The 115,343-nt window shown below is 71.2% G+C and carries 87 protein-coding genes and 1 pseudogene (1 of these 88 running past the window's edge); 31 read left to right on the top strand and 57 right to left on the bottom strand.

What is annotated here, in order from left to right; all coding sequences use genetic code 11:
- The 3 genes from AB0I18_RS02375 to AB0I18_RS02365 form a co-directional block, all read left to right on the top strand.
- Nucleotides 1–262, top strand: the 3' portion of a protein-coding gene (locus AB0I18_RS02375; protein WP_363103473.1) for a winged helix-turn-helix domain-containing protein. It extends 113 nt beyond the left edge of the window; 262 of the gene's 375 nt are visible here — the last part of the coding sequence; the start codon falls outside the window, past its left edge; it ends in the stop codon at nucleotides 260–262.
- The gene (locus tag AB0I18_RS02370; RefSeq protein WP_363103472.1) at nucleotides 259–570 is read left to right on the top strand and encodes a hypothetical protein; all 312 of its coding nucleotides are present in this window, start codon (nucleotides 259–261) and stop codon (nucleotides 568–570) included. The genes AB0I18_RS02375 and AB0I18_RS02370 overlap by 4 nt, the downstream gene beginning before the upstream one ends.
- A gap of 189 nt (nucleotides 571–759) precedes the next feature.
- Nucleotides 760–2,868, top strand: a complete 2,109-nt coding sequence (locus AB0I18_RS02365; protein ID WP_363103471.1) for an MMPL family transporter — start codon at nucleotides 760–762, stop codon at nucleotides 2,866–2,868.
- A 109-nt stretch (nucleotides 2,869–2,977) separates the two neighbouring features.
- Here the strand turns inward: AB0I18_RS02365 and AB0I18_RS02360 are convergent, their stop codons facing one another.
- Both AB0I18_RS02360 and AB0I18_RS02355 read right to left on the bottom strand, forming a co-directional pair.
- Nucleotides 2,978–3,895 carry a pseudouridine-5'-phosphate glycosidase gene (locus tag AB0I18_RS02360; protein WP_363103470.1) on the bottom strand — a complete coding sequence of 306 codons (918 nt, stop codon included), beginning with the start codon at nucleotides 3,893–3,895 and terminating at the stop codon, nucleotides 2,978–2,980.
- A 1-nt stretch (nucleotide 3,896) separates the two neighbouring features.
- Complete coding sequence (locus AB0I18_RS02355) at nucleotides 3,897–5,012, bottom strand: PfkB family carbohydrate kinase (RefSeq protein WP_363103469.1); 1,116 nt, start codon at nucleotides 5,010–5,012, stop codon at nucleotides 3,897–3,899.
- Nucleotides 5,013–5,136: 124 nt separating this feature from the next.
- Between AB0I18_RS02355 and AB0I18_RS02350 the strand changes: the two genes are divergently transcribed.
- On the top strand, nucleotides 5,137–6,531 hold the full coding sequence (locus AB0I18_RS02350; RefSeq protein WP_363103468.1) for an alpha/beta hydrolase: 1,395 nt from the start codon (nucleotides 5,137–5,139) through the stop codon (nucleotides 6,529–6,531).
- A 33-nt stretch (nucleotides 6,532–6,564) separates the two neighbouring features.
- Here the strand turns inward: AB0I18_RS02350 and AB0I18_RS02345 are convergent, their stop codons facing one another.
- Together AB0I18_RS02345 and AB0I18_RS02340 are read right to left on the bottom strand one after the other, a co-directional pair.
- The gene (locus AB0I18_RS02345) at nucleotides 6,565–7,014 is read right to left on the bottom strand and encodes an SRPBCC domain-containing protein (RefSeq protein WP_363103467.1); all 450 of its coding nucleotides are present in this window, start codon (nucleotides 7,012–7,014) and stop codon (nucleotides 6,565–6,567) included.
- 71 nt (nucleotides 7,015–7,085) lie between these two features.
- Nucleotides 7,086–7,418 (bottom strand): metalloregulator ArsR/SmtB family transcription factor, encoded by a 333-nt coding sequence (locus tag AB0I18_RS02340; protein WP_363103466.1) that lies wholly within the window; start codon nucleotides 7,416–7,418, stop codon nucleotides 7,086–7,088.
- Between the two features lie 104 nt (nucleotides 7,419–7,522).
- On the opposite strand from AB0I18_RS02340, the gene AB0I18_RS02335 reads away from it, so the two are divergent.
- From AB0I18_RS02335 to AB0I18_RS02320, 4 genes are all read left to right on the top strand, one after another.
- Nucleotides 7,523–7,828 carry a hypothetical protein gene (locus AB0I18_RS02335; protein ID WP_363103465.1) on the top strand — a complete coding sequence of 102 codons (306 nt, stop codon included), beginning with the start codon at nucleotides 7,523–7,525 and terminating at the stop codon, nucleotides 7,826–7,828.
- Nucleotides 7,829–7,880: 52 nt separating this feature from the next.
- Nucleotides 7,881–8,453 carry a TIGR03086 family metal-binding protein gene (locus AB0I18_RS02330; RefSeq protein WP_363103464.1) on the top strand — a complete coding sequence of 191 codons (573 nt, stop codon included), beginning with the start codon at nucleotides 7,881–7,883 and terminating at the stop codon, nucleotides 8,451–8,453.
- A gap of 64 nt (nucleotides 8,454–8,517) precedes the next feature.
- Nucleotides 8,518–8,994 carry an SRPBCC family protein gene (locus AB0I18_RS02325; protein ID WP_363103463.1) on the top strand — a complete coding sequence of 159 codons (477 nt, stop codon included), beginning with the start codon at nucleotides 8,518–8,520 and terminating at the stop codon, nucleotides 8,992–8,994.
- A gap of 9 nt (nucleotides 8,995–9,003) precedes the next feature.
- Nucleotides 9,004–9,333 carry a TfoX/Sxy family protein gene (locus tag AB0I18_RS02320; protein ID WP_363103462.1) on the top strand — a complete coding sequence of 110 codons (330 nt, stop codon included), beginning with the start codon at nucleotides 9,004–9,006 and terminating at the stop codon, nucleotides 9,331–9,333.
- 25 nt (nucleotides 9,334–9,358) lie between these two features.
- Here AB0I18_RS02320 and AB0I18_RS02315 read toward each other — a convergent pair.
- A pseudogene (locus tag AB0I18_RS02315) lies at nucleotides 9,359–9,490 on the bottom strand (aldo/keto reductase); the annotation flags it as partial.
- A gap of 350 nt (nucleotides 9,491–9,840) precedes the next feature.
- On the opposite strand from AB0I18_RS02315, the gene AB0I18_RS02310 reads away from it, so the two are divergent.
- Nucleotides 9,841–11,250 (top strand): hypothetical protein, encoded by a 1,410-nt coding sequence (locus AB0I18_RS02310; RefSeq protein WP_363103461.1) that lies wholly within the window; start codon nucleotides 9,841–9,843, stop codon nucleotides 11,248–11,250.
- Between the two features lie 5 nt (nucleotides 11,251–11,255).
- On the top strand, nucleotides 11,256–13,496 hold the full coding sequence (locus AB0I18_RS02305) for an MMPL family transporter (RefSeq protein ID WP_363103460.1): 2,241 nt from the start codon (nucleotides 11,256–11,258) through the stop codon (nucleotides 13,494–13,496).
- 75 nt (nucleotides 13,497–13,571) lie between these two features.
- Here the strand turns inward: AB0I18_RS02305 and AB0I18_RS02300 are convergent, their stop codons facing one another.
- The 24 genes from AB0I18_RS02300 to AB0I18_RS02185 form a co-directional block, all read right to left on the bottom strand.
- Nucleotides 13,572–14,138: a PPOX class F420-dependent oxidoreductase gene (locus AB0I18_RS02300; RefSeq protein WP_363103459.1), complete on the bottom strand. Its 567-nt coding sequence runs from the start codon at nucleotides 14,136–14,138 to the stop codon at nucleotides 13,572–13,574.
- A gap of 17 nt (nucleotides 14,139–14,155) precedes the next feature.
- On the bottom strand, nucleotides 14,156–15,157 hold the full coding sequence (locus AB0I18_RS02295) for an NADPH:quinone reductase (protein WP_363103458.1): 1,002 nt from the start codon (nucleotides 15,155–15,157) through the stop codon (nucleotides 14,156–14,158).
- Nucleotides 15,158–15,205: 48 nt separating this feature from the next.
- On the bottom strand, nucleotides 15,206–16,159 hold the full coding sequence (locus tag AB0I18_RS02290; RefSeq protein ID WP_363103457.1) for a UbiA family prenyltransferase: 954 nt from the start codon (nucleotides 16,157–16,159) through the stop codon (nucleotides 15,206–15,208).
- Between the two features lie 12 nt (nucleotides 16,160–16,171).
- The gene (locus AB0I18_RS02285) at nucleotides 16,172–17,716 is read right to left on the bottom strand and encodes a class I adenylate-forming enzyme family protein (protein ID WP_363103456.1); all 1,545 of its coding nucleotides are present in this window, start codon (nucleotides 17,714–17,716) and stop codon (nucleotides 16,172–16,174) included.
- A 57-nt stretch (nucleotides 17,717–17,773) separates the two neighbouring features.
- Nucleotides 17,774–18,451: a methyltransferase domain-containing protein gene (locus tag AB0I18_RS02280; protein ID WP_363103455.1), complete on the bottom strand. Its 678-nt coding sequence runs from the start codon at nucleotides 18,449–18,451 to the stop codon at nucleotides 17,774–17,776.
- The gene (locus AB0I18_RS02275) at nucleotides 18,452–19,954 is read right to left on the bottom strand and encodes an NAD(P)/FAD-dependent oxidoreductase (protein WP_363103454.1); all 1,503 of its coding nucleotides are present in this window, start codon (nucleotides 19,952–19,954) and stop codon (nucleotides 18,452–18,454) included.
- Between the two features lie 44 nt (nucleotides 19,955–19,998).
- Nucleotides 19,999–20,469 (bottom strand): SRPBCC family protein, encoded by a 471-nt coding sequence (locus AB0I18_RS02270; protein WP_363103453.1) that lies wholly within the window; start codon nucleotides 20,467–20,469, stop codon nucleotides 19,999–20,001.
- Between the two features lie 20 nt (nucleotides 20,470–20,489).
- Nucleotides 20,490–21,242, bottom strand: a complete 753-nt coding sequence (locus AB0I18_RS02265; protein WP_363103452.1) for a maleylpyruvate isomerase family mycothiol-dependent enzyme — start codon at nucleotides 21,240–21,242, stop codon at nucleotides 20,490–20,492.
- The gene (locus tag AB0I18_RS02260) at nucleotides 21,239–22,294 is read right to left on the bottom strand and encodes a PEP/pyruvate-binding domain-containing protein (protein WP_363103451.1); all 1,056 of its coding nucleotides are present in this window, start codon (nucleotides 22,292–22,294) and stop codon (nucleotides 21,239–21,241) included. Before AB0I18_RS02260 ends, AB0I18_RS02265 begins: the two co-directional genes overlap by 4 nt.
- Nucleotides 22,291–22,917: a hypothetical protein gene (locus tag AB0I18_RS02255; protein WP_363103450.1), complete on the bottom strand. Its 627-nt coding sequence runs from the start codon at nucleotides 22,915–22,917 to the stop codon at nucleotides 22,291–22,293. The genes AB0I18_RS02260 and AB0I18_RS02255 overlap by 4 nt, the downstream gene beginning before the upstream one ends.
- 44 nt (nucleotides 22,918–22,961) lie before the next feature.
- The gene (locus tag AB0I18_RS02250; RefSeq protein WP_363103449.1) at nucleotides 22,962–23,243 is read right to left on the bottom strand and encodes a phosphopantetheine-binding protein; all 282 of its coding nucleotides are present in this window, start codon (nucleotides 23,241–23,243) and stop codon (nucleotides 22,962–22,964) included.
- Nucleotides 23,230–24,762: a PEP-utilizing enzyme gene (locus tag AB0I18_RS02245; protein ID WP_363103448.1), complete on the bottom strand. Its 1,533-nt coding sequence runs from the start codon at nucleotides 24,760–24,762 to the stop codon at nucleotides 23,230–23,232. The genes AB0I18_RS02250 and AB0I18_RS02245 overlap by 14 nt, the downstream gene beginning before the upstream one ends.
- The gene (locus AB0I18_RS02240; protein ID WP_363103447.1) at nucleotides 24,759–25,742 is read right to left on the bottom strand and encodes an SDR family oxidoreductase; all 984 of its coding nucleotides are present in this window, start codon (nucleotides 25,740–25,742) and stop codon (nucleotides 24,759–24,761) included. Before AB0I18_RS02240 ends, AB0I18_RS02245 begins: the two co-directional genes overlap by 4 nt.
- A complete protein-coding gene (locus tag AB0I18_RS02235) occupies nucleotides 25,739–26,857 on the bottom strand; it encodes an SDR family oxidoreductase (protein WP_363103446.1) in 1,119 nt (372 codons plus the stop codon). The genes AB0I18_RS02240 and AB0I18_RS02235 overlap by 4 nt, the downstream gene beginning before the upstream one ends.
- Complete coding sequence (locus AB0I18_RS02230; RefSeq protein ID WP_363103445.1) at nucleotides 26,854–28,080, bottom strand: acyl-CoA dehydrogenase family protein; 1,227 nt, start codon at nucleotides 28,078–28,080, stop codon at nucleotides 26,854–26,856. The genes AB0I18_RS02235 and AB0I18_RS02230 overlap by 4 nt, the downstream gene beginning before the upstream one ends.
- Nucleotides 28,077–29,756 carry an AMP-binding protein gene (locus AB0I18_RS02225; protein WP_363103444.1) on the bottom strand — a complete coding sequence of 560 codons (1,680 nt, stop codon included), beginning with the start codon at nucleotides 29,754–29,756 and terminating at the stop codon, nucleotides 28,077–28,079. Before AB0I18_RS02225 ends, AB0I18_RS02230 begins: the two co-directional genes overlap by 4 nt.
- Before the next feature lie 14 nt (nucleotides 29,757–29,770).
- Nucleotides 29,771–31,354, bottom strand: coding sequence for a class I adenylate-forming enzyme family protein (locus AB0I18_RS02220; protein WP_363103443.1), 1,584 nt, complete (start codon nucleotides 31,352–31,354; stop codon nucleotides 29,771–29,773).
- Between the two features lie 72 nt (nucleotides 31,355–31,426).
- The gene (locus AB0I18_RS02215) at nucleotides 31,427–31,957 is read right to left on the bottom strand and encodes an SRPBCC family protein (RefSeq protein WP_363103442.1); all 531 of its coding nucleotides are present in this window, start codon (nucleotides 31,955–31,957) and stop codon (nucleotides 31,427–31,429) included.
- 7 nt (nucleotides 31,958–31,964) lie between these two features.
- Entirely contained in the window at nucleotides 31,965–32,615 is a 651-nt protein-coding gene (locus AB0I18_RS02210) for an isochorismatase family protein (RefSeq protein WP_363103441.1), read from the bottom strand.
- A 9-nt stretch (nucleotides 32,616–32,624) separates the two neighbouring features.
- Entirely contained in the window at nucleotides 32,625–33,413 is a 789-nt protein-coding gene (locus AB0I18_RS02205; RefSeq protein WP_363103440.1) for a 2,3-dihydro-2,3-dihydroxybenzoate dehydrogenase, read from the bottom strand.
- Nucleotides 33,414–33,496: 83 nt separating this feature from the next.
- Nucleotides 33,497–34,723 carry a 3-deoxy-7-phosphoheptulonate synthase gene (locus tag AB0I18_RS02200; protein ID WP_363103439.1) on the bottom strand — a complete coding sequence of 409 codons (1,227 nt, stop codon included), beginning with the start codon at nucleotides 34,721–34,723 and terminating at the stop codon, nucleotides 33,497–33,499.
- Nucleotides 34,705–36,729 carry an anthranilate synthase family protein gene (locus AB0I18_RS02195; RefSeq protein WP_363103438.1) on the bottom strand — a complete coding sequence of 675 codons (2,025 nt, stop codon included), beginning with the start codon at nucleotides 36,727–36,729 and terminating at the stop codon, nucleotides 34,705–34,707. Before AB0I18_RS02195 ends, AB0I18_RS02200 begins: the two co-directional genes overlap by 19 nt.
- A gap of 110 nt (nucleotides 36,730–36,839) precedes the next feature.
- Nucleotides 36,840–37,838 (bottom strand): ParB/RepB/Spo0J family partition protein, encoded by a 999-nt coding sequence (locus tag AB0I18_RS02190; RefSeq protein ID WP_363103437.1) that lies wholly within the window; start codon nucleotides 37,836–37,838, stop codon nucleotides 36,840–36,842.
- A gap of 535 nt (nucleotides 37,839–38,373) precedes the next feature.
- Nucleotides 38,374–39,141, bottom strand: coding sequence for a DUF2071 domain-containing protein (locus AB0I18_RS02185; protein ID WP_363103436.1), 768 nt, complete (start codon nucleotides 39,139–39,141; stop codon nucleotides 38,374–38,376).
- A 120-nt stretch (nucleotides 39,142–39,261) separates the two neighbouring features.
- On the opposite strand from AB0I18_RS02185, the gene AB0I18_RS02180 reads away from it, so the two are divergent.
- Complete coding sequence (locus AB0I18_RS02180) at nucleotides 39,262–39,591, top strand: antibiotic biosynthesis monooxygenase (protein WP_363103435.1); 330 nt, start codon at nucleotides 39,262–39,264, stop codon at nucleotides 39,589–39,591.
- Between the two features lie 97 nt (nucleotides 39,592–39,688).
- Nucleotides 39,689–41,869: a PQQ-binding-like beta-propeller repeat protein gene (locus AB0I18_RS02175; RefSeq protein ID WP_363103434.1), complete on the top strand. Its 2,181-nt coding sequence runs from the start codon at nucleotides 39,689–39,691 to the stop codon at nucleotides 41,867–41,869.
- Nucleotides 41,870–41,881: 12 nt separating this feature from the next.
- Here the strand turns inward: AB0I18_RS02175 and AB0I18_RS02170 are convergent, their stop codons facing one another.
- The 6 genes from AB0I18_RS02170 to AB0I18_RS02145 form a co-directional block, all read right to left on the bottom strand.
- On the bottom strand, nucleotides 41,882–43,450 hold the full coding sequence (locus AB0I18_RS02170) for a hypothetical protein (protein WP_363103433.1): 1,569 nt from the start codon (nucleotides 43,448–43,450) through the stop codon (nucleotides 41,882–41,884).
- Nucleotides 43,451–43,681: 231 nt separating this feature from the next.
- Nucleotides 43,682–44,884 (bottom strand): cytochrome P450, encoded by a 1,203-nt coding sequence (locus tag AB0I18_RS02165; protein WP_363103432.1) that lies wholly within the window; start codon nucleotides 44,882–44,884, stop codon nucleotides 43,682–43,684.
- Between the two features lie 179 nt (nucleotides 44,885–45,063).
- Nucleotides 45,064–46,350, bottom strand: coding sequence for a tachylectin-related carbohydrate-binding protein (locus AB0I18_RS02160; RefSeq protein WP_363103431.1), 1,287 nt, complete (start codon nucleotides 46,348–46,350; stop codon nucleotides 45,064–45,066).
- 115 nt (nucleotides 46,351–46,465) lie between these two features.
- Nucleotides 46,466–47,653 (bottom strand): tachylectin-related carbohydrate-binding protein, encoded by a 1,188-nt coding sequence (locus AB0I18_RS02155; RefSeq protein WP_363103430.1) that lies wholly within the window; start codon nucleotides 47,651–47,653, stop codon nucleotides 46,466–46,468.
- A gap of 101 nt (nucleotides 47,654–47,754) precedes the next feature.
- Nucleotides 47,755–47,907 (bottom strand): hypothetical protein, encoded by a 153-nt coding sequence (locus tag AB0I18_RS02150; protein WP_363103429.1) that lies wholly within the window; start codon nucleotides 47,905–47,907, stop codon nucleotides 47,755–47,757.
- A gap of 145 nt (nucleotides 47,908–48,052) precedes the next feature.
- Nucleotides 48,053–48,406, bottom strand: coding sequence for a hypothetical protein (locus AB0I18_RS02145; protein WP_363103428.1), 354 nt, complete (start codon nucleotides 48,404–48,406; stop codon nucleotides 48,053–48,055).
- A gap of 184 nt (nucleotides 48,407–48,590) precedes the next feature.
- On the opposite strand from AB0I18_RS02145, the gene AB0I18_RS02140 reads away from it, so the two are divergent.
- A complete protein-coding gene (locus AB0I18_RS02140; RefSeq protein ID WP_363103427.1) occupies nucleotides 48,591–49,586 on the top strand; it encodes a helix-turn-helix transcriptional regulator in 996 nt (331 codons plus the stop codon).
- Nucleotides 49,587–49,732: 146 nt separating this feature from the next.
- Here the strand turns inward: AB0I18_RS02140 and efeB are convergent, their stop codons facing one another.
- The 7 genes from efeB to AB0I18_RS02105 form a co-directional block, all read right to left on the bottom strand.
- Nucleotides 49,733–51,013 carry an iron uptake transporter deferrochelatase/peroxidase subunit gene (gene efeB / locus AB0I18_RS02135; RefSeq protein WP_363103426.1) on the bottom strand — a complete coding sequence of 427 codons (1,281 nt, stop codon included), beginning with the start codon at nucleotides 51,011–51,013 and terminating at the stop codon, nucleotides 49,733–49,735.
- Nucleotides 51,014–51,092: 79 nt separating this feature from the next.
- On the bottom strand, nucleotides 51,093–53,207 hold the full coding sequence (gene efeU, locus AB0I18_RS02130) for an iron uptake transporter permease EfeU (protein WP_363103425.1): 2,115 nt from the start codon (nucleotides 53,205–53,207) through the stop codon (nucleotides 51,093–51,095).
- Nucleotides 53,208–53,528: 321 nt separating this feature from the next.
- Nucleotides 53,529–55,202, bottom strand: coding sequence for a hypothetical protein (locus AB0I18_RS02125; RefSeq protein WP_363103424.1), 1,674 nt, complete (start codon nucleotides 55,200–55,202; stop codon nucleotides 53,529–53,531).
- Between the two features lie 115 nt (nucleotides 55,203–55,317).
- Entirely contained in the window at nucleotides 55,318–56,646 is a 1,329-nt protein-coding gene (locus AB0I18_RS02120) for a TIGR02679 family protein (protein WP_363103423.1), read from the bottom strand.
- Entirely contained in the window at nucleotides 56,643–60,878 is a 4,236-nt protein-coding gene (locus AB0I18_RS02115) for a TIGR02680 family protein (protein WP_363103422.1), read from the bottom strand. The genes AB0I18_RS02120 and AB0I18_RS02115 overlap by 4 nt, the downstream gene beginning before the upstream one ends.
- Complete coding sequence (locus AB0I18_RS02110; RefSeq protein WP_363103421.1) at nucleotides 60,875–62,245, bottom strand: TIGR02678 family protein; 1,371 nt, start codon at nucleotides 62,243–62,245, stop codon at nucleotides 60,875–60,877. Before AB0I18_RS02110 ends, AB0I18_RS02115 begins: the two co-directional genes overlap by 4 nt.
- Entirely contained in the window at nucleotides 62,245–63,882 is a 1,638-nt protein-coding gene (locus AB0I18_RS02105; RefSeq protein WP_363103420.1) for a TIGR02677 family protein, read from the bottom strand. Before AB0I18_RS02105 ends, AB0I18_RS02110 begins: the two co-directional genes overlap by 1 nt.
- Before the next feature lie 166 nt (nucleotides 63,883–64,048).
- On the opposite strand from AB0I18_RS02105, the gene AB0I18_RS02100 reads away from it, so the two are divergent.
- The 4 genes from AB0I18_RS02100 (at nucleotide 64,049) to AB0I18_RS02085 (ending at nucleotide 66,227) form a co-directional block, all read left to right on the top strand.
- Nucleotides 64,049–64,546 (top strand): DUF2975 domain-containing protein, encoded by a 498-nt coding sequence (locus tag AB0I18_RS02100; protein WP_363103419.1) that lies wholly within the window; start codon nucleotides 64,049–64,051, stop codon nucleotides 64,544–64,546.
- Nucleotides 64,546–64,767 carry a helix-turn-helix transcriptional regulator gene (locus AB0I18_RS02095; RefSeq protein ID WP_363103418.1) on the top strand — a complete coding sequence of 74 codons (222 nt, stop codon included), beginning with the start codon at nucleotides 64,546–64,548 and terminating at the stop codon, nucleotides 64,765–64,767. The genes AB0I18_RS02100 and AB0I18_RS02095 overlap by 1 nt, the downstream gene beginning before the upstream one ends.
- A gap of 184 nt (nucleotides 64,768–64,951) precedes the next feature.
- Entirely contained in the window at nucleotides 64,952–65,665 is a 714-nt protein-coding gene (locus AB0I18_RS02090) for a hypothetical protein (RefSeq protein WP_363103417.1), read from the top strand.
- Between the two features lie 157 nt (nucleotides 65,666–65,822).
- Nucleotides 65,823–66,227 (top strand): hypothetical protein, encoded by a 405-nt coding sequence (locus AB0I18_RS02085; protein ID WP_363103416.1) that lies wholly within the window; start codon nucleotides 65,823–65,825, stop codon nucleotides 66,225–66,227.
- 70 nt (nucleotides 66,228–66,297) lie between these two features.
- Here AB0I18_RS02085 and AB0I18_RS02080 read toward each other — a convergent pair whose 3' ends face one another.
- The gene (locus tag AB0I18_RS02080) at nucleotides 66,298–67,152 is read right to left on the bottom strand and encodes a LysR family transcriptional regulator (RefSeq protein ID WP_363103415.1); all 855 of its coding nucleotides are present in this window, start codon (nucleotides 67,150–67,152) and stop codon (nucleotides 66,298–66,300) included.
- A gap of 68 nt (nucleotides 67,153–67,220) precedes the next feature.
- Here AB0I18_RS02080 and AB0I18_RS02075 point away from each other — a divergent pair, with 68 nt between their 5' ends.
- The 3 genes from AB0I18_RS02075 (at nucleotide 67,221) to AB0I18_RS02065 (ending at nucleotide 69,730) form a co-directional block, all read left to right on the top strand.
- Complete coding sequence (locus AB0I18_RS02075; protein ID WP_363103414.1) at nucleotides 67,221–68,177, top strand: EamA family transporter; 957 nt, start codon at nucleotides 67,221–67,223, stop codon at nucleotides 68,175–68,177.
- Between the two features lie 152 nt (nucleotides 68,178–68,329).
- On the top strand, nucleotides 68,330–68,698 hold the full coding sequence (locus tag AB0I18_RS02070; protein ID WP_363103413.1) for a cupin domain-containing protein: 369 nt from the start codon (nucleotides 68,330–68,332) through the stop codon (nucleotides 68,696–68,698).
- A gap of 132 nt (nucleotides 68,699–68,830) precedes the next feature.
- Nucleotides 68,831–69,730, top strand: a complete 900-nt coding sequence (locus tag AB0I18_RS02065) for a virginiamycin B lyase (protein WP_363103412.1) — start codon at nucleotides 68,831–68,833, stop codon at nucleotides 69,728–69,730.
- A gap of 52 nt (nucleotides 69,731–69,782) precedes the next feature.
- Here the strand turns inward: AB0I18_RS02065 and AB0I18_RS02060 are convergent, their stop codons facing one another.
- Nucleotides 69,783–70,661 (bottom strand): fructosamine kinase family protein, encoded by an 879-nt coding sequence (locus tag AB0I18_RS02060; protein ID WP_363103411.1) that lies wholly within the window; start codon nucleotides 70,659–70,661, stop codon nucleotides 69,783–69,785.
- 213 nt (nucleotides 70,662–70,874) lie between these two features.
- On the opposite strand from AB0I18_RS02060, the gene AB0I18_RS02055 reads away from it, so the two are divergent.
- Nucleotides 70,875–71,612, top strand: coding sequence for an SDR family oxidoreductase (locus tag AB0I18_RS02055; RefSeq protein ID WP_363103410.1), 738 nt, complete (start codon nucleotides 70,875–70,877; stop codon nucleotides 71,610–71,612).
- Nucleotides 71,613–71,868: 256 nt separating this feature from the next.
- On the opposite strand, the gene AB0I18_RS02050 is transcribed toward AB0I18_RS02055, so the two are convergent.
- Entirely contained in the window at nucleotides 71,869–72,447 is a 579-nt protein-coding gene (locus AB0I18_RS02050) for a TetR family transcriptional regulator (RefSeq protein ID WP_363103409.1), read from the bottom strand.
- A 160-nt stretch (nucleotides 72,448–72,607) separates the two neighbouring features.
- On the opposite strand from AB0I18_RS02050, the gene AB0I18_RS02045 reads away from it, so the two are divergent.
- On the top strand, nucleotides 72,608–74,935 hold the full coding sequence (locus AB0I18_RS02045) for an MFS transporter (RefSeq protein ID WP_363103408.1): 2,328 nt from the start codon (nucleotides 72,608–72,610) through the stop codon (nucleotides 74,933–74,935).
- Between the two features lie 284 nt (nucleotides 74,936–75,219).
- On the opposite strand, the gene AB0I18_RS02040 is transcribed toward AB0I18_RS02045, so the two are convergent.
- The 7 genes from AB0I18_RS02040 to AB0I18_RS02010 form a co-directional block, all read right to left on the bottom strand.
- Nucleotides 75,220–78,294, bottom strand: coding sequence for a BTAD domain-containing putative transcriptional regulator (locus AB0I18_RS02040; protein WP_363103407.1), 3,075 nt, complete (start codon nucleotides 78,292–78,294; stop codon nucleotides 75,220–75,222).
- Nucleotides 78,295–78,373: 79 nt separating this feature from the next.
- Nucleotides 78,374–79,099 (bottom strand): siderophore-interacting protein, encoded by a 726-nt coding sequence (locus AB0I18_RS02035; RefSeq protein ID WP_363103406.1) that lies wholly within the window; start codon nucleotides 79,097–79,099, stop codon nucleotides 78,374–78,376.
- A 4-nt stretch (nucleotides 79,100–79,103) separates the two neighbouring features.
- Nucleotides 79,104–79,529: a helix-turn-helix domain-containing protein gene (locus tag AB0I18_RS02030; protein WP_363103405.1), complete on the bottom strand. Its 426-nt coding sequence runs from the start codon at nucleotides 79,527–79,529 to the stop codon at nucleotides 79,104–79,106.
- Nucleotides 79,530–79,679: 150 nt separating this feature from the next.
- Entirely contained in the window at nucleotides 79,680–81,215 is a 1,536-nt protein-coding gene (locus tag AB0I18_RS02025; RefSeq protein ID WP_363103404.1) for an MFS transporter, read from the bottom strand.
- Between the two features lie 325 nt (nucleotides 81,216–81,540).
- Nucleotides 81,541–83,046, bottom strand: coding sequence for an FAD-dependent monooxygenase (locus tag AB0I18_RS02020; RefSeq protein ID WP_363103403.1), 1,506 nt, complete (start codon nucleotides 83,044–83,046; stop codon nucleotides 81,541–81,543).
- Between the two features lie 237 nt (nucleotides 83,047–83,283).
- Nucleotides 83,284–84,957 (bottom strand): hypothetical protein, encoded by a 1,674-nt coding sequence (locus AB0I18_RS02015; protein ID WP_363103402.1) that lies wholly within the window; start codon nucleotides 84,955–84,957, stop codon nucleotides 83,284–83,286.
- A gap of 392 nt (nucleotides 84,958–85,349) precedes the next feature.
- Complete coding sequence (locus AB0I18_RS02010; RefSeq protein WP_363103401.1) at nucleotides 85,350–86,909, bottom strand: hypothetical protein; 1,560 nt, start codon at nucleotides 86,907–86,909, stop codon at nucleotides 85,350–85,352.
- A 394-nt stretch (nucleotides 86,910–87,303) separates the two neighbouring features.
- Between AB0I18_RS02010 and AB0I18_RS02005 the strand changes: the two genes are divergently transcribed.
- Nucleotides 87,304–88,803, top strand: a complete 1,500-nt coding sequence (locus tag AB0I18_RS02005; protein WP_363103400.1) for a metallophosphoesterase — start codon at nucleotides 87,304–87,306, stop codon at nucleotides 88,801–88,803.
- A gap of 149 nt (nucleotides 88,804–88,952) precedes the next feature.
- Entirely contained in the window at nucleotides 88,953–90,026 is a 1,074-nt protein-coding gene (locus AB0I18_RS02000) for an LLM class flavin-dependent oxidoreductase (RefSeq protein ID WP_363103399.1), read from the top strand.
- A gap of 45 nt (nucleotides 90,027–90,071) precedes the next feature.
- Here the strand turns inward: AB0I18_RS02000 and AB0I18_RS01995 are convergent, their stop codons facing one another.
- Nucleotides 90,072–91,400, bottom strand: a complete 1,329-nt coding sequence (locus AB0I18_RS01995) for an alpha-amylase family glycosyl hydrolase (RefSeq protein WP_363103398.1) — start codon at nucleotides 91,398–91,400, stop codon at nucleotides 90,072–90,074.
- 522 nt (nucleotides 91,401–91,922) lie between these two features.
- Between AB0I18_RS01995 and AB0I18_RS01990 the strand changes: the two genes are divergently transcribed.
- Both AB0I18_RS01990 and AB0I18_RS01985 read left to right on the top strand, forming a co-directional pair.
- Nucleotides 91,923–93,158: an alanine--tRNA ligase-related protein gene (locus AB0I18_RS01990; protein ID WP_363103397.1), complete on the top strand. Its 1,236-nt coding sequence runs from the start codon at nucleotides 91,923–91,925 to the stop codon at nucleotides 93,156–93,158.
- Nucleotides 93,159–93,205: 47 nt separating this feature from the next.
- On the top strand, nucleotides 93,206–105,508 hold the full coding sequence (locus AB0I18_RS01985; protein WP_363103396.1) for an amino acid adenylation domain-containing protein: 12,303 nt from the start codon (nucleotides 93,206–93,208) through the stop codon (nucleotides 105,506–105,508).
- Between the two features lie 45 nt (nucleotides 105,509–105,553).
- Here AB0I18_RS01985 and AB0I18_RS01980 read toward each other — a convergent pair whose 3' ends face one another.
- Together AB0I18_RS01980 and AB0I18_RS01975 are read right to left on the bottom strand one after the other, a co-directional pair.
- Nucleotides 105,554–106,789: a DegT/DnrJ/EryC1/StrS family aminotransferase gene (locus AB0I18_RS01980; protein ID WP_363103395.1), complete on the bottom strand. Its 1,236-nt coding sequence runs from the start codon at nucleotides 106,787–106,789 to the stop codon at nucleotides 105,554–105,556.
- Nucleotides 106,790–106,971: 182 nt separating this feature from the next.
- Entirely contained in the window at nucleotides 106,972–108,108 is a 1,137-nt protein-coding gene (locus AB0I18_RS01975; RefSeq protein ID WP_363103394.1) for a GNAT family N-acetyltransferase, read from the bottom strand.
- 432 nt (nucleotides 108,109–108,540) lie between these two features.
- Between AB0I18_RS01975 and AB0I18_RS01970 the strand changes: the two genes are divergently transcribed.
- The 4 genes from AB0I18_RS01970 to AB0I18_RS01955 all read left to right on the top strand — a co-directional run bounded on the left by AB0I18_RS01970 (nucleotide 108,541) and on the right by AB0I18_RS01955 (nucleotide 112,542).
- Nucleotides 108,541–109,158 (top strand): dihydrofolate reductase family protein, encoded by a 618-nt coding sequence (locus AB0I18_RS01970; RefSeq protein ID WP_363103393.1) that lies wholly within the window; start codon nucleotides 108,541–108,543, stop codon nucleotides 109,156–109,158.
- A gap of 135 nt (nucleotides 109,159–109,293) precedes the next feature.
- Nucleotides 109,294–109,911, top strand: a complete 618-nt coding sequence (locus tag AB0I18_RS01965) for a hypothetical protein (protein WP_363103392.1) — start codon at nucleotides 109,294–109,296, stop codon at nucleotides 109,909–109,911.
- A 75-nt stretch (nucleotides 109,912–109,986) separates the two neighbouring features.
- Complete coding sequence (locus AB0I18_RS01960; RefSeq protein ID WP_363103391.1) at nucleotides 109,987–111,012, top strand: aminoglycoside phosphotransferase family protein; 1,026 nt, start codon at nucleotides 109,987–109,989, stop codon at nucleotides 111,010–111,012.
- A 165-nt stretch (nucleotides 111,013–111,177) separates the two neighbouring features.
- A complete protein-coding gene (locus AB0I18_RS01955) occupies nucleotides 111,178–112,542 on the top strand; it encodes an FAD-dependent oxidoreductase (RefSeq protein WP_363103390.1) in 1,365 nt (454 codons plus the stop codon).
- 87 nt (nucleotides 112,543–112,629) lie between these two features.
- On the opposite strand, the gene AB0I18_RS01950 is transcribed toward AB0I18_RS01955, so the two are convergent.
- Nucleotides 112,630–114,105, bottom strand: coding sequence for an FAD-binding protein (locus tag AB0I18_RS01950; RefSeq protein WP_363103389.1), 1,476 nt, complete (start codon nucleotides 114,103–114,105; stop codon nucleotides 112,630–112,632).
- Between the two features lie 195 nt (nucleotides 114,106–114,300).
- On the opposite strand from AB0I18_RS01950, the gene AB0I18_RS01945 reads away from it, so the two are divergent.
- Entirely contained in the window at nucleotides 114,301–114,771 is a 471-nt protein-coding gene (locus tag AB0I18_RS01945; protein WP_363103388.1) for a MarR family transcriptional regulator, read from the top strand.
- Nucleotides 114,772–114,793: 22 nt separating this feature from the next.
- Here the strand turns inward: AB0I18_RS01945 and AB0I18_RS01940 are convergent.
- On the bottom strand, nucleotides 114,794–115,343 hold a 550-nt coding region (locus tag AB0I18_RS01940), incomplete at its 5' end, for an OB-fold nucleic acid binding domain-containing protein (protein ID WP_363103387.1).

Raw genomic sequence — 115,343 nt, 5'->3', positions numbered from 1 at the left:
CTACGTCAGCGCGCTGGCTCGCGAGATCGGTATGGGCCGCCCGCTGCTGCACATGCACCTGCAGCGTCTGGAGGCCGCCGGGCTGGTCATCGGGTCGCTCGAGGTGGCGGCGGACGGCAAGGCGATGAAGTACTTCGAAGTCGCCCCGTTTTTCTACGAGTTGACGCCGACCGTCATCGCGCGAGCGGCCGCGACGCTCACCGAGACCGCGGAACGGGCCACGCCCCCGACAGCGGACACCGCGAAAGAGGAAGCGAAGTGAATGACCAACTGGTGACGGCCGCCGCCGAAGACGACCTGGGCATCCTGGTCGGCGCCGTCGGCGCGGCCGGCTTCTTCACCCTGCTGATCGTGATCGTCTGGCAGGTGGCCGCCACCTGGCGGGCCCGCATGCTGGCCGCGCGCGAGGAGCAGTACCGGGAACTGGCCGCGAGGTACGCACAACTCCTGGAGGACACCGTCGAGTTGCAGCGCCGTACGGTCGAGGAACAGCGCCAGACGCTCGACGAACTGACACAGACCCGGCTCGCGGTGGGCTCGATGGAGAAGATGATGCGCGAGATCGAATAGCCCGCACGGCATCGGCCGAGCGTACGGCCGGGAGCGGCAACTCCCGGCCGTACCGGTGGAGAACAACATCCCGGACACACATCCCGTACGCCACGGCAGGTCGTGACACCTGCTGCGCCGTGGCGCGGGTCCCGTGCGCCCTGTGCCGGTCACCGACCGGCGGCGCGCCCCACACGAAGGAGACTACTCATGCGTGCGCTGCTCCAGCGCGTCGCCCGTGCGCCCGGCGGACGGCGCGGCAAGTGGCTGGTCCTGGCGGTCTGGCTGATCCTGGCCGTCGCGCTCGGCCCGCTGGCCGGAAAGCTCGGCGACGTCGAGGAATCGGGGGCCAACGCCTTCCTGCCGCGTGGCGCCGAGTCCGCGCAGGTCAACACAGAACTGGAGAAGTTCCGTACGGACACGGTGATACCGGCCGTCGTCGTCTACACCGGCGAGGGCGCGGACGCCAAAGCGGCCGCCGACCGGACCGCCTTCCAGAAGCTCACCGCGAAGGGCGAGCAGGTCTCGCGGCCCGTCCCGTCCGAGGACGGCGCGGCCTTGATGACCGTCGTCCCGCTGGACAGCGAGGACGAAGTCACCGACAAGGTCGACGAGTTGCGCGAGATCGCCGGCGCCAACGCCCCGCCCGGCGTCGACGCCGAGGTGGGCGGCCCGGCCGGCTCCCTCACCGACTCGGTCGCGGTGTTCGACAGCCTCGACTCGACGCTGATGATCGCCACCGGCCTGATCGTGGCGGCCCTGCTCCTGATCACGTACCGCAGCCCGGTCCTGTGGCTCTTCCCGCTCATCGCGGTCGGCTTCGCCGCCGTCCTCACCCAGGTCTGCACCTACCTGCTCGCCAAGTACGCCGACCTGCCGGTGAATCCGCAGAGCGCGGGCATCCTCATGGTGCTCGTCTTCGGTGTCGGCACCGACTACGCCCTCCTGCTGATCGCCCGCTACCGCGAGGAGCTGCACCGCCACGAGGACCGGCACGAGGCGATGCGGATCGCGCTGCGCCGGTCGGGCCCGGCGATCCTCGCCTCGGCCGGCACCATCGCGGTGGGCCTGGCCTGTCTGGCCTTCGCCGACGTCAACTCCTCGCGGTCGCTGGGACTCGTGGGTGCGGTCGGGGTGATCTGCGGCTTCCTCGCGATGATCACGGTTCTTCCGGCGCTGCTGGTCGTCGCCGGCCGCTGGGTGTTCTGGCCGTTCGTGCCGAGGCACGGCACGCCTGCCCGCAAGGCGGACACCGTCTGGTCCCGCATCGGCAGCGCCGTGGCCCGGCGCCCCCGCTGGTCGTGGATGATGTCCGTCGCCCTGACCGGCGTGCTGGCGCTCAGCGCCTTCGGCATGACCATGGGCCTGACCCAGGCCGAGATGTTCCAGGACAGGCCCGAATCGGTCGTCGCCCAGGAGCGGATCTCCGCCCACTACCCGTCGGGCGCCTCCGATCCCGCCCAGATCATCACCGCCGACGACCGGGCCTCCGAGGTCCGGGCCGTCGCGTCCGGAGTCGACGGCGTCGCCCGCGTCGAAACCGGCGACCGCACCCCGGACGGCCGACTCACCGCACTGGACGTGGTGTTGAAGGACACTCCGGACAGCCCGGCCGCCAAGGACACCATCGACGGCCTGCGTGAGGCCGTGCACGAGGTCGACGGCGCGGACGCCCTCGTCGGCGGTACCACCGCGGAGACCCTCGACACCCAGCGCGCCGCCGACCGCGACCTCACCACGGTCATCCCGATCGTGCTGCTGATCGTCCTCGCCGTACTGGTCTGGCTGCTGCGCGCCCTCGTCGCACCGCTCCTGCTCCTGGCCACCGTGGTGCTGTCCTACCTCGCGGCCCTGGGCGCCTCGAACCTGCTCTTCGAGCACGTCCTGGCCCACGCGGGCGTCGACTGGTCGATACCGCTGCTGGGCTTCGTCTTCCTGGTCGCCCTCGGTATCGACTACAACATCTTCCTGATGCACCGGGTCAGGGAGGAGGTCGCCCGGCTCGGCCACGCGCGCGGTGTGCTGGAGGGCCTGACCAGCACCGGCGGCGTGATCACCTCCGCGGGCGTCGTGCTCGCCGCCACGTTCGCGGTGTTCGCCGGGCTGCCCATGGTGACCATGGCCCAGATGGGTGTGATCGTCGGCATCGGCGTCCTGTTGGACACCTTCCTCGTCCGTACGGTCCTGGTTCCCGCGCTCGCCCTCGACCTGGGCCGCAGGTTCTGGTGGCCGGGCCGCCTGTTCCGCGAGCCCGACCGCCGGGACGCCGGCGGGATCACGTCGCGCTCGACGCCGGGCCCGGCCCACGAGCCCGTCTGAGGATCACGAACTCGCTCATGCGACGCGGGCGGGGAGGCCGGACGGCACCCCGCCCGCCCCTCAGCCCATCGACTTCCGGGCGTACGCCGCTACTTCCGGGCGCACAGCGCTACTTCTGGGCGTACGCCACGGCGATGCGGGCGCCGAGGCGGGCGTTGTTGTTGACCAGGGCGATGTTGGTGCGGAGGCTTTCGCCCCCGGTGAGCTCGACGATCCTGCCGAGCAGGTAGGGGGTGGCGTCCTTGCCGCCGATGCCGGCCCGCTCCATCTCGGCGAGGGCCTGCTGAATGATCCCCTCGATGCGCTCGGCCGGGATCTCGTCGGCTTCGGGGACGGGGTTGGCGATGTCGATGCCCCCTCCGCCCAGCTCCCAGTGGGCGCGCATCACGGCGGCGATCTCCTCGGCGGAGTCGGAGCGCAGCGGGGAGGTGTGGCCGCTGATCCGGGAGTAGAAGGCGGGGAACCGGTCGGTGCCGTAGGTGATGACCGGGACACCGAGGGTTTCCAGGGTTTCCAGGGTCAGTCCGATGTCCAGGATGCTCTTCACTCCGGCGCTGATCACCGCGACGGGGGTGGTGGAGAGTTCGGTGAGGTCGGCGCTGGTGTCGAAGGTGTGCGGGGCGCCCCGGTGCACCCCGCCGATGCCGCCGGTGACGAAGACCGGGATCTTGGCGAGTGCCGCGAGTCGCATGGTGGCGGCCACCGTTGTCGCTCCGTGGCCACCCCGGGCGATGACGTGCCCGAGGTCGCGGACGCTGACCTTGGTGACGTCGGGACTGGTGGCCAGGAGTTCCAGGTCGGAGGCGTCCAGGCCGATGCGGGGGCGGCCGTGCAGGACCGCCACGGTGGCCGGGACGGCGCCGTTCTCGCGGATGATCCGTTCGACCTCGGTGGCCATCGCGACGTTCTGGGGGTAGGGCATGCCATGGCTGATGATGGTGCTCTCCAGGGCGACGACGGGACGGCCGTCGTGGAGGGCGTCACGGATCTCGTCGGTGATCGTCAGCATGGGGTGATGGGTGGTCATGTCACTCTCCGCGGGGGTGGTTCAGCGCGTCCTCGACGAGGCGCGCGGTCAGGTCGGGCCGCACGGTGGCGGTGGTGGCGACGGTCAGCGCGGCGGCGGCGTGGCCGAACCGGGCGGCTTCGACGGGCTCGGCGCCGCCCAGGACGGCATGGACGAAGGCGGCGAGCATGGCGTCACCTGCGCCGGTGACGTCCAGCACCTCGGCCGGCGGTGCCGGAAGGAAGGTGTGGCCCTCCCCCGCGCTGCTCAGCAGGCTTCCCCGGGGGCCGAGCCGCACCCAGACATGGCGGACGCCCCGGTCGTGCAGGACGGTGGCGGCGGACAGCAGCTCTTCGTCGGTGCCGACGGGGAGGCCGACCAGCGCCTGGAGTTCGTTCCGGTTGGGCGTGACGGCGAAGTACGGGCGCTCCGGGACGATTCCGGGGGCCAGCAGCGCGGCCTTGGGGACGCTCACCGGGTCGATCGCCACCGGCACGTCGGCGGCTCTGGCCAGGTCGCAGACGTAGTTCAGGGTGACCGTGGAGAGGTTGCCGTCGAGCACCAGCATGCCGGCTCCGGCCACCAGTTCGCGGGCGTGGTGGAGATCGGCGGGGGCCAGTTCGTCGGTGGCGGTCATGTCGGCGACGGCCACCAGCAGGTCGCCGTCGGCGTCCAGGACGGCGGTGTAGGTGCCGGTGGGATGGACGCTCAGATGGACATGGCCGGTCCGTACCCCGGCGGCCTGGGTGTCGCGCAGCAGCCCCTCCCCCGCCGTGTCGTTGCCGACGGCGGCGATCAGGTGCGTGGGGGTGCCCAGCCGGGCGAGGTTCTCGGCGATGTTGCGCCCGACGCCGCCCCAACCGGTGTGCGCGCGACCCGGGTTGCTGGTGTGCCGGGTCACCGGCGCCAGGCTGCGCACCTTGTGGTCCGCGTTGGCCCCGCCGACCACGACCACCGCGTTCTCCGGGCGCAGGATGTAGCCGCGCCCCAGGATTGCGCCCTTCTTCCCGAGGTTGGACAGATGCACGTTCACGGCGGTGCGGGTGGTCCCCAGCGCATCGGCCAGCGTCTGCGGCCCGGCCAGAGGGTCTCGACGCAGGAGCGCCAGGATCTCGCGTTCCCGCTGCGTCAACATCATGTTTATCAGAGTAAGGACCCCTTACCAGAATAAGCAACCCCTCGATGCCGTGGGACCCCGCGCGACCGGAGCCGGGAACGAAGGTGCAGGCTGGCGCCAACAAACCCCTCTGGAGGTAAGTGAGATGACGAGTCGTCTGCCGCGCCGTTCGGTGCTGGGCGGGATGATCGGCGGCCTGGCACTTTCCGCCGTCGCGGCCGGAGCAGCCGCCGGTCAGGCGCAGGCAGCAGGACAGCGGCGGGGCGCCGAGCGTCCCGAGGCGCGGTGGGAGCCGTATGTGCCGGTGACGGTGGGCAGCGGCGGCGGGCCCGCGGGCACCGACCGGGTGCATGTGCTGAAGGTCGGGCCGGACACGGCGGACACGGTGCTGATTCTGATACCCGGCATGTTCGGGGCCGCGAATGACTTCCGGCTCCTCGCCCGGGACCTGGTGAAGGCGGTGCCCGCACTCCAGGTGTGGGCCTTCGACCGACGCGAGGAGAACCTCGCCGACCGCTCCGGCTTCGTCGGCTCCGACCCCGCCGCGTACTACCTGGACGGCCACTACCGCACACAGGATCCGGCCGCGTCCGCCTTCGCCGGAGACTGGGGCCTGGCGCTCACCCTGGAGGACATCCGCGCGGTCGTCCGGGCCGCCGGCCGCGGGGGCAGGCGACGGGTGGTGCTCGGCGGGCACTCCTGGGGAGCAACGACAGCGATGGCGTACGCGGCCTGGGACTTCCACGGCCACCCCGGGTACCGCGACCTCTCGGGGCTGGTACTGGTCGACGGCGGCGTGCCGGGCGCGTTCGAGGGAACGGGCGCGCCGGTGCACAACTCGCCGGAAGAGGTACGGGAGCGCCTGGCGGCCATCGAGTCCGGGGCCGTCTTCGACATGACTCTCAGCGCCGTGGGACTGGGCGACCGCGCGGAGAGCACCCAGATCTGGTACCAGCTCGCCGGCTGGTACGCGCACCACGATCCGGACGGCCGCTCCGTGCTCCAGCCCCGGCTGCCCGAGGCCCTGCGACCGCCGTACGCCGTCACCAACGCCGGTCTGCTGGGCGTGCTGGTGGACGCGGGCTTCGGCTGGCCGAACGACATCAGCGTGCACTCGGGACACCTTGCCGACAGCGGAGAGGTGCGCGGCTGGGTGGACACCGGGATCACCCCGATCAGCCGGGTCGCCGCCGCGTACGCCGGCCCCGTACCGGCCGTGTGGGAGTGGTACTGGCCGTCCCGGCTCTCCGTGGACCTGGATGTCACGGACTTCTACGCCGACTCCGACCTGGCCGGTTCGCTCGGACTGCGGCTGCGCCACTCCGCGGAGCTCGACGTGCCGCTCTACGCCTTCGAGACGAGCTACGCCAAGGGCACGATCACGGAGGCGGCCCGCCGGGTCGTGGACGATTCGCGTATCCCCCGTGCGGTGTACGAGACCGACAACGGCATGAACCACCTCGACCCGCTGTTCGCCGCCACGTCCCGCAACACACTGACGCCCACGCTCGCGGGGTTCCTCGGCAGCCTGCGGCGCTGAAACTCCTGGTTGCTGATTGCTGGTTGCCCGGCGTCAGGCCCCGGACTCCCGCATCCATGCGTCGGGGCCGGGGTCTCCGCCTTCGGCGCGTACGGCGAGCCGGTCCAGGTAGTGGTTCCAGCCCTCCCCGTGCGGGGCGCGCGCCTGCGGCGGGAGATCGTGGTGGACCAGGCGCAGCAGGGTCCCGTCGCCGTCCGGTTCAAGGCTGATCTCGACCGTGGAGGAACCGGGCGGGACGGGCATGTCGCCGCTCTCCCAGCCCCAGGTGAAGACCAGCCGCTTGGGCGGATCGATCTCGACGAAGCGGCCGACCGCGTGATTGCCTCCGTTCACGTGCGTTCGGTAGGCACCGCCCGCCTCGAAGGTGAACTCGCCGTCCACACCCATCCAGGACAGCCAGCGGTCCCGATCCGTGAAGAAGGAGAAAACCGTCTCGGGGCGCGCTGCTATGCGCCGCTCGACGGTCACCGTCTCTGCGGTCATGAATCCGCTCCTGTCCTCTGGTCAGCTCATCAGACCTGGTCGGCTCGTCGGGCCTGTTCCGCCTCGGGGGCCTACTCGGCCCCGTCGGCCCCGTCGGCACTCTCGGCAGCCTCAGCGGCCTCGGCCAGATCGGCGAGGACATCGAGTCTGCTGGCCCACATCGCCTGGAGGTAGCTCGCAAGAGGCTGCCCCATGGCATCCCTGTCCGCCCGGTAGAACCGCTTCCTGCCGTCCTGCCGCAGCGTAACCAGCCCGGCATCCCTGAGCACCTTCAGATGCTGGGAGACCGCACCGAAGGTGACGTCGAACCGCTCCGCGATCTCACCGGCGGACAGCTCGGCGTCCCAGACCAGTCGAAGGATCTCGCGTCGCCTGGGCTCGGCGACCACTTGTACCGCTTCCATGCCGTCATTTTAGTCACCGCTTGAGCTTGCACTCCCCCGATCAATATTTTAGTCTCTACTAAATTAATGGCTCGGGCAGACATAGCAGGACGAGGAGCACCCCCATGGCTGACATCACGATGCAGCTGCATATCGAGGCCGACGCGGACACCGTGTACGCGGCGATTTCCACAACCGAGGGAATCCACGGCTGGTTCACCACGACCGCCACCGCGGACCAAGACGTGGACGGCCTGCACGAGCTGCGGTTCCCCGGCGTGCCGGAGCCCTGGCGGCTGCGCATCACCCACAGCGGCTTCGCGGCCGTCGACGACGCCTACCGGGACTTCAGCTACGGATGGGCCACCAAGTTCACGCAGCTCAAGGCCTACGCCGAGACGGGCAAGCCCGCGCCGTTCTTCACGGGCTGACACCGACACGGGCTGACACCGACCCACCGATCACCGGTCAGGAAGAGAACTCATGAACACCACGCAGTCCACGCTGCCCGCCGCCATCCGGGAATGCGCCGAGGCAGCCGCCGAGACGGTCACCGGCATCCGTGCCGATCAGCTCGACGCCCGTACCCCGTGCGAGAAGTTCACCGTCGCCGAACTCCTCGACCACCTGGGTGGGATCCTTGCCTCCTCGGCGCGCGCCGCACGCAAGGAGCCGCAGGCCACCGCACCGGCCGCCCCGGCCATGTCCCCGCAGTCCGTCACCGAGTCCGCGACCGAAACCGCCGCGGCGTGGGCCGACCCCACCGCGTACGAAGGCACCACCGAATTCGGGCCGGGTGAAATGCCCGCCGGTTTCGCGGCCGCGATCACCCTGGAGGAACTCGCCCTGCACGGCTGGGACCTGGCCCGCGCCACCGGCCGGAAGTTCGAGCTCGGCGACGAGACCGCCCGGGCCGTACTGGAGGCGGTCGAACAGCTCGCGGAGCAGGCACGGGCGAACGGCTCGTTCGGCCCGCCGGTGCCCGTGTCCGCCGACGCGCCCGCCTTCCACCGTGCGCTCGGTGCCAGCGGGAGGAATCCTGATTGGACCGGCTGAACGCCCGGCGGCAGGCGGCAGGCGGCAGGCGGCAGGCGGCAGGCAAGGAAGCCGAGGCGACGGCATGACGATCGACGAAACAGCCGAGCGGGTGATTCCGCTTCCGCCCGACCAGGTGGCGGGCTACGCCACGGACTGGCGCAACGATCCCGAGTGGACCCAGGGCATCCGCACGGCCGAACTGACGCGGGAGGCGGCGGAGGGCGGGTTCGGCGTGGGCGCCGAGGTCACCCGCACCGCGTTCTTCCTCGGCAAGCGCATCAACTACGTGCTCCGCGTCGCCGCGTACGAACCACCACGGCTGCTGGACATGGTGTCCGTGGCGGGCCCGGTGCCCATGCACGTCACCTACACGTTCGCCCCGCATCCACGGGGCACACTCGCACGCATCCGCGTCCGGGGTGACGCCGGCCGTTACTACCGACTGGCCGCGCCCCTCATGGCGCGGAAGGTCCGCTCCTCCATCGGCAATGACCTGCGCGACCTCGAACGCAAACTGAGCGAGCGCGACCGTGGCCGCGATGGCGCCGACGGGGAATGAGGATGTCGCATGCCGTTCGATGAGGGACTGGCCCAGCGGATCCGTGAACACCTGGGTACGGATCCCACGATCGCCGAGAAGCACATGTTCGGGGGTCTCGCCTTTCTCTGCCGGGGCAACATGGCCGTCGGGGTGAGCGGCGGTGATCTCATCGTCCGCGTGGGGCCCGATGCCGCCGACGCGGCGCTGGCCCGGCCCGGCGCACGCGTCTTCGACCTCACCGGCCGTCCCATGCGCGGCTGGATCATGGTCGCTTCGTCCGCCCTTTCCGAGGACTCCGTCCTGAGCGGCTGGATCGACGAGGGCCACACCTTCGCCGCGAGCCTGCCGCCCAAGTAGGGCTCGCCCGCCTGATCGATGCCGGCTACCCGCGGTGGTGGACCTGCTCCCGGATACCCCGCTCGTACAGGTCGCGCACGGCCTCCGGTGTCGCGTCCGGCAGCGGTGGCACGGCCGCGGCCGCCGCATTCGCGCGGGCCTGCTCCGGGGAGCGGGCGAATCCGAGGAACTCCGGAAGGCCCGGGCAGCCCGAAGAAACCTACCTCCCAACGCCCGGGCGAGAAAAGGCCACCGCGGACGTCGTGCAGGGGAAAGAGCCTGCACCGTGCTGTTTCCGCCAGGAAGGAACGCCGTGCTCCCCGCGTAACCGGGGGCGTTCTTGCACCACTTGATAGCGCGGTGGAGCATGGGATGCCGGGCTGCCGCGGGGCGTCGGAATCGATCGGGACAGGTGCACGGCACTCTCTTCGTCTCGTCCTCTTCTCGTCCTCTCGTCCTCTTCGTCGGGCGGACTCGCGCGCCTTCCCAGCAGTGGCTGGATGAAAAGCAACCGGTCTGGAGGTTCCCGTGTTCGAGTCCGCTGCCCGTGTGTTCTCCCGGCTCAGTACCGACGAGCCCATCACGAGAACCGAGGTGTTGATGGGCAGGGCCGTGGTGCTGGGCGGGAGTCTCGCCGGGCTGCTGGCCGCACGGGTGCTCTCGGACCATGCCGAGAGCGTGATGATCATTGAGCGGGATGCCTTACCCCCCGCCGCGGCGCCGCGGCCGGGCACCCCGCACGACGGGCAGTTGCACACACTGATGCACGGCGGCCGGATGCAACTCCAGCGGCTGTTCCCGGGGTTCGAGGACGAGGCGCAGGCGGGTGGCGCCATGGTGTCGTCGCCGTACACCATCCGGGCCTATGCCGACGGCGTCCCGAAGGTCAGCGACGGGACGATGGGGCTGATATCGAGCAGCAGGCCGTTCCTGGAGTCGCTGGTGCGCCGCCGCACCCTGGCGCTGCCCAATGTGAAGGTGCTCACTTGCCGTGCGAAGGGCCTGGAGTTCCGCGGCGGAGCCGTCAGCGGGGTGCGGTGCGGCCCGGTCGTGGGCTCGGTCGGGGACGAATGGGTCGAGGACGCGGACTTCGTCGTCGACGCGATGGGGCGGGCGAGCAAGCTGGCCGACTGGCTGGAAAAGGACGGCTGGGAGCGGCCCGCGATGCGCCGGATGGCTATCGACATCGACTATGCCACCGGCTATTTCCGGCGCACCACGAGCGACCCCGAGCTGGCCGCGGCCATCGCCTACCGGACGCCCACCGCGATCCCGCCGCGGGTGGCCAGTGGCGCGATCACCGCCATCGAGGACGACCGCTGGCTGATCACCCTGGCCAATTACGGCAAGCAGGCGCCGATCCGGGATGTGGAGGAGTTCCGGAAACTGTGCGGCGAACTGCCGTCGGTCTATCGCGAGGCGGTCGAGGGCGAGCCGCTCGGCGACATCCTCACCTATCACCAGGCCGACAGCCGCCGCCGCGACTACCACCTGCTGAAGCGGTTTCCGGCGCGGCTGATCAGCGTCGGTGACGCGGTCGCGTCGTTCAACCCGATCTACGGCCAGGGCATGTCGTCGGCGGCACTGCACGCGTCGTGCCTGTCGGACTATCTGCGGTCCGCACCGGATCTGCGAAGGCCCACCCGCGGCTTCTTCGCCACCCAACGCGTCGTGGTGGACGCGGCCTGGCAGATATCCACCTCCGCCGATCTGGCCCGCCCGGACGTCCATGGCCCGTATCCACGCGGCTACCGGCTCACGAAATGGTTCGCCGAGCAGATAGCCGACGCCTCGGTCACGGACCGGAAGGTCGCTGTGCGGTTCAACTCGGTGACCTATATGCGCAGTCATCCCAGTTCCCTGGCCGCTCCGTCCACGCTGCTGCGCGCTCTCCGTGTGAACCACTCGTCCAGGCAGCCGCGCCGCGAGAGGGGTTAGCCGAATTGTTCGCCTCACTGGCCCGGTTCACCTGCCGCCGCAGCAAACTCGTGCTGTATCTCTCCGGAGCCCTGCTGGTCATCGCGGGCGCACTCGGCGGACGTGTGATCCAGGAACTGTCCGCCGGCGGGTTCATCGACGACTCGACGGAATCGGCGAGGACCGCGGAGGTGATGGACGACAGATTCCGGGCGGGAGCCCCGGATCTGGTTCTTCTGGTTTCCGACGAACGGGGTGTGGACTCCCCCGCCGTCGCCGCCGCGGGCACGCGGCTCACCGAGCAGGTGGCCCGTGAACCCGGGGTCGAGCAGGCCGTCTCCTACTGGTCGCCGGCCAAGGCCGCGCCGCTGCGCGCGCAGGACGGGCTGCAGGCGCTGCTGATGGCCCGGATCTCCGGCGACGAGGATCAGGTGCAGGACACCTTCGAGCGGCTGGAGAACCGCTATGAGCACAGGCCCCAGGGCCTGGACGTCCGGGTGGGCGGCAACGCCCTCGCCGACAAGGAGATGTCCGAGACCACGGAGCAGGACCTCATCAAGATCGAGGCGGTGACCTTCCCGGTGCTGCTGATCGTGATGCTGTTCGTGTTCCGCAGTGTGGTCGCCGCCCTGGTGCCGTTGATGGTCAGCGGACTGACGATCCTGTCCGTCCTGCTGGTCATCCGGATCCTGACGCTGGTCACCGAGGTGTCCGCGCTGGCGAGCAATGTCACCACCGGCCTGGGGCTCGGCCTCTCCATCGACTACAGCCTGATCCTCATCAAGCGCTACCGGGAAGAGCGGAGCCGGGGAGCCGGCACCGACCAGGCGATCGCCATGACGCTGCGCACCGCGGGCCGTACCGTGCTGTTCTCCGCGGTGACGGTCGCCCTGGCGCTCGGCGCGCTGCTGGTGTTCCCGTTCTACTTCCTGCGCTCGTTCGCGTATGCAGGGATTCCGACCGCCCTGCTCGCCGCCATCGTCTCGCTCACCTTCCTGCCCGCGCTGCTGAAGGTGCTGGACCACCGCATCGAGAAGGGGCGGATCCTCGGCCGCCGGTCGGCGAAGTCCGCGGCGCAGAGGACCGGGGAGGGCTTCTGGCACCGGCTGGCCATGGGTGTCATGCGGTTCCCGCTGCCGGTCGCGGGCGCTGTCACCGCGCTTCTGCTGCTGCTCGGCGCGCCTTTCCTCGATCTGCGGCTGAGCCTGCCGGACGAGCGCGTACTGCCGGCCGACAGCCAGGCCCGGCAGGTCGGTGACGTCATCCGGGACAACTTCCGGGCGCAGGAGACCCAGGCACTCAATGTGGTGCTCAGCGACACGCCCGCGCGCGGCGCCCGTCAGGTGGCCCCGTACGCCGAGCGGTTGTCGCGGCTCGACGAGGTGTCGCGGGTGGACAGTGAGGCCGGGACCTTCGCCGAGGGCCGGCTCGTCCGGCGGCCGTCGGCCGACTCGACCCGGTTCGGCACCGGGGACAGTACGTATCTGTCCGTGGTGCCGCGTGACCAGTCACTGTCGGAGCGGGGCCAGGAGCTGGTGGGGCAGCTGAGAAGCCTCCCGGCGCCCTACGACGTCCGGGTGGGCGGGCCCGCGGCCGAGTTGGCCGACTCCATCGACTCCATGAACGCGCGGCTGCCGGTGGCCCTCGCGGTGATCGCCGCCAGTTCGTTCGTGGTGCTGTTCCTGTTCACCGGCAGTCTGCTGCTCCCGGTCAAGGCGCTGGTTCTCAACTGTCTGAGCCTGAGCGCCACGCTGGGCGTGCTGGTCTGGGGGTTCCAGGACGGCCATCTGCAAGGCGTCGTCGGGGACTTCGTGGTGACGGACTCGATCACCTGGACCGTGCCGCTGCTGCTGTTCTGCATCGCGTTCGGGCTGTCGATGGACTACGAGGTGTTCCTGCTGTCCCGGATCAAGGAGGAGTACGACAGAACCGGCGACAACATGGCATCGGTCGCCCGCGGGCTCGAACGCACCGGCTCGATGATCACGGCGGCGGCGGTGCTGATCGCCATCGTGTTCCTGGGCTTCCTCATCTCGGGCATCGTCTATCTCAAGGCGATCGGGATCGGGCTGGCGCTTGCGGTCCTGATGGACGCCACCCTGGTGCGGGGTGCCCTGGTGCCGGCGTTCATGCGGCTGGTCGGCAAGGGCAACTGGTGGGCGCCGAAGCCGCTGCGGGCGCTGCACGCCAAGGTCGGGCTGCGCGAGGGCCCGACGGAGGACGAGGACCGGCCTCGGCACCGGACCGAGGTCGGCGCGGAACGCTGAGCACAGCGCGCCGCGAGGCCGCCGGGCGCCTCCCGGGAACTCCCGGAGGCGCCTGGCGGACGTCGGCAGGGCGACTCAGTCCCGCGCCCGCTCTGCCCGCGCCTCCGCTGTCCGCCCCGTCGGCTCGGCGTTCTCGGTCTTGGTCTCGGTCTTGGTCTCGGCCAGGGCATCGGGCGTGATCTCGATGTAGGCCGCTGCCTCGTAGACGGTGGCGACCGTACGGTCGTAGAGCTTGCGGCCCGCGCCGTAGGCGTCCGCGATGATCCCCGCGGCGCGCGGCTTCTCCTCGTCCGGCAGGATGCGCGCCGTGCACGGGATGACCGCGCCCTTCGGCCTGCCCCGGATGTTGGACGGCGCGAACAGCACCTGCGGGTTGTTGCGCATGCGGCGCACCTTCCACGAGTCGCAGCCGGTGCGCAGGTAGGCCCGGCCATCCTTGAGCCCGAACCACATCGCCGACGGTACGGCGTCACCGTTGCGCTTGTAGGTGACGAGCAGGGCGAAGCGGCGCCGCCTGAACTGCCGCAGGTCGTCCGGGCCGTTCGGGGTCGCCGTGACATGCCAGGTCACCGGGTCCCGCCACGAGTCGTACATACGCAGAACTCGCTGTTCCCACCATTCCTTGCTCAGCAGACGCGGCACGTGCGCGTTCCTTCCTGTCAGCCTTGGTCATCGGAGTCTTCGGGGTCTTCGGGGACAAGCACGATGCGGCCCGGAGCGCCCGCGCCCTCGCGGCCCTCCAGCAGGCGATGGGAGCGGGCGGCCTCGGTCAGCGGAAGCCGGGCCCGGATCCTGCCCGTGAGGCGGCCGCGCGCCAGCTCCCGGTTGATGTCCTCGGCGGCTTCGGCGAGGTCGGCCGTGGACGCGTTGCTGATGACGAAGCCGCGCAGGCTGATGTCGCGGGTGTAGACGGCGCCGACGGGCAGGACGGCGCGGGTCCGGAGGCCGGCCATCAGAATGACGCGGCCGCCCCGGGCGAGCAGCGGCACCGTCGTCTCGAAGTCATGGTGCCCGGAGCAGTCCCACACCACGTCCACCCCACCGGGCGCCAGGTCGCGGACGGCCGCGGGCAGCCCCGGGTCGGCGCGGTCGAGCACGTCGGCCGCCCCGCAGGTACGGCACCACACGGCGTTCTCGGCACGGTCCACGGCGATGACCCGGGTGCCGGCCGCTGCCGCGAGCTGGACGACGGCACTGCCGACCCCTCCCCCGGCGCCCAGGACGAGGATCGTCTCGCCCTGCTGGATACGGGCCGTGCGGAACAGTCCGAGATGCGCGGTGCCCGCCGTGTGCAGCACGGCCACCGCGCGCACCGGGTCGACCCCGGCGGGGAGCCGGTACAGCCGGTCCACCGGCACTGCGGCGTACTGGGCGAACGACCCCTGTCTGCCGTTGTGGCCAAGGCTGTTGCACCACACGCGGTCACCGGGCGCGAACGGCCCTGCGGGCGCGGTGACGGTGCCGGCCAGATCCCGTCCGATGACGAAGGGGAAGGGGACGTCGGTCGCGTAGGCACCGGAGCGGACGAACGTGTCGACGTGGTTGGCGGCCACCGCGTCGACCCGGACGAGCGCTTCGTCCGGGCCGGGCACGGGCAGAGGCAGCCGACCGATCCGGATGTCGTCCGCTCCGCCGAAGCCGGTGATGTAGGCCGCTGTCATGCCGCCGCCGTTCACCGCGGTGCTCTCCCGGTCCTGTCCCTCATGTCGTCATGCTGCGAGAACGAAGGCGAGCGCCAGTCCCAGGCAGCCCAGATCGACCGAACTCAGTCCGATGAAGCGCGCCTTGCGCCACTCTTCCTTTCCGGCTCCGTAATACAGCTGCGCGGCGTGGAGCACGACGACCGGCACGACGGTCAGCCCCAGGAGCGGGTCGAACCGCGTCGTGGTGAACAGCAGGATCAGCAGGGTGACGCCGGCGGCGTAGAGCAGGGACAGGAACACCTTGAACGCCTTGGGCGGCAGGATGACCGCCATGGTGTGCCGGGACACCTCGGAGTCGCCCTGCTTGTCGGAGGCGTTCCCATAGGAAACGATCTGCAGGAACCACAGGGCCACCAGCGCGGCGGTGATCAGGGCTTCGGTCGTGACCTGCCCGGCGATCAGCCAGTACGGCACCAGGCCGATACAGCCGATGACGTAGAAGATGGTGACTTCCAGACCGCACGGCAGATAGCTGAGCTTCAACCCGATCGAGTACTGCACCGAGGCGATCTGTCCCACGAGCATCACCAGCACGGCCGCCAGCGGTGCCCCGCCGTCCAGGCTGACCACGGCCGCGAGCCCCGCCGCGATCGCGATCACCCACATCACGATGCCGAACCGGACCGCCTCGGACTCCGTCAACACCCCTGTGAGCAGCGGCTTCTTGGCGACCGTGGCGGGTGGCCTGCCCGCGTAGTTGCGGGCGTCGCTGCCGTCCCGGAAGCCGCCGAGATCATCGGCGGCGCCCCCGCTCCACTGGGTGGCGAGCACCATCAGCAGCGTCAGGGCGAGCGCGGCCGCCGTGTCGCTGCCGACCCGGCCGTCCAGGCGCAGCAGGAGCAGGGCGAGGATCCAGCCGTAGGCGTGGTGGTAGATCCGGACCTTGCCGAGCTGGACGTATCCGACGGCTTTCGTGGCGACCGGGATCTTGGCAGCGCCGGGTGCGCTGGTGGCGGTCATGCGAACGCTCCCTCAAAGGCGTACGGAAAGGCTCTGGTCGGCCAGCGTCTTCTTCAGCTGCTCCCGCTGGATCTTCCCGGTGACGGTCCGGGGGAAGTCGCGGTCGGGGATGATGACGGGCTCGGTCATCTTCGCCAGTCGGCCGGACGCGGACTCCCAGGCCCGCTGCCGGAATTCGGTGCCGGGACGCAGGGAGAGGACCGGCTGGAGGGTGCCGTCCATTTCGAGGACGACGAGTTCCAGGAACTCGGGGAACTTCTCCAGCAGGATGTCTTCGATGCCGATGCCGCTGATGGCGCCGGAGACCTTGTCGACCTGGCGGTCGATCAGGGTGATGCGGCCGGTGCGCGATTTGGTTCCCCAGTCGCCGGTGTCCCACCAGCGGTTGTCTGGGTAGTTCTTGGAGGTCAGGTCCGGCCGGTTGATGTATCCGGAGAAGACGCCGGGGGTGTTCACCACCATGCGTCCGGGGGTGCCGGCCGGTACCGTCCGCCCTGAGTCGTCGACGATGCGGACCCGGCAGAACGGGAAGCGCGGCCCGGCGGGATGGCCGCGGAGCAGCTTGGAGCGCCGGAGCCGGCGCAGCGCGCGTACCGGCTTCTGTGTGCCTTTCAGGTGGCTGCGGATGGCGATGGGACCGGTCTCGTTCTGCCCGTACACCTCGACGCAGACGGCGAATCGGTGATCCGACCCTTTGAGCAGTGCGCTGACCGTGTCGGGGTGGATGACGTCGAATCCCGCGCCGAAGAAGCGGATCGAACGGAACGCGCCACCGGGTGACAGGTGCTGCCAGGCGCGGAAGGTGTTGGGGTGGGTCTCCAGGTAGACGGGGCGGTGCCGCTTGAGCATCCGGTCCACGTTCTGCGGGGAGTCGTCCTGCAGCAGCATGAGGGGCGCCTTGCGCATGAGGGCGGCGAGGATGCCGACCACGGTCCGGCCGTGCACCGGGGAGATGGCGAGGGCGAGATGCCCGTCCAGCCGGGACAGCCAGTGGATGACCGCCTGCACCCGTGCGTTGAACCGGATGCTGGCGCTGGAGCATTCGGCCAGCTTGGGAGTGCCGGTGGTGCCGGACGTGTGGACGATGACGTAGGCGGCGTCGGAAGCCACCTCGCGGCGCCGGGAAATCCTTTTGTGGCCGGGCAGTTCGGCGGCGATGTCACGCCAGTCGATGAAGCGGCCGATGCCCGGGAAGGTCTTCTCACTCGTCGCGAGCCGCTCGTCGGTGGCGATGACGGCGGTGATGCCGGAGACGTTCTCCACCATCGAGGCGGCTACCGGGCCCGGGAGGGTCGGGCTGAGGAGAACGGGCACGGCGTCGAGCGCGGTGATGGCGGCGTAGGCGACGATGATGTCGGTCGGGGACTCCAGCCAGACGATGCACCGCTGCCCGGGGACGAGGCCGTGGGAACGGAGGGCGGTGGCGGTGCGGGTGGCGGCGTCCGCGATCTCGCTCGGTGGGATCTTGTCGTCCTCGGCGGCGACGATGACCGGCTGGTGATCGACGATCAAGGGTTCGGCGTCGCTGGGCAGACTCAGCAGCTTGTCGAAGATCAAGGGTGGCCTCTTCTCGGACGGTTCCGGTGAACTACACGCGGCCTCGCGGCAGGGGCCTCACAGGGCAACGACCTCCAGCAGTTCGTAGACCACCGGGCCTTCGGGCTCCTGCACAGTGGTGGAGGCGACGGTGGTCAGGCGCTGGTCCTCGGCCGCCGCCAGCTCTTCCAGTTCGGCGCGGCCGGCCCGGCTGCTCAGCGCGATCAACACCCGTCCACCGGGCGCCACATGGCGCTTCGCGTCACGGAAGTACCTTTGGTGTGACTCGTATCCGGGGTCGACATAGGCGAGCTCGTGCACATTGATCTCGAGCTCCGGCGGCGCCCACACATTGTTGGAGTGCCAGTAGATTACGTCGAACGCGGGTGCGTTGTGGAGCGCGTCGAAAAGGTCGCTCTGTACGCAGGTCACCTTGTCCGCGACTCCGAAGTGCTCCGCGTTGAGCGCGGTGTTCTTGACCGCCGCCGGATTGAGGTCGGTGGCGTAGACGGCGCGGCAGCCGGCGAGTCCGGCGCTGACGGCGATCAGTCCGGTGCCGGAGCCGATTTCCAGGAAGGTGCCGCCGACCGGGAATTCCAGCAGCTCCAGATGGGCCAGGCTGGACTTGGAATCGGCCGGGGAGAACACGTCCGGCAGCAGGGTCCATTCCTGGCCGCGCAGATCGATGACCGTCCGCTGCCGCACCTTCGCCCGGCTGGCTTCGCTGCGAATTAGGGGCTGGGTGTAGTCGTACATTCAGCGCTCCGCGAGGGTCGTCGCATAGTTTTCGATGTCGAAGCGGGCCAGGTCGTTGCGCAGCCTTTTGGTGGACCATGGCCAGGTGACGAAGTTCTTGCCCTTCTCGTCGAGATAGACGCTGGTGCAGCCGCCGTTGTTGTAGACGGTCGAGGCGAGACCGCGCTGCACCTCGTCGTTGAACGAACGGAACGGCTCGGGCCGGATCTCCAGGGCGTCGATCCCGCGGTCTCGTGCGGTCCGTATCGCGTCGACGATGTAATCGAGCTGAGTCTCGGCGAGCGCGAGCAGCGAGTTGTACATGACGATATTGGGGCCGAGCAGCAGATAGCCGTTGGGAATGGCGGGCAGGGTGGTCGCCCGGTACGCCTCGGGGCTGCTGGTGGTCCAGGCCTCGGACAGCAGGCGGCCGTCGCGTCCCCGGATCCGTTCGGCGATCGGCGGATGGCGCAGTTCGAAGCCGGAGCCGAAGATGATGACGTCCGCCTCGACGCGCTCGCCGTTCGCGGCGATCAGCTCACGGCCGTCGGCTCCGGCGAGGGCGTGCGGAACGAGCTGGACGTTGGGCCGGGTCAGAGCGGGCAGATAGGTGTTCGACAGCAGCAGCCGTTTGCAGCCGATGGTGAAGTCCGGGGTGAGCCGGGCCCGCAACTCCGGGTCGGGGACCTGGCGTTTGAGGATCCGTTTGCCGACCGGGGTGAGCAGCCGGGCGACGCTCGCGCGGCGCACGACGAGCGCGAGCGCTTTGAGGAAGCCGTCGCAGATACCGCGGAACAGCCGCTGGGTGACCGGTACGGACCGGAACAGCCGCTGCACGGCCCGCGGGACCCGGAAGTCGAGCCGGGGCATGACCCAGGCGGCGGTGCGCTGGAAGACGTACAGCCTGTGCACCAGCGGCTGGATCTCCGGCACGAGCTGGATGGCCGAGCAGCCGGTGCCGATGACGGCCACCCGCTTTCCGGTCAGGTCCACGTCGTGGTTCCAGCGGGCCGAGTGGAACATCTCGCCGGGAAAGCCGTCCAGGCCGGGGAGAGAGGGGATGACCGGCTCGTGGAGCAGACCGGAGGCGAAGATGACGTGCTGGGCGGCGAAGCGCCCCCTGCTGGTCTCCAGCAGCCAGCGCCGGCGCTCCTCGGACCAGACGGCTTCGAGGAGTTCGGTGCCGAAGCGCAGCGCGGGCGCCAGGTGGAACTTGTCGACCGTGTCCTCGATGTAGGACAGCAGCTCGGGCTGGCCGACGAAATTCCGGCTCCAGCCGGGATTGGGGTTGAAGGAGAAGGAGTAGATCGGCGAGGGGATGTCGACGGCGCAGCCCGGATAGGTGTTCTCCCGCCAGGTCCCGCCGACGCGGTCGGCCTTCTCCAGGAGCAGGAAATCCGTGATACCGCCGCGACTCAGTTTGACCGCGGCGGCGATACCCGATAAGCCCGCGCCGATCACGATCACATGCGCATACCGTTCCCCGGTCGCGTCCGGAGTGTGGTTGTCCGCCGATATCGCCATGGGTTTCCCCTGTCGTCGAACTGCGCGCGGTCACGCATCAGAGGCTAGCCGCTTTCGCCTCGTTCCAGAATCTGCTTGCTCAGCCGCAGTTCCCGCTCGACCGAACCGGGCAGCGTGCGTTTGAGCACCGGATCAAGCATCCAGCGCGTAAAGGGATTGAACCGGAAGGAGATCATGCGGGTGGCCCGGATGCCGCCGTCCACCGGCTCGCAGGAGAACCGCGCGCTGAACTGGGCCATGCGGTGGTTGAACTTGTTGAGCGGCAAGGGAGCCAGCCGGATATCGATGCACTGCCCCGGCGTGAGCCGCATCTGGGCCACGGCTTTCGGCTCCGGAAGGGGCAGACCGGGCAGCCTGGGCTGGAACTTGAATTCGGTGAGGTTTCCCTCCCTGCGCACCCAGGAGATCGCACCGATCTTGTCATCGACCTCGATATACCGTTCGATGTCGAGCACGAAGTCGAGAAAGGCTTCCGGTGTACAGGAGATTGTCTGTTCTTTTTCCACCTTGACCATGCCGTCACACTACCGCTCCGTCACAGATAGGCGCGTGCGTGCAGCAGGGCCAGCTCGGCCAGCTCGCCGTCGGCTCTCAGCGCGGCCGGGGTGCCGCGCGAGCGCCGGGTCGCGACGCGGCACCACGCAAGCAGCGGGCCGGACAGCACGTCGGTGGCGTCGGCCGGGCCGACGGCATGGCCGGTGCCGTCCCGCGCCACCAACTCCAGCCGCAGCGTGCGGCCCTGGGGCCAGGGCACCCGGGCCCGGGCCAGGGCGTAGCGCAGGGTGGAGTGACCGAGGTCGGCGATCCGGCGCAGTCGCGCCGCCTCGTCCACCGGGAGCCCCAGGGCGTCGCGGATGTCCAGGCCGTGCGCCCAGTGCTCCATGAGCCGGGCGGTCGCGAACGTCTCCGCGGTCATACCGAAGCCCCAGGCCACGCGGTCCGTGGGGGCGTGCTCGGCCATCAGCAGGCGGCTCCTCGTACCGGCGCGGTCCCACCAGGCGGTCAGGTCCTCGGGCGACAGTCCGTCGCCCCGGCGGCAGCCGGCGGCGGTGAAGTCCTCGGCCGTCGGATAGCGGGGCACGGTCTCCGCGAACGCGCGCGGCCCGTCGGCCAGCGTGTCCACGGCGACCTCCTCGGTGTCGGCCAGGTGCGCCACCTGGTCGGCCACGGTCCAGCCGTCCGCCGCGGAGGCACGGTGCCAGTCCGTGTCCCCGAGGGTCTCCAACAGCGCGGCGAACTCCCGCTGCTCGTCGGCCAGATCGGCCAGCTCCGCGCGTACCGGGTTCACAGGACCGCCACCGTTCCCGTCGAGCCGTCGACCGCGAGCGGGCGGCCGGACGCCAGCCGTTCCAGCGCCGCCGCGCCCACGCCGGTCACACAGGGCACTCCCAACTCGCGGGCGACGATGGCCGCGTGGCAGAGCATGCCGCCCTCGGCGGTGACCAGTGCGGCGGCCTCCGCCATCAGTGCGACCCAGTCCGGATCGGTCTGATCCGTCAGCAGCACCGCGCCGGCCTCCCAGCGCGGATCGTCGACGTCCCGCAACCGCAGCCCCCGGGCGGTGGCCAGCCCGCCGGAGGCCGCGATGCCGTGCACGACCTTCCCGTCGTCCCCGGCGCACCGCGCGTCGGCTTCGCCCAACGTGGCGGTCATCGGACGGAACTGAAGCCACATCAGCTCCTCGTCGAGCAGCGCGAACTCCAGATCGGCGGGTACGCCGAGCGCCTCCTGCACCGCGACGCACGCCGCACCGACCGGCTGTCCGGCGCTCTCCAGCACCTCTCGTTCCGACCCGGCGGTACACCCCTGGGGCGTCCACTCCTCCCACCCGGGGGTGACGGCTCCGGAGACCAGGGCCTCCCCGTTGCCTGCGGTCCATTCCAGCCGTCCCCGGCCGGGCCCGCGGCCGAGCCACAGGCCGCTGCGCACCGGGGCGCGGAAAGGCTGGAGCAGCACCGCCATGCCCACGTCCCACGGCTCCACGGCCGTCCGTTCCCGGTACGCGGCGACCCGGCCGCTGCGTGCGGAGGCCCGGACGGCGGCGATCGCCTCTGCCAACCCGTCGGCGGGGACGTCGAGTTCGGTGCGGAACATGCCCGCGTAACTCAGGCCCGCCCCGTCCTCGACGGTGGCCGAACTGCGCACCGCCCAGCGCGGTGCCACGGCCGCGAGCCGCGCGAGGCCGGCGGGCTCCGCGCCGACCGGCACCACCCAGGTGTCGGGGATCGTCACCCCGGCGCGCAGCAGTGCGGCGAGCCCCACGGCCTTGCCGCCCACCGCGCTCCGGTCGCCGTCCCCGAGTTCGCCGGTGAGCCGGACGACCGCGTCGGCGCCGCTCACCGGGGCGCCCCCGCCCGCTCCTCGCCCTCTCGCCCGATCTTCAGCGAGGCCAGCAGATCACGGTGGAGTTCCATCCAGATGTCGTGGTACGAGTCGCACATGACGCCGGTGAACGCCTGCTGGTCACCCACGCGCAGGCAGGTCAGCGCCCGGGTGAGCCGGTCGGCGTAGTGCCCGAAGCGGGGGCGTACGGCGGCGAGGTGGTCCACGACCGGCACGGCCTCCTCGTGCAGCGCGCCGAGTTCGGCGACCCGCGCCCGGTCGTACGAGGCGTCGGTGTGGTCGTTGGTCGTCCCGTCGCGCAGCTGCCAGCGGGTGCACAGCTCCTTGAACCGGTCGTTCACCGGCAGGAAGAGCTCGTATCCCGGTCGCAGCCGGTCCCGGGCGCCGTCCGCGAGGTCGTCGTCGAGCAGCGCGGCGTGCCGCTCCCTCCCCTCGGGCGTGATCCGCCACAGGCCGCGCCGCTCCATATGGGTGGCGAGCCCGTCCGCCCGCAGTTTCTCCAGTTCGGCGAGGACGTCTTCGCGCTCGTGCCCGGTGCCCGCCACCAGGGGGTCGGCCGGCGCCATCCCCTTGACGGCCAGCAGGTGCAGCACATCGAACGCGGCGGTGTCGGCAAGCAAGGGATCTCCCGTCGTCATGAGGGGCCGTCATCGAGTGCGGCGCGTCAGGAGGCGCGGCCGGCGCGCAGTTCATCGAGCAGTGCGACGAGGTCACCGACCGTCGTGATCCTGGCGGCCTGGAGGTTGTCCACCAGCGCCACGCCGAAGCGTTCCTCCAGCGCGAGCAGGATCTCCAGCGTGGCCAGGGAGTCGATTTCCAGGTCCTGGACGATCCGGTCCGACGGACGCAGGTCGCGCCGGACCCGTTTGACCCTGGCGTAGACCTCTTCCAGCGCTGCCAGCGTCTCGGTCGAGGTCGAGATCGAGGTGTTGTCAGGAACGGTCAAGGATGTTCACCTCTCCGGTACTGCCGTTGATGGACACGGCCGTGCCCGCAGGCAGCGAGGCCGCGCCGGGATAGCCCACGACGCACGGAATCCCGTACTCGCGGGAGAGGATGGCGATGTGCGACAGATCGCTGCCGCGCTCGCTGAGCACGCCGTCGGCGAACGGCAGCAGCGGGGCGATGTCGGCGTCCGCCGACGAGCAGACGATGATCACCGGCTCGTCGGGCAGCTCGCCGTCCGGTGTCATCACCGTGCCCGCGCCGATCCCCGGCGCCACACCGCGCAGACCCTGGGACGCCTGGCTGAGCCACGGGCGCATCACGCCGTCGTCGCCACTGAGGTCCAGGTGTTCGGGCATCGGCGTGGCGAGCGCCGCCCGGCACGCCTCGATCCGCGGCCGGGCCCGCTCGACCAGTCCGGGCCGGGTCGCCAGGTCCGTGAACTCCCGGAGCGTCAGGTACGGCCACAGCTGCTCAGCGTCCTCGCCCAGCGAGGCCGCCAGCGCCGGCAGCAGTCGCCGGTAGAGGTGCAGGGTGCGCATCGCCAGCGACTTGGAGTGCTCGCGTCCGGCCATCATCTCGCCGACCGCGACCGCCAGCGCGCGTACGGTGCGGCCGCGCCACGGGGACACCATCCCGGCCAGCGCCTCGGCCGGATCGATGGGCACCACCGCCGCCTCGCCGCTGCCGCCCGCCACCTGCTTGTGCCGTACGGCGTAGTCCTGCCAGGGCAGCTGCTCGTCCGCCACCTCGTAGAACGACGAGGCGAGGAAGTCGCCGGGCCCGAAGGGATCCAGGGTGGACGCCGCGGTGTGCAGCCGGTCCCACACCAGTTCCCGGGGCCGGGTGAGCCAGTGCGCGAGCTCCTCGCCGTGCCGCAGCAGCCTGCCGTATACGCGGCGTTGGAGTGCCCGGACCGGCACCAGCCCGGAGGTGGTCAGGATGTGCACCGCCCACGCCTCTTCCAGGACGGGCAGCGCGTCCCGCAACACCCCGGACAGGGCGATCGGGCTGTCCGCGGTGGTCGCGGCACGCAGCCCCCACTCCAACTCGGCGACCCGCTCCTCCAGGGCCCGCAGCCGCGGCCCGACGTCCCGCATCTCACGCAGCAGTCTGGCGGCGCCGGCCCACTGCCGGGTCCGGCCGGAGCGCAGCGCGGTGAGTTCCGCCGGGGAGTCGACGCCCTCGAAGTAGGCGTCGGTCACGTCGCTCGGCCGCAGGCCGGGGATGGAGGCGGACAGATGACAGTACGCGGCCAGGTTGTGGTACGGGCGGCAGCCGAAGTAGCCGACGAAGACGTAGTGGCCGCCCTCCGCCCAGGCGGGGCGGCCCCACAGCCGCTGTGCCAGGGCGCGGGTGCCGCGTTCCATCGGATCGCCCACCAGCGACCAGGACATGGGCGAGAGCCGCTGGGGAGCCACCTCGCCGAAGTTGCCCGCCGAGTAGACGCGGAAGTACGGATGCGGGTCGGTGTCCACCGACACGGGTCGTCCCGTCGCACGGGAGCCCTGCCCGGTCATACGAGGGCCCTCCCTGCCGTGTCGCCCCGCAGCGCCTCGCCGGTCGCGCCCAGGTAGTCGGGGGCGGGTGCCGGCCAGGGCTCGGGGATCTCCTTCAGTACACCCACGTCCAGGTCGAACCAGGGTTCGGCGTACTCGGCCAACTCCCGTGGGGTGCCGAGGCGTTCGCCGATCAGGCGGGTGAACCGGCCGAGCGGCCGGGCCTCCACGAGTTTCGGGACCACGCCCCAGGGCCGGCACACCTCGGTGAAGACCTCGCCGAGGGTGGGCATCGCCGGATCGAACCAGGTCCAGGTCGCCCGCCCGATGGGGGTGTTCAGGGCCTTGAGCACGATCTCCGCCGCCGAGGACACATCGGTGATCCAGCAGGGGAAGTCGCCGCGGCGGGCCAGATGCACCGGATAGCCCGCGAGCAGATGCGGGAACGCCATCGGCAGCCCGTGCCCGGTGTCGGGCCGCCCGCCGCGCGGGTCGGGCCCGAGCACCGGGCCGAAACGGACGACACCGACGGGCAGGTCGGGCGCGTCCCGCACCAGCCGTTCGGCGCAGTACTTGCCGTACTCGTACCAGTTGCGGAACCGCTGGCCGGTGTACAGCTCGCGGTTGGTGATCCGCCCCTCGGCCCGGCCGAGCGCGAGCAGCGAGGAGACGTGCACGGCCTGCCGCAGTTCCGGCAGTTCACGCAGGAAGGCCAGCGCGGAGCGGGTCCCGGCGCTGTGGGTCTCCAGCACCTCGCCGGGCCCGGAGGTCCAGGAGACGGATCCGAAGCAGCACACGGCATGGGTGGTCTCCGCCCGGATCCGGGCCAGATCGGCGGCGGGCACGCCCAGCCGCGGCATCCGTACGTCGCCGCGCACACCCTCGCCGACGGTGGTGCGGCCGCCGCGCGACAGCACCCGGACCGAGGCACCGGACCGTACACACGCCTGCGCCACTGCCGTGCCGAGGAATCCGGAGCCGCCCAGGATCAACACGTTCATGCCAGGAACCTCGACAATCCGCTGTCGGCGGGGGCCAGTGGCCGCTGGGGCGCCGGGAGATCGAACAGCAGCCGGGCGAGCAGTTCGGTGGAGGGTTCGGGCAGCGGCCCGTCCACCAGCTCGGCCAGCCGCCCGCGCTCCATGACCCGGTCGAGCCCGATGTAGCGCAGCCCGACGACGCTGTTGCGCCATGCCTGGGACAGCGGCAGGAAGCGCTCGGCGTTGGCCGAGAGCCACAGCACCTGCTCGGCGGAGGCCGGGACGAGCCGCAGCCAGGTGCCGAAGGACAGCGGCGACAGGGCGCGCGCCACCTCCAGCAGGCCGCGGATGGTCGGGGCCCGCTCCCCGGCCGCGAGGTGGGTGATGACGGGCTCGGGATGCGGTCCCGAGCGATGCAGTCCCGCCACCGCGTCCAGTAGTGTCCCGGCCGCCACATCGCGCGGCAGGACGTCGACCTTGGCGCCACGCATCGCGGGCAGCACCCGGCCCGGCAGCTCGTCCCACCGTTCGGCCAGCAGATACAGCGAGTTGCGCTTGCGGGTCGCGCCGGTCCGTGAGTCGCCGAGCAGCGCGGCGACCCGGCTGATGAGGATGTCGGGGTCGCCGGGGCCGTGCTCCCGCTCCAGCTCCCGTTCGGCCAGCCATTTGCTGTGCTCGTACGCGGTGCGGTGGCGGTCGGGGGCGAGCGGGTTCTCGGCGATCCGCCCGAGGGTGCCGCCCGCGACGAAGATCGAGGACGCGTAGGTGTAGACGACCCTGCGGCCGGAGCGGCGTTGCAGTTCACGGGCCACGTCGTAGCCGTTGCGGGCGCCCAGGACGTTCACCGCGTACAGGTCTCGGCCGCTGCCCGCCCAGTTGGTGTCCCCGGCGAGGTTGACGACGGCGTCGACGCTGTCCGACAACTCGTCCAGATCGGCTTCGCCGAGACCCCAGAACGGTTCACGGACATCGCCGGTGACCTTGGCGGAGGCAAGCGAGGGGAAGGCCCGCTCGAACGGGACCTGGCCGGGGCGTGCGCGGCGCACCAGCGGCACGACCCGGGCACCGCGCCGGGGGGCGATCTCGGCGACCGCCGTTCCGAGTTGTCCGGTGATTCCGGTCAGCAGCACGTTCATCCGAGGTCGACACTCTCGTCGTAGGCGGCGTGGTCGGGGACCAGTCCGCCGGCGACCAGCTCCCACATCATCTCGTCGGTCCCGCCGCCGAGCCGGGCCAGCCGGGAGTCGCGCCACATGCGGGCCATGGGCGTCTCGTCCTCCAGATAGCCGGGGCCGCCGAACAGGTGCAGGCACTCGCTCATCACCTCTTCGACGAACCGGGCCGCGGTGGTCTTCAGTGCCGCGATCTCCCGGGTACCGCACGCGCCCGGCACCGGTACGCCCTGCGCGGCGGCATAGACCGCGTAGCGCAGCGCCACCAGCCGGGAGGACAGTTCGGCCAGCCGCAGCCGCAGCGCCTGCTGCTCGATGAGGGGTTTGCCGAACTGCTCGCGGCGCTGGAGGTGGGCGGTGGCCAGTGCGATGGCGCGGGCGGCGCCGCCGACGGCCTGGGCGGCGATGGACAGCCGTTCGTGGTTCAGCCCCCAGGTCGCGACCAGCAGCCCGCCGCCTGGCCGGCCGACCAGTGCCTCGTCGGCGACCTCGGTGTCGACCACCATCCAGGTGGTGTCGAGCGCGGCGGTGCCGGCCTTGCTGAGCCGTTTGCGGGGGGTGAGCCCGGACGCGGGCACGGCGAGCAGACCGAGCCGTCCGGCGACCGGTCCCGAGCCCTCGTCCAGGCGGCACAGGAGCAGGGCGACATCGCAGACCAGGCCGAGGGACAGGTACTTCTTCTCGCCGGTCACCCGCCAGCCGCCGGGGGTCCTGCGGGCGACGGTACGCACGCCGTTGAGGTCCGAGCCGCCGGCCGGCTCCGAGGCGCCGAGGCAGCCCACGAGCCGTCCTTCGAGTGCCTCGGCCCGGTACGCGGCCAGCAACGGCGTGTCGCCGAACCGGGTGAGGATCGACAGGACCGTCTCGCAGTGCAGGCTGAGCCCGACCGACAGGCTCGCGTGTCCGAGCCGCCCGCTCTCCTCGGCGATGATCACGCCGAGGCCGGGATCGCCGTACGGGTCAACGCCGTCGGCCCCGTCCCAACGTTCCTGGAACAGCCCGGCGGCGCCGAGCCTGGTCAGGGCGTCCCGGGGGAACAGGCCCTCGGTCTCGGCCCGTTCCGCGACCGGTTCGAAGGTCTGCCGCAACAGTCCGGCGACCCTGTTCCGGGCCTTCTCCACCCGCTCGCCGAACGGCCCCGCCGCGAAGAGGCGGGAGGTCTTCGCCGGTGCGGCCACAACACTCACGACTCGCTACGCTCCTTCAGTTCACCCGCCAGGTACGCCAGCCACAGTGAGCGGCGGCGGGGCTTTCGGCTGGAGGTCAGGGGGATGGTCCCCCGCTTCACGGTCAGCACCTCGGCGCGCCCCGCGTCACCGGTGAACGACGTCACGACGGACAGCGCGTCGTCCAGCCGGTCGCCCAGCGGTCGTTCGGTGACCACCAGCACCCTCGGCTCGCCCCGCACGGTCCCGGCGACGACGGTCGCGTAGCGCCGGGAGACGGCACCGGAGGCGACGAGTTCCAGTTCGATGTCCTCGACGAAGACGTTCTGGCCGTTGATCTTCACGCTGTCGCCGAGCCGGCCGATCACGTACAGCTCGCCGTCCAGCAGGAATCCGGCGTCACCGGTGTACAGCCTGCCGCCGCCCAGCTTGGCCAGGTCCTCAAGGGTCGCGTCCACATAGCCGTCGGCGACCGAGGGGCCCTGGACGAAGACCTCGCCGAGCACGCCCTCCGGTTGCGGAACCCCCTCGTCGTCCAGGATCTCCACGCTCGCGGTCTCCAGCGGCGGGCCGCAACTGACCTGCCAGCTCCAGGGTTCGGCGACCGGCTCGGTGCCGAGCTCGGCCACCTCCCGCACGTCCACCTTCTCGCCGAGGCGCCGCTCCAGGCCGCCGGCCCGCACCAGCCGGGGCAGCTCCCCTTTGCCGACGCCGGTGACGGCGAGGGTGCCCTCGGCCAGGCCGTACGCGGGCATCAGCGACCGTACGTCGAAGCCGTACGGGCCGAGCAGGGCGGCGAATCGCGCGAGCACTGCGGGGTCGATCCGCTCGGCGCCGCTGACCACGGCGGTCAGCGCGGAGAAGTCGAGCCCTTCGAGGTGTTCGGGGCGGACCGTCGCCAGCACCCGCTCGAAGCCGAAGTTGGGCATGCACATGCAGGTGAACGGGGTGCGGCCGTACTCGGCGAGCCAGCCGGGGGTGTCACGGACGAACTGCTCCGGGCGCATCAGCGCGTGCTCCACCTGGAGGGTCAGTGCGCCCAGCAGCCCGCCGACCAGCCCCATGTCGTGGTAGAGCGGCAGCCAGGTCACCGCGCCGTGGCCGACCGGGTTCATCCAGCTCTGGATCATCCGCAGGTTGGTGGCCATGTTGGCGACGGAGATGCGCAGTCCGCGCGGGGAACCCCGGGAGCCGGAGGTGAACTGGAGGACCGCGAGGTCGCCCCGGGCACGCGGTGCTTCCTCGGGGCGGTCGGTGTGGCGCGGTGCCAGCACCTCGGTACCACCGCCGATCCGGGCGACGTTCTCCGCGACGATGTCGTGGAAGCGCGGGTCCGCGATGACGTGGCGCGGATGGATACGGGCGGTGATGGCCTTCAACTGGCTCTGATAGCCCTCCCCTGCACGCAGGGCGAGCGGCAGGGGCAGCACGGACGGGGTGGCGCCGATCGCGAGCAGCCCGAAGAACTGTGTGACGAAGTCCTCCCCGCCCGGCACCACCAGCGGCACCGCATCGCCGGGGCGCACCCCCGCGTCGGCGAGCGCCGCACCGGCGCCCAGGGTCCGCACGGCCAGTTCGCGGTAGGTGAGCCGCTGCCAGGAGCCGTCGTCCAGGCGGAACCGCATCCCGCGGTCGTCGGACGGATCGTCCAGCCAGCCTAAGAGACGCTCGTGGTCGGCTGTTTTACGTTGCGACAAGGTGAACTTCCCCTTCACGTGGTCGGCTGGGTGCCGGGACCCGGGGCCCACAGCCGACGGGCCAGTTCCAGCCGCCGCACCTTGGCGGTGGCGGTGCGCGGCAGTTCGGCCAGGCTCAGCTGAACGGGCAGGCGCATCGCGGGGAGTCCGGCGGTGGCCTTCGCCCAGCGGGCGGGGTCCAGCGGAGCGCCGTCCCGAGTGACGACGACCGGGGTCGGCGCGCCCTCCTGACCGGGGACGACCACGACCTCCAGGAGAGCGTCGAGCCGTGACATCAGCACGTCCTCGGCCTCCAGCGCGCTGCCGAAACCGGGGATGACGTCGACCTCGCGGTCGGAAATGTGCAGGCAGCCCCACCGGGTGCGGTGGCCGACGTCGCCCATCCGCCACCAGCCGTCGTTGAGCTGACGCTGGAAGCGCGCCTCCTCACCGAAGTAGGTGAGCGCCCGGCCGTCCGAGCGCACCTCGATGAAGCCGGGGTCGCCCGGGCCGGGGGTACGGCCGTCGCGGTCGACGACCCGGATCGCCGTCATCCCCGGGAACGGGAAGCCGACGCACCGCCCGTCGGCGGACATCGCGCGCCGCCGGGAGGTGGCCCGGCCGACGGTCGGGCCGATCTCGCTCTGGCCGTACAGTTGGAGGTGGAAGGGGCGCCGGCGGCGGGAGGCGCCCAGGATCCTGTGCACCGTCCGCGGGTGGATGGCGTCGAACGTGGAGCTGAGGGCCAGCACGTTGGACAGCGGACCGCGCGGGTCGTCGGCCAACGGCTCCCATTCCACGAAGGTGTTGGGGTGGGCCTCCAGAACGCCGGGCCTGGCCTCGGCGAAGATGTCGGCGATCCGCTCCGGCGCGGCGTCCTTGGTGATGACGATCGGGAAGCCGCGCTTCAGCGCGATGGCCAGCGCGGTGACCAGCCGCGAGTGGACGAACGAGACCCGCACGGCGAGGGTTTCGCGGCCGCGTATCAGCAGCCGGGCGCCGAGCGCCTGCGGACGGTACCGGGCGCGCAGCGAACGGGCGGTGTGAACTACGAGTTTGGGGACGTCCGTGGTGCCTGAGGTGTGGGTGAGCAGTGCGGGGCTTGTGGTCCGGGTCCTGGTGAAGGGCCGCAGGTGCGCCTCGGGGTCCCGCCGGAGCGGGATGGTGCCTTCGGCCTCGCCGGACACCAGGAAGACACGTGCGCAGCGCTTGGCCGCCGACGGCGGCAGTTCGTCCGCCAGTTTCTTCTCGTCGGTGATCAGAAGGGGTCGGTCGCAGCGGTCCAGCAGTTGTGCCACGGTCTCGCCCTGGAGGCTCGGCGAAAGGGCGACGGGGACCGCGCCGATGCGGGCGACCGCACACGTGAGCAGGAAGATGTCGAAGCAGTCCTGCTTGTAGACGGCGACCTTGTCGCCCGGGCGGACGTTCAGATCGCGAAGCGCGGAGGCCATTTCGGCGACGAGGTTCGCGCAGGCGTAGACGGTGAGGTCGCTGCCCAGCTCCGGTGCGATGTCGAGTTCGTGGTCGAGGGTGATTCTCTGGTACGGGCTCTTCTTGGCGGCGCCGTCGAAGAAAGACCCCAGGAACAGCCCCCTGTTCCCGATGCGTTGCAGAATCACGATGGTGTCACCTTCCACGTGCGTCCGCGTTCAGCCCTGCCGATTGCCGTTCTGCCGTTGGTTGTTCTGCTGTCAGGAGGCGGATTCCACCTGGTCCTTGATACGGGCGAGCGACTGCCGCATATCGCCGTGGATTTTGTCCGCCCAGGCGTCGAGGAACTTCGGTATCTCGTCGTCGCTCATCCTGGCGAGAATTCCCCGCATACCTTCGGTCAGTTCACCCATCCAGAAGGCGTGGGTCAGCGAACTGCCCTCCGCCGTCGGCGCGACCGTGAACGACCATACGCTCTCCTGGGCCCGACCGCCGCTGTCCCGCATGGCCCACCTGAACACCCTCGGCGGGGTGGACTCCAGAACCTCGCATTCGGTGGTCCATTCCCCGCGCACGACCGGTGCCCAGCCGACCACTTCCGGCTCGCGGTGGTTGCGTGCGGTGAAGACGGAACCGACGGTGGCGGGATCTCCGGAACTCCACCGACCGCCCCGGCACTCGGGGCTCCAGTCCCCGCTTCTGGTGAGGTCGCTGACATAGGCGAACACGGTCGCGGGGTCGGCGGCGATATCGGTCGTGGTGTCGACACGGAAGGTTTCCGTGGCACTCATGGGCGCATCACCCCTCGTACGGAACGGCCAGGAAATCGAGTAACTGCTCGGTCGTGTGGACCGCCGCACAGCATTGAGCGGCATAGTCGAGTGCGGAGCGGTGGTGGCCGGCGGTGAAATCGGCGACGGCGTCCGCGACCAGGAACGGCTGGATATCGGAGCTGAAGGCGTCGACCGCGGTCATCAGGCAGCCGACATGGGCGTAGACGCCGCATACGATCAGTTGGTCCCGCCCGGAATTCTTGATCACGTCCCGGAGTTCCGAGCGGACGAAGGCGCTGTAGCGCCATTTGGTCAGGACCAGATCCCTGTCGGCCGGCCGCAGAGGCTCGACGATCGCGGTGTCGTGCTCGCGCGCGGACATGCCCGGGCCCCAGAAGTCGTGGAGCAGGCCGCGCTGTTCGCGGTCCATGTCGCCGGGCTGGGCCGAGTAGACCACCGGCATACCGAGAGCGGCCGCGCGCTCGCGCAGGGCGCGGATATTGGCCAGCAGTTCGCCGTACAGGGTGCTGCCGGGGTCGTAGGGAGCGAGGAAGTACGCCTGCATGTCGTGGAGGAAGAGGACGGCCCGGTCCGGGTCCGCCCGCCAGTCGACGCGGTTCTTCGGCAGATCGGCGGCGGTGGGCATCGGATAGGGCGCGATGGCGGGAATGCTCATGTCCTTTCCTCACACTCCCAGAATGGCGCCGCCGTCGACGCACAGATCCTGCATGGTGATGTGCCGGGCCCGGTCGGAGGCGAGGAAGAGGACGGCGTCCGCGATGTCACCGGGTTCCGCGATGCGGCGCAGCGGAATTCCGGTCCTGTAGGCGGCCGTCGAACCGTCGATCGTCAGCTTCCGGTCCGATTCCGCCGACCACAGCGAACGCAGCATGTCGGTGTCGGTGGAGCCGGGCGACACCACATTGCAACGGATTCCGTGTTCCGCCAGTTCCAGCCCGAGTGACTTGGTGAAGAGGGATGCGGCCGCCTTGGAGGCGCCGTAGGCGGCCATCTGTATCCGGGGTATCCGGCCGGCATTCGAGGCGACGGTCACGATGACGCCTCCGCCGCGTTCTTTCATACGCGCGGCGACGGCCCGGGAACAGTGGAAGACACCATCGAGATTGACCGAGAAGATCGCCCGCCATTCCCTGTCGGACATGGCTGTTGCGGCACCGGTGTGCATTACTCCGGCCGCGTTCACCAACAGGTCGATGGTGCCGAGTTCGGTCTCGATCCGCTCGACGATCTCGTCCATCAGGCCGCTGTCGGTTACGTCGGCGGGGAATACGACGGTTTTGAGCCCGTCGGTCGCCAGTTTATCCACAAGCTCGGTCAGTCGATCGGGATTCTTGTCCACGGCCGCCACCACGGTTCCCCGGGCCGCGAGAGCACGTGCCACGGCGGTTCCGATTCCGCCGGCCGCTCCGGTGACCAGGGCGACCCGGCAGGCGCGTTCGTTTTGCTCGGTCACATTCTCACCTTCCGGAGGAGAAGGGCAGTCGCCGGCGCGGGAGCGAATGACGGTGGCGGAGGTATCGCCGAGTCTACGGATTTCTATGCCTGAATCCAGGCGCGCATCAATTCGGCGGCCTGATCGGGATTCAGCCGTGGATCACACAGTGTCGTATAGCGTTCGGCCAGCCGGTCCACCCCGTCGACCTTTCCGCCCAGACATTCGGTGACATCCGAGGCGGCCACTTCCAGATGCAGCCCGCCGGGGTGCTCCTTCGCCTGTTCCAGCACGCGTTTGCAGCGGGTCGCCTCGTCCACGATGTCGTCGAGGTGACGGGTCTTCACCCCGGCCGCCCGCACCGTGTTGCCGTGCATCGGATCGCTCAGCCAGACCACCCGGTGGCCCGCGTCCTGTACGGCGGCCACCAGTGGCGGCAACAGCCCGGCGACCCGTTCCGCGCCCATCCGCACGATCAGGGTGAGCCGGCCGGGGTCGCGTTCCGGGTCCAGCAGCGCGCACACCTCGCGCAGTTCCGCGGGTTCCGTGGACGGACCGAGCTTGAGGGCGACCGGGTTGGCGACCGTGGACAGCAGCCGCACATGGGCCGAGCCGGGTGCTCTGGTGCGGTCGCCGAGCCAGGGCAGATGGGTCGAGCCGAGAAACCGCTGCCCGGCCTCGGAACGGACCAGCCGGGCCTCGTAGTCGACCACCAGCGCGTCGTGGCTGGCCCACGGCCCCACGTCGAATCCCTGGGCGCGCTGGGTCCGTTGAGCCCGTTGGCCCCGTTCGCGGGCCAGGACGCGCAGCACCTGGGCGCTCGCCTCGTACGCCCGGACCATCCGCCGCGGATCGTGCGCCCGCGCCTCGGAGGTCGCGGCCTCGCCGTTCACCATGTGGCCCCGGAAGACCGGCAGGAGCGTTCCGTCGATCTCTTCGAGCGGCCGGGAGCGGGGTTTGGCGAACTGACCACCGATCCGGCCGACCCGTAACACGGGCCGACCGATACCGTTCGCGACCTCGTCGGCGAGGGCATGCAGCACCGCCGTCTTGGCCCGGACCTGGTCGGCGTCACTCTCCTCGAAGCTCTCCGCGCAGTCGCCGAGCTGCAGCATCGCCGCACCGCCCCCGGCCACCACCGCGAGGGTCCGCCGCAGTCGCGTCAGCTCCCCCGGGGTCACCAGCGCGGGCGAGGACACCAACGCGGCGCAGCTGGACTCGTAGGCGGGGTGCGTCGCCCACTCCGGCTGCTGGGCCGCCGGACCGCTCGCCGGCCACGGCGGCCCGGGCGTCGCCCGCGTGCCGTCGCCGATCACCGGTCGGCGTCGCATTCGATCGGTTCCGCCAACCGGCGCAGCACCCCGCTCAGCAGGCCGGCCAGGAGGTCGGCGCCGTGTTCGGTCAGCACCGACTCCAGATGGAACTGGGTGGCGGCGAACCGCGCACCACGCACCGCGTGCACCTCCCCGGTCGCGGGATCTCGGCACAACTCCACGGCGCCGCCCACGAGCGGGGAACGCAGCAGGTCCTCGGTGTGGTGGGCCGCGTAGGAGTTGTAGAAGCCGACCGTCTCGGGCCGCCCGAACAGGTCGATACGGCGTTGGGTGCCCTGATTGGGCCGCTCGCGCCGGAAGAGCCCGAGCCCGAGCATCGAGCACAGCACCTGGTGGCTCAGGCATTCGGCGACGAAGGGAACGCCCCCGGCGAAGAGGCGGGCGATCAGTTCGGTGATCCGGCGGACCTTGGGGTCGGTGGCGGCCCGGGGATCGCCCGGTCCGGGGCCGAGCAGGACGCAGTCGTACGCGTCGAGGTCCTGGGGGTCCACCGACTGCCAGGAACGGATGGTGGCGTCCAGTCCCAGGGCCCGGCTCTGGTGGCCGAGCATGCCGGTGAACATGTCCTCGGCGTCCACGATCAGCAGCCGTCCCGCGTCCTGTCCGGGCATGCGGGCGGACCCACCGTCCTCCTCCTTGTCCCCTTTGACTCCCTCGTCCTCCTTGTCCTCCTTGCCGAGCCAGAACGCCGACAGTCCCGCGTTACGGCGCTCCAGGGCGCCCTTCACCTCGGGGTCGCGCGACAGCGGGGTGCCGCCGCCCGGGGGTCCGGCGGGCGTGGCGGCCGGCGGGCACCGCTCCAGACCGGTGGCGGCCAGCAGCGCGTCCACCTTGGCCCAGGTCTCGGCGACCTCGGCGGCGGGCCGCGATCCCCGTACGAGTGTGGCGCCGACGTCGATCCGTACGTCGCCCTCGCGGCGGATCTCGGCGGTGCGGATCAGGATCGCCGAGTCCAGGGTGGGCCGGCCGGCCGTGTCCCGGCCGAGCAGGGCCAGGGCACCGCCGTAGTAGCCGCGCCCGCTCTCCTCGTGCCGGCCGATCACCCGGCAGGCGTTCTCCAGTGGGCTGCCGGTGATGGTCGGCGCGAACATCGTCTCGCGCAGCACCTCGCGGACGTCCAGCGAGCAGGGGCCTTCCAGCAGGTACTCGGTGTGCGCCAGCTTGGCCATCTCCCGCAGGTAGGGGCCGTGGGCCCGGGCGCCGCGGTCGCAGACCCGGGCGAGCATCTTCAGCTCCTCGTCCACGACCATGAAGAGTTCGTCGGTCTCCTTCTGGTCGTCCAGGAACTCCAGCACCCCGTCCAGATCCGCGCCCGAGGGCGGATACCGGTAGGTGCCGCTGATGGGATTCATCCGCGCCACGCCCTCGGCCACCTGGACGTGCAGCTCCGGGGAGGCGCCGACGAAGGTGCGGTCGCCGGTGTGCACCACGAACGTCCAGTGGGCGCCCGACTCCATGGCCAGCAGCCGACGGAAGACGGTCAGGGCGACCTCGGGCCGGTAGTTGCGGAGCGTCGCCCGGAAGGACCGCTTGATGACGAAGTTCGAACCCTCACCGGCCCGGATCTCCTGATCCAGGATCTTCTCCACGACCTTCTCGTACTCGTCGTCCCCGATGTCGAACCCGCCGTCGCACAGGGCGACTTCGGTGTCCGGCAGCAGCTCCAGCGCCTCCTCGGCGGCCAGGGTGGCCCGCCGTTCCGCAGTCAGCGCCAGGATCGGCTCGCCGTCGTCGTTGCACGTGTAGCCGCGCTCGGTGACCTGCCGGAAAGGGATCACCGCCAGCACCTCGGCCGGTCCCCCACCTCCGGCCCCGCACGCGAGGTCGGGGGACGGCAGGTCGGCGAGCGCCGTCACCTCGGCCGTCTCTCCGGTCAGCACCTCCACGTCGGCCGCGCCCGCTCTGCGCAGGAGGGCGAACGGGGGCGGGTCGGGCGCCAGCAGAGAGTCGAGAAGGTCCTGGGCGCCCGTTTCGCGGGAGCCCCTGACAGTGCTGATCGTCATGCCTGCCTTTCCTGGGCGCCGAGCAGCCGGGAAGTCGACCGCGCGCGGCGAAGGCCGTCGGTCCGACAGGGCGGGGCCGAGGCCCGAGGGGACGGGACGAAGGGTGAAGGTCAGCCGGATGCCTGCCGGCTGGAGCGCTGCTCCAGCTCCGTCGCGAAGTCATGCCAGGCCCGGCTGCACTCGCGTGCGGCCGTGGCGATGATCTCCACACGGTGCGGCGGCACGTTGTCGCTGATCCGGGCCCACTCTTGCGGGCCCACCGTGCAGGCGTCCAGGAGCCTCAGCAGGGTGCGTCCCGACTCGGAGAGTCGCAGCGAGGGGTCCTTGCGCAGGTTGTGGATCAGCAGGGAGAGGTCAGGGCCGCGGTCGATACGGGCCAGTTCCTTCGACCGCGGCAGGGTTCCGGCCGCGACGGCCGGTCCCGGAGCGGCCGCACCGAGGGTGCGACCAGCGGGTGCCTCGCCGCGCCGCAGCCGGTCCCGGACGTCCCGCACGGTGGCGGGGCTCACCCCGGCCTCCCTGGCGGCTTCCCGCAGCGATACGCCGGGACGCTCGGCAAGGATCCGGCCCGCCTGGATGCGGCCGTCGGCGGCGTCGACCGGGCGTTCCCGGCCGTCGCGCCCGAGCCGGGTGTGCGACTGGGGAATTTCCCCACTCGCACGGCGGCGGATCGCGCCGACGGTCTTGTGGGAGAGGCCCGTGACCGAGGCGATCGACCGATCCGACCATTCCGGATGGGCATTGATGATACGCTTGGCGGCTGCATTTCTGTCGGAGCGCGGCAACGGAAGACCGTGCGAGATATTCGCCTTCACCGCGAGTACGAAAGCTTCTTCATCGCCACACTCGCAGAAGACCGCCTCGATTTTTTCCTGGCCGCGCAGACTCGCGGCATGCACTCGATGCATCCCGTCGATGACGTGCATCGACCTGCGGTTGACGAGAATAGGTGGCAGCTCGTCTTCCGAATCGGCGAGGAGGCGCACATGTTCGCTGTCCGCACCCGACAACCGGGGCGAATCGAAGTGCGTCAACTCGCTCAGGGACACTAGTTCGGTGGAATTCTGCGCCGTGAGTTCAGTGGTGTCAGCTACCAGCTGACCGTTCATGAACCTATCCCCCTGTGGCAATCCGGAGCTTCATGGGAAGACAGCGATGAAGATGAAAAGGAGACGTCAGGGACGTACAGTCACCGCTCGGGGCGCTGGCGCCGTCCAACGCCGCGCAATTGCCCGAAGGTCATCTCGCAGATGACATGGAGATCATTCCGGGACCGACCGGGACCAGTCAGTAGAGCCACATTCCGCAGTTTTAGTTAACACAAGCTTCAAGACGCAGGAACGGTATCAGCCATCGCACGGGATACGCAACCAAAACGTAACAGGATGGTTTATCGGTGACTCGCATTATGCGAGGTATGCGAGGTCTCGGGCACCCGGTGGTTCATCCACACGAAACGGAATGCCAGCTACCGTATCCGATCCGCGCAATCCCGGCGACGTCAAGCCCTCGTGGAGATTCTGAGGAATTTCATCGACCCCGATTAAGCGGCGATTCATCGGGAACTACAGAAAGATTATTCACTGGATGACTGAATGAGGTAAGGCGTTCCACAGGTTCCGGAATGGCCCCCTCCGCCAGCGCTCAGGGAGTAGGGATGCCGGCCGGTCGGCTCGGACGCCCGAGCCGGACCGGGACGCCGGGCGAGTACAGCACGCTCACGGGTTGTCCCAGCGGCCCGGCCACGCCGGCGGCCGCGAGGAGGTTCTCCTCACAGGCGACCAGTTGTGCGCGGTGCAGCGGCCAGCGCGGATGCGCGTTCGGGAGATACCCGACGTCGCCGAAGAAGGCGTTGTGCATGCCCCAGCGCGCGGTCAGGAAGTGCTCCAACTCGGTGGGTTCTCCTACCCGTTCGCCTCTTCGCAGGACGATCCGGCTGTATGCGCCGCGGGGCCCGGGCCACCGCCGGGAGCTGGTGTAGGTGATGAGATCGTCCTGGGCACGGACGGCCATCCGGGACCACACGTACGGAAGCCGGAAGCCGGCCCGTCCCATCACCACGGGCACGAGCCGGGCGGCATCCATCGACCGGAAGACCACGCCGCGACGACCGTGCGCGTCCACCGAGTACAGGCGCACGTTCGTCTCCGGGAACGTCCCCAGGTAGGGCACTCCCGGCGACCGGAGCCAGCCGACCCGGTGCATCCGGAAGGCGACCAGGCCCACATAGGTGGCCCCGTCGAGCACGTCCGGGACGGTACCGGCCGGCAACAGCCCGGCGATGTCGTCCGGATCGACCGCCCAGTGGACGAATGCGAGATCGAGCCACTGCTGGGTGAGCAACGGCCGCTTCAGAGCCGTGGGCGCGTCCGGGGTGACGGGGTCGGGTATCCGCGGCGTCGTCGGCACCATGCCAGCATCCCAGACGGACGCGCGCCGGCCACGGCCCCGGTCGTGGACCTCATGGGCACCGAGAACTGCCTGGTAGGAGCCGGTCCTCGGCTGCCGTCCGCCGTACGGCAGGATGGGGCCATGAGCGTCGTGAAGATCAACGTACTGACCGTCCCCGCCGAGCAGCGGGAGACCCTGGAAAAGCGCTTCGCCTCTCGTGCCGGCGCCATCGAGAACTCCGACGGGTTCGAGTGGTTCGAGCTGCTGCGCCCCGTCGAAGGCACCGACAGCTACCTCGTCTACACGCGGTGGCGTGACGAGGAATCCTTCAAGGCCTGGATGGAGAGCACCACGAAGGCGTCCCACCAGGGCGGGAGCACCGAAGGCGGAGAGCGCCCCAAGCCGGTGTCGAGCGGGTCCGCCGTGTGGTCCTTCGAGGTCGTGCAGCACGCGGCGCCGACCAGCCGGTAAGCAGGTCGTCGCGCGCGGCCGGCCGCTAGAGTGAGCGGTTCATGCCAGAGGGGTCCGGGCCGGAGCCGTCCAGGCCGGAACCGGTGAAGGAGAAACGGTGACCCTGCGCGAGGACGATCCGCGGTCCGTCGGCGGCTACCGGATCGAATCGCGGATCGGGAGCGGCGGCATGGGCGTCGTCTACCTCGGCAGATCGGTGTCGGGGCGGGCCGTCGCCGTCAAGGTCGTGCACGCGAGGTACGCGGACAACGCCGAGTTCCGGGCCAGGTTCCGGCAGGAGATCGCGGCCGCGCGCCGGGTCAGCGGTGCGTTCACGGCGCCGGTCGTGGACGCCGACCCGGATGCGGAGCGGCCGTGGATGGCCACCACGTACGTCCCGGGTCGCACGCTCGCCGAGCGGGTCGCCGAGTCCGGTCCGCTGGACTGGCCCGCGCTGCGCCGCCTCGGCACCGAACTCGCCGAGGCGCTGCGGGAGATCCACCGCGCGGAGGTCGTGCACCGGGATCTCAAACCGAGCAACGTGCTGCTGGAGGGCGAGGGCGAAGGCGACCGCCCAGGGGTGGTCCGCGTCATCGACTTCGGCATCTCGCGTGCGGCCAGCAGCGATGTCCGTACCCAGACCGGCATGGTGATGGGCTCGCCGCCCTTCATGGCCCCCGAGCAGTTCAGCCGCCCGCGCGAGGTCGGCCCCGCCGTGGATGTCTTCTCGCTGGGCGCGGTGCTCGTGTACGCGGCCACCGGGCGCAGCCCCTTCGAGGCGGAGAACGCCTATCTCGCCGCGTACAACACCGTGCACAGCGAGCCCGAGCTGGGTGAACTGCCCGAGCCGCTGCGCCCGTTGGTGTCGGCCTGTCTGGCGAAGGAGCCCGCGGACCGGCCGGCTTCGGGCGCGGTGCTGGACACCCTGGCCGGGCTGCCGCAGGAGCTTCCCGGCGGGGGTGAAAGGCCCGGTGAGGAGCCTGCCTCGACCTTGGTGACCGTGCTGTCGGGAGCCCCGGCACAGCCGTCCGGGAAGGCAGGGCAGGCCGACCGAGCAGGGCAGAAGCTGCGCGGGAAGCGGCTGTGGACCACCCTCGTCGTCACGGCGCTCCTCGGCGTCACGGGCACGGCCGGGGCGGCCCTGCTGAGCGACGACTCGACGAGCACGGTCGACCAGGCCGCCCAGGCCGACCCGCGGGCGGCGTCCCGTGCTTCGGTGCCGCCGGGCTGGGAGCCGTGGCACAACGCGCTGAAGCCGGACGAGGACGACCCGATGCCCATCGGCCCGACGTGCACGCCGAACGCCCTCGGCGTCTTCTGCGCCTCCCCCCAGGTCGCACTGATGCGGCTGAGCCCGGCGACGGGCCGGGTGGACTGGTCGAAGCCCATGGCCAAGAAGGAGTTCAACAGCTACTCGGGGCGGACGCCCGTCGTCCACGGCGGTGTGGTGTACGTCAACAGCGCCGACCGCTCCGAGGGCGTGGACGCCTTCGACGGCAGAACCGGTAAGCGGCTGTGGCGGCTGGACGGTCCGGTGGGCGATTTCGCATACCTGAACGGCGTGCTGCTCGTACGGCTGGACGAGCTCGGGCCTTCCGACACCGCACGCTATGCCGCGTACGAGCCGGGCACGGGCGAGCAGCTGTGGCAGCGCAAGCTGACCGCCACCTCGCCGAGCCCCTTCCACGAGGGGCCCCAGGGAATGCTCTACGCCGATCTGCGCGGGGGCTCCGGCGGGATCGCGCGCCTCGACGCACGCACGGGCGAGACGCTGGGCACCGTCAAGGCACCCGGGGGCGATCTCTGGCTGGCCACAGTTCATGACAGCACGGCGTACTACGCGCGCTGGGAGGACGACACCGGGGTCTCCGCGGCCTTCTTCATCCAGGACCTCGGCAGTGGGAAGAGCCGTCGCATCGACTTCCCCTGGAGCGTCGAGCCGGAGGCGCCGCCGCTGGTCCACGGCGGCGTCATGTACATCTTCGACTACGGCAACGAGACCCTGCTCGCTCTCGATCTCAAACGCGGGAAGCCGCTGTGGACCAGTTCGCGCGAGCTGCGCGTGTTCAGCGAACCGGCCATCCACGACGGCCTGTTGTACGTCAACATGCCGGACACCAGCATCCTCGCCCTCGACCCGCGCACCGGCAGGGAGCTCGGGCGCACCGCCCCGTCCTTCGACACCCAGGGCCACTCCTTCGAGGAGCTGTCACCGAGTTCGATGCCACCGCTGCTGGTGGGCGGCGTGCTGTACGGGTCCAGCGGGCTGGGCATCTTCTCGGTGGCCGACGTCCGCTGAGCGAGCGGGACGTCATTCCTGGCGCGCCTCACTCGCCGTCGGGGACAGGTACGCGCGATAGGCGGTGCGGCCGTTCAGATCCGGGAGAGGGTGGATGTGCCAGAAGCGGGCGTATGCCGGCGGTCGTTGATCGCCGGAGCGCAGGACCGCGAGCGGTTGGCGCAGGGCCACCGTGGCGAGAGCGGCGGGCGTGATGCTGATGTCGTGGCCGCCGGACTGGCGTGAGGCGCAGCCGGTGCGGAACGCGACTCGGATCGCGTCGTCGCCGGTGATCACGCAGGGCGGGCGCACGCCCTGAGCGCGCAGTCCGGCGGCGATGCGGGTGTAGTCCGCGGTGTTGGCGCGTACGCGGTCCGTCACTCCGTCGAGCAGCCGGTACTGGACCCCCAGATGTGCGACGGCGGTCACGGCGAGGAGGACGACAGCGGCCGGGCGCCACTGTGGCCGCACGCGCGCGATCCGGATCAGGCACTGCGCCACCGGCAGGCTCAGCAGGGCGTACGCCGGCAGCAGGAACCGTGGTGCCGCGTAGCCGACGGTGAACAGATACGGCAGGGCCAGCGTCAGCCCGACCCCGGTCGCGAGGATGACCGGGGTGCGGTGCCGAGTGCGGGCCGCCGCCCCGACGCCGCCCGCCACGAACAAGGGCAGAGCCAGGAACCACACAGAGGTGGCCGGGTGCCGCCAGGACACGTCGCAGGGGCGGCACAGGGTGCGCCCGGCCAGCGCGCGTACGTGGTCGTCGATGGCGAAGTACGCCCCGAGGTGGCCCTGGATCTCGCTGGCCCGCCGCAGCCGCGTGAAGAGGCCGTCGTAGCGGACGTACGCCTCGATGACCCATTCGGCCGAGCCGAGCGCCGCCCCCGCCGCGAGCAGGACGAGCAGCAGCTGCCGGCGCTGTGCCCGCATGAGGAAGGCCGCCGCGGCGAGCGGCAGGACCAGCCACACCGCGTCGGTGGGTCGCATCAGCGCGACGAGCGCCACCCCGGCGGCCAGGCCGATCAGCGCCCGGCGGTCACCGGGGTCGCGCACGGCGCGCAGGAAACAACCGACCGCGGCCAGCGCCCCGTAGGCGACCCAGAGATTGGGCATGGCCTGCGGGCCGTAGAACATCGTGACCCACAGGCTCGCGAACAGCGCACCGGCGACCGCGAGGAGGCGAGGGGACAGCAGCCGCCGCCATACCCACAGGGCGGCGAACAGCCCGCAGCCGGACAGCAGGGCCAGGTAGACGCGGAGGGCCTCGGTGGAGGTGGTGAGCGCCGCGACGGGGGCCACGAGGTAGGTGATGCCCCGGGCGCGGGGCGCGCTGAAGAACGCCGCCGGGGCCTGCGGGCTGACCTGACTGACGTACACCGTCTCGTCCCAGCCGAGCCCCAGACCTGGTACCACCAGGGCCAGTTGGACGAGCGTGAAGGCGGCGGCGACGGCCGCGAGCCACAGCAGCGGGTGTGCGGCCGCTACCCGCCGGGGGCCGCCACGCTGCGTGCCGGAATCGCGGCGCGCTGGGCGCTCGTGAGTCCGTTCCCGTGCCTGAGCCTGCGCCTCGTCCGGCACTCCGAGTCGCGCGTCGGCGATCAAGCGTGATTCCTGCACCATCCGGCCTCGCTCAACGGTTCGGCGGGTGACGGTCTCCCTGCCTGGGTCCCCCTCACGCTGCCGGTGACACCGGAGACCGACCAGTCGGGGCGTGGCACTCGGTCGAGCGGCTCTCCCGAAGGAGTGAGAGGACGCAGGGCGGCGCGTGATGAAGGCCGGATGGCGTTCCCGGAGCCTCGGCGTTCCGGCTCGGGGGTCAGGTTCCTTCCGTGGTCACGACGGGTCGGTGGCGACGGTCAGGTCGCGGATTTCGTAGCCGCCGATCTCGTCCTTGAAGGTGACGCGGGGCGGTGTTGTCATCCGGATCCCCTTCAGTGCGAAGAGGCGGCTGAGGAAGATGTCGCTCTCCAGGATCGCGATGGCGGCTCCGGGGCATCGGTGGGGTCCGTCGCCGAAGGACAGCAGGGACAGTGCGGTCGTGCCCGGATCTTCGTCAAGGGTGCGCCCGGGGCAGACGGACAGCGGCCGGGAACCGACGGCCTGCGGATCGGTGTTGGCGTCGTCGAGGAAGATGTCGATCAGTTCGCCGGCGGATATGGTGACCGGTCCGTCGGCGCCGGCGAGTTCGAGGGCGGTGGTGGTGCGGCGGCTGAGGCGTGCCACCACGGGTTCCAGCCGCAGGATCTCGTGGAGGATGGCGAGGCGCTGCTGCTCGTTCCCGGCACGGTAGTGGTCGAGCAGCGGCCCGTCGGTGAACAAGTGCCAGGCCGCGACGCAGATGAATTCGCGTGTGGTGACCATTCCGGCCGCGGCGAAGGTCAGGCACTCGCCCAGGATCTCGGCGTCCGAGCAGCCCTCCGCGATCAGGTGCGAGATCAGGTCGTCGCGCGGCTCGCGGCGATGGGCACGGATCGCGGGCCTGACGTCGGCGAGGTAGATGCGCAGCCAGTTGGCGTTCTGGCGCAGCAGCCAGTAGACACCGTGCGGGCTGGTCAGTCCGGGGGTGCCGAACCTCTCCGGGAAGAAGGCCTCCAGCCTGCGGCGGATGCCGGGTCTGCTGTCGGTCAGGCCGATGACCGCGCTCGCCACCTCGATCGCCATGCCGAAGCTCAGCTCGGACAGCTGTGCCGTGCCCGCGGCGCGCAGCGGGGCGAGCTGCTCCCCGGTGATCCGGATCATCAGGTCGCGGTAGTGCTCGTCCACGCGGCGGGGTGTGAAGTACCGCGCGGTCTGGCGTCGGTGCTCACGGTGTTCGGGCCCGTCGCGATAGAGGACGGGGCGTCTCACCCGGGCAGGCAGTTTCTCCACGGTCTCGATGCCCAGTCCTGCCTGCAGGGTGCCGGTGCTGCGCAGCACGGCCCGGGCCTGCGCGTAACCGCGCACCTGCCATGTGCCGTCACCGGCCCGGCTGACGGGGCAGGTGGCATGGGCGGGTTGGCGGTCGATCTTACGGGCGTTGCCGGCGGCCTCGTTCACTCTGCAAGATCCTCCGTGATCGGGATCGGCGCCCTCTTCGTGCCGGCGTCGGTCGTGAAGGGCTGCCCTCCAGGTTCCGGGTCAGGGACTGCCGACGCCAGTGCCTCCGTCAGCCACTTGTGCCCAACCGCCCCGTATGCGTGGGGCAGTTGGGCACCGGAGTCCGGCGGGCGGGCCGGTCAGGCGATCTTGTCGTACCGGAGGGCCACGTAGGACGAGGCGGGATGTCCGGCGATGGAGCCGCTGTTGATGTTCGCGGAGCCGAACTCCATGTCCGCGTCCGGGTTGGAGTGCGAGTAGTAGTAGAAGGTCCCCGCGTCCTGGTCCTTCCAGCCCTTGAACAGGACCACGTGCTCGGCCGAGTAGTTCAGGGCGTCACCGGGGCGCAGGGCGCTCTTGGAGATCGTCGAGCTGACGTCGTCCAGGGTGGAGGTGGTCTTGGACGTGGTCAGGTGCCAGGCCATGGAGACGAAGCCGGAGCAGTCCGTGCGGTAGGAGTCGTCCTTGTTGATGTCGAGGGCGGACCCTCCCTGGTTGTACGGCACGTCGCGGTCGTACCAGTCCTCGGCCCGGACCAGGACCTCGCTGCGGGTGATGGTGCCGCCCTGGGTGGAGGTGGGCGGAACCGGAGGCACGTAGGCGCAGTTGCCGGCCGAGGCGGAGAGCATCGTCTGGGTCCAGCCGGAAGCGTCGACCGGGTCGCTCGGGTGGTAGGCGATGTCCTCGCCGTCGCTGTCGAGCGGGTCGGAGTCGTGGTACCAGTACAGCCCGCCGTTGGTCCGGCCGTAGTAGAGGCCGCCGCCCGGCGACGTGAGGGAGTCGACCGCGGACCAGCCGCTCGGCTTGAGGACCGCGCGGTCCCAGTCGTTCACGCCGTTGATCCGGTAGCTGAGCAGCCGGCCGTCGGCGGTGGAAGCGATGATCCGGTCGTCACCGGCGGCGGCCAGGGTCTTGAGGACGAAGCCGGTGTCGATGACCACGTGCTGGCCGATGTGCGCGGAGCCCTGCGGCTTGTCCTGCGAGACCACGTACTGGTGCAGTTGGCCCTCGACGGTTCCGTACAGGTGGCCGTGACCGTCGTAGGTGAGCTTGTCGAACGTCCAGCCGCTCTCCCAGATCTTCTCCACCCCGGCCAGGACGAGGGCGTTGTTGTTGGTCTGGACGTCGATCCGGTAGAGGGCACCCGCGGTGGAGGTGACCAGAACAGTGTTGAAGTTCAGGGTGGCCATCGCCTTCGGCGTGAAGCCCAGGTCCGGTCCGATCAGGGTCCGGAGTCTGTCGCCGGTGTTGGGCGCTATGGCCGAGTAGGTGAGTCTGCCGTCGGCCAGCACTCCGTACACCGATACGTCACCGGTGCACGAGGCGATGGCGTGGGCGGCGCCGGTGGAGACCGAGACGAAGCCCAGGGACATGGTCCCGGCGAGCACGGCGCCGACTGCGGACCTGCGGATGCGCTCGAAGTTCATGAGATCTCCTGATTCTGGGCAGCCGGAAGCTGGGTCCGGCGGCTGAAGTCCTGGGTGCGAGCGGGTTGTTCACGCTCGGGAAAGGTGGAGGCGAGTGCGGCGAAGTCAGGTGCGCTCAGTACCAGTTGTTGGTCTGCCAGAAGTTCCAGGCGCCGCACGGGGTGTTGTAGCGGTCGTTGATGTAGCTGAGGCCCCACTTGATCTGTGTCTCGGGGTTCGATGCCCAGTCCGCGCCGGCGGAGCCCATCTTGGAGCCGGGCAGGGCCTGCGGGATTCCGTACGCGGTGGAACTCGGGTTGTCGGCGTTCCAGCGCCAGCCGCTCTCCTTGGTCCAGAGCTGGTCGAGGCAGGACCACTGGGTGGTGTTGGCCCAGCTCGATCTGTAGGCGTTCATCATCTGGCGGCCGGCGGCCTTGACCTCGGTGATGTTGTCCCGGTCGAGGGAGGTGGTGCAGGTGTAGCTGTTGGGCTGGGCCGACAGCAGCGACTGGGTCCAGCCGGACGCGTCCACCGGGTCGTTGTTGTGGTAGGCGATGTCGCTGCCGTCACCGTCGAGCGGGTCGGCGTCCTTGTACCAGTACATGCCTCCGGCGGAGGTCCGGCCGTAGTAGAGGCCGCCGCCCGGCGAGACGAGCTGGTTGAAGCCGGACCAGCCGTCGGGCCGCAGTTCCCTGGCCGTCCACTTCTGGGTGGCACCGCTGTTGATCGCGTAGTCGATGAGGCGGCCGTCCGAGCTGGTGGCCAGCAGCCGGTCCTCTCCGGTGGCGGTGAGTGTCTTGAGGACGAATCCGTCGCCGATCTCGACACGTTGGCCGATGTGCTGGGAACCGGCGGGCTTCTCCTGGGAGACGAGGTACTGGATGAGGGTGCCGTTCGCCGTTCCGAAGAGGTGGCCGCGGCCGTCGTAGGCGAGTTTGTCGTGCGTCCAGCCACTGTCGGCGATCTTGGTGATCGGGTTGGTGTCGGCCAGGACGAGGGCGTTGTTGTTGGTCTGGACGTCGATCCGGTAGAGCGCACCCGCGGTGGAGGTGACCAGAACGGTGTTGAAGTTCAGGGTGGCCATCGCCTTCGGCGTGAAGCCCAGGTCGGGCCCGATGAGCGTCTTCAGCCGGTCGCCGTTGGAGGGGTTGATGGAGGAGAAGGTCAGGCGTCCGTCGTCCAGGAGGCCGTAGACGGAGACGCTTCCGCCGCATTCGGTGCCGGCCTGGGCGGTGGTGGTACTTGCTGTGAGCAGGCCGAACGAGAGGGAACCGGCGAGCAGCGCACCGGTGGCGGCGCGGCGGGCCTTGGACGACTTCGGCATGGACAACTCCGTGAATCGGCAGCAGATGCCCGGTCCGGGAGCAGCCCGGAGGGCGGAACGGTGACGTGCGAAGTGCGAGTCGGGCGGGCCGGTGCGGCGCTCTACTGCCAGCCCAGGCTGTTCGTCGTGGCCGCGGCCGGCGCGGACACCTCGTCGGCCGGCGCCGCGACCGCGGTGGCGGCCGGGGCGAGGAACGCTGCGCTCAGGGAGAAGGTGACGACCGCGGCGGCCTGGGCGAGACGGGTGCGAAGCATGGTGAGGTTCCTTCCGAGCAGTCGGCGATGAGGAGTACGAACCGGTCCGCGCCCCGCGGTGGCGCTTTCGGCCGGTGTCTGCCGGGTGGTGTTCCCTGCTGACGAGTCATAGCTTCGCCGCAGGTCAGGGCGGGTGGAAGAGGGATCACATGGACGGATCCGGCCGTGGACCGATCCGTCCACCGAGGCCGGATCCGGCCGACGTGACCTCGATGTGCGGTGCGAACAGCGGGACCTGAGCACTCACCAGTTCCCAGCCCGCGAGCTGGGGGCAGCGCAGCAGCGCGCGTCGGCACACCTCGGCGGCCCGCCGCTCGGCGACCTCCAGCCGGTCCGCGATCAGATACAGGCCGAGGACGGGGTGCGGCACGGCACGCGGGTGGACCGCCACGTGCTCGACGCGCTCTTCGGGCAGGGCTTGGGACAGGACACTGATGCCGGCATCGGCAGGAAGGTCCCGTCCGCCCCGGGTACGCAGACGGGCGTGGACGAGATACATGGCCCGAACACTTCCAGCGGTCGCGGAGCGCCAACAGCCTTGGCTCCGGGACGGTTTGGGCCATGGCCGGATCAGTCCAGCCCGGCGGCCCACGACAATGCGTTCGGCAATCAGTACGCGTGTTTGCGTCCCCTCTGCCATGATCTACACCGTCACGCGGGGAAAGTGTTCTGTGGGGGGACGCATGCTGGGGACGCTGGGACTGAATGCCGCGTCGGAACGGGTGTACCGGGCGCTGCTCGCACGCCCGGACGACGGCGTCGCCGACCTGGTCGGACACCTCGGAGTGTCCGAGGCAGAGGTACGGCACGCACTGGACATGCTGAGCGAGTTGGCCCTGGTGCGGCCGTCGGCGGACCAGGCCGGGCGGCTGCGGGCCGTGTCGCCCGACATCGGCATGGAGATCCTGATGGCCCGCCAGCAGGCGGACCTGGCCGCTCAGCAGCAGCGCCTGGAGGCGTCCCGCGCCGCCGCGGCCCAACTCATCGCCGAGTACGCCGAGTTGCGCCCGGCGACCGCGCATCCCGGAGTGGAACAGCTCGTCGGCCTGGACGCCATCCGCGACCGGCTGGCCGTCCTGGGCCGGGACGCGACGAGCGAGGTGCTGGCCTTCGCACCGGACGGGGCACAGACCACGGAGAACATCGCGGCGGCCCGGCCGCTGGACGAGCAGTTGCTCGGGCGCGGGGTGCGGATGCGGACCGTCTACCTGGACAGCCTGCGGAACAACCAGCCCACCGTGGACTACGCCACCTGGCTCGCCGAACTGGGCGGCCAGGTCCGGACCGTGCCGTCTCTGCCGACGCGGATGATCATTGTCGACCGGTGCACAGCGGTGATCCCGGTCAGCAACGACGACACGGCGGCCGCCGCCGTCGTGCTCACCGGGCAGGGCACTCTCACCGCCCTGTGCGCCTTGTTCGAGAGCGTGTGGGAGACCGCCCAGCCCCTGGGCCGGGCGGCGACCGTCGACGGCAAGGGCCTGAGCGGTCAGGAAGCGACCGCCATCCGTCTGCTGTCCGAGGGGTTCACCGACGAGGCCATCGCCAAGCGCCTCGGCGTCTCCCCTCGCACGGCCCGCCGCGTCGCCACCGACCTGATGGAACGCCTCGGGGCACGCAGCCGCTTCGAAGCCGGCGTCCGGGCGGTCCGTCGCGGATGGCTGCCGGTACAGGACTGACAACCGTGAGCCCGTCCAGGTCGAGTACCTGACCTTGCGTCGGCAGGTCTGGCAGGTCTGTCGGGTTTCTGGTGGGTCACTTCGGGTCCTGGACGAGGGCCGGTGGCCCCCGGCAGGCGGTTCGGCCTCAGCCCCCGGAGCAGGCCTCAGCCCCGGAGCAGGGCGCGGCCCAGCCAGTCGTCGTGGCCCTTCACGCCAGGCAGGGTGAAGAAGTAGCCACCCCCGGTGGGGGTGATGTAGTCGACGAGCGGCTCGTCGATCAGCCGCGTCTGGGTCGCCTCGAATTGGCGTACCACGTCCTGCTGGTAGCAGCAGAAGACCAGGCCCATGTCGAGGTTGCCCACCTTGTCGACGCCGCGGTCGTAGTTGTAGCCGCGGCGCAGGATCCGGGCGGTGTCCGTTTTGGTGGTGCGGGGGTTGGCGAGTCTGATGTGGGCGTCCAGCGGGATCGCCTCGCCCCGGGGGTCCTTGGCGTAGCGGGGAGTGTCGGTCTCCTGGGCGCCGTCCAGTGGGGCGCCGGTGTCACGGCGGCGGCCGATCATCTTCTCCTGCTCGGTGAGCGAGACCCGGTCCCAGAACTCCACCAGCATGCGGATGACGCGGATGACCTGGTAGCTGCCGCCCACCGCCCAGGAGGGCTCCCCCGCCCCCTCGGTGATCCAGACCAGTCTGTCCATCTCGCGGGCGGAGGCGGTGTCGGGGTTGGCGATGCCGTCCTTGAAACCGAGGAAGTTGCGCTGCGTGCCGGTCGGCCGGGAGGGATTCTGGAAGCCGTCGACGCGCCACTTGATCTGCATCGCGCCGCGCGTATGGCGGGTGATGTCGCGCAGTGCGTGCAGCACGGTGTCGGGGTGGGCGGCGCACAGCTGCAGTGACAGGTCGCCATGGCATTCGGCGGCGTCGAGGTCGTCGTTGGGGAAGGTGCGCATCGGCTTGAGACGGCGTGGCCTGGCGTCGGCGAGCCCGTAGCGGTCGTCGAAGAGCGAGGCGCCCACGCCGACGGTGACGGTGAGGGCGTCGGCGGGCGGTTCGGGGCCGAGGACGCCGCTGTCGGAGGGCGGTGCGCCGACGCCCAGGTCGGCGGGCGCGCCGCCGGTGGTGAGGAAGCGGGCGCGTTCGGTGATCGTGCGCAGCAGGGCGGCGAGTTCGTCCCGTCCGTCGGCGATGACGTCGAAGGAGACGAAGGCGGCGGCCCGGGGTGCGGGTGTGGTGACGCCGGCCTGGTGTGCGCCGTGGAAGGGCACCTCGCCGGTGCCGGTGTCCGCTGCCGCCGGGGTGCTGCCCCCTGCTGCTGTGCCCGCGCCGACGAGTCCGGCACCCGCCAGGGCGGCCCCGGCCGCGCCCACGCCGAGCGCGGTCCTGGTGAAGGTGCGGCGGCCGAAGGGACAGCTGCTCTGCGGGGCTTGGTCCTGGTTCGGGGTCGTCATCGGGATGGTCCTCTCCGGCGGGCGGCGCATGGCCGGTCCCGGTGTTCGCGGGGGTCGTGGTTCGGCGTCGGCGGGGCGCTCACGCGGCCTTGCGGATCTCCAGGAGGCTGGGGATCGGGGCGAGTTGTTCCAGGAGCCGACCGAGCGAGCCGTCGATGCCCTGCCGGTCGGTGGCGGACAGCCGGTCCAGCGGCGTCCAGGTGCCGTCCTTGGCACGCTGAGCGAGTACCAGGCGCTCGGTGCGCCGCATCCAGGCGTCGACGGCAGGCGTGACCTCGGGGTCACGCCTGCCGATCAACGGGCGGAGCAGGCCGAGCAGTTCGCGGGTGCCGTTGAGGTTGGCCTCGGTGGTGGCGAGTTCGGTGCCGCTGCCGTAGTCGGCTCCACCGGTCAACTCGTGCTGCAGGGTGTTCTCAAGGATCTCGTGCGTGCGCAGGGGCAGGTCGGCGGAGTCGAAGTCCTGGTGCGGGAAGTCCTTGCGGAGCGCGGTGACATCGGAGACGAGCTGGTCGGCGTACGGCGCGAGGGTGACGGCGGACTCGCCGTGCCACAGGCCGTACTCGACGCGGTGGAAGCCGGTGAAGGCCGGGTCCCTGACCCCTTGGGCGAGACCGGCCGTACGCCCGTTGATCTTCGCGTCCCAGTCACCGAACGTGCCGTAGGCGGCACCGAGCGAGGCGTAGCGCACATGTGCGGGCAGCCAGTCCCGGCGGGCCTTGTCGAGGTTCCCCGCGTCGATGTCGCGTCGCAGGGTGCGCGTCTTCGTCCGCAGATCGGCCAGGCCCTGGTCGACGTAGTTCCGGTAGGCGGCCAGTGGGGCGGCCAGGTCCTTCTCGGAAACCGGCAGGACGGCCCGGGCGGGGCCGCCGCCGCTGACCCGGACGGCGGCCGAGGTGACGGCCTTCCCGCCGTTGGGGACACAGCGCCAGGCGTACGAGCCGGTGCCGACGGTGGCGATCAGGGCCCGGGTGGTGCCGGGGGCGATGCCCTCGACCTCGCCGTAGACGGCGTTGCCGACCGGGTCGATGAGGTAGACCTCGGCGGTGCGGCTGCCGGTGTTGCGCACCTGGAAGGTCTGGCGGCCCGGCCTGGGCGCGGTGAAACCCTTGCCGCAGTCGGCCGCCGCGACCTCCACAACAGGTATGTCGGCGGAGGGCTTTCCGCCGCCGGCCGCGATCGCGAAGCCCGCGATCAGGGCGGGCGCGCAGACGACAGCGGCGGGCACGGTCCAGCGCGGGAAGCCGCGGCGGCGCGGGGGCTGCGCCCCGGCCGCCACCGCGGGCACGGAGGTCTCGGGGTTCTTGGACGTCTCGGGGTTCTTGGACGTCTTGGCGGCCGCCTTGGCGCTCTCCGAGGGTTCGACGGTCGGCTCGGTGGCCACCGGCGCCCGTACGCCGCGCACGAAGAGCGTCATCACGACGGCCAGGTAGGCGACGTGGGACCCGATCTGGAGCCAGGTCATCTGCGGGGCGAGGTTGAGCGTGCCCTGGACGACGGTGACGTACCAGGATCCGGGGTCGAGATGCGCCGACAGATCGAAGGCGTACGCCGTCCCGCCCGGCAGCACACCGCCCTCCTGCAGATCGCGCATCCCGTACCCCAGGACCCCGGCCGCGATGACGATCAGCACGGCACCGGTGAGAGTGAAGAACCGCGTCAGATTGATGTGCAGCACCCGCCGGTACAGACCCCAGCACAGGCCGGCGGCGATCAGCAGGCCCGCCGCCGCACCGATCAGCGGTCCCGTCGAACTGCCCGCGGCCTGCGCCGTGGTCCACAGGAACAGCGCGGTCTCCAGACCCTCGCGGCCCACGGCGAGGAACGCGGTGCCGATCAGCACGCCGGCCCCCATGCCCAGCGCGGCGGTGATCTTCTGCTTGATCTCTCCCGAGAACGTACGGGCCGAACGCCGCATCCAGAACACCATGGCGGTCACGAACACCACCGCGACCAGGCTCAGCGCGCCGCCGAACGCCTCCTGGGCCTTCCCCGACAGGCTCGCCGCGGTGAAGGTCAGGACCGCCCCGAAACTCATCGAAAGCCCGACGGCGGCCGCGACCCCGGTCCACACGTGCGGCAGCCGCGACCGCTGACCGGACCGCACGAGCGTGGCGACCAGGACCGAGACGATCAGCCCCGCTTCCAGTCCCTCACGCAGACCGATCAAGAAGCTGGGAAACACGTTGTCCCACACGGCGGACCTCTCTCCGGAGCAGCATCGTGCCCGGTCGGACGCTGCGGGCGGGGGCAGTGTAGGCATGCCTAAGTTGCGGTCCAGGAAGAGATCAGCGACCTGCGAAGCGGCCGCGGCCTGATGCCCTTTCCCGTCTTGCGGGCCCATGCGCCCTGGTCACAGCCGTGCATCCGAGATTTCCCGCCGTGCCACGGCAGATCCGGGCGACCGAACGGCGCAGTCCGCCGGCGCCGGGATTCTTACCGCCCTCTCACCGGGCGCTCTGGGCACGGCCTGGAACGGCATGACCGCATGTACCCCGGGGCCTCTCCCCCGTACGACTCACAGACCGTGTTCGTCCATGAGACGCATCAGGTTCCGCTTGCGCCTCTGCGCGGCGCGCAGCTCGGTGATGTACGCGGTGAAATCGTCCGGTGTGCCACGGCGCCGATGGCAGTCGCGGATACTCAGCAGCAGGCTGACGAGCTGCTCGTACACCGCGTTGCCCGTCTGCCGGGTGAGCGGCTCGGCCAGGCGCAGGTAAACGCCGAGCGCGTCGGCGGGACGGTCGGCACGGCCCTGGTCGGCGAGGGCGAGCCACTGCCGGTCGTCGGCGCCGCATTCGGCGGCGGCCGCCCAGGCGGCCTCGCCGTCCTCGTCGTCGAGGAGGGCGTCGACCAGGACGGGGCCGCCGTACCAGCCCGGCTGCCGCCGTCCCGCGTCGGCACGCAACAGGGCCAGCGCCGCCGCGCGTTCGCCCTGCCAGCAGTCCGCGGCCCGCGCGGCGGCGCGCAACTGCTGGTACGTCAGCAGGGACCGGCGGGCCCCGAAGTGATCGCGACGCAGGGCGACGGCGTCGACGAGCCGGCCGGCCTGCGCGTAACGCTCGCAGAGGTAGTCGACGAGGGCGGTGTCGACGTCGACGAGGTCCCGGCTTTCCCGGACGCCGCGTTCCGCCCAGCGCAGGGCCTCGTCGGGCCGGCGGGCGGTGTCCAGCTCGCGGGCGATGACCAGGTGGGTGTGGCCGTCGTCCGCGAGGTCGGCCGCGTGTACGGCGATCACCGTGTCGACGTCGCCTCCCGCCTTGGCCAGGCATTCCATCAGGTACTTCTCGGCCCAGCCGGTGCGGTTGCCGCGCCACGCCTCGACCGCCAGTTCCCGCAGGGCGGTCATCCCCCGTTCGCCGAGGATGTCCTCGTAGTCGAGCGGATCGATGTCGGTGAGGCCGACCTCGTCGCCGAGCACCTGTCCGACCAGCCAGCGCGCGAGTTCCGCCGGGTCCGGGCGCGCCGCACGGCACGCGTCGAGGTGGGCGTCGGCGAGATCGGTGCCGATCTGCTTGAGCCATCCGTCGGAGTCGTCGACGCTCTCCACCGCCTCGGCCGACAGCCGCATCGCCTCCCGCGCCAGGGTGATCGCGTCGGCGGCCCGGCCCGAGGCGGTGAGCGCGCCGATGGCGGACACCGCCTGCCCGGCCTGGTCGGCGTAGGCGCGGGCATCGGCGTACTCCACGTACCCGTACTGCGCGAACGGGCCGATGTCGAGGAGCTCGCGGATACGGGACCGGACTCCGGCGAGGTCCCCGCGGGCGCTCGCGGCCCACAGCTCCAGACGGCGCCGCAACTGCCGGTCCTCGCCGATCTGTTCCCGTACCAGAGCGAGCAACTCGTCCTTCGAGAGGGCGGACAGCCAGCCGTCCAGGTCCTGCGCACGGCTTCGGGCCTCCTGCCGCTGCCGTGGCAGGCTCGCCCGCCGGGTGAGCGCGGTGAGGCCGAGGGCGACCAGGTGCTTGCAGAAGTTGCCCTCCAGGCCGTACGGGCAGTCGCACTCGCCGCTCAGCCCTTCGGACCCGTCCAGGGTCAACTCGACCTCGTACCGTTCCGTGCCGTGGACGGTCGCGGTGATCCAGCCGTCGCCGACCTCGATCCCGGACACCGCGTCGAGGTATCCGCGCCCACGCTCGAAGGAGCGGGGGTCTGCCAGAGCTTGGAGGTTCGCCTCGGTGAGGCCGGTCATGGTCTTTCCGCCCTGTTCTGCCCGTTCTGATACTGCGCTTGACGTGTCGTCAGCCCAAGGATGCCGCAGGCACAGGTCCCCGTGTGAGCCGTCCGGACACCCGTCCCTGTGACGGTTACCCGAGGTCCTCCAAGAGCAGGTCCAGCGCCGCCTCCTCGTGCAGGGCGATTCCCAGCGCGTCCATGGCCGGGGCCAGTTCCGGGTCCCAGCCGGCCTCGGTCCGGGTGCCGGTGAGGAGGAGGTGCGGTGTGCCGTGCACCTGCGTGCGCGTCGCGAGGTACTCGTAGTCCCCCGCTCTCATGCGCCAGGGTTCAGCCCCGTACCGCTCCACGACACGGTTGGCCAGCGCGATGCCCGGCCAGTCGAAGTCACCGTGGTACGCGAAGGCGGATCCGGCGGCGGCCAGCGCGTCCAGCAGCGTGCGGACGACCGTCGTCGCGCTGCCCGAGGTGCAGATCAGGGCCGCGGTGCAGCCGGCGTCGGCCGCCGCTTCCACCACGCGTGGGTTCTCGCAGACGTGGACCCGGGTGCGGGCCGGCATCTCCAGGTGCAGCACGCGCAGTTCTCGCAGGGTGAGATGGGTCTCCAGGCTGTGGTCCGCCCGCTCGCGCAGGACTCTCTCGCCCCAGGTCCCGCCCCTCGGCCGCAGGCCGTACGTGAGCACTGTGCTGGACACCTCGTCCGGGGTGACCGAGGCCAGCCGCCACAGGGCCCGGCGGCCCGGTGCGTCGACGGGGAACTCGGTGCCGGACGCCAGGGCGATGCCGCGCAGGACCAGGCGGGAGAGGAGGGTGCCGTCGTCCAGGCCGTGGGCCGAGCCGGTGGTGCGGGTGGCCAGTTCGCCACGGCCCCAGAAGGCGGGAGTGGGTTCCGCGTCCGTGCCGGGGAAGAGTGTTGCCAGGGTCCGGATCGCCTGGGTGAGGATCGTGGCCGCGGTGTGCCGGTCCTGGCGGGCGACCGTACCGGCGCGCCGTGTCTCCTCCAGCCACCGGCCGGCCCAGGGCTTGGACGACAGTGCGGTGACGGCGAGGGCCGCCTCCGCCGTGGACCACAGCTCCTCGCGTTGCGCCGCCGCCGCGTCCCGGACCGCGCGGCGGTCGGTCAGGGGTGGGCCCAGTTCGGCCAGCGTCGCGGCCAGGCCTCGGCCGACCGCGCTGGCGCGCAGGCGACCGTCCAGGTCCGTCAGGCGGATCGTGGCGGTGGCGGCGGTGAGCGGTTTCGCGAGGAGGAGGGACAGTGCCTCGCGCTCCTGTGCGTCCAGGTTCTGGAGCCTGACCGTGCCGGCCGGCTGCAGGCCGTTGCGTTCCAGGCGTGCCCGTACCGCCGTCCAGAGGCGGGTGAGACCCGGCCGGGTGAGGAACGCCAGGGCGTCGGCGACGGGTCCCTGCTCCGTCGTACCGGGGCCTCCCGTCCCACCGGGGTCCGTCGTGTCCGGTCGCGTCATACCGACACCAGCCGCCGCTGCCGTCCGTTCCACGTGTAGTGGAGGGTCGCCACGCCTCGTACGTGCGGGTCGCGCAGGCACTCGTAGATGTGCAGCGACGGCACGTCGGGCCAGTTGCCGATCAGGCGTTCGCTGGTGAGGACGAAGTCCAGGTCCAGGTCGACCAGGATGCGGCCGAGGCGGGCGTGGGTCGGCTCGTCGACCTTGGCGAACGCGTCGTCCAGCAGGATCAGCCGCGGTGCGTGCGGGGCCGTTTCGGCGAGGCCCGTGAAGTGGGCGGCAGCGGCGGCGAAGAGGACCAGGTAGGAGAGGACGCGTTGCTCACCCTGGCTGAGGCCTGTGCGGCCGGAGAGTTTGCGGCGGCTGCTCGGAGCGGCGTCGTTCACGACCCACGGGGTGAAGGTGAACCAGTCGCGGTAGTCGAGGGCGGTACGCAGATGGGCCGCGTAACCCGCGCCCGGGTCGGCGCGGCGGGCGTCCTCGATACGGCGCTGGAGGACATCGCGGAGCTGCTGGGACTGTTCGCGGGTGCGCAGACCCGAGGGGCTGCGCAGGAGGTCGACGGCCGCCTTGACGTCGGCTTCGACACCGTCGGCGAGCTTCCAGTCGAGTGTGACGCCCAGACCGTGTGAGGTGCGGACCGTGGCCAGGGTGCCGTTCAGGGCGGCGACCAGGGCGCCCGCGGCCAGGACCTGGGAGGACAGGTGGTCGCCCAGCTCGCCCGTCAGGAAGCGCTGGAACACCTCGCGTTCGCGTTCCGTCAGCCGGTCCCGGGCCTCGGCCGCCTGCGCGGCGATGCGTTCGCCCACCGCGGCGATGTCGTGCGGGCCGTGGTCATCGACGAGGCGGCAGACCTTGATGCCGTCATGTTCCTCGAGCGTGGCGTCGTAGCCTCCGGAGAGCTGGTCGCGCAGCTCCGTGTGACGGTTGAGGAGGGTGGTGTCCGAGATGTCACCCCGCTCCGGTTCCAGGCGGCTCCGTACGGCCTCCACCAGTCGGCGCAGTGCCTTTGTGCGGTCGTGCGCGTCCTCCTCGGTGCGCTCGCGTGCGTCGTCCCGCGCGGACTCCACGTCGTCCGCCTCGCCTTCCGCCACAGCGTCGAGGCCCGCGCCCCTGCGCACGCCCGGAACCGACAGCGCCGTACGCAGCCGCCTGCCGCTCGTGATCGCCTCGCCCTCCTGCGTGGCGAGCGCCCCGCGCCGTACTCTCTCGTCCTCCTCCGCGCGCACGCGTTCGTCGTGTGCGGCGCTCAGGTCCCGCTCGACTCCGGGGAGTTGGCGCCCCACCGCGTCGAGGCGGCGCTTCGCCGCGTCCTCGCGGGCGAGGATCTCCTGCTCCGACGCCCCGATGGCCTCCTCCAGGCCCCGGACCGTGCGGCGGGCGGCATCCAGGCGGGCGAGCGGACCGGCGTAGTCGGACTCCGCTTCCCGGCAGGACGTCAGAGCGCGCTCGTAGCTTTCGCGGCCCTGGCGATGGCCGTCGACGGAGGAGGCGACCGCGCGCAGCCGTCGGCGCAGCCGTTCCGTGCCCGTGCCGAGGCGGTCCAGCGCGAGACGTACGGAATCGAGTGCGGCCGGTTCGACCGGGAGGTCGTTCGCGCTTGCCGTCGCCTCGGTCTCCCGCCGGGCGGCGACCGCGCGGGTGCGCGCCTGCTCCGCCTCACGGGCGGCCGCCGACGCCTTGCCGACCAGTACCTGTGCGGCGCGCTCGGCCTCGGCCGCACGGGCCCACGCGTCGGTCAGCCGGCGTGCCGCGGGCGGGTGGCTCAGGGTGTCGGCCACCTTCGTGCGGTGCTCGGTCAGGATCCGCAGATTGCTCTGCTGCTCGGTCAACTGCTCCTGCACGTCGGCCAGTTGCCGGTCGAGTTCGGCCAGGGCCCGGCGGCGGGTCTCGGCGCGCACCTCCGCGCCGACGTACTCGGCCGTCTGCTTGGTGTGGCGTCCGCGGGCGACACCCAGCTGCCAGGAACCGTCGGTGCCGATCACGGAGTCCGCCGTCGCTCCCGTGGCCCCCACCGCGCCGATGCCTCCCGGCGTCACCAGGGCCACTGTCCGCAGCACACTCTCTACCTGCTCGGCGCTCACCCCGCTGTCCGGCGCCGCGACCGGGCGCAGCACCTCGGCGAGCGTCGGCCCGGCGGGCGGTGTGCCGGGGACGAGGAGGGTGTCCCGCGCGGCCGGGTCCAGAACGGTGCCGTCGGCGCACACCCAGGCGTCGAGCAGGCCGCTCGCCTCGAGCGCGGCTTCCAGGCCCGCCCGGGCCGCCGGCTCCAGAGCCTCGGCGTTCTCGGTGAAGTCCACGAGCCGGTACAGGGGTGCGCCGGTGCCGGGCGTTCGGGGCGCCGACCGGTGGGGCGGGGGCGCCGGCGCGGGGTCGGTACGGCGTTCCCAGTCGTCGCGCTCACGCCGCAGGCGGTCCTGTTCGGCGGCCAGTTCGCGGATCGCCACGGCGCGCGCGTCGCGCTGTTCGCCCAGTTCCGCCAGCCACGGGTCGACGGCCGCCCGGGCGGTGTCGGCCACCTCGTCGGGAGCGTGGGCGGGCAGCGGGCCCTCCGCCGGATCGTGAACGGTCAGGGCGCGTACGGCATCCAGGGACACGCCGGTGAGACTCCGCAGTCGCTCGGTCCAGGCCTGGACGGCATCGGAGAACGCCTCCCCCTCGCGTGCCGTCTCCTCCCGGCGGCGTCCGGCCCGCGCACGCGCCTCCTCCGTCTGCTCCTCCAGGCGCTCCCGGGCGGCATCGGCCTCGTGGGCCTCTCGCTGGGCGCGGCGGGACTTCTCCATGAGCGCGGCCAGCTCGGTCACGGCTCGGGCGCGGTTCCTGATCACCGGCCCTGCGGCGTCCAGTTGGGTGTCCCAGGCGCCCAGGGCGCCCGCGCCGACCTCCGTGTCGACGGCCAGCACCTCGCTGTGGCGCACGAGGTGGAAGTCGCCGTCCGGGGCCGTCAGTTCGGCCGTCACCGCGGCGGCGACCGGGGTGACGGGGACCACCACCGGCTCGCCCAGGTGGACCGGGTCGAGCCCGGACCGCTCCGCCTCCCGGAGCAACTCGCCGTGCGCCGTGCCGAGTTCGACCAGCTCCTCACCGAGCCTGCCGGCTTCGTCGGTGAGCCGCCGGCCTGCCTCTTCCTGGCTGCTGTGCGCCTGGCGCAGGGCTTTGACAGCGGTCGCCGCCGCGCTGTGCAGGGCGGTCACGGTGGCGCGCTTCTCCGCCAGTTCCTTCAGGCTGCGGTAGGCGGCACTGTCGTGCAGGGCGGCGAGGTCCGTCCCGGCCGCCTCCGACTCCGCCCTGAGGACATCGGCGTGAGCGGCGAGTTCGTCCTCGCTCGTACGGAGCTCGGCCGCCTTCCTCGCCGCCTCGCCCGCCGCGCGTCGGTGCTCGGCCAGCCGTTCCAGTTCGCCGTGCACCTGGTCGGCCCGGCGGCGCAGCGCCCCGTGCAGGTAGCCGCGGTAGCCGGTGAGGAACGTCCGCAGCGCCTCGTCGGTCCGCTCCAGGCGCCCGAGGTCGGTCCGTACCGCGTCCAGATCGTCGAGGTTGCGGGCCACCTTGTCCACGACCTCGTCGTCGAGCGCGGGCAGCGTCTCCGCGAGGACGGAGACCAGGCCCCCGGAGTCGATGCGGTCGCCGATGGTGGGGCGGCGCAGTCGGTGCAGCAGGTGGAGCAGATTGCGGTAGCGCGCCGGGTCGGTGAGGCCGAACAGGTGGCGGGCGACCCGGGCCCGGTGCTCCACGGCGCGGTCGGTGACGTGCTCCGCGCCGACGAGCGACTTGAGCTGGTCGACGGGGAGCGGCCGGCCGCCGGGGGCCAGCTGCAGGTCCTCGCCCACCCGCAGCGAGGTGACGAAGAAGAACGGCTTGGCCGTCCTGGTCGACTGGGAGGCGCGGATGGCCGCGCCGAGGGTGAGGTGGTGGTCGTGCCCCTCGTCGTCGGTCCGCACGAACTCCACCCACAGGTAGCCCAGCCGGTTGGTCTGCTCGAAGCCGTCGAGCATCAGCCACAGGAGCGTGGTCCGGCCCGTTCCGGTGGCGTCCAGGGCGCGGGCGTCCCCGTCGAGGAGGTACGGCAGCAGCATCTCCAGGGCCTTGGACTTGCCCGCGCCGTTCTTGCCGCGCAGCAGCAGCCGGCCGCCGCCGAAGGAGAACTCCTGCTCGTCGTACTGCCAGACGTTCCGGATACCGGCGCGGTGCAGGCGGTAGCGGTGCGGGGACGGGACGGTGGGCGTGCGGTTCACCGGGGCGGCTCCTCAGTGACGTGGTCGGCGATGTCCGCTGGGGGCGCCGCGGACGCTCGGGACTGTTCAGGACGGGACGTGACAGCCACCGTGGTGGCGAACCGGGCGGCCGCGCCGAGGAGCACCCAACCGCCGGTGCGGTCGGTACGGTCCTGTCCGCGGGCGCCCGAGACGTCCGTGACCGACCGGCCGTCCGGCGCGGCGTCCGCGTATCCCTCGGGCAGGCCGTGGCCGTCCGCGCGCACCGGGCCGGCGGGAGCGACCAGGCGCATGCGGACCAGCAGGTCGAGGACGGCGGCGAGCAGCGCGTCCCGGTCCTCCAGCAGGCCGCGCTGCCAGTTGCTGCGCCGGCCGTACTCCTCGACCAGTCCGTCGAGCAGTTCCGTCAGCAGCCCGTCCGGGACCGGTACGCCGATGACCAGCCGCCCGCCGACCGCGGGGTGCCCGGGGTCCTCTGGGCGCAGTCGGTCGACCAGCCGCTCCACAAGGAGCAGCGCGGCCTGGGCGACCGTGCCGGTGCCGGGCAGGTGCAGGTCGGTGAGTTCGTCGTCGGGGTCGGTGAGGGCGATGCCCTCGGCGCGGATCTCGGCCTCCAGACCCAGCAGTTCGGAGAATGCCTGGGACTCGCGCCGCTGTCGGGTCCGCAGCCATTCGCGCTCGGCGCCGGTGAGGTCGTCGAGGTGCACGACGGGAGTCTCCACGAGTCGCCTGCGGACGTACGTACGCGAGCCGCCGAAGCCGGGGTCGGCGGCCCGGCGTACGAGATCCGCCCCGTCGCGGCTCTGGGCCAGCGGGCCGGCGACGACCGCGCGGGCGATCTCCCGGTCCACGGTCAGCAGTGCCTCGCCGCCCCGCTCCTCGGCGACGGCGGAGACATGGCCCTCGGTCTCCGCCAGGACACCCCAGTCGACGAGTTGCCGCAGCGCGGCGGCGAGCGTGCGCCGCTCCGCCTGCCGCCCGGTGTCGCTGACCTCGATCCCGGCGTCCACGGCCGCGGCCCTCAGGTCGGCGACGAGCTGGGAGAGCAGGAGCTGCTCCGGAGCGGTGACGAGGACCGAGAGAGCGAGAGCCAGGTAGGCGTACGTCCGTGGCGTGAACGGTGTGCCGGTGGACGGTCGTTCGAGGCGGTGGCCCGAGCCGGGGCCGAGGCCCGCCTTGAACAGGCGGGCGTACGACGCCTCGACGAGGAGCCGGTAGCCGAACACCTGCTGGAAACGCTGGGCGAGCCAGTCGGCGTGCCGCCGGATCAGCGGGAAGGTGTCGCTGTACGGGCCGTGGCTGGTGACCAGGGGGTGGGCCAGCAGCAGGCGGGCGGCGGTGCGGCGTTCGGCGGCGAGTGCCACGTCGTGCGCGGAGGGCAGGGCCATCAGGCGCTCGCCTCCTCGGCGGCGGACGCCGAGGCGCTCTCGACGGCCAGGGTGAGGTCGTCCGCCGTCAGGTCGCCGTCCACGGACCGCAGGAGTGTGTGCCTGCCCGGCGTGCGCCACGCCGTCAGCCGGATGCCCAGGTCGGCGTCGCTCGCCTGCGCACCGTCGAGCAGGAAGTCACCGGCGTCCGTGTCGCTCCTCTCGCCCTTGCCGTCCTCGTCGCCCTTGTGCAGTTGGGCGTTGCCGAGGGCGGTGGTGAGGAGTTCCAGCAGGAGGCGCATGGCTGCGGAACCCAGCCTGACCTGGTCGAACCGGCCGGAGGCGCTGCGCAGTTCGGCAGCCGCGGCCTGACGGGCGGCGGCCTGCTCGCGTGCCTGCTCCATGAGGCGGCGCTTCTGCTCGCCGTGGTCCTCCACCGCCGCGGCCCGCCCGCGCGGGGCCCGGCTGCCGCGCTCGCGCAACGCCACCGGGACGGCCACGACGGGCCCGGTCCACCAGCTCACGTACGCCGGTACGGACTGGTCGGGATCCGGTGCCACGCCCAGATGCCGTGCTCCGTAGAGCCCGAAGGCGGCGACCGCGATGTCGTGGGCCTCCTCGGGCTCCGCACTGTCGAACCAGGCCGCGAGCCTGAGCAGGTCCTTGCGGCGGGACATCTCCCCGGACGCCGAGCGCAGCATTCGCTTGGCGTTGGCGAGCAGTGACTGCAGGGCGCGCAGGGTCGCGTCCCGGAGCTGGTCCACCTGGCTGCCGTGCCCGCCGGTGTCGGCGAACCAGTCGCGCAGCCCTTCCCAGTCCGCCAGGTCCCGTCCCCGGCTGCGCTGCACCCGGGTCTCCGGCAGCGCGCCGGAGAGTGCTCCGAGGTCTGCCCCCAGTCCTGCCGCGTGCGCGTCGATGCGGCCCAGGAGTGTGGGCAGGTGGGGCCAGATCGTCCGCAGGTGTGCGGCGATGCGCGGGGCGCGGAAGGACACGTCCTCGGTGATCGCCTCCACGTAGTCGAGCAGCAGTTCCTTGAACCCCTGGTACTCGGCTCCGTCGAGGTCGTAGCGGGCGAGCACCTGGCCCAGGTACGCGTAGAAGTCCCGTACCGACTCGGCGAATTCGGCGAACTGCACGAAGAGCGTGCTGATTCTCTCCAGTGCCTGCTGCGGGTCCGCGCCGCCGGGCGCGGCGACCGTGGCGGCGATCTCGCGCAGGCCCCGGTCGACGAGCGTGAGCAGCTCGCTGCTGACCTCGCGTGCGGCGTCGGCTCCGGCCAGCACCTCGTCCGCGTCGCGCTGCACGCGCTCGCCCAGCTTGGACAGCTGGTAGCGGGACCGGGAGCGCTGGTACTCGGCGATGGTGCTCGCCGTGACGGTGTGCGTGCTGCGCAGCAGATTGCCCCAGCGCACGAGCTGTTCGAGCCGGGCGGTGAGGGTGTCCGCGTCAAGCGCGGCCCCCACGCTTCCCGCCTGTGTCAGCTTGGCGAGCACGTCGGGTACGGCCAGGTCCGCGAGCAGGGTGCCGCAGAACACCCGCATCACCGCGACGTACTCCAGGCGCTCGGGTGCACTGAGATAGGCATAGGCGCTCAGCCGATGCCAGGCCTCGGTTCCGCTCTGATCGGTCAGTTCTTCGGGCAGGTCGTCCCCCTCCATGACGCCGAGCGTACGGACCGCCACTGACACTCCGGAGGAAGTCCGGGAAAACCGCCCGCTCACGCGGCCCGCCGCGCGCCCGTTGATGGCACAGCCCCCTTGCCATACCTATCGAGAATCGATAGATTCCCATCGTGGATCGATCGAAGGAATCGAAGGAGGGGCGATGGGACAGCTGACAGTGCTTGCGCTGCGTGCCGTGCTGGCGGTGCTGCTGGCCGGCTCGGTGTTCGTGCAGACCGTGATGGTGGCGCTACTGGCCACCGACCTGGAGGAGAGCGGCGCGGCCCTCGCGGACCGGCGTACCCCGATCCTCGTGATCACGGTCCTCGGGATCGTGACGGTCCAGGTCGTCCTGGTCTGCGTGTGGCGGCTGGTGACGATGGTGCGACGCGGAACCGTGTTCTCCCACGCCGCGTTCCGGTATGTGCATGTCGTGATCGGCGCGATCGTGTCGGCCGCCCTCCTGCTGTTCACGCTCGGGGTCGTCCTGGCACCGGGTGAGGCCGTCGCGCCGGGCGTGGTCCTTCTGTTGGGCGGGGTTGTCGTGGCGGCCCTGGGGGTCGCGCTCATCGTGCTCGTGCTGCGGATGCTGCTCGCCCAGGCCGTCGCGCGCGACGTCGAGGCGGCGCGGATGCGGGCCGAGCTGGCAGAGGTGATCTGATGCCGATCGCCGTCGACATCGACGTGATGCTGGCCAGGCGGAAGATGTCCGTGGGCGAACTCGCGGACCGCGTCGGGATCACGCCCGCCAACCTGGCCGTACTCAAGAACGGCCGCGCCAAGGCGGTGCGCTTCGCGACGCTCGCCGCCCTCTGCGAGGTCCTGGAGTGCCAGCCGGGAGACCTGCTGCGCTGGGAGGCCAAGGACACCGCGGACGTGTGACGTCGGCCGGAGCCGGCTGAGGCGCCGGTACCGCGGGGTCGGTTTGTTCTCCGCAGAGGCCGGAATCGGGTGCGATGAGCAGAAGCGAGCAGTGATTGACCAGGGGCGTGACTGTTGTTGAAGGGCCGGACCACGCATGATTCTCTGACGTACCCCATCGACGTCCCCCACCGGGCCTTTCGCCATGTCACCGACCGAACTCTTATGTCCATCCGTCGACTTCACCGCGCGCGAAGAGGAACCCGTCTATCCGGTCGACGTCGTCCTCTCGCTGCACCGTGAAGGGACCGCAGGCCTGCTGCGCACCATGCGCAGCCACCACGTCATGCCCGCGCTCTGCCATCCTTGGGGCTCCGGTCAGGCATACCTGACGCTCCTGCACGAACCCCGGCCCCTGTCTGTGCTGGACGTCCCGGACGGTGCGGTGACGGACGATCTCGCGCAGCGCGTGCACGTTCTCAGCGGCTTCTCCTCGGTCATCGTGCTGACGCCCGGCCACACGGACTCGGTGGCCTTGTTGCGAGCGGGCGCCGCCAACGTGCTGCCCCGCGACACACCGCCCAAGGAACTGGCCAGCCGACTCGTCGCGGAGCGCCGGTGGCTCCAAGCCTCCACGCCGCGCCGGACGCACCGGGCGCAGGCCGCGCTGTACCAGGCGATGCAACCCCGGCAGATGTCCCAGCAGGTGCTCTTCCATGTCCTGCTCTCCACCCCACGGCCGTGGTGCTGCCACGACCTGTGCCTGCTGCTGGGCACGGCACGGACTCCCATGACCAGGCGCGCCCTGCAGGCACGCATGCTGCGGCTGAGCGAACGCCTGACGCGATTCGAGAGGTCGGTGGGCAGCACGGCGCAATGGGGCCGGACCACGTATTCGGGGATTCACGAGGGCCCGTAACGGGCGGGTGTAGCGGGCTACACCATCGATTCGGGGGGCCGGTCCCTCGTGGCGGCGAGTGTGCGACGGGATCGTGGTGGCAGCGGTCGCAACCGATCCACGGACCGCAGGACACCCTCGCGTTCCTCCTCGAGCCAATCGAAAAAAGGACCTTGCCATGACCGCGATCCGCCGACGTGGACGCCGTACCGCCGCCATCGTCACCGCCGTGGCCGCCGTCACGCTGGCCGCCGGACTCCTCACCGGCTGCGAGGACATCGACGACTCACTGAACTGCTTCCAGAACGCCGACACGATCACCGACAGCCTCAAGGCAATCCATGAGGCGGGCCTGAACGCGGCGGAAGACCCCACGCGGACCGACGACTCCATCGACACGATCGAGAAGAACCTCGACAAGATCGACGACAAGTCGGACAACAGTGAGGTCAACGACGCGGTCGACGACCTGAACAAGGCGATCGCGGACTACAACAAGGCCATTTTGAACGGCGACACCAACCCGGACTCCAGCAAGATCGACGACGCGGCCGACGAACTGACCGGCGCCTGCACCTCGTGACGGGGCCCGCCTGGTGAGGGAGCGTCCGAGCGTTCCTGGCCGCGCCGGACCGGGCGGCCCGGGGTGAGGTTCAGCCTGCGCGATAGAGCGTCGTGAGCAGTTCGATGGTGGCCTGGGTGGCGGGATGCGGGTCGTCCCGCCACCAGGCGAGCCGCACCGGGATGGACTCCGCGTCGCGCACCGGCCGGTAGACGAGGCCGGGGCGCGGGTACTGATGCGCGGTCGACTCGGCGGTCATGCCGACGCAACGGCCCGTGGAGATCGCGGTGAGCCAGTCGTCGACGTCGTGCGACTCCTTGGTCGGCGGGCGCGAGTCCGGCGGCCACAGTTCCGTCGTCGTGGTGCCGGTCCTCCGGTCCACCAGCAGCGTGCGCCCGCCGATGTCGGCGAGTCTCACGAAGCGGCGCCGGGCCAGGGGATCGTCCGAGGCCATGGCACACACTCGACGTTCCAGCCCCACGATGGCGGAGTCGAAGCGGCGCTCGTCCAGCGGCCTGCGTACGACGGCCAGATCGCAGGCCCCCTCGGCCAGTCCGGCGGTGGCAGAGTTGACGCGGACGAGTCGCAGGTCCGTTTCGGGGTGCGTGTCCGCCCAGCGGCGCTGGAAGGCCAGCGTGTGGCGGCCGAGGGCCGACCAGGCGTAACCGATCCGCAGGGAGGTATGCCCCGAGGTGGCCTCCTGGACCAGACCGTCCACCTCGCCGAGTACGCGCCGGGCGTGCGCCACCACGCGCAGTCCGGCCCCCGTCGGGGTCACCTCGCGGGAGGTCCGCCGCAACAGCCGTACGCCAAGGGCGCGTTCGAGCGAGGCGAGCGTGCGTGACACGGCCGCCTGGGAGACACCGAGCACGATGGCGGCGTCGGTGAACGTGCCCTCGTCGACGATCGCGACGAGACAGCGCAACTGCCGCAGCTCCACATCCATGACTTCAGCGTATAGATGGATCGGCTCATGCATTTTGCGCAAGCAGCCGAGCGGCGCAGCATCGGGCCATGCCAGCACCCGCACGCCCCACAGCGTCCGCGCACCGCACTCCCCCGGCGGCCTCGACCGCCAGGCCTCGCGGAGCACGCCTCGCCGGGGTGGCCACCATGTTCGGCAGTGGTCTGTCCAACCAGACCGGGGCAGCGATCGGTTCCCTGGCCTTCCCCGTCCTCGGGCCCGTCGGGGTTGTCGCCGTGCGCCAGTACGTCGCCGCACTGGTCCTGACGAGCGTCGCCAGGCCCCGCCTGCGCACCTTCACCAGGCGCCAGTGGTGGCCGGTCCTGCTGCTGGCCCTGGTCTTCGGGACCATGAACCTGTCCCTGTACACCGCCATCGACCGCATCGGCCTGGGGCTCGCGGTGACCCTGGAGTTCCTCGGGCCGCTCGGCATCGCGCTGGCCGCCTCCCGCCGCCGCGTGGACGCGTGCTGTGCGGTGGTCGCCGCGGCGGGCGTCGTCACTCTGATGCGCCCGCGGCCTTCCGCCGACCTGCTCGGGATGGGCCTGGGGCTGCTGGCCGCCGTCTGCTGGGCCTCGTACATCCTGCTCAACCGCACCGTCGGCCGGCGCATCCCCGGCGCGCGGGGTTCGGCGGCCGCCGCCTGTCTCTCCGCCCTGATGTTCCTGCCGGTCGGACTCGTCATCGTCGTCGAGCGTCCGCCGTCGGCAGGGGCCGTCGCCTACGCCGTCGTGGCCGGCGTCCTCTCCTCCGCCGTGCCGTACCTGGCAGACCTGTTCACTCTGCGTCGCGTGCCTGCCCCGGCCTTCGGTCTCTTCATGAGCGTCAACCCGGTCCTCGCCGGTCTGGTCGGCTGGATCGTCCTCGACCAGGGCCTGGGCTGGCCGGAGTGGGGCAGCATCGCGGCCATCGTCGCCGCCAACGCCCTCAGCATCCTCACCTCGCGCCCTGACTCGGGACGAGTACGGGGGCGGCGACCGAGGCAGGACGGTCCTCCGTCTTCTTGAGATGCGGGCGCGGCCCGATCCCCCGGATGGCGGCGCCCGCTGGACAGGCACACGATGGTGTGGAGGGGTCCGGCCGGCGCCGGCCGTGGACTTCTCGGGAGCCAGGCCTGCCCTGGAAAGGGCTGGGCATCGCCTACGTGAAGGGAGCCGTCATGCTTGAGGTCAAGACGGTCGACAAGCCGGACGAGCGGCGCGATTTCCCCCGAGGTCACCTCGAAGCGGTCCACCTCACGGGGCTCGACTTCGCCGTCGGGACCTTCGAACCCGGCTGGCGCTGGTCCGAGTCCGTGGCGCCGCTCGCGGGGACCGAGAGCTGTCAGATCCACCACAACGGCTATGTCGTGCAGGGACGGATGCGTATCCGCATGGACGACGGAGCCGAGGGCGAGGTCGGCCCCGGCGACGTCTTCGTGTGCCCGCCCGGGCACGACGCCTGGGTCGTGGGCGACGAGCAGGTCGTGGTGTACGACTTCGCGGGAGGCATGGCGCAGGAGTACGCGAAAGCGCCCCAGCCTGGCTGAGCGCTGCCGCGAGCCGGATCTGGGCCCGTCACCGGGTCCGGGGGAAATGCGGGGGCGTGGGCATCGCGGCCCGGATAGCATCCGCAGTCGCACGCCCACCGTCCACCGCCCCCTGGCCGAGGAACCTTGCCCATGCCGCATCGTCCGACCGTTTCCATCACGGAGTTCCCCGTCTCCGACCGTGCGGCCGGACCCTACGGAATCACCGCCGGACCGGACGGCGCACTGTGGTTCACCATGGTCCACCACGGCCGGATCGGGCGGCTCACACCCGACGGCGACACCACCTCCTACCAGCTTGAACCGGCCTCCGGCGGACCGTCGATCATCACGGCGGGGCCTGACGACGCCCTGTGGTTCACCGAGTTCCGCGGCCACCGGATCGGCCGCGTCACCACGACGGGACATGTCGACTCGTTCCCGTTGCCGACGCCGGATGCCGGGCCCTTCGGGATCACCCCGGGGCCTGATGACGCGCTGTGGTTCACCGAGGCCAACGCCGACCGGATCGGCCGTATCACGCCCGACGGCCATGTCACCGAGTTCCCTCTGCCCCTCTCGGGAGCTTTCCCGTCGGCCATCGCCGCCGGCCCGGACGACCGGTTGTGGTTCACGATGAACCAGGCGAACGCGATCGGCGCCATCGACCCCACGGGCGATGTCACCGTCCATCTGCTGCCCACACCGGCCGCCGCCCCGGTCGGCATCACCGCCGGCATCGACGGCGCCATGTGGTTCGTCGAGATCGGGGCCGGCCGGATCGGACGGATCACGCCGGACGGAGTGATCGACGAATTCGCCCTGCCCGACCGCGCGTCACGCCCCCACGCCATCGCCGCCGACACGGACGGAACCTGCTGGTTCACCGAGTGGGGCGCCAACCGCGTCGGCCGGATCGCCCCCGACGGCCGTATCGACGAACACGATCTGCCCAGCCCGTCCTCGGAACCCCACGGCATCGCCCAGGGGCCGGACGGCGCGATGTGGACCGCGCTCGAGACCGGAACGATCGCCCGCCTCTCCGCGCACTGAGACGGAATCCCGGAGCTTCGGCTCACGTGCGGGTGCGGGTGCAGGTACAAGCTCAGGTGTAGGTGTCCAGGACTTCGGTGATCCCGCGGAGGATGTCGTCGTTGTCGCCGAAGTGCGCCAGCACGCTGAGGAGTTCACGCAGGTGGAGGATGGGCAGCCGATCGCGCCAGCCGTCGTCCAGGGGGCGGATCTCCTGATAGGCGGCCGAGAACTCCTCCGGAACCGGGCCGCATCCGTACAGCATGCTCAGCTCCGCCTCGGGCCAGCCGTAGTACACGGCGGGATCACACAGGGCGGGTGGCTCGTGGTGGCCCGGCAGGACGTTGGCGTGCCACAGGTCGCCGTGGAGCAGCGCGGCGGGCTGCGGTGGGATCAGGTCCGGGAGCCTGTCCGCCAGGCGTTCGAGGCGTGCCCGGTTCTTCCGGCCGAGTGCCCGGGCGCAGGCGGGTTTCTCCAGCCAGGACAGCAGCCGGTGTTCGGCGAAGAAGGCGTGTCCGTCGTCGTTCCAGGTGTTGCGCTGCACGATCCGGCCGATGTAGTTGTCGGTGTCGTGTCCGAAACGGCCGCTCGTGACCTGGTGCTGCCGGGCCAGTCCGCGGCCGAGGACCGCCCAGGTGTCCTGGGTGAAGGCATGGCTCCCGCGATCCTCCATCAGGAGGTACCGCTCTGCGCACAGCTGCGTCTTCGGTACGGGCAGGGCTCCGGCCGCCGCGAGCAGCCGCAGGCCCTCGGCCTCCAGGTGGTAGAGGTCGGTGGGTGCGTCGGCGGACTGCTTGAGGATCCAGCTCGTTCCGGAGGAGCCGGTGACGCGGGTGGTGGAACTGATGGCCCCGCCGTGCAGTTGCTCGACGCCGGTGACCTCGCCGTGCCCTGCGAGCCGCAGCCATTCGGCGACGGCGGGAGGCACGGGCAGTGTGGTGCGGTGCGGCACTTTCGGGTTCCTCCACGGCCTGACGGAACGACTGCCGACTCGGTGCCGGCCTGATCGCACCCCATCCACGGGCTGGTCGGACGGTGGGGGCCTGCGGCCATTTTGCCATCTCCGCAAAGAGCTTTGCCCTCCGGCGAAGGGGCGGGTGAAGTCGTGCACACGCTGCGTCCTCGCAGCGGCAGCGGCAGCGACGCACAAGCAAGGAGAACCTCAGTGAAGACCGACCTGACCGGCTCGACCGCCCTCGTGACCGGGGCCACCGCCGGCATCGGCCGTGCCACCGCGCTCGCCCTCGCCGAACACGGCGCCGCGATCGTCGTGCACGGCCGTGACCCGGAGCGAGGAGCTGATGCCGTCGCCCGCATCGACGCCCTCGGCGGCACAGCCCGCTTCGAGTCCGCCGACCTGTCCGACCCAGCCGATGTACGCCGTCTGGCGGCCGCTGTCGGCGAGATCGACATCCTGGTCAACAATGCCGGAATCTTCCGGTTCGGCAGCACTGTCGACACCGACGACGCCGCCTTCGACGCGCATGTCGACATCAACCTGCGCGCCCCGTTCCTGCTGGTGCAGGCCCTCGTCCCGGCCATGGCGGCCCGCGGCCGCGGCGCGGTGGTCAACGTCAGCAGTGGCGCCGCGGCCGTCCCCGGCCGGGGCAGCGGCATCTACGGAGCCTCCAAGGCCGCACTCGAATCGCTGACCCGGGTGTGGGCCGCCGAGTTCGGCCCCGCCGGCGTCCGGGTCAACACCGTCGCCGCCGGGCCGACCCGCACCGAAGGCACCGCCGTGTTCGGTGACCAGTTCGAGGCGGTCGGGCAGCTCACCGCGCTGCGGCGCCTCGTGGACGCCGACGAGATCGCGAACACGATCGTCTTCCTCGCCTCCCCCGCGGCCGGCTACGTCAACGGCACGGTCCTGACCGCCCTGGGTGGCACTCCCGCCGTCGGCTGATCCCCAACATCCGTCAGCCACCTGGACGAGGCGCTGGAGCCCCTGAGACTGCCCGGCAACGTCGTACCGTCGTCGGCCCGAGCCGGAGCCCGCCCCGGCCGCCGCCCCACGAGCCGTCGGCCGGCGTCACTGCGCCTGGGCGAATCACCCTGAGTGACATGACAGCCGGAGGCGCGACCCACGGCTGACCGGCTGACAGTTCGTCACGGCTCTTACGCTCACGGGTCGCGGCGGAGCCGTGGGCGCACGGCAGACCTCAGCGAAATCCTTCACGGGTCATGGTGATGGCCCGGTGGATGAGCGGCACGAAGTCCGTGTCGCGGTGGTCGAGGGCCTCCTGGCCGGCGACGCGGAGAGCGGCGAGGAAGACCGCCGCGAGGACCCGGGCGCGCAGCGGGTCGGCCGGCTCGGTGGGGAGGCGGTGCGCGAGCGCCCCGGCCAGGCCCTGCTCGGCGGCGGCGTGGACGGCGGCCATCTCCGTGAGCAGCGCGGGGTGGCGGCGCAGTTCCCGGTACCGCTCCACCTCGGGTTCGGCATCGCGTTCGGCGACGAGTTCCTCGACGGCGCGGGTGAACGCGGTCACCGGGGTTTCCCGCTCGGGGCGGGCACGGACGAGTTCGAGCAGGCGTGTCATGCGCGCCCTGTCGCGGTACAGCAGCGCTTGTTCCTTGCTGGCGAAGTAGTTGGAGAAGGTACGCCGGGAGACGGTGGCGGCGTCGGCGATGGCCTCGACCGTCAGGTGCTCGATGCCGTGCTCGACGGCGAGGCGCACGGCGGCGGCGTGCAGCGCCCGCCGGGTCGCCGCCTTCTTGCGTTCGCGCAGGCCGGTAGTCATCGCCGGTGAGCATAACGCGGAGAGACCGTAATTTCCCCATGGGAAAACTTGCCCACTGGGAATGTTTTCTGTGAGGCTGGGCGACACCGGTGGGCACCCCGGGCCCCGCGACGGCCGGGCGGCCTCCGGCAGTCCCGAACTCCCTACGGAGGCCCCGGCCATGTCCCATGCCCTTTCCCGATCCGCCACCGACGGGGAGCCCGCGGCGCCGCGGGCGAACACCGTCGTGGCGGTGCTGGCCTTCGGCGGGATCGTGGTCGCGCTGATGCAGACCCTGGTCATCCCGATCGTCCCGGAGCTGCCCCAGCTGCTGAACGCCCCGGCGTCGGACACCGCCTGGGCCGTCACCGCCACGCTGCTCGCCGCCGCCGTCGCCACCCCGGTGATGGGCCGGCTGGGAGACATGTACGGCAAACGCCGCATGCTCCTGATCAGCCTGGTCATGCTGGTCGCCGGATCGGTGACGGCCGCCCTGAGCGACACCCTGGTCCCGATGATCGTCGGGCGGGCGCTGCAGGGCCTGGCCTCCGGTGTCATCCCGCTCGGCATCAGCATCATGCGCGACGAACTGCCCGCCGAACGCCTCGGCTCCGCCACCGCCCTGATGAGCGCCTCGCTCGGCGTCGGCGGCGCGCTCGGCCTGCCCGCCGCCGCGCTCATCGCCGACAACTTCGACTGGCACATGCTGTTCTGGAGCTCGGCCGCCCTGGGCACCGTCGCCCTGGTGTTCGTGCTGATCCTCGTCCCGGAATCCAAGGTGCGCACCGGCGGCCGCTTCGACCTGATCGGCGCCATCGGCATGGCGACCGGCCTGATCTGCCTGCTGCTGGCCATCTCCAAGGGCGGCGACTGGGGCTGGACCAGCACCAGCATCCTCGGCCTGTTCGCGGCGGCCGTCGTCGTCCTGCTCGCCTGGGGCTTCTTCGAACTGCGCACCGCGCAGCCGCTGGTGGACCTGCGCACCACTGCCCGCCGGCAGGTGCTGTTCACCAACCTCGCCTCCATCTCGGTCGGCTTCTCGATGTTCGCGATGTCCCTGGTCATCCCGCAGCTCCTGCAGATGCCCGAGGCGACCGGCTACGGCCTGGGCCAGTCACTGCTCGCCGCCGGGCTGGTCATGGCCCCGTCCGGTCTGGTGATGATGGCCACCGCCCCCATCTCCGCCGCCGTCTCCAAGGCCAAGGGGCCGAAGATCACCCTGATGATCGGCGCCCTGGTCGTGTCCGGCGGCTACGGCCTGAACATCGCACTGATGGACGAGGTCTGGCAGTTCGTGCTGGTCTCCTGTGTCATCGGCGTCGGCATCGGCTTCACCTACGGTTCGATGCCCTCGCTCATCATGGGCGCCGTGCCCCCGTCCGAGACGGGCGCCGCCAACAGCCTCAACACCCTGATGCGCTCGCTCGGCACCTCGGTCGCCAGCGCCGTGGCCGGCGTCATTCTGGCCCAGATGACCACTCCCTTCGGCTCCATCGCACTCCCCTCCAAGGACGGCTTCCGCACCGTCCTGGCCATCGGCGCCGGCGCCGGCCTGCTCGCCTTCGCCCTCGCCGCGTTCATCCCGCGCCAACGCCCGGCCACCCCCGCGATGCAGGCGCGCGAGCCCGCCTCCCCGGCCCTCGACGCCGGGCCGATCACGACCCCCGCCTTGGAGAAGGCACCGGTCACCGCCGCGCCGCGCCGTCCTGCAGAGCTGGCGCCAGTGGCGTCAGCGGCCGCCAGGACGAGCGGCATACCGGTCGGCGGTCGCGTCCGCGGCGCGGAGAGTACGCCCGTGGATGGCGCCGCGGTGACGCTCGTCACGCTGGAGGGACGGCAGTTGGGCCGTGCCGTCGCGCAGGTCGACGGCACCTACGCGGTGGACGTACCGGGCGCGGGTTCGTACGTCCTGATCGCCTCCGCGGACGGCTTCCAGCCGCAGGCCTCGACGGTCGTCGTCGGTGACACACCGGTGTCGTACGACATCCTGCTGAGCGGCACGAGCGGCCTGGCCGGTGCGGTGCGGTCCGCGGACAGCGGGGCGCCGGTCGCCGCGGCCGTCGTCATCGTGACCGACGTCCGCGGCGACGTCCTGGCCGCCGGACAGACCGACGCGCTGGGCGAGTTCGCGGTCGCCGACCTGGTGCCGGGGACGGTCACCCTCGCGGTCAACTCCCCCAAGCACCGGCCGCGCGCCCTGCCCGTGGAGATCGGCGGCACGGGCATCACCCGGATCGAGGTCGAGCTACGGCCCGGGGCACAGGTACGGGGCACGGTCCTCGGAGCGGGAACTCCGTTGAGCGACGCGCGCGTCACGCTGGTCGACGCCGCGGGCAACGTGGTCGCCACGACGACGACCGGTTCCGACGGGGCGTACGCCTTCTCCGACCTGGACAGCGGGGCGTACACGGTCATCGCGGCCGGCTACCCGCCGCGCGCGACGGGAGTGAGCGTCTCGGGCGGCGGCATCGACGACCACGACATCGAACTCGCCCACGCGGGCGAGTAGTTCAGCGGAGGACCGGGCAGACACGCGTCTGCAAGCCTCGTTCAGGACCGGTCGAGCAGGTGCGCGGGATCGCGTACGAGTACCTGCTCGGCGTCCTCCTGCCGGGGCGGCCGGGTCCGGGGTTCGGCCCTCGGATGGGCGCGTCGACTGCCACCGTTGCGCGGAACCAGCGCGCCGGGAACGGGTGGTGGCCGGCGGACAGCTGTGAGCGAGCGCCCCAGAGCTTCCCCTCCCCGGCGGACAGCGCGGTCGGCGCGACGGGAAGCGCTTCGTCCGTACCTCCGTCACCGCTGCAGTTGCTGCAGCAACTTGCGCGTACTGGGAGAGGGCGCGGCGTCGATCCGGGCCAGCGCCGCCTCGCAGCCCAGAAACGCCGCGAGGACGCCGTCGTCGTCACCCAGCGCGTTCGCCGCGCGCATCCGTACCCGCCAGGCCACCTCGCGGAGCGGGTCGACCGCGGTCACCCGGTCGCACAGGCGGACGGCGTCGCCGTACTGGTGCAGTCGCAGGGCGAGTTCGGCCGCCGAGGAGAGTGCGTCGGCGGCTTGTTGGGACAGGGCCGATCGCCGTTCCTCCACCCATTGCGAGGTGCGGTCCGGCAGATAGTCGCCCTCGTTACGGGCGAGCACCTCCTCGATCGCCGCCAGCCTTGCCCGGCCGGCCAGCCGGTGTGCCTGCGCCAGGTCGGCTGCCATCAGCAGCGACTGGCAGCCCTGCGCCAGCGATTCGGCGAGAGCCAGCCTGTTCTGCTCGACGACGAGGCGCAGTTGCGGCGGCAGTGCCAGATTCAGCTGATGGACAGCCTGTCGCAGGTAGGCGCGGGTGGAACGGTCGTCGCGTGCGAACAAGGCCTCCAGCACGTCCCGGCGATCGGCGGCGCGCCCGGGCCGGCTGCTCAGGTAGGAGAGCAGTTCCAGGCTCTTGCTGATGCGCAGGCGGACCTCGGCACCGTCGACGACCAGAGCGTGTCGTCCGAACTCCTCGACCGTCACCGCCGGCATGCGCTCCGTGACCTGGATGTTCACTCCCTGCGCGGCGAGCGCCCGGCCGACCGCGTGCCACGGGGTGTCCGCATCGGCCTCCGCGTCGATGCGCCGTGAGGCGACCGCGGGGAACTCGGTGAGGATCTGGAGCAGGATGTGGTGGGAGCCCTGGCGGCCCGCCACCCAGAGGGCCAGGTCGGCCGCCCGGTCGGCCTCGTCCTCGTGGCCGGCCCGCCACTCCGCCTCCGCCAGGAGCACGGCGGCGACGGGCAGTTCCAGGAAGAGGCCGCCGGCGTTCAGGAGCGGCACGGCGTCGCGCAGGCAGTCGAGTGCGGCGGCATCGGCGCCGTCGCGCAGCAGAAGCCAGCCCCGCCAGGCACGGGCCTTCGCCCTGGGCTGCAGCGCCTGTTCGATGAGCGGTTCGTTCTCCAACTCGTCGAGGAGTGCCATGGACGCCGCGGGGTCGCGGCGGTCCAGGATTCTGAGCCTGACGAGCCCTTCCGTGAAGCCGAGATACCAGGCCTGCGCCCCGGTGGTGAGGGCGAGCTTGCGGCCCTCCTCGATGGCCGCGATCGCCTCGGCGGGGCGCCCGGCGTCCAGCAGGAGTTCCGGCACGACCGCGTGCAGGCTCAGGGAGTTGGAGAGCGAGCCGCGGGTCCGTTCGTACAGCTCCAGGGCCCGGCGGGTCTGGCCCTGCGCGCGCAGCGCCGCGATCTGCCACGGGGTGGCCAACGACGTGCCCCAGTGCGACGGCAGGGAGACGTCAAGGTCGCTCAGATGGCCGAACCAGTACTTCGCGAACAGCACGCACGCGTCGAACGGCCCGCCGGTCAACTCCGGTGGCGCGTCGGTGCGATAGGCGGGATACATGGTCCCCAGTGAGTAGCGCACAGCGGCCACCTCCCTGCCGGGGTCGGCCAGCCGCAGGATCTCCTCCACATCCCAGGGGCGGCCGCACTGGGCGTAGCAGTAGACCATCAGCGCCGCCGCCCGTTCGGATTCCTCGGCGACCTCGTCGCGGACACCGGACTCCAGGAGCCCGTCGGCGATGGCCACTCCGCCCCGGTAGTCGTCCCGGGCCCAGGCCAGCATGAGCCGTGCCGTGGTCAGTTCCGTGGGCTCGGGGCCAAGGGACTCGGGGCCGAAGGACTCGGGGCCGGGAGCCTCGTGACCGGCAGGACCGAATGCCTCCAGCCAGCGCTCGGCCACGGGAAGGTCGAGCCGCTCGATCACCTGACGGATCACGCGCGCCGCGCAGACGCGTGCCTCGGCGACCTCGCCGGCCTGCAGCAGGACCTCGGTGGCCTCCTCGTCATGCCCCTCGCCGGCCAGCAGCCTGCCGTGTGCCCGGCGGATCCGGCGCAGCCCCGCGTCGTCGCGCCGTTCGAGCTGCGCCAGCAGGAACTCCCGCAGCCGTGGGTGGCAGCGCATCGTGCGCCCGTCCGGCGACCAGACGACCGGCAGCCGGACCGAGCGCAGTGACCGCATGCGCTTCGCGGGCATGACCGGCCCGAGCGCCCGGGCGCGTTCGGCCGTCACCGCGTCGAGGACCGAGGTCGTCACGAGGAAGTCCCGGTCCGCGCGGGGCAGTTCGCCGAGGATCCGGGAGGCGATGTAACCGTGCAGCGGGTCGGCCTCGCCGCCGACGACCGTGGTGTGCTCCTCGGAGCGCCAGGCCTCGAACAGCACACCGGTGACCCAGCCGCCCGTCGCCGACACCGCCTCGGCCGCGTCGATCGTGACCTTGTCGTTGAGCCGCAGTGCGTCGGCCGCCTCCTCGACGGTGAAAGCGAGGTCTTCTTCGCGCAGACACGCCACCGATGTCGGGTCGATCTCCCGGTGAACCGTCGGCGGGATGTCACGCCGACTGGCGAGGACCACCCGCGCCGTGCGCGGAAGATAGCGCAGGAACGAGCCGAGCACCTCCCATCCGCCGCCCGACACCCCGAGGCGTTCGAGGTTGTCCAGCACGAGCACCAGCGGGTGACCCCTGAGGGACTCGGCGAGCAGCCCGGCGGACTCCGCGTGCTGGATGCCCGCGCGCAGCGCACGGGTCGCCACCCGGTGAGCGGTCGGTACGTGCTGCGCCAAGGCGTCTTCGAGATAGGCGAGCAGGCGTCCCGGCCGGGTGTCGGTCGCGTCGACCGACAGCCACGCCACCGGGTGGGGCAGGTGCGTCGTCGCCTGGCGGACGGCGATGGTCTTGCCGGCGCCCGCCGTCGCCAGTACGAGCACCACCTGCCGCCGCTCGATGAGCGCGCCGAGGGCTCGGTCGAGCCTCGGCCGCGGGACCAGACGTTCGGGCACGTCCGGAACCGAGATCTTGTGCCGGATCAGACCCACGGCGTCCGGCACGGTCTGTCGGAGCTCGTCCATGTCACCTAACCACTCGGGGTCTCACCAGGACGAACCGCGACGAGCTGGATTCTCGTCGGGGGCGGGGGCGCGCAGCCGGTCACAGACCCACCTTGCCCGTCGCCCAGTACGGCTGGGTGTAGATGGCGGACCGGTGCAGACCGTACCGGTCACGGACCAGGTTGCGGGCGAGCTGGATCGTCTGCCCGTGACCGGACAGGTAGGCGTACGTGACCTCCCCGGGCGGGGCACCCTCCAGCCAGGACAGCACCGTCTCCCCCGGCTGTTCGGTCTGCGGGAGGACCTCCACTCCGGGCAACAGGTCCCGCACCAGGGGTACGTCCCACGGGGGCACCTCCACCACGCCGCGCACCCTGGCCCGGTGGCCCAGCCAGCGGATCATCGAGTACCAGAGGCCCACCGTGGTGCCGTCGCCGCACACGAACACGGTGCCCGGCTCGGCACGCGCCCGGAAGCTCCGGGTCGCCTCCAGCCCCATCGCGCTGACCGGGTCGCCGGCGGTCAGGCCGTCCAGCCATGTCTCACCCGGCGAGAACGAGCCCGCGGCACCGGCGTCATGCCGGTAGAACAGGATCGACATCCGCCCCGCCTCGGCGTCGAACGAGTCCGGTGTGTACCGCCGGAACTCGGTCGCCGAGACCAGGAACGTGGTCACCTGGCACGGCTCCCACGCACGCCCTCGCAAACCCTCGCCGGCCAGATGCACGCGCCGGAACGACGGCGACAGGTCTTCCACCCCGGTCACCGTGCACTGCGTACCCCGAGCGTCGACCATCCGGGCAAAGGGTGCGGGCAGTCTGGGCATTCGGTCACTCCTTGAAGATGGGAACGTGGTCTGGTGTGCCGGTCGCCGGGAGGTGGTCACGCGCCCACACGGTCAGGGCGGCCAGGGGGATGAGGAGCGCGTTCCCGTGAGGTGTGAGGCTGTAGTAGGTGCGGGACGGCGGACCTGGCTGGACGGTCGGGGTGAGGAGGCCGGCCGTGGCCAGTTCCTGAAGGCGGTCGGCGAGTGTGCGGTCGCTGATGCCGGGGACGCTCTCGCACAACTGGGCCGAGTCGGCCGGTCCTTGGGCCAGGGCAGCGATGATCAGGCCGGTCCAGGGTTTGCCCAGTAGGGCGAAGGCGTGGGTGAGGGCGGGGATGGGTCGGGCCGGGAAAAGATGGGCCGGGAGGGGCCGGCCCGGCTGTGGGGTTTCGGACCAGGGCGTCGGCTGAGCGCGCTGTGGGGTGGTCATGGTGTGTGTCCGCTCCAGTACGGCGCGAGGTGTCGCGGTGCGACGCCTCGCGACGTACGTCGTCGTGGCCGTGTCGGGGGTCGGCCCCTGCGGCGGGGCCGCGCCCGTGCCGGTGCGGCCCACGTGGACGGGGCCGCACCCTCGGTGGGGTCAGCCCATGTGGACGGGCGCCGCACCCTCGACGTGCGCCTGCTTCTTGGCGTTGATGGCGAGGATGGTGACGGATGAACCGGCCAGGAACATGGCGCCCGCGGCGACGAAGGCCATGGTGTAGCCGTGGGTCAGTGCCTCTCCCGCCCTCGCCACCAGGGCCATGTCGTGGGTCTTGAAGCCCTGGAAGAGGGCTCCGGCCGCCTCGGGCAGCTTGTCGTCTGCCGCGGAGGTGGAGATCGTCGACAGGACCGCGAGACCCAGCGCGCCGCCGATCTGCTGAGCGGTGTTGAGCAGGGCGGAGGCGATGCCGGTGTCCTGGTGGCTGACGCGGCTGACCGCGCCCAGTGTCAACGGCACGAAGCCCGTACCCATGCCGAGCCCGGTGACGACCATCGCCGGCATGATGTGCCCGGCATAGGAGGAGTCCGGCGCCAGCGTGGCGAACCAGAACATGCCCGCGGCCGCCACCAGCAGCCCCGGTCCGGCGATCATGCGGGGACCGACGTGCGTGACCAGCTTGGAGCTGACCGCTGCCGCGATGCCCATACCGAGGCTGAAGGGCACGTAGGCGAAGCCGGTCTTCACCGGGCTGTAGCCCAGGATCAGCTGCATGTACAGGGTCAGGAAGTAGAAGGTGGCGAACAGACCCGCGCCCAGGAACAGCATGGCGGCGTAACTGCCCGAGCGGTTGCGGTCCTTGAACAGGTGCAGCGGCATCATCGGGTCCGGGACGCGGGACTGGAGGACCAGGAACACCGCGAGCAGTACGACGGCCGCCGCGAAGGAGGCCAGGGTCAGACCGTTGGTCCAGCCGTGCTCGCCGCCGCGGGTGATGCCGTAGACCAGGGCGATCAGACCGCCGGTGCCGGTGATGGCGCCGGGCACGTCGAGACGGCCGGGGTGACGTTCGGCCTCGACGAGGGTGCGGGTGCCGACGAGGACGGCCAGGCCGATGGGAATGTTGACGAAGAACACCCAGCGCCAGTCGAGGAAGTCGGTGAGAACGCCGCCGAGCAGCAGGCCGACCGTGGCGCCGACCCCGGACATGGCCGCGTACACGCCCATCGCCGAGTTGCGGGGCTTGCCCTCGGGGAACGTCGTGGTGATCAGGGCCAGCGCGCTGGGTGCGGCGAGCGCGGCGCCGACGCCCTGGAGGACACGGGCGCCGATCAACAGGGCCTCGTTCGGGGCGAGTCCGCCCAGCAGTGAGGCGAGAGTGAAGACGGCGATGCCCACCTGGAACATCCGCCTGCGCCCGAACAGGTCGCCGGCCTTGCCGCCGAGCAGCAGCAGGCCGCCGAAGGCGAGCGCGTAGGAGTTGACGATCCAGGCGAGGTTGGCGTCGGTCACGCCCAGGTCGGTCTGGATGTTCGGCAGGGCGATGTTGGTGATGGTCGCGTCGAGGACCACCATCAACTGGGCGGTGGCGATCACGAAGAGGGCCAGACCCAGATGCCCTCGGCCGCCGGGGGAAGCCCCGGACGCGTCGGCACCCGGCTGCGCGGGGGCGGTGGTCGCACTGTCGGCAGACAAGGAAGAGCTCCAAAGAGTGGTGAAGGGCGCGGGAAAAGCTTTTCCCGAGTAAGGAATAAACCCGGAATGTCAAATTCGCTTGATGGGCAACGTGAGGGAATTGCGGAGCGCGGACCGCTCGGGATGAAAATGGAGCCTACCCCTGCGGACGCCACTGCTGACGACCATGAAGGGCTCCTCGTTATGTGATTGTTCTCAGACTTGACGGATCGAGTCGACGTATGAGCATAAGGGCCGAGAAAAACAATGGGTTTCAGGGAAGCAACTCGGCCGAAATGTCAAATCAGGAATTCGCTCACGGAATTCAAGACCGTCAGGCGATGCGTCAGGCGGGGGTGCCGAACCACGTGGCCAGGGCCGTTTCGAGGTCCTTGTCCGGAGCTGCCCAGCAGACGTAGCCGTCCGGGCGGACCAGCAGTGCGTCGGCGCCCTCGCCGGGAAGCGGGATCTCCGGCAGCAGGACCACATCGACACGGTCGGCCCAGGGGCGGGCCGCGTCGGCGAGCGCTGGGTCCGTGGTCAGCAGGAGGCCGTGGCCTCCGTGCTGCAGATCGCTGACCCAGCGGCCGTCCGCCAGTTCGACGTCCGGCATGGGGGCACCCAGCAGCTCATGGGAGGACCCGGCGTCGGCGCCGGCCACCGGATAGCGCATGTCGAGGCCGGAGATCATGCCCGCGAGGTGGCGGTTCACCTCGGGCAGGGCCATGAGGTCGACCAGGAGCGTGCGCAGCGCGGCCACCGCCGGGTTCATCACCCCGAACATGATCATGCCCTGGCCCCTGGTGTTCTCCAGCACGCCTTCGGCCACCGGATGCCGCTCGGCGTGGTAGCTGTCCAGCAGGCCCGCCGGGGCTCGGCCGCGGACTTCGGCCGCCAGCTTCCAGCCGAGGTTCATCGCGTCCTGGATGCCGATGTTCATCCCCTGGCCGCCGGCCGGCACGTGGATGTGCGCGGCGTCCCCGGCGAGCAGGACCCGGTCGACCCGGTACCGGTCGACCATCCGCGAGGCGTCGGTGAACCGGGTGGCCGAGCGCACCTCCGCGATCTCGACCTCGTCGCCGTAGAACTCCCGCACGTCGGCCTCGAGTTCCTCCCGTGACACCGGGGCGTCCCGGGTCTCCGGGCGGGCGCCCGGAACGCTGACCAGCCAGTACAGGCCGGGCTCCGCCAACGGGAGCAGGGTGACCAGGCGCCCGGCCGATCCGGAGCGGGCGAACAGTTCCACCGTGGAGGTCCACTCGGTCGGCACCGCGTCCGAGGTCCGGCCCAGCAACACGTCGGCCACGACGCCGTAGGCATTCGCGTCGGTGCCGGGGAAGCCGACCCCGAGCAGCTTGCGGACGACGCTCCGGCCGCCGTCGCAGCCGACCAGGTACGCGGCACGCAGTGTGTGTTCGTCGCCGTCCGGGCCGCGCACGGTCGCCGTGACGCCCGCGTCGTCCTGGGTGAAGTCGAGCAGCTCGTGCCCGTAGCGGACGCGGCCCCGGTACTCGGCGAAACGCTCTTCGAGCACCTCCTCGACCTTCCCCTGCGGGACGCAGACCTGGTAGGGGTGCCGGGTCCGCAGGCGGTCGTAGGCGAGCGGCACGTGCAGCCCGGCGAAGTGCCCGTCGGCAAGGGTGGCGAGGGCACGCTGCTTCGCGCCCTCGATCAGGCCGCGCATGTGGAGCAATTCGGCGCTGCGCGGCTGCAGGTTCAACGCCTTCGACTGGCCGCTGCGCTCGGACAGCTTCTCCAGCACGACCACGTCGACGCCCGCGAGCGCCAGCTCATTGGCGAGCGTCAGCCCGGTCGGGCCACTGCCGACCACCACGACCTCGGTCTTCTCCATAACCCACGTCTCCTTGACACCGTAAATTCATGTGCACCGGGTCATTCCGGAAATCCGCCGAAGGCGTTTGCCACGACTTCTCGATTCCGGCACAGGAAAGGAAGGCAAGCGGTCGCTCAGAGCACCGACCGGCCTTGAGATCACGGCCGCTTTGGACGGTCCGGAGATCTCTTTCCCCGTCATCGGTAGATCCTGCCCGTGGGGTGTTAGCAGCGGAGAAACCGATTCCGCCGCCGGTCAGCGGCAGCCGGGTCCGGTGGAGCGCCCGGCCGCGTAGCTGGACGTCAGCCGGTACACGCCCGGGCCGGGTGCCGTCAGCCGGGTCCAGGGGCCGTCCGCCCGTACGCAGGCTCCCTCGGCCCGCAGCCACGGCGAGTGGGCGATCCGTACGGTGACCGTGCCGGCCCGCGGCATCTTCAGGACCACGTCGGCCTCTCCGGCGTTGAGTACCTCGGCCGGGGCCGAGGCGAGCGGGAGCGGGTCGGCGACGCGGTAGATCTTCCAGTACGCGTCGTGCCAGACCGGCTCCAGCCAGTCCTGTCCGGCCCGGATCAGGGCGGCCTCGGGTACGGAGGCGCCTTCGGGTTCCGCGTCGGGCACGACGACGTAACCGACCGCCCACCGGCGCAGCCAGGCGTGATAGCGCGCGCCGTCGAGCGAGCCGTCGTAGAACAGCCTCCCCCGCTCCACGTCCAGCTGGCGGTTCCAGCCCCGCATCACCTGGACATGGGGCGCGAAGAGGGCGGCCTCACGGTGGTTGGTCGCGTTGACGACCTCGACCCGGCCGCGGTCCGCGCCCAGCCGGCCGAGTTCCGTGATCACTCCGCCGGTGTGCGTGGCCCAGGCCGGCACGGGGGCCAGACCCCAGGCGGAGTGGATGGCCGACTGGGTGCTCCAGGTGGCGGAGACGATCAGTGCCAGGCCCAGCGCGCAGGTGCGGACGCGGCGTACGACGGACCGCCGGGCGGCACCGGATCCGGGGTTCAGCAGGGCCGCGAGGAGCAGCGCGGGGCCGAGGTGCACCGCGAGCCGCTCCACGTTGGAGCCGACCGGCGAGGGGATCAGGTACGTCAGCACGACGCCGACGGCGTAGACGGCGGCCCCGGCGCGCACCACCCGCCACTCTCGCGGCGCCGCCAAGGCCACGGCGGCGGCCAGCAGCAGCGGCAGCGTCATCCGGCCCGCAGCCATGGGGTGTTCGCCCTGGAAGGGGAAGAGCAGGGTCGTCAGCCCGACGGCGACGACGGGCGGGACGGCGAGGGCCAGGCTCTTCGCGTACTGCCGGTCGAGGAGATACGCGGCGCCCGCGACGAGAACGAAGAGTCCGGCCACCGGGCTGGCCAGGGTGGCGAGCAGCGCGCCCAGGGCGGCGATGGTGAGCCGGCCGGGCCGGGGCCGTCGGCCGGCCAGCGCGAGCAGGCCCGCCAGCCCGAAGGCCAGCCCGAGGGCGAACGTGGTGCGTCCCATGGCGACGTTGCCCCACAGGCCGAGCGCACCGAGCAGCGCGGGCCACACCGGTGCCCTCCTGGCGGTGCGCCGGAACAGGGCGGCGAGCCACCAGGTAGCGGACAGGCCGGCCAGCACGGAGACCGTCCTGACACCCAGCAACGCCATCAACTCCGGTGAGAGAACGCTGTAGTTGGCGGTGTGCGTGCCGCCGTACCAGAACAGCCCGTAGGCCGCGTCCGGGTGCCGGGCGGCGAAACCCGCCCAGGCGTACTGGGCGGCGAGGTCCCCGCCGCCCGTCTCCAGCAGGGCGGCCCAGATCCCGTACAGGGGCGCGACGCAGAGGACGGCGACGAGCGGGAGCGGGATCCTCCGGTGCGTCCGTGGTCGAGGGGGCCTGCGCGCGAGCGGGCGGACTTCCGGGCCTGGCCGGGCGGGCAGAAGCAGGGAGGACTGCGGGGGCATAGCGGCTCATCCAGGGAGGTGAGAGTGCGGGCGGGGGCCGGGGAAGGCACCAGGCGCCCCGGGAAAAACCGCCCGGGACCTGGTGAGACGTCACAGCCGGGTCGCTCCCGGCCTACCTGGCCACTCTCTTCGCACGCGCCACTGCGGCACCTCGGCCGATCGGCCATTTCATCCCCGCGCCACAGCCGTTCACATCGGCCGATCGGCCACCCCGGCAGACTTCCGGGCGGACCGGGCCCGGCCGGCCGACTGACTGCTGACTGACTGACTACTGGCTGGCCGGTCGGCCGGCTGGTTGGCTGACTGCCCGGCCGAGTCCGTATCCGCCCGGCAGCCGATCCGGATCGGGCCGGCCTGCCGGATGCCGCGGCGGAGATTCGGGAACGGACCGCTCATGAGTGCGGGCCGGTTCGTGTCGGTCGGCAGTCATGCCCGTCGGAGAGTCCCGCGGCATAGCTCGACGTGAGTCGGTAGACGCCCGCCCGGGGCACGTACGGTCGCCGTCCCGGCCCGCGGTATCTCCAGCACCACGTCCGCCTCACCCGCGCGCAGGACCTCGGCCGGGGCCGAGGCGAGCGGGACGGCGTCACGCACTCGGTAGATCGTCCAGTACGGGTCCCGCCAGACCGGCCGCAGCCAGCTCTGCCCGGCCCCGACGAGGGCCCCTCACGCAGGGCGGGGCCGTCGGGTCGTGCGTTGGGCACGACGACGTATCCGACGGCCCAGTGGCGCAGCCAGGCGTGGTAGCGCGGTCCGCTGAAGTCGCCGTCGTAGAACAGCCGGCCCCGCTCGACGTCCAACTGCCGGTTCCAGCCCCGCATCAGCTGGATGTGCGGGGCGAAGAGGGTGGCTTCGCGGTGGTTGCGGGCGGGCACCACCTCGACCCTGCCGCGGTCCTCGTGCAGCCGGTCGAGCTCGGCGATCACTTGATCGGTGTGCTCGGCCCAGGCCGGCACCGTCGTGCTGACTCGCAGATCGGAGACGGTCGACGCGGTGGCCCAGTACACGGACACGGCGAGCGCCAGAGCCGGCACGGAGGTCAGGCGGGTGGCCCGGGCCCTGCCGGATCCCGGGTCGAGCAGGGCCGCGAGCAGCACCGCGGGGGCGAAGAGCGCCGGGAGCCGTTCCACGTTGGTGCCGATCGGCGAGGCGATCAGGTACGTCAGCACGACGCCGACGGCGTAGAGGGCCGCTCCGGCCCGCACCACTCGCCAGTCCCGCGGTGCCGCCCACACCACGGCGGCGAAAAGGATCAAGGGTGTCAGCATCCGGTGCGCGGCCATGGGCTGCTCGCCCTGGAAGGGGAAGAGCAGGGTGGTGAGGGTGACGACGGCGGCCGGCGACAGGGCGAGCACCAGCCCCTTGGCGTACTGCCGGTCGAGCAGATACCCGGCGACCGCGACCAGCAGGAAGAGCCCGGCAACGGGGCTGGCCAGAGTGGCGAGCAGCGCGCCCAGCGCACCCAGCGCACCCGCGAAGAGCCGGACCGGCCCGACCGTCCTCACCGGCCTGCCGGACAGGACGAGAAGGCCCGCGAGTCCGAAGGCCACCCCGAGGGCGAACGTGGTGCGCCCGGAGGCGACGTTGGCCCACAGCCCGAGTGCGCCGAGCAGTGCGGGCCACAGTGACACCCTGGGGAGGGTGCGCTCCAACAGGACGGCCAGCAACCAGGTACCGGTCACCCCGGCGAGGACGGAGACGGTACGCACTCCCAGTTCCGCCATCAACGGGGGTGACAGCACGCTGTAGTTGACGGTGTGCGTGCCCCCGTACCAGAACATCGCGTACGGCGTGTCCGGGTGCCGGGCCGCGAAGCCCTCCCAGGCGAACTGGGCGGCGAGATCGGCGGCGCCCGTCGCGAGAAACCCCGCCCACACTCCGTACGGGGGGAATGACCACGAGGACGGCCAGGCAGGCGACGCGGTACCGCCGGAACCGGGGTGCCGATCCACCCGCGAACCGTCGAGCCCCCGGGCCGTTCCGGTCGGAACGGGGCGTGGCTGACCAGCGAGGGCTGTGCGGGCATGGAGGCTGTCCAGAGGCAGAAGGGGCAGGCGAGGCAGGCGGCGTTCGCCCCGGAAGCCGGCAGCGCCCCGCCCGGAGCCGCGCCGTGTTCTCAGGTATGGGGCAGACGTGCTCCGATCGGCGGGTGCCTCCACCTTCCGGCCTCGGTACACCGCGGCACCTCGGCCGATCGGCCCGTATGCGGCGGGGGTGCGTCACCGAACTCGGCCGATCGGCCGATGTCCCCGGCGGCACATGCGGTGCCCCTGCCGCGCACCGACGCCCGCCTCCAGGCGCACCCCAGCTGACAGCGCGTACCGAGATCGTTGTTACCGTTCGCCGATGGCTGACTCTTCACGTGACACCGCCGAGGGCGCCGGCTGGGGTACGACGGAACGCGGCGCTTACAAGCACCTGATGCCGCAGCGGGTCGAGAAGCTGTCGTGGCTCAATCCGAAGACGCTCTGGCCCGCCCGCAACGGCGTGCTGGCCTCCTGGTTCGGGGACCCTACGGGCCGTACCCGCAGCCGTTGGGTGGACCAGCGGACAGCTGACGGGGCGCCCGTCGACAAACTGGTCCGCCGCGACGACCCCGACCACTTCTCCTTCATGGTCATCGGAGACACCGGTGAGGGCGACGACCCGCAGTACGCCGTGGTGCCGGGCTTCCTGAAGGTCGGTCAGGACACGAAGTTCACCGTGCTCGCCAGCGATGTCATCTATCCGGTCGGCGCGACCGACGACTACGGCACGAAGTTCTTCCGCCCGTACAAGGACTACCAGGCGCCCGTCTACGCCATACCCGGCAACCACGACTGGTACGAGGACCTGCACGGCTTCATGCGCGTCTTCTGCGACGCTCCGGCGCCGACGCCGCCGGCCGCGCCCCGTCGGCTGACGGCCGCCTGGCTGCGGTCCCTGCTGTGGCACACACCGCGCGCGCCCGACGAGCAACGCCTCACCGAGGCACGGCGGTTGCGCTCCGCCCCGGCCCAACAAGCCGTCCAGCCCGGCCCGTACTGGGCCGTCGACGCCGGACCGGTACGCATCATCGGCATCGACACCGGCCTGCTCGGAACCGTCGACGCCGAGCAGGGCCGGTGGCTGCGCGAGATGTCCGAGGGCGACCGCCCCAAGATCCTCATCACCGGCTCCCCGCTGTACGTGGACGCCGAGCACCAGCCCTGCCCCATAGAAGGCGGCGGCACCGTCGACGACATCGTCCGCGACCCGGACCATCACTACGTCGCCGCGATAGGCGGCGACATCCACAACTACCAGCGCTATCCGGTGCCGGTGAACGGCCGCACGATCCAGTACGTCGTCGCGGGCGGCGGCGGAGCGTTCATGCACGCCACCCACACCATCCCGCGCGTCTCCGTCGGCCACGTCACCGAAGACGACTTCCGCTGCTACCCACTGCGCGGGGACTCCCTGGCCTTCTACAGCAGGCTCTACGGACGCCGACTGCGCATGCGGCGCTTCTTCACCCTGACCGAGGCCCAGGCGACCGCCGTCATCGCCAAGCGCCTCGGCATCCCGGCGACCCGCACCCAGGGGCCACCGGCCCAAGTCACCCTGCGCACCCGGCTCGTCGCGAGCCTGCTGGGCGCCGGCGGCCGCCCCGACCGCACCTCCCGGTTCCGCCTCCCGGTACGCAAGGCGTACACCCAGCTCTTCTCTCCGGGTTCGGCGACCTACAGCCCGCCGTTCTTCAAGTGCTTCCTGCGTCTGGACGTCGCCCCGGACTCGATCCGGTTGCGCTGCTTCTCCGCGACGGGCAACCGGAAGCAGGAGCTCGACCCACCCGTCGAGGACGAGGTGACCATTCCCCTGTCCTGACGCGGGGATCGGCCCACGACCACGGAGTGCCCATTTTGCGTCAACTCGCATAGACCACTGGACAGTTGCCGACCCCGTCGACACCCTCGCGAGAAACGATCGGCCCCGTGGGCCCGTACCGCCCGCTCCCGCTCCGGAAGGTGGCGACCGTGAAGTTCAGCTATGCGATGCTCCCCGACTACCCGCTCCAGGAGTCACTGGCCTCGATCAGGCTCGCCGACGAACTCGGCTTCCACGCCTGCTACGCCGCCGACGAGACCTGGCACAAGGACCTGTGGCTGCTGTTCGCCGCGGCCGCCGGCCAGACCCACCGGATCCGTCTGGGCCCGAGCGTGTCCCCGGTCACGCTGCGCGAACCCACGTTGATCGCCCAAGCCCTGGCCACCCTCGACGAGTTGTCCGACGGACGCGCGGAAGGCGTGCTGTCCAGCGGCAACTTCGGGCTCCTGGCCCAGTACGGGATCGACTGGGCCCGTACCCGTCCGCTGTCCCGGGTCAAGGAAGCGCTGCACGTGGTGCGCACGGTGCTCGACGAAGGGGCCATCTCGTACGACGGCGAGTTCTTCAGCTACCAGGGGCTGTTCACCTTCGCCCGCCCGGTCCAGGAGCATGTGCCGCTCATGCTCGGGGCGATGCGCGGGCCCAAGTCCTTCGAGGCGGCGGGCGAGTTGTCCGACGGCTGCCACCACGCGCTGAGCTATACACGCGAGGCGTACGACTACGCGGTCGGCCACATCCGGGTCGGCGCCGAGCGGGCCGGCAAGGACTGGCGGTCGCTGGACATCGGCGCCTGGGTCGTCTTCGCCACCGGGACGGACTCGGCGCTCGCCAAGGACGCCGCGCGCAGCATGGTCGGCATCTACGCCTCCTCGATGCCCGAGGAGCAGTTGCGCCGCAACGGGGTCGATCCGGCCGAACTCAAACCGGTCATCGACGCCATCGCCGCCGGCGATCTGGCCCGTGGCATCGAGCTGACCACGCCCGAGCTCGCCGAACGCCTCTCCGTCGCGGGCACCCCGGAGGAATGCCTGGACAAGATCCAGCGGGAGATCGCTCCCAGCGGCGTGAACCACATGATCTGCGCGATCACCGACCGCAGCCTCGTCAAGACGTTCACCGGCCGCGATCTCGACGGCATGGCCGACGTGAACACGCAGCTCCGCCTCATCCACGACCGGATCATGCCGGCGTTCGCCGACCCCGCCCCGGGTCAACCAGTCTGAGCGGGCGTCCCTTTGATCGCCGATCACCGCTCAACGGATTGGCGGTCAGGACGGGATTTCCGGAGCCGTGGCGACGGACCAGCCGAGTGGCGGCAGGGATACGGAGCCGGTGGCGGGGTCGATGACGGTGTCGCCCGCGGCGTGCGTCCAGGCGGCGGCCGGTACGGCGGCTGTGGCAGGAGCGGGGCCGAAGTTGAGGGCCACGGCGACGGCGGCGCCGGGCGCGGAGTCGGGGTCGGAGCTGGCGAGGGTGTAGGTGAGTGCGGCGTTGCTGACGGTGTGGACGCGGGTCTGGGCGCGTACGAGCCAGGGGTGGCGCCGACGGACGCCCACCAGGGTCTGGTGGAGCCGTTGGACGGTCAGACCGTCGGAGCCCAGGCCCGACGGGTCGGCGGGAAAGGCGGGGCGGACGGCGTCGTCTCCACCTTCCCGGTCCTCCTTGACGCCCTGCCACGCGCGTTCGTCGCCCGCGTAGACGGACGGTACGCCGCCGACGGTGAAGAGCAGCGTGAGGGCATGGGTCAGCTGACGGGGGTCGCGGAGCCGGCTGGCGATCCGGGTGACGTCGTGGTTGCCGACGAAGGTCTGCGGGGCGAAGGTGTCGAGCATCGTGTTGTGGCGCTTGAGCGCCCAGGCCAGTTCGTGCGGGTTGGCGTCGTTCAGCGAGCTCCAGATCGCTTTCCACAGTTCGTACTGTGTGACGGAGTCCAGGCCGCCCTCGGTGACGTACGCGGCGTAGTCGCCGTGGATCACCTCGCCGCTGAACCAGGCATCGGGATGGCGCGCCCGGACCCGGTCGGTGACGGTGCGCCAGAACGGCAGCGGGACGGCGTAGGCGGCGTCCAGCCGCCAGCCGGAGACGCCCAGGTCGAGCCAGTGGTCGAGGACCGCGGTGACATGGTCGGCGACGGCGGGACACGCGTGGTTGAGGGCGACCAGGTGGCCGTGGCCCTCGAAGGTGCGGAAGTCGTCGCCCTCAGGGACGAACCAGTCGGCGTACCGGGAGTCGGCGCCGCGCCGTGCCACATCGGCGAAGGGGCCGAACGACCGGCCCACGTGGTTGAAGACGCCGTCGAGCAGGACGCGCACCCCCCGGGCCGCGGCGCGCTCGACAAGCTCGGCCAGGTCGGCTTCGGTGCCCAGGCGGGGGTCGATCCGGAAGTGGTCGACCGTGTCGTAGCCGTGGGTCTCGGCGGCGAAGACCGGCCCCAGGGCAAGGCCGTTGCAGCCGAGCCCGACCAGGTGGTCCAGCCAGTCGGCCAGGGCCGGCAGCCGGTGGCGCGGGGGTTCGTCCGCGGGCAGGGCGACGCGCTCCGCGCCGAGGAATCCCAACGGGTGGACGTGCCACCAGATGGCGTGGTCGGACCAGAGCACGGCAACCTCCGTCAGCGGGGTGGTCGAGTCGTACGCACGTCCTGGGGTGCTGGTCGCGCTGTCAGCACATCGCTGAGGCATCACTGCGAAACTACGAAAGGCCGATGGAGCATGCGTCCGAAGGCTTCATCATCAGGGCTGCACCGGCGGAAATCTACGGGCCACTGCCTGCGCTATCGGCATCGTCGGGCCGGGATCACGGCTCTGCGGGGACCATGCCTCTGCTCTGCACCAGGTCTTCCGGCAGAAGCCCGTCGCGGCCACGCCCCGCCCGCGCAAATTCAGGTGTCCCACCCCCATCCCGTCGTCTACCGTTGACGGCATGAAGGTCATCGTCCATCCCACCGGCATCACCGCGACCGCGCGAGCGACCAGCTCGCCGGTTGCCGCCGACTGACCTCATCCCCTCTTTCCACCGGCGACCGGAAACGGCCCGCCGGTGTTTTGGCCTTGACGGACTCCTGTCCCGCCTTCCGTACCGGCGGCCCTTTCCGGGCGCCACGAAGCGAAGGATCCGCCGCCATGAACACCGACCACATCGTGCAAACCTTCATCGAGTACTTCCAGCAGCGCGGACACCGGCGCATCACCGGCTCGTCCCTGCTGCCGCCACCCGGTGACCCGGTCCTCTTCACCACCTCCGGTATGCACCCCCTCACTCCGTACCTCGAAGGCGAGCCGCACCCACTCGGCCGCCGCCTGGTCAACGTGCAGCGCTGCCTGCGCACCACGGACCTGGACGAGGTCGGCGACGACACGCACCTCACCGTGTTCGAGATGCTCGGCACCTGGTCGCTCGGGGACTACGACCACTCGCAGAGCCTGCGCTGGGGCTACGACCTGCTCGTCGACGGCTACGGAATCGAACCGGGCCGACTCCACGCCACGGTCTTCGGCGGCGACGGCCAACTGGGCCCCGACACCGACTCCCTCCACCTGTGGCAGGAGCGCGGAGTACCGGTGGAACTCACCCGGGACGAGAACTGGTGGAACAACGGGCCCACCGGTCCCTGCGGCCCCGATTCGGAGATCTTCATGTGGACCGGCGACACGCCGCCGCGGTCCACACCGACCCGGGACGACCGATGGGTGGAGGTCTGGAACCACGTCCTGATGCGCTACCGCCGCGACGAAGACGGCACCCTGCACCCCCTCCCCCAGTCCAACATCGACACCGGACTCGGTCTGGAACGCCTCAGCACCCTGCTCCAAGGCAAGAAATCGGTCTACGACTGCGACCTGTTCCAACCGTGGATGCGGACCGTTCCACCGCTGTGGTGCCTGGACGAGCCGTCACTGCGCCTCGTCTGCGACCACCTGCGCTCGTCCGTCGCCGTACTCGGCGACGGCGTCATGCCCTCGAACACCGGCCGCGGCTACGTACCGCGCCGCCTGACACGACGGCTCCTGACCACGCTGTGGCGGCACGACCCGTCGCGGACCCTCGGCGACGTCCCGCTGGAACTCCTTGAGCACACACTGGACCACTTCCACCAGTCCGTGGACGTGTCGACGGTGCGCGAGATCCTGCTCGACGAAGAGCGGCGTTTCACGCACCTGCTCGAACGAGGTCGCCGCATCCTCGCCAAGCCTCGCTTCAACTCCACGCTCACCGATGCCGATTACCTGTACCTGCACGACACCCACGGCCTGCCCCGCGAGCTGGTCACCAGCCTGCGCACCGAACTGGCCGGCGACCCCGCCCCGACTCCGGGAACGGACCTCGCACAACCCACACCAACGGCATCATGTGAATGATCAATGCGTTTGCCGCGTACTTCTGATGAACGGGCCGATTGGGCGACATGACACTGCTTCACATACTGCTGGACGCGGCCCGCGAGGTCCCGGAGCAAGTCATCGTCCACGTCCGCGGAGACGGCAGCGAACTGACCGTCACCCTGCGCGAGTTGGCCGATGTGTCGATGCGCGTCGCAGGCGGGTACGTGGCGGCGGGCGTGGCGCCGGGGACGTGCGTGCCGTTGCTGGCGGACCGGAGCGAGGACTTCCAGCCGATGTTCTGGGGCGCGCTCGCCGCCGGCCTCGTGCCCGTTCCGCTGGCTCCGGACGTCCGACGGGTCGTACCGGTCTGGGAACTGCTCGGCCGGCCGCCCGTGGTGGTGGACGCGGTGACCGAGTCCCTGCTGTCCGAACTCCCCGACACGATACGTGCTTTGCGGCTGGGCTCCCTGCAGGAGGCGGCGGCACTGCGCACGCCTGCCGCTGCCGGGCCCGACGATCTCGCGTTCCTGCAGTTCTCCTCGGGCAGTACGGGCGCGCCGAAGGGTGTCGAGCTGACCCATGCCGGGGTGGTCGCCAACCTGGAGCAGATACGGACCGCCTCGGCCCTCACCGCCGAGGACGTGATGGTCAGTTGGATGCCGTACTTCCACGACATGGGGCTCATCGGCACCCATCTCGCTCCCCTCGCCGCCCGGGCCAAGCAGGTGAAGATCGGACCGCTGTCGTTCGCCAAGCGACCTCTCGTGTGGTTCGAGGTCGCGGCACGACACCGGGGCACGGTGCTCTCGGCGGCGAACTTCGCCCTGGCGCTGGCTGTTCGGCGTATCCCCGACGCGGCGATGGAACGGCTGGACCTCTCCCCCGTACGGCTCATCTCCGTGGGGGCCGAGCCGATCGCGGCGACGGTGTGGCGGGACTTCGTACGCAAGACCCGGCCGACGGGTCTTGCTCCACGGGCGGTCCAGCCGGTCTACGGGCTCGCCGAGGCGACGTTGGCGGTGACCTTCCCGCCGTTGGAGGAGGTGGCCGCGCCGCTGGTGCTGGACCGCGCGGCGCTCAGCCGCGGCCTCGTCGTCGAGGCCGCTCCGGCCGGTTCCGCCGGGGAACCGGCCGAACTGGTGGAACTGATGGACGTCGGCCGTCCGGTGGCGGGCTGCGCCGTCCGCATCGTCGACGACGCCGGACACCTCCTGGGCGATCGGCGGGTGGGGCACATCGAGGTGCGTGGCCCGCAGATCGCGCGCGGCTACCACCGTCTTCCCGAGGCCACCGCGGCGGCCTTCGCCGACGGCTGGCTGCACACCGGCGACCTCGGGTTCCTGCGGGACGGACGCCTGTGTGTGACCGGGCGCCACAAGGACGTACTTTTCCTCAACGGCCGGAATTTTCACGCCCCCGACCTGGAAGGAGTGGTGGCCGCCACGCCCGGTCTGCCCCCGGGTGCCGCGGCGGTGATCGGCTCGACCGACCCCGTGACCGGGGGTGAACGCGTCGTGGTCTTCGTCCCCTGGGCGCGGCCACCGCGCGCCGCGGCCGAGGTGCTGGGCCGGGTGGCGGCCCGCGTGCGCGAGGTCCTGCTGCACGACGACGTACGGGTGCTGGCGCTGCCGCCCGGCGCGTTCCCCCGCACGACGAGCGGCAAGTTGCAGCGGCAGCGGCTGCGCGCCCGCTTCGAGGCGGGCGCGTATGCGTCGACCGCCGTCGCCGCCGGTCTCAAGGCATCGCCATCAGCATCGGCATCGGAGAAGCCACCCGTCGAAAACCCGCCCACGGACTCTCCTCGGGCGGCCGTGCCCCGTTCCCGGCCGGACACCGAGCGCATCGTGCGGGGCGTGTGGGCGCGCGTGCTGGACCTGCCCGGGACCGCCATCGGCTCGCACGACCCTTTCGGCAGCCTGGGCGGTACCTCGCTCAAGGCGATGGAGGTCCTCGCCGCGTTGGAAGAGGCCTTCGCCACGACCCTGGAACCGGCCGTCATACGAGACCACGACACGGTCGCCGGGCTCGTTGACCATCTCCTCGCGGCGGTCCGGGCAGGGACACCGGCGGGCGAAAGCGCACCGGACGCGGCAGACTCATCGGCCAAGGCCACGGCCGCAACCCCTGTCACTGACACCGCCACCGCCACCGCCACGACCGGGATCATCGGCATGGCCTGCCGGTTCCCCGGGGCCGAAACGCCCGAGGCCTTCTGGGAGTTGCTCAGCGAGGGGCATGACGCCGTCACCGCTGTGCCGCCCGGCCGATGGGACGCCGCTGAGGAACGGCGGGAGGGATCTGTGGGCGGCCGGAGCGGCGACGAGGACCAGCCGGGTGCGTCGCCCCGCGCCCGGTGGGGTGCGTTTCTCGATGACCCGGCCGGGTTCGACGCCGAGTACTTCGGCATCGACGAGGAGGAGGCCCGAGCGATCGACCCACAGGCCCGGCTCTTCCTCGAACTCGCCCACGAGGCACTGGAGCGCGCCGGTTACGCCGGGCCCAGGCGACGCGGTCGCAGGATCGGTGTCTTCGCGGCCGTCGGGGAGAGCGGATACCGCGAGATCCTGAACCGGGCGGCGGCGGACGGCGCCGGATTGCCCGTGTCGGCGCTGACCGGGAACCTGCCCAATCTCGTCGCGGCGCGCGTGTCCCAGAGTCTGGATCTGGACGGGCCCGCGCTCGCCGTGGACACCGCCTGCTCCTCAGGGCTGGTGGCGCTGCACCTGGCGCGGCGCAGCCTCTTGGACGGCGAATGCGACATCGCCGTGGTCGGCGGGGTCAACCTCAACCTCACACCGACCGGATACCGCCTGCTGGAAGGGGCACAGGCACTCTCGCCCACCGGCCGAAGCCGTGCCTTCAGCGCCGCGGCCGACGGATTCGTGCCCGGCGAAGGCGGTGCGGCGATCGTACTGACACGCCTCGACGACGCCCGGCGACACGACGACACCGTGCTTGCGGTGGTCCGCGGCACAGCGGTGAACAACGACGGCCGATCGCTGAGTCTGATGGCGCCCAACCCGCTGCGGCAGCGGGAGGTCATCACTCGCGCGTACGCCGAAGCCGGTGTGGACCCCGCGTCCGTGAGCTATGTGGAGGCCCACGGTACGGGCACAACCGTCGGCGATCCGATCGAACTGCAGTCCCTCGCCCACGCCTTTCCGCCACGGACCGACGGACAGCCGCGACTCCTGGGTTCGGTGAAGACCAACATCGGACACCTCCTGAACGCGGCCGCCCTGCCCGCGCTGGTGAAGGTGGTGCTGGCGCTGGGCCACCGCCGGCTTCCCGCTTCCCTGCACCACACACCGCTCTCGCCGGGCCCCGGCCTGGCCGGCTTCTCCGTGGTCCCCGAGCTCCGCGACTGGGAGTCGACAGGCCCTCTGACGGCGGGGATCAACGCCTTCGGCTTCGGGGGCACCAACGCCCACGCTGTCCTGGAACAGGCCCCACCGCCACCGCCACCGGCCCGCGCCTCGCGGCACAACGAGGGCCCTCATCTGCTGACCCTGTCGGCCCGCAGCGCGTCAGGTCTGCGGGCCCGCGTATCCGGCCTTGCCGCGCAGCTGCGCGACCACCCGGAGCCGGCGGAGGGGGATGTCTGCCTGAGCGCGAGCACCTCCGCGGACGACGGGCCGTACCGCCTGGCCGTTGTCGCCGACGGTGAGCTGCCCGAACGCCTCGCCGCGGTGGCTGCCGGTGGTGTCCTCCCCGGAGCCGTCGTCCGGTCCCGGCCGAGGGTCGTCTTCCTGCTGCCCGGCCAAGGGGCACAACGCCCGGGGCAGGGGCAGGCGTTGTACAGGACGGCCCCCGTCTTCCGGGACACCTTCGACGAGGCGTCCGCGCTCCTCGGTCCGGTGCACGGCCGGGACCTCGTGGACTGGTGCCTGCACGAAGCGGCGGATCCCGTGACGCGGGACCGCACGGAGATCGCCCAGCCGTTGCTCGTCACGTTCGGTGTGGCGCTCGCCCGCCAGTTGCGGAGTTGGGGCGTGGAGCCCGATGCGGTCGCCGGACACAGCGTCGGCGAGATCGCCGCCGCCTGTGTCAGCGGGGCGCTGACCCTTGACGACGCCGTACGGTTCGCCGCCGAACGCGGTCGTCTCATGGGCGAGTTCACCGAGCCCGGCGCCATGGTCGCCGTGCGCGGTGACGACGAGGCCGTCGCCGCGGTGGTGGCCGCGTCGGAGGGGACCCTTGCCGTGGCCGCCAGGAACGGTCCCGGGCAAGTCGTGCTCTCCGGCAGCATCCGGGCCGTGGAGCACGCGGTCGGCGAACTGACCGCACGGGGCATCGCCGTACGTCGCCTTCGAGTGTCCCGTGCCTTCCACTCGCCGCTCATGCGGCCGATCGCCGACGCGCTGGCGGATGCGGCGCGCGCTCTCACCCCGCACACCCCGACGGTTCCGCTGATGAGTACGGTCACCGCCGAGTGGCAGCCGTCGCTGGACCCGGAGTATCTGCGCCGCCATGCCCTTCGGCCGGTGCTGTTCGGGGCTGCCGTGGAGCGGCTGATCGACGAGGGCTACGACACGTTCGTGGAGCTCGGGCACGGCGCGACGCTGTCGGGGCCGGTCCTCGCGGCAACAGCGGGGCGACGGCGCGACTCGGATCCGACCGGCGATCCGACCGGGGAACCGGTCGCGGATTCGACGCCCCAAGTGGCTGCCCGAGTGGTGGCGATACCGGCGCTCCCGGAGATCCGCGACGGCCTTGCGCCCGCCGCCGCGCAGGCTGCCGGTGCCCGAGAGGGGCGGGGAGCGCTGCTGGCGACCGTGGGCATGTTGTGGTCGCGCGGCGTGCCGGTGGACCGTACCGTCCTCGACGCGGGGAATCGCCGCGTCCCGGTGCCCACGTATCCCTTCCAGCGCCGGCGGCACTGGGCCGAGCCGCCGACGAGCCCCTTGCTACACCGGGTCACGTGGGAGGACTCTCCCCTGCCGAACCCCACCGCTGCGCTGCCCGTGGAGCGTTCGGTCCAGGTGACGGGCCCTGACGCTTCTTCCGTACGCACGCTCGCCGAGCAGCTCGCGGCACGTGGTGTCAGGGTCCATGGGACGGGTGACGCGCCGCCGGACACGGTCGTGCTTCTCGCCGGACCGGCTCCCGACCTCGGTACACCCGCCGCTCTCGGCCTCGCCCAGGAGACCGGCCTGGCGGCTTTCCGCGATGCGGTCGCGCTGCTCGACGAGGTACGGGCCGACCGGCTGCTCCTGCTGACCGAGGACGTGCACACCACGGGGACGGCACCCGAACGGCCGCGCCCGGCCCAGGCCCTGCTCACCGGTCTCGCGCTCGCTCTCCCCCAGGAGACCCCGGGGCTTTTGGCGACCAGCGTCGACCTCTGCTCGCTCGACACTCCGTCGGAGCGGCTGGAGGCCGTGCTGGCCGAGTTGGCCGAGTTGGGTGCGCACAGCGTGCCGGGCGCGACCAGCACCGTCGCGTGGCGCGCGGGGCGCAGACTGGCCCGTACGTTCACGCCGGTGCCGGCCGATCCCATGCTCTCCGTGTCGAACCCGTTGCCGGTCGACGGCACCTTCCTCATCACCGGAGGCGGCGGTGGGATCGGTGCCGCGCTCGCCCGCGACCTGGCCGCCCTCGGCCGCCCGACCCTCGTCCTCGCGGGCCGGTCCCCCCGGCCTCCGGCGGGGCTGCTCGACGAACTCGGCGCGCTGGGCGCCACCGCCCGGTACGAGATGGCCGACATGGCGGACGAGCAGGACGTCGACGCTCTCATCGCCCGACTGCCGTCACTGGACGCCGTCTTCCACGCTGCGGGCATGGTGCGGCCCGGGACGCTGCGGAACAAGACCCCGGAGGAGATGGGCCAGGTACTGGCAGCCAAGACGCGCGGCAGCCAGCTGCTCTCCCTGGCCTTGCGACGGCACGGCCGGAGCCCGGCGGTGTGCGTGGCGTTCTCCTCGGTCTCGTCGGTGCTGCCCGGTCTGGCGGGCGCCCTCGGCGACTACGCCGCCGCCAACGCCTTCCTCGACGCGTTCGCCGCCTCGGAACGCCACGCCGGGCGGCCCTGGCAGTCCCTGAACTTCGCGGCGTTCGCCGAGACAGGACTCGCCGCGGCGCTGGGCGGGGTCTCCACCGACACATCTCCGACCGGCGTGTCGCACGCCGGGGGCCGCCCGCTGGCCACCGCGCCCGCGCTGGCGGCGCTGCGAACGGCCTGCGGTCTCGATGCGGCACAGCTGCTGGTGGCCGACCTGACACCGACCCCGCTCCGTACGTCCCCGCTGCCTCCGGCAGGAACGAGACCGGCGCCCGCGCCTGCACAACCAACACCGGCACCGGCACCGGCACCGACGGACGGCAAACCCCTCGTACGCGCCCACCGGCTCACGCCCGACGGCGCGTCCACGCCCGTGGCCGGCACCGCCGAGTTGCTGCGGCAGCTGCTGGGCGCGGCGTTGGGCCGTTCGCCCGCCGCAGTCTCGGACGACGAGCCGTTCCTCTCCATGGGCCTCGACTCACTCACCGCCGTCGACCTCGTCAAGCAGCTCGAACAGACCCTGGGCAGAACCCTGCCCACCACGCTCTTCTTCGAGCACCGGACCGTCCGCGAGCTGGCCGCACGCCTCGCGGACACGCCCGCCGCCGTTCCCACGCCGGTCGCGGATGCGACGGAAGCCGATGGCGGCACCGCCTCCCGAAGCCTGGTCCGGGCCGGCGTCCCGCACGGCACCCCCTTCCCGGTGACCCCCGTCCAGCTGGCCTTCCACACCAGCGGCCGGCTGCACCCGGACATCCCGCCCCACGGCTATGTCCGGCAGACGATCCGCGGCCCCCTCGACACCGACCTGCTCGGGCAGGCCCTCAGCGCGCTCGCCGACCGGCACCCCATGCTCCGGATCCGTATCGAGCGCGGCGGAACGCCGCCACGGCAGTACACCGCGCCTCCCGCACCCCTGTCCGCCTGGTACGAGGTGCGCGAGTCCGCGGAGAGCATCGAGGCGGAGAGCATCGAAGATCTCGAAGCCGCCCTGTGCAACCGGCCGTTCGACCTCGCCGCCGAGCCTCCGGTACGCGCGGTACTCGCCAGGGAGAGCGCGGACCTGGCCCATCTGGTCCTGGTGATCCATCACGCGGCCGGCGACGGCTACAGCCTCAACGTCCTGAGTGAGGACCTCTGGTCGCTCTACACCGCCTTGTCCCAGGGGCGCGAACCGTCGCTGCCCCGGCTCGATCTGGACTTCGCGCGATACGCCGCCACCACTGAAGAGGACCGGTCCTCCGCCGAGTTCGCGGCGGACCGGCACTACTGGTCCGAGCGGCTGGCCTCACTGGGCCCACCGTTGCGGCTGCCCTACGACGGCGATCCCTCGGCGCCTCCCTCGGCCCCGCTCGCCACTCATCAGCGCGCACTCGACCCGACGCTCACCGCGGCACTGCGCGAGCGGGCCGCCGCTCACGACGTGTCCCTGTTCCATCTGCTGCTCGCCGCCTACGTGCGCTGCCTGGCACGGTGGAGCGGACAGCGCGAGATCACCGTCAACATCGCCCGCGCCCGGCGCGACGCCCGACTCCACGGCCTGGACCGGCTCGTGGGTCCGCTCGCCGACACCCTGCCCCTGCTGTGCGAGGCCGACCCGGACGAATCTGTTCCGGTACTGGCCGAGCGGCTGCGGCGGAGCTGGCTGGAGAGCGAACACCATGCCTCGCTCAGCAGCCTCGACCTGGCCCGGCTGCTCCCGGGCGACCACCGCGGGCCCCGGACGGCGAGCCCGGCGAGCTTCAGTTTCGCCCGCTTCCCGGCCGCCCTGGACGAGCGTTGCCCGGTGGCGGTGCGGCCGACCGCGGCCGGGACCGCCTCCGCGGCGACCCGGCTGAGTCTGCTGTGCTGGGAGGACGAGCCGATCCTGCGCTTCTCCTGGAACTTCCCCGTCCGGCTCTTCGACCCGTCGACCGTGGCCCGCCTGGCCCGTGAGTACGAGGACGAGCTGGCGGCACTCGGCCGCCCGTCGGCCTCGTTCCCGGCGGTCCGGCAGAACATGGACCGGGCCACCGTCGTCGGACGGCTGCTCGCCCAGTTCCACGCCACCCCGGACGCCGTCGCCGTCGACACCGGCGAGACCACCCTGACGTACGCGGCACTCGACCGGGCCTCCCGCTCCCTCACCGACAGGCTGCGCGCGCACGGTGTCATGCCCGGAGATCTTGTCGGGCTCCTCACCGAACCCGGTGCCGACACCGTCGTCGGAGTCGTCGCCATCCTGCGGGCCGGTGCGGGCTGGGTCCCGCTGGACTCCGGTCACCCTCCGGCTCGGCTGGCGGACCAGGTCGCCCGGTCGGGCGCCCGTACCGTCGTCTGCCACGCCCCGAGCCACGCGGCGGCCACCACCCTCGCCGACGTGAACCTCGTGTTCGTCGACGGACCGCTTCCCACCGAACACCCCGACACGCACGGAGACTTGGACAGGCCGGGAGGCTCGGTCGGGGCGGAGACTCGTACAACTCATGCGGCGGACACCCCCGTTGACGCCGACTCCGTGGCCTACGTCATCTTTACCTCCGGCTCCACCGGCCGCCCGAAAGCGGTGCCCATCACATACCGGGCGATGGAGAACTACCTGGACTGGGCCATCGGCACCTTCGGTTACGCCGCCGGGGACCGTCTCGCCCAGACGGCGTCGATCTGCTTCGACGCCTCCGTCCGCCAGTTGCTCGCCCCGCTGCTGGTCGGCGCCACCGTGGTCGCCGTGCCGTGGCACCTCGTGCGTGACCCCGATCTGCTGCTCACGCATGTGGAACGGGCCCGGATCACCGTATGGAGCTCCGTACCGACTCTGTGGGAGCGGCTGCTGACGGCGGCCGAGGAGCGGGTACGGCGTGGTTCGCCGCGGCCCGACCTGTCGGCTCTGCGATGGATCCACGTCGGCGGCGAGGCCCTGTCGGCCGAGTACGTACGCCGCTGGTTCGACCTCTTCGGGGACGGTCAGCGGATCGCCAACCTCTACGGACCGACCGAGGCGACCATCAACGCGACGTGTCATCTCATCACCGCGCGCCCCGCTGACGACGTGCGCCGGCTGCCGATCGGCCGCCCCGTCACGGGTACCGAGGTGGCGGTGGCCGGTCCGGACGGGGAGCACCGGGCGCCCGGCGAAGAGGGTGAACTCCTCATCACCGGGGTCGGTCTGACACCCGGCTACCTCGGCGAACCCGCCCTGACCGCCGCCGCGTTCACCACCAGGAGCGGGCGGCGCTGGTACCGCAGCGGCGACCGGGTCCGGCTCTCCCCCGACGGCACGCTGGAGTTCCTCGGACGCGTCGACGACCAGGTGAAGATCCGTGGGCACCGCGTCGAGCCGGGCGAGGTCGAAGCCGTACTCCAGACGCATCCGGACGTCGCGCAGGCCGTCGCGCTCGCGCGGGACCACCGTCTGGTCGCCTTCGTCACGGCCCGGCCCGGCGCCCCTCGGCCGGACGCCGTGGCCCTGCGGCTGCACTGTGCGGGTGTCCTGCCGCAGTACATGCTTCCGGCCCGCATCATCCATGTCGACGCGTTGCCGCTCACCGCGACGGGCAAGATCGACCGCCGCGTACTCCTCGCTTCCGAGGCCGACGGCTCCGCGCCCGGCGTGGAAACCTCGACGGCGGCCTCCCGTCGCACCCCTCCGGCGACGCCGACCGAACTCCGGCTGGCCCGCGTCTGGTCGGCGCTGCTCGACGTTGCCGAGATCTGCCGCGAGGACGACTTCTTCGCCCTCGGCGGTGACTCCCTGCTCGTCCTGGAGGTCTTCGACCGTCTGGAGAAGCAGGGTGGCGGCCCGCTGCCCAGGCCGACCGTCGTCTACGCCCACCGCACCCTCACCGCCCTCGCCGCAGCGGTGGACGCGGCCGGCGCCGAGGACCCTGCCGCGGCCGTGGCCGACGACCGGCCGACGGGCTCAAGGGGCGCCGGCACGCGCCCCGACGCAGGGCCTTCGCCCTTCCCCGTCACCCCCGGCCAGCGCGGCTTCCTGCTCGCCGAAGCGATCGCGCCGGGCGCCGCCTCCTCGTGGCTCGCGCGACTGCGCCTGTCCGGACCGCTGCGTACGGACCGCTTCCAGGCGGCGGTGGACGCCCTCGTGGCGCATCACCCGATGCTGCGTACGGTCTTTCCCGCCGGGGCCCGGCCACCCGTCCAGCAGGAACTCCCGCCCTCGCTGCGCCTGCCGGTCGACTTCGAAACGCTCGCCGAGCCGCACCAGTTGGAGGAGCGGGTCGCCGCCGAGCGACGGCGCCGCTTCGAACCATGGGCCTGGCCCCTGTTGCGGCTTCGCGTACTCACGCTCTCCCCCGACCACCATGTACTCGTCGTGCACGCCCACCACATCATCGGCGACGGGTACAGCGCCGCGCTGCTCGTGCGGGAGCTGATGGCGCTGTACGACCGGCTGATCCGAGGCGAATCGGCGGCACTGCCCACACCGCGCAGCACCTTCCGCGACTACGCCATCCAGCTCGCCCGGCCCGCGGAGGACCGGCCCGCGCGGATCAGTGCTCCGTACCGGATGCCCGTACTGCGCGCGGGCGTCGCAGAGCTCCCGGGACAGGAGACCGGCCCCGGGACCACGGACCGCCCGGCCCCGTTCCACTCCGCCGGATTCCTGGTCGGAGCCGATCAGGTGGAACGGCTGCGCAAGCTCGCGTCCGGTGCGGGGGCCACGCTGTACGCGCCCCTGCTCACCGCGTACTACCAGGCCCTGGCCGTCGTGACCGGCCGGCGGGACCTGGTTCTCGGCTTGGCCGTGAGCGGCCGGGACCACGGTCTGCCTGACGTCAACCGCGTGTTCGGCCCGTTCGCCACCGCGGTACCCGTACGTCCGGCCGGTCCGGACTCCGCCGTGCCCGGCCTCGCGAAGCATGACGCGCCCGGCGACTTCGGTGGTGATCTCCGGCGGGTCGTCGCCGAGGCCGTCGCGGCGCGGACATCCGACGGCGCCGTGCCTCGGCAGGCCAACGGTCTTCCCCTGACCTCCCAGTTCTTCTTCACCTTCCTGGACTTCTCCGCCCTGGGTCCGGTGAGCGGGGAGACGTTGAGGGTCGCGTGGGACGACAGCGACAGCGAGTTCACGCCGCCTCCGGTCGGGACGGATGTGTTCATGGCGGTGCGCCCCGACGGAGACCGTCTCCGCGTCACCGTGCGCGGCTCGGCGGCGGCGTTCGCCCCCGCCACGCTGGCCGCGTTCGCCGACACCGTGCGCGACAGGCTGGCGCGGGCGGTGATCCGGCCCACGCCGAGCCTGATCGCACCACGGCCCGAGGGGCGGATGGATGCCGCACTCGTCGGCTATCTGCCCTCCCCGGCCCATCTCTCGCGACTGGCCGGCCTGCCCGCGCAGGCACTGCCGCGCGAAGAGCTGCGCGCTCTGCTGTTCCCGGACGGCCGGCCACGGCTTCTGGAGACCATGACGACACCGCTCGGCCGGTCGGGCTTCGTGTGCGTCCCGCTGTTCGCGGACGAACTCACCGCCGGGGCGGCCCTCGTGGGTCACGCCGCCCGTGCGGTGGACCATGCCTCGTCTCTCGGCGCCCGGTCCGTCTCTCTGGCGGGCATGATCCCGTCGCTGACCGGCTACGGATTCGACGTGCTCCGGGCGACCGAGGCGACCGCGGCCGTCACCACCGGCCATGCCGCGACGGTCGTCTCCGTCGTCAGGACCGTGCATGCCGCGCTCGACGCCACCGGGCAGGAGCTGAGCGATCTCACCGTCGCCGTCGTGGGGCTCGGATCCATCGGCGCCTCGTCGCTGCGCCTGCTGCTCACCCAGGCCCGGCGCCCGCCCGCCCGGCTGTTGCTGTGTGACGTGGCGGGCAGCAGGCCGCGGCTGAAGGAGCTCGCGGAGAGCCTGCGCGAGCAGGCCCTGGCCGATGCCGTCGACGTGGTGGAGTCGGACGCGGGGCTTCCGTCCGCCGTGTACGAGGCCGACCTGGTCGTCACCGCGGTCAGCGGGGGCGGCACGCTCCTCGACATCGACCGGCTGAGACCCGGCACCACGGTGGTCGACGACTCGTTCCCGCACTGCTTCGACACGGACCGCGCCATCAGCCGGATGCGGTCCCGAAAGGACGTGCTCGTGGTCGGCGGCGGGCTGCTCGCCGTCGGCGCCACCGAACGGCACGTCGCCGACGGGCTGCCGGCCCCGGCCGCGGCGGGGTATCTCGCGCAGCCCTGGCTCACCGGCACGGTCGCCTCGTGCCGGCTGGAGTCCCTGCTGCACGCGTCCGGTGCCGACGTTCCGCTGGTGCACGGGCTGGTCGACGGGTCGGCGGCCCTCGCGTACTGGCAGGCCGTGGAGACGGCCGGGGTGCGGGCCGCGCCGCTGCATCTGCTCGGCCATCCCATCGGCACGACCACGACCACGCTCACCGCCTTCCACCGGACACCCTGACCCAACCGTGACAACCGCCGGCCGCGAGCCGGCCGGCGGACTGTCTCACTGGCCCAGGGGTGCCGGTGGCGCGGTGTCCGGCACGGGGGCGGGAACCGGGACCGAAGGACGAGAAGGGGCCGCCAGTTCTCTCGTCAGAGCATTGGTGATCTTGCGGGCCAGCAGCGGATCGGCCGGCAGCACGTGTGAGGCGAACCAGCGGGCTGCCGACGGATCGGGGGACGGTTCGACGAACTCCGCACCCGCGTAGTCGTCGAGCGGGGGATCGTAGACGTATCCGGAGACCACGCCGTGCCTCACCAGACGTTCCACGAGGACGTCACGGTCGCGGACCAGGAGCGGGACCCGGAAGAGGGGACGAGGACCGTCGTAGGTCGCCCGGTCGCGCAGTGCCGGGGAGGTCCAGGCGGTACCCGACAGCAGCGAGACCCCGGCCCTGCGCCGGGCGAGGTCGTCGTCGAGCCCAGCCATCCGCACCGCCAACTGCCCCCGGACCAGAGCCCCGTGACGGGCCCGGAAGCCGTGCAGGTCGACCCGTATCCACGGCTCGTACGCGGCCAGGCTCGGCGCCTCGCGCGCACAGCCGGAGAGCCGGGGCGCGTGCAGGGCCATACGGAAGTCGTCGCGTTCCAGCACCCCGAGGCGCTGCATCGTCCGCCACACCGGACGCACCAGGTGGAGGCCGCGTACGCCTGACCGCGCCAGCGGCCGCAGCGTCACGGCCAGGTCACCGCGGAGGCGGCGCGGCACCAGGAGGTCGTCACGCAGCAGCTCCAGCTCCCGCCGGGAGCGCGCGTCCTCGACGGCGAGGAACCCGCCGGCCGTCGCCGCCACGTGCTTGGACAGGCTGAACGCCGCCGCCTTCCCGAACGTCCCGATCGGCTGCCCGTCCACGTGCGTGCCGATCGCGTGCGCCGCGTCCTCGAACAGCGGAATCCCCAACTCCTCGCAGCGCCGCCGCAGTTCCACCACCCGGTCCGGCATCCCGTACAGGTTCGTGGTCAGGACGGCGTCCACGTTCCGCCAGGTCGACTCCGGTACGGCGGCCGGATCGATGTTGCCGTCCCATACGGACACGGGCGCCTGTACCGGGCGCAGCCCGGCCGCGAGGACGACGAAGAGGATCACGTCGTCGTTCACCGGCGACATGAGCACCCGTGCGCCCGGCCGGCACCAGCGTCGCAGCGCCACGTACAGAGCCAGCCGTGCCGAGGGCATGTAGACGCATTCGCGTCCGAGTCGCCGTGCCATCATCGTGGCGAGCCGCGATCCGTACGGCATCGTCACCTCCTCCGTCGATGGGTTCTCCGAGGCACACAGCGCGCTCTCACGAGCGTCCGTCAGGGCCTGTCGAGCCTCCCGGCAGGGCGGGCTCTCGCCATCGCGGGTCGCATCGGTGAGGCAGGTGCGACCAAGCGTGGCGAAGGGAGCGCGGCGTGAAAGCCGGGAGTGGGGGAGCCTGCTCAGCGTGCGTGGGGTTCGGCTCTGTTGGAGTCCGCCTTGACCCTGGTGCGTAACGTGCCCACCGTCTTCAACAGCTGATCGGCCGGCTCCCGCAGCGTGGGATGGGCGAGGACCGTGTTCCGCAGGCCGCGCACCGGTCTGCGCCACATCCGGTGCGCCGCCGCCACCGGGTGCGGGCGCGTCGCGAACCCTTCGCCCACCCGCAGCTCACGGGTCTTGAGCCAGTCCTTGTACTCCTTGTCACCGCGTCCGAAATCCATCAGCCGCACGCCGTGCCGACCCGCCGCCTCGGCCATCCGAAGGTGCATGATCAGCCCGGGCGAGTAGTAGCGGAACTCGGGGTCGTACGCGGTGAACCAGCACGCGAACACGGTGCTCGATCTCGGTCCGAAGTGCGCGGCCACCGGTCGGTCGCCGGCGTACAGCACGGACAGCACACCGGTGAAGTGCTCGTCGCGGACCTGGAAGAGGTGGTCCACAAGGCCGACGATCCACGGTTTCCCGAACCGGTCCATCCGTCCCGTCCTGCGGTACTGGGCGGACTTCCACTCCATGAGCCTGCGGAGCATCAGCGGGTCGCGCTCGTCGAAGACGAACCGCACCTCGCCCACGTCGCGTCCCACGCGGCGTTCCTTTTTCAGCGTCGTCTTGGCCAGCCCCGGGTACGCGCCGCGCAGCCACTCCGCGTAGCTGCCGGCGGCGCCGCCTTCCAGGTCGATCACCGGTGAGGCGAACGTCCCCGTGACGTGTCTGCCGAACGGCTTCTGCTCCTCGACGAGGTGGTCGAACTCGAAGACGGAAAGACCGCAGGCCCGCAGCAGCTCCTGGCTGTCCCAGCCGACCCCGGGGCGATGGACGAGTGCCTGGCAGTCGGAGAGGCCGAGCCCGATGGCCCGGCCGACGCCGAAGGCGTTGCGCTCGTACGGGAGGAAGCCGACGGGCTCCCCCTTCTCCCGCAGGACCGCGACCCGCGCCCCACCGCGGTATCTGCCGATCCCGATCGCGAACTCGGGGGCCAGGAAAGGATTGGCGTATTCGGGCGACTCGTCCATCGCCTGATGCCAGGCCCGGCGAAGCGAGCTGCTCAGCTCGTCGGGTCTGTGGATGGTGATGTCCGCGTTACTCATCGATCGCATGGGCGACCGCCCCCCTCATTCCCCCATGACGCGTACTGGCGGCGCGTCCTGCCGTTCTTCGGTGTCCGCTGATCCAAGCCGTGTACGCACTCGTTCCACGGGCGAGGATCCGGATTCGAATTGTTCGGCGGCTCAAAGGTCGCGAAACAGGACGCACGTGTCAAGGGTGCCCACGGCAATGAAAGGGTACGGATTGGATTCCTCGGTCTATTCAGGTCAGCCCGAATCGCACCTTCTGCCCCTTCATCCCTTCCGGCATCGCAGAGGACACCGCAGGGGGCACCGTCGCGGCGAGCCCACCTGGCGGCTTCGCCGGGCTGCGAGCTGAGGCGGGGCCCCGAATCGCACGACGCGTCACCGATGAGTTTCACCGGCCGGCGTCGTCTACTGAGGGAAGCAGATAATCACCGGCCACTTGTCTGGAGTACCAGCATGAAGAAGATCATCGCAGGGCTGTTCATCTCGCTCGACGGCGTGGTGGAGGCGCCCGACCAGTGGCACTTCCCGTACTTCAACGACGAGATGGGGGCGGCCGTCGGCGCCACCCTCGGCGAGGCCGACACGTTGCTCCTGGGCCGTAAGACCTACGACAGCTTCGCGGGCGCCTGGCCCGAGCGGGAAGCGGCCGGCGGCGAGGACGCCGGCTTCGCCAAGACCCTCGGCGACGCCCGGAAGATCGTCGTGTCCAACCAGCAACTCGACTTCACCTGGCGGAACTCCGAGCTGCTCACGGGAGATCTCGTGGCGGCGGTCACCGCTCTCAAGAACGAGCCGGGCTCCGGCACAATCGGGATGAGCGGTTCCGTCTCCGTCGTCCGTCAACTGCTGGACGCGGGGCTACTGGACGAGCTCAACCTGCTGGTCCACCCCATCGCCGTCCGCAAGGGCATGCGACTGTTCGAAGAGGGCGACACTCCGCTTCCGCTGAAGCTGATCTCCTCCGAGACCTTCCAGACAGGTGTGCTGAACCTCGTCTACGCCCCCGCCGATTCGGTCGCCGATGCCACCTATGCCGACGCGAAGGCACACCTGCCGCAGTCCGAGCAGTAGCCGGGCCCCGTTTCGACGTCCGGCAATGCCAACTACCGGCCTTGGCGCGGCGTTTGAACCTATCGGCCGCCTCCCGCGTCCCAGTACCGATCGGCTGTTGACCGGCAGCCGATCGGCTGGGACGTGGAGGGGCAGATGAAGAAACTCAGCAGCACCAAGGGCGCCACGGGCGCCGCGATAACAGCCGCCCTGGCGCTCGGTACGCTCCAGGGATCAGCCGCCGGCAGCGTCGGCGGCGAGTCCGCCTCCACTTCCACTTCCGCTTCCCCGACCGTGTGCGTCGGCACGCAGCCGGTGCGCAGCCTCCCCGGTCCCGGGACGGAGGTAGGGCCGCCGGACAGTACCCCGCTGTACCGGGTGCTGGCGTACGTCGACAGGACGGCCAGGGCCCGCCACTCCACCGTCTTCACCGGTCTGTCGGTCGACGACGGGGATCGGGCCGCGGACGTGTACCGCATCCCCTCCAAGGCGTTCGACGCGGATATCTGCGGTGCCGCCGAGAAGGGGGTGACCGTGCGGCTGCACGACACCGACATCAGCCAGGTGGACCTGGACGCCCTGGCTGCCCGAATCAGCGCGGACATGGACCGCTGGAACGACACCTTCCAGCTGCGCGCGGTCGGCGTGGACAGCGCGGGATTCGTGTTCGTGGGCGTCGACGACCCCGCGGCGGCCGAGCCCGTTCTCAGCAAGGCTTTCGGGAGGAAGCACATCCGGGTGGAGCACATGGAGCAGGCTCGGCTGTACCGCTGACTTCCAGAAGTCACTGACACCGGCGCCCGTTAAATCCAGGTGCTGCCCCGATGCCCGCGGTGGTGGGATGGCGCGATGCACGGTGAATCGTCGGTGGTCGTGGACCGAGGTCGGTATCAGGACGCGGTGACGCCCTGGGAACAGGAAGCGTGGCGTGCGGCTGCCCTTGGCTGGGTGAAGGACGCACTCGTTTCCCACGGGCTGCGCGAAGCGGGGCCGCGGAGGGTGCGGCTGCGGCCGTGGTCGGTACTGGTGCGGCTGTCCGTCGAAGGCCGCGGTGCCGTCTGGTTCAAGGCCAACCCGCCCGCCAGCGCGTTCGAGGCAGGGCTGACCGAGGCACTGGCCGGCTGGGTTCCGGAGCATGTACTCAAGCCCCTCGCCGTCGACACCGATCGTGGGTGGTCTCTGCTTCCGGACGGCGGCCGCCTGTTCAGAGACGTCCTCGACGGCGGCGGCCTCGACGACCCGCGCGCCTGGGAAGAGCTGCTGCGCCAGTACGCCGACATTCAGCACGCCCTGCTCGGCCACACCGAGAAGATCGAATCACTCGGCGTCCCCAGCGCCCGAACGACCGCGCTCCCGGGCCTTTTCGACCGCCTGGTCGCGGAGAACGCCCGGCTGACGCCCGCGGATCGCAAGCGGCTCAGCGACCTGCGCCCCCGCCTGGTGGAGTGGTGCGAGGAGCTCGCGGACACGGGCATCGGGGATTCACTCGACCATGCCGATCTGCACGACGGCCAGATCTTCGTACGAGATCCGGGTCGTTTCACCTTCTTCGACTGGGGTGACGCGGCCGTCTCGCACCCCTTCTGCAGCTTCCTCGTCACTGCCCAGCATGCGCGCGACCGATACGGCCCCGAGGCGTTGCCACGACTGCGGGACGCCTATCTGGAGCCGTGGACGGGTGACGGCCACACCGTGCCGGAGCTGCGACGCGCGCTCAGCCTGGCGTGGCGGCTGGCCGCGATCGGCCGGGCCGGCTCCTGGGGGCGCCTCTTCCCCGGTGCCCACCAAGGCCTGGACTCCCAAGGCCCGGACTCGGCCGGCGACGCACAGAGCGCCCACTGGCTGCTGGAGCTCGACACCGAGCCACCGCTCTAGGAGTGCTCCAGAAAGGCCTCCGTCCAGGGCACTTCAGATGCGGGATCCACCACTCATAAGGTCCGTTTATGAGGTCATAGATCGGACCCGCGTACCAAGTCAGGGTTACCTAAGTTTAGGGTTGCGGACGAGACGCCTGTTGTTATCGTTCGAAGGGAACTGATCATGCCCCGCCCCCTGCGGGTAGCCATCGTCGGAGCCGGACCCGCCGGGATCTACGCCGCCGACGCGCTGCTGAAGTCCGACGTGGCCGCCGAGCCCGGCGTGTCCATCGACCTCTTCGAGCGGATGCCTGCCCCGTTCGGCCTGATCCGTTACGGCGTGGCCCCCGACCACCCGCGGATCAAGGGCATCGTCAAGGCCCTGCACCAAGTACTCGACAAGCCGCAGGTCCGCCTGTTCGGCAACGTGGACTACCCGGGCGACATCAGCCTGGACGACCTGCGGGCCTTCTACGACGCGGTGATCTTCTCCACCGGGGCGACGGCCGACCGGGCCCTCGACATCCCCGGTGTCCACCTCGACGGCTCCTACGGCGCGGCGGACTTCGTCTCCTGGTACGACGGACACCCGGACGTGCCGCGGACCTGGCCGCTCGACGCGGAGAAGGTCGCGGTCCTCGGTGTCGGCAACGTCGCACTCGACGTGGCGCGCATCCTGGCCAAGACCGGGGACGAGCTGCTGCCGACGGAGATCCCGCCGAACGTCCATGAGGGCCTCAAGGCGAACAAGGCCCTGGAGGTCCATGTCTTCGGCCGCCGCGGACCCGCGCAGGCCAAGTTCAGCCCGATGGAACTGCGGGAGCTGGACCACTCCCCCACCATCGAGGTCATCGTCGACCCCGAGGACATCGACTACGACGACGGCTCTATCGCGACCCGGCGCGGCAACAAGCAGGCCGACATGGTCGCCAAGACCCTGGAGAACTGGGCCATCCGCGATGCCGGCGACCGGCCGCACAAGCTGTTCCTGCACTTCTTCGAGTCGCCGACCGAAATCCTCGGCGAGGACGGCCGTGTCGTCGGCCTGCGGACCGAGCGCACGGCTCTCGACGGCACCGGCAACGTCAAGGGCACCGGCGTCTTCAAGGACTGGGACCTCGGCGCGGTCTACCGTGCCGTGGGCTACCTGTCGGACAAGCTGCCCAAGCTGCCCTGGGACGTCGAGTCGGGCACGGTTCCCGACGAGGGCGGCCGGGTCATCGAGGAGACCGGCGCGCACCTGCAGTCCACGTACGTCACCGGCTGGATCCGGCGGGGGCCCGTGGGCCTGATCGGCCACACCAAGGGCGACGCCAACGAGACGGTCTCCAACCTGCTCGACGACCACGCCAACGGCCGTCTGCACGAGCCCGCTTCACCCGCCCCGGAGGCCGTGGACGCGTTCCTCGCCGACCGGAACGTCCGCTTCACGACGTGGGACGGCTGGTACCGGCTTGACGCCGCGGAGAAGGCGCTGGGCGAGCCGCAGGGCCGCGAGCGCGTGAAGATCGTCGAGCGTGACGACATGCTCGGGGCGAGTGGCGCGTAGCCGCCACGCCGTACCGCCGTGGGGCCGTGGACATCCCGGCCCCACGGCCACCACCCGCCGCGGCCGCTGTGCCGGCCGTGCGTTGGCTCACTGCCGGAAGACGCCCTGGCCGGGTACCAGGATTCCGCGTGGATCGTAGGTCTTCCTGGCTTCGGCGAACCGTGGCCAGGCGGGACCGAAGTGCCGCCGCCAGTCCGCGCGGCCGAAGGGCACCGAGCCCACCGGGTACCGGGTGCCGCCGGCCGCGCTGACGGTGTCGTAGGCGGAGCGGTTGGCGCTGAGCAGGCGTTCGATCGTCGCCACGTCCTCGGGAGGAGTGGTGCGCAGGACCGCCAGCAAGTACGGGACTGGGTCGTCGGGCATGCGCGGCAGCGGGGTGCGCAGGCGCTCGCGCAGCAGCGGGTAGAGCAGGACGACGCCGCCGGGGCCGAGGTCGGCAGGGGTGACGGCCTCCAGGAGCGGGCCGGCCAGGTCGGCCGTCCGGTGGCCGGGCAGCAGCAGGTTGAGCCAGGGGTGGGCGTACGACCACAGCCCCGCCTCCTTCAGCGCCGCCACACCGGGAGCGAGCCGGTCGAGGAAGTCGAAGTAGGCGAGGTCGGCGATCTGCGCGCCGGCCGGAGCGTGCCGCAGACCGCGCAGCAGCACGGTGTCGTCGGGGGCGTCTCCGGCGGGCGGCCCGTAGGCGACGGCCTCGATGAGGTACTCGCGGAAGGCTCCCGACGCGTCCGGGGCGATCTGGCCCTCCAAGTAGGAGAAGCGCCCCTCGCGGACGAGCAGACGCTGGTCGTCCAGGAAGGTCCGCAGATCGTCGTACGGCAGGAGGTAGTGGCGTACCGTCTCCGGCGCCCGGACCAGGCGCAGGGTGGCGCCGACGACGACCGCGCACTGGCCCAGTCCGGCCAACACCGCGAAGAACAGGTCACGGTGCCGGACCGGTGAGCAGCGCAGCAGCTCTCCCGCGCCGGTCACGACGTCCAGTTCGACGACGTTGTCGACCTGTGCGCCGTGCTGGTGGCTCTGGCCGCCCAGGCCTCCGACGGACAGCGTGCCGCCGACGGACAGTTCGAGGTAGTCGGTGAAGACCGGCGGCGTCAGGCCGTGGGCCAGCGTGGCCCGGGCCACGTCGCTCCATTTCGCGCCCGCGCCGACCGTGACGTCGGCGCTGGCCGGACCGACCGGGCCGATGGAGGCGAGCGGCGCGGTCTCGATGACCAGGCCGCCCTCGACCTGTGCCTGGCCGTTTGTGCCGTGGCCCTGGCCCCGCGGTGCGACCCGCAGCCCGTGCCGGTTGCAGAAGCGGACCATCGCGACGACGTCCCCTACGGAGCCCGGGCGCAGCACCGCGGCCGGGCGGCGGTGCATGTAGTGACCGAAGTCGTCGGCAGCGGCGCTCAGTGACGCCTCGTCGGTATGGAGGGTTCCGTCCAACTCGGGGATGTCGCGCAGCGGTCGGCCCGACGCCGCCACCGCCCAGCTCCTGGTGAACGGGTCGAACCCGATCACCGCGGTCCCCGCGACCGCCAGACCCAACAACGCCGAACGCCGCGACGGAGCACCGGACACAGACGCCTCCAGAACGCCGACCGACCGGACGAAGCCACCAACAGTCGCCCAGCCTAAGGCAGTTGAGGTCCACAGACCACAGACTCACATCCACCACAACAGCCTGCCCGGCCAGCGAAGTCGCCTTGACCTCAAGTGAACTTCAGGTTTTACGGTGATCACGTCCTGGTGTTCGCCGGAAGGGAGCGCGTGAGCGTGGAAAACAACGTGACGGTCAAGGAGTACTCGCAGAGTGAGTTGGCTGCCCAGCCCATCGGTGCGTGGAGCGGCGAGGCATACCGTCGGGTGGTCGGGGGCATCCGCGAGCAGTTGGCGGTGGAGGATCTGACGCAGCCCCACTGGTGGACGCTCAACCATGCCGCCGGGGATCCCGGCAGATGGACCCGCGCGACGCTGATCGAGCGGCTGACGAGGTACGACGACCTCGGCATCGACTTCGACGGTGTCTTCGACGACCTCGTGGCCCGTGGGTGGCTCACCGAGGAGGCCGGGGCCATGACCTTGACCGATGCCGGGGAGGCCGGGCGCCTTCGGGCCAAGGAGCGCAACCTGAGAGTTCATCAGCAGGTTCATCAGGGCATCGACACCGCCGACTTCGTGACCACGATCAACGTGCTGCGCCGTATGGTCGCCAACCTGGGCGGCGACGGCAACCTGCCCGAGTGAGCTCTGTGCGGCGGTGCGCAGCTCACGTCGCCCGGGTCACGGCCACTGCCGCTTTGAGATCCGCCCAGAATTCGGGCCGGATACCGATGCGGTAACCCAGCCGGTAGACGGTGGTCCTCGCGGGGCCGCGTACCCGCAGATGCACCTCGCTCGGGCCCGGATGCGCCTGGAGGATCTCTTTGAGTTGCTGGACGGACCGCGGTGTCACATGGGCTTCGAGCATGTCGAGGCGGAGCGGGGCATGACCGGCATGAGCGTTGCTCAGGTCGGGGACCGTCAGCTCCATACCCACCAGCCGGGGCACGTCCTCACGTTTGTCGAGGCGTCCCCTGACCAACACCACGGCGTCCTCGACGAGTTGTGTGGAGACCGGCTGATAAGCGGCGGGGAAGAACATGCAGTCGATGGAGCCGGCGAGATCCTCGACCGTCGCGATCGCCCAGGCGTTGCCCTGCTTGGTCATCTTGCGCTGCAGGGCGGAGATGATGCCGCCGATGGTGACGACCGCGCCGTCCGAGTGCTCGCCTCCGGTGAGCTGGGAGATGCCCGCGTCGGCCTTGTCGGACAGCACG

This window comes from Streptomyces sp. NPDC050704 (assembly GCF_040654355.1).
Lineage (GTDB): Bacteria > Actinomycetota > Actinomycetes > Streptomycetales > Streptomycetaceae > Streptomyces.
The sequence above is the reverse complement of the archived record's forward strand: the minus strand, read 5'-3'. Positions and strand labels throughout refer to the sequence as shown.

Bases quoted from the DNA above. Each gene is read 5' to 3' on its own strand.
- AB0I18_RS02005 (WP_363103400.1), top strand. From the start codon at position 87,304: ATGGCTGACTCTTCACGTGACACCGCCGAGGGCGCCGGCTGGGGTACG.
- AB0I18_RS02110 (WP_363103421.1), bottom strand. From the start codon at position 62,245: ATGGCCCTGCCCTCCGCGCACGACGTGGCACTCGCCGCCGAACGCCGC.
- AB0I18_RS02180 (WP_363103435.1), top strand. From the start codon at position 39,262: ATGAGCGTCGTGAAGATCAACGTACTGACCGTCCCCGCCGAGCAGCGG.
- AB0I18_RS02040 (WP_363103407.1), bottom strand. From the start codon at position 78,294: ATGGACGAGCTCCGACAGACCGTGCCGGACGCCGTGGGTCTGATCCGG.
- AB0I18_RS02195 (WP_363103438.1), bottom strand. From the start codon at position 36,729: ATGACGATCAGCACTGTCAGGGGCTCCCGCGAAACGGGCGCCCAGGAC.
- AB0I18_RS02020 (WP_363103403.1), bottom strand. From the start codon at position 83,046: ATGGAGAAGACCGAGGTCGTGGTGGTCGGCAGTGGCCCGACCGGGCTG.
- AB0I18_RS01990 (WP_363103397.1), top strand. From the start codon at position 91,923: ATGAACACCGACCACATCGTGCAAACCTTCATCGAGTACTTCCAGCAG.
- AB0I18_RS02335 (WP_363103465.1), top strand. From the start codon at position 7,523: ATGGCTGACATCACGATGCAGCTGCATATCGAGGCCGACGCGGACACC.
- AB0I18_RS02295 (WP_363103458.1), bottom strand. From the start codon at position 15,157: ATGACAGCGGCCTACATCACCGGCTTCGGCGGAGCGGACGACATCCGG.
- AB0I18_RS01955 (WP_363103390.1), top strand. From the start codon at position 111,178: ATGCCCCGCCCCCTGCGGGTAGCCATCGTCGGAGCCGGACCCGCCGGG.
- AB0I18_RS02240 (WP_363103447.1), bottom strand. From the start codon at position 25,742: ATGAACGTGTTGATCCTGGGCGGCTCCGGATTCCTCGGCACGGCAGTG.
- efeB (WP_363103426.1), bottom strand. From the start codon at position 51,013: ATGACGACCCCGAACCAGGACCAAGCCCCGCAGAGCAGCTGTCCCTTC.
- AB0I18_RS02075 (WP_363103414.1), top strand. From the start codon at position 67,221: ATGCCAGCACCCGCACGCCCCACAGCGTCCGCGCACCGCACTCCCCCG.
- AB0I18_RS01970 (WP_363103393.1), top strand. From the start codon at position 108,541: ATGAAGAAGATCATCGCAGGGCTGTTCATCTCGCTCGACGGCGTGGTG.
- AB0I18_RS01960 (WP_363103391.1), top strand. From the start codon at position 109,987: ATGCACGGTGAATCGTCGGTGGTCGTGGACCGAGGTCGGTATCAGGAC.
- AB0I18_RS02190 (WP_363103437.1), bottom strand. From the start codon at position 37,838: ATGAACGGTCAGCTGGTAGCTGACACCACTGAACTCACGGCGCAGAAT.
- AB0I18_RS02365 (WP_363103471.1), top strand. From the start codon at position 760: ATGCGTGCGCTGCTCCAGCGCGTCGCCCGTGCGCCCGGCGGACGGCGC.
- AB0I18_RS02355 (WP_363103469.1), bottom strand. From the start codon at position 5,012: ATGATGTTGACGCAGCGGGAACGCGAGATCCTGGCGCTCCTGCGTCGA.
- AB0I18_RS01980 (WP_363103395.1), bottom strand. From the start codon at position 106,789: ATGCCGTACGGATCGCGGCTCGCCACGATGATGGCACGGCGACTCGGA.
- AB0I18_RS02090 (WP_363103417.1), top strand. From the start codon at position 64,952: ATGTCACCGACCGAACTCTTATGTCCATCCGTCGACTTCACCGCGCGC.
- AB0I18_RS02145 (WP_363103428.1), bottom strand. From the start codon at position 48,406: ATGTATCTCGTCCACGCCCGTCTGCGTACCCGGGGCGGACGGGACCTT.
- AB0I18_RS02035 (WP_363103406.1), bottom strand. From the start codon at position 79,099: ATGCCCAGACTGCCCGCACCCTTTGCCCGGATGGTCGACGCTCGGGGT.
- AB0I18_RS01975 (WP_363103394.1), bottom strand. From the start codon at position 108,108: ATGCGATCGATGAGTAACGCGGACATCACCATCCACAGACCCGACGAG.
- AB0I18_RS02160 (WP_363103431.1), bottom strand. From the start codon at position 46,350: ATGAACTTCGAGCGCATCCGCAGGTCCGCAGTCGGCGCCGTGCTCGCC.
- AB0I18_RS02155 (WP_363103430.1), bottom strand. From the start codon at position 47,653: ATGCCGAAGTCGTCCAAGGCCCGCCGCGCCGCCACCGGTGCGCTGCTC.
- AB0I18_RS02100 (WP_363103419.1), top strand. From the start codon at position 64,049: ATGGGACAGCTGACAGTGCTTGCGCTGCGTGCCGTGCTGGCGGTGCTG.
- AB0I18_RS02245 (WP_363103448.1), bottom strand. From the start codon at position 24,762: ATGACCGGGCAGGGCTCCCGTGCGACGGGACGACCCGTGTCGGTGGAC.
- AB0I18_RS02330 (WP_363103464.1), top strand. From the start codon at position 7,881: ATGAACACCACGCAGTCCACGCTGCCCGCCGCCATCCGGGAATGCGCC.
- AB0I18_RS02360 (WP_363103470.1), bottom strand. From the start codon at position 3,895: ATGACCACCCATCACCCCATGCTGACGATCACCGACGAGATCCGTGAC.
- AB0I18_RS02340 (WP_363103466.1), bottom strand. From the start codon at position 7,418: ATGGAAGCGGTACAAGTGGTCGCCGAGCCCAGGCGACGCGAGATCCTT.
- AB0I18_RS02345 (WP_363103467.1), bottom strand. From the start codon at position 7,014: ATGACCGCAGAGACGGTGACCGTCGAGCGGCGCATAGCAGCGCGCCCC.
- AB0I18_RS02120 (WP_363103423.1), bottom strand. From the start codon at position 56,646: ATGACGCGACCGGACACGACGGACCCCGGTGGGACGGGAGGCCCCGGT.
- AB0I18_RS01965 (WP_363103392.1), top strand. From the start codon at position 109,294: ATGAAGAAACTCAGCAGCACCAAGGGCGCCACGGGCGCCGCGATAACA.
- AB0I18_RS02290 (WP_363103457.1), bottom strand. From the start codon at position 16,159: ATGACCGCCACCAGCGCACCCGGCGCTGCCAAGATCCCGGTCGCCACG.
- AB0I18_RS02125 (WP_363103424.1), bottom strand. From the start codon at position 55,202: ATGACCGGCCTCACCGAGGCGAACCTCCAAGCTCTGGCAGACCCCCGC.
- AB0I18_RS02105 (WP_363103420.1), bottom strand. From the start codon at position 63,882: ATGGAGGGGGACGACCTGCCCGAAGAACTGACCGATCAGAGCGGAACC.
- AB0I18_RS02215 (WP_363103442.1), bottom strand. From the start codon at position 31,957: ATGAGTGCCACGGAAACCTTCCGTGTCGACACCACGACCGATATCGCC.
- AB0I18_RS02065 (WP_363103412.1), top strand. From the start codon at position 68,831: ATGCCGCATCGTCCGACCGTTTCCATCACGGAGTTCCCCGTCTCCGAC.
- AB0I18_RS02270 (WP_363103453.1), bottom strand. From the start codon at position 20,469: ATGGTCAAGGTGGAAAAAGAACAGACAATCTCCTGTACACCGGAAGCC.
- AB0I18_RS02045 (WP_363103408.1), top strand. From the start codon at position 72,608: ATGTCCCATGCCCTTTCCCGATCCGCCACCGACGGGGAGCCCGCGGCG.
- AB0I18_RS02150 (WP_363103429.1), bottom strand. From the start codon at position 47,907: ATGCTTCGCACCCGTCTCGCCCAGGCCGCCGCGGTCGTCACCTTCTCC.
- AB0I18_RS01985 (WP_363103396.1), top strand. From the start codon at position 93,206: ATGACACTGCTTCACATACTGCTGGACGCGGCCCGCGAGGTCCCGGAG.
- AB0I18_RS02185 (WP_363103436.1), bottom strand. From the start codon at position 39,141: ATGGTGCCGACGACGCCGCGGATACCCGACCCCGTCACCCCGGACGCG.
- AB0I18_RS02210 (WP_363103441.1), bottom strand. From the start codon at position 32,615: ATGAGCATTCCCGCCATCGCGCCCTATCCGATGCCCACCGCCGCCGAT.
- AB0I18_RS02320 (WP_363103462.1), top strand. From the start codon at position 9,004: ATGCCGTTCGATGAGGGACTGGCCCAGCGGATCCGTGAACACCTGGGT.
- AB0I18_RS02275 (WP_363103454.1), bottom strand. From the start codon at position 19,954: ATGGCGATATCGGCGGACAACCACACTCCGGACGCGACCGGGGAACGG.
- AB0I18_RS02030 (WP_363103405.1), bottom strand. From the start codon at position 79,529: ATGACCACCCCACAGCGCGCTCAGCCGACGCCCTGGTCCGAAACCCCA.
- AB0I18_RS02140 (WP_363103427.1), top strand. From the start codon at position 48,591: ATGCTGGGGACGCTGGGACTGAATGCCGCGTCGGAACGGGTGTACCGG.
- AB0I18_RS02015 (WP_363103402.1), bottom strand. From the start codon at position 84,957: ATGCCCCCGCAGTCCTCCCTGCTTCTGCCCGCCCGGCCAGGCCCGGAA.
- AB0I18_RS02085 (WP_363103416.1), top strand. From the start codon at position 65,823: ATGACCGCGATCCGCCGACGTGGACGCCGTACCGCCGCCATCGTCACC.
- AB0I18_RS02350 (WP_363103468.1), top strand. From the start codon at position 5,137: ATGACGAGTCGTCTGCCGCGCCGTTCGGTGCTGGGCGGGATGATCGGC.
- AB0I18_RS02235 (WP_363103446.1), bottom strand. From the start codon at position 26,857: ATGAACGTGCTGCTGACCGGAATCACCGGACAACTCGGAACGGCGGTC.
- AB0I18_RS02325 (WP_363103463.1), top strand. From the start codon at position 8,518: ATGACGATCGACGAAACAGCCGAGCGGGTGATTCCGCTTCCGCCCGAC.
- AB0I18_RS02080 (WP_363103415.1), bottom strand. From the start codon at position 67,152: ATGGATGTGGAGCTGCGGCAGTTGCGCTGTCTCGTCGCGATCGTCGAC.
- AB0I18_RS02050 (WP_363103409.1), bottom strand. From the start codon at position 72,447: ATGACTACCGGCCTGCGCGAACGCAAGAAGGCGGCGACCCGGCGGGCG.
- AB0I18_RS02200 (WP_363103439.1), bottom strand. From the start codon at position 34,723: ATGCGACGCCGACCGGTGATCGGCGACGGCACGCGGGCGACGCCCGGG.
- AB0I18_RS02095 (WP_363103418.1), top strand. From the start codon at position 64,546: ATGCCGATCGCCGTCGACATCGACGTGATGCTGGCCAGGCGGAAGATG.
- AB0I18_RS02280 (WP_363103455.1), bottom strand. From the start codon at position 18,451: ATGTACGACTACACCCAGCCCCTAATTCGCAGCGAAGCCAGCCGGGCG.
- AB0I18_RS02070 (WP_363103413.1), top strand. From the start codon at position 68,330: ATGCTTGAGGTCAAGACGGTCGACAAGCCGGACGAGCGGCGCGATTTC.